Below are 114,290 nucleotides of genomic sequence, written 5' to 3'. Positions count from 1 at the left end.
CTTCACAAAGACTTAGCATAATAGAATGTTTTTTGATTTAAAACTTTGAATGTTAGAGACTTAAAGTTAATCAACTTTCTTCTATTATGCTAGTTATTAAGAACTTATCTTATGTCGAACTCACGTTCATTTAAGTTTGATTCAAGTAAATATCATCATATTTTCAAATATAATAAATATTGAGGCACTACCCATAAAATTAATATACTTCATAAACTCAATTACTTTCACGAAATCCTCTATAAGTGTTCGATAATCTGATACCTTATCGCACAAAGCCTGATAGAGAAATCTGTCAGGCTTTTGTCTTTTTTAGAAATAATTGTAAGTTTTTGCTATTGAACGAAGTCATACTTTTAATAATCTCTTAATTATACGACAGCTAGAAAGAAACAATAAGGCAATAAATTTATGCCGAACTAAAATAGCTTTAGTATGAATATATACACAGTCTTTGCACTTATCGTTTTTGGTATTTATTTGATTTTTATTGGATGTCGTATCTTGATGAACTACTGGAAGAGAAGGAAATTTAGAAAGTTTGTTGAAAATATGCAAATCCCTTTCTGATATAAGAGAAACGGCCTTATTGCTGGAATAGCTCTTCGCTTTCTGTTGATAGATCAGTTATTGAAAATTTATTTTAATACTTTTGTATGATCAATAACTGTCAGTAAATTGGAAAATAAAGGATTAACACGAGTCAGAGTTTACTCTCGTCGCGAAGAATTAATAAATAGCATATCCCATGCTTTCGGTATTTTGCTGGGAGTTGTTGTTGGCTTCTTTCTGCTGCGAAAAGCTTTTACGAGTCAAGACTTTATAGGTATACTTTCTGTTGTGATATATCTTGTAGGTATGCTCGCCAGCTATATCAGTTCTGCATATTATCATTACTTACCCGATTGCAAAAGAAAGCTGTTTTTACAGAAATGTGATCATGCAGCTATTTATCTGCATATTGCCGGAACATATAGTCCTATGGCTTTGATTGCGATGCGAAACGAAGGTGTATGGGGCTGGGGAATATTTGTATTTGTGTGGCTTTTTGCCATTGTTGGAAGCTATGTAAGCTTCCATAAATCCGAAAAGCATAGCAATATCGAAACGATATGTTATGTAGTTATGGGATGTACCATATTTGTGGCATTCAAACCATTGATCAATGCTCTCGAACTGATGGATAAAATGCCCGTTTTATGGTGGTTACTTGCTGGTGGAGCATCATATATTATTGGCAGTATTTTCTTTTCGTTGACAAAGATAAAATATATGCATACAGTTTTCCATATATTCGTCCTACTAGGTAGTATTTGTCATATAATATCCATCTATTTATTATTGTAAGCTCTGTTAACATTGTTATGTTCTTAGGTTGCGATGGACGAGTTCAATGATGTAGTATAATTCTTTAACTTCTGATAATAATATTGAGGTTATATTTTCGTATAATGGGTTTAGAGATTTGCAAATTAATTTCTTTTTAGCAACATCATGATCTATCACCTTCTTAATAATTAATCCTTCAGTTTTGTGAAGTATTCCCATGTGATAATTTCCAAAGCTTAATGGGTGGCTCCAATGGCAGGCAGCAATATTTTTTGCTAATACCCTATCGCCTCTAATAAGTGATATACTGCTGTTATCGTTCATGTTGTCACTATCAATCTCAATAACTATGTATTTACCTTTGTATTCGAAATCAGTATTGATCGGCATAACTGGTAATGTAGATAGGTAGGATTCATTATTGTATAGATCGCAATATCGTTGCTTTTCTTCTTTGGATACATAGGGTATGGGCTTATATCCTTTTGTTAGTACATTATTTTCAATATCAGTGTATATTGCTTGTCTTTGAATCGAAGGTATAGACGAATTGGTGTCTTTATTTCCTTTGCTTAACTTATATTCTAATAAAAAATTGTAGACCTTAATAAGTCCTCTAATTGATGGCTTGGAATCGCCTTTAATCCAGTATCCAAGTGTTGAAGGTGACATGTTTGTGTTGATAGCAATTTGTCTTATAGATATTTCCTTCTGTAATTCTTCAATTAAAGCAAAAGTGTCTTTTTTTAGATTCTCTCTCTCTTGGTCTTTTTTTTTTGTTTCAGTTTTCATTATTTTCAATTTAACTTTAATTAGTTATTTATGTAGAATACATTTGGCTTAAAGTGTTATATTTGTATATGAATAGATAATCAATTTATTCTTTACAAAGATAATTAAAATAATATTGAATTTTATATATGTTAATGTGTAATAATAGGTTTGTTAAATGCTTTTTTTTAGATTAAAAAAAGTTAAATAGCATATATTGAATTTATTTTAAATCAAATTATACAATATGGAAGCAAGTGTTGTAGATATAACAAGGGTACAAGAAGTATTAAAAGATAAGAATATTTCTTCTCAGCAAGCTCTGGCATTGTTGTTCATTGCAACTGGTAATTCCGCAGATGAAGCAGCAGATGAAATGTGTATATCGCCAAAAACTATTGATAGACACATTAGTATGTCAAAGCCTAAGCTCGGATATAGTAAAGCTACCGAAATATCAGGATATATAATATGTACGGCTCTAGGTTTAGATTATGAACAAGTAGTTGAGTATCTTAGAGATCAAGCAAGAAAAGCAATCGAGCAAAGAAGAATGATATTAAGATAATTCGTTTAAATGCAAGTTTATTTTGTTTTTCGTAAATAGGCCAAATGTCGGAGTTGTGGAAAAAAACGTTGTTTAATTAGTTTATAACTATCTATTTCGAGGTTTAACTTTCTTCATTTAAGAAGTTCTATTGTATAAAGTTTTGTTTTAAGTGTGATTTATACGCTACCTATTTGTGGGTATTGCGGATGCTTATTTTACTATAAAATAGTTATTTGTTATGAATGGTATAAAAGTTAAATTTGCGTCACTTTTAACTTTGCATTTATTATGCCCTCATATTTTGTTGCTGAATTCGAGCAATTGGTGTGTTTTGATGCTAAATTAAAATACTTCTTCTAAGTCCATCAAAGTTAAACTGGAACGGAAGATCTTGTATACTGAGATTATTCGCGAGAAAATATATAAATAAAGAATGGATATAATTATTCAGTGTGAGAATATCACACACTATTATGGTAAACGCCTGATATACGAAAACCTGAATTTCGAAGTTGCCAGAGGTAAAGTCCTTGGATTACTTGGGAAAAACGGAACAGGAAAAACCACTATCATCAATATCCTGAACGGATACTTAAAACCTCGATCAGGTGTATGCCGATTGTTTGGCGAGAGTATGGAGAGTATAACTCCTGCAACCAAAGCCAGAGTAGGATTATTGCTCGAAGGGCATATTCAGCATAGTTTTTTTAATGTCGAACAGATCGAAAAGTATTACAGCCGATTTTTCCCTAACTGGAGAAAAGATGCTTATTATGAACTACTAAAAAAACTGCAAGTAACTACAAGTCAAAAAATCAGTACTATGTCTTGTGGTCAGCGTTCGCAAGTTGCATTAGGTTTGTTGTTTGCTCAAGATCCTGAGTTGATGATCTTGGATGACTTCTCTATGGGGCTTGACCCGGGTTACCGTCGTTTGTTTGTTGAACATCTCAAAGAATTTGCAACAGCAGAAGGTAAAACAATATTCCTGACGTCGCATATTATTCAGGATATGGAAAGATTGATCGATGATTGTATGATCATGGATTATGGCCGTTTGTTGCTACATAAACCAACATCAGAGATTATGGATAACTTCCGCCGATTCTCATTCACATTCGATGGACAGCTTGATTTGTCAGGAAATTCCGAATTATGGAATACCGAGAAGATTGGTAATAAATGGGAAACATATTCATTTCTGCCAACCGAAGCGGTTCTTCAAGAGCTGCATAAGATAGGAGTTGATAATATTGAATTATCGGAAGAGAATTTAACATTGGAAGACGCATTTATAGGTCTGACTGGTAAATACTAATAATTAAAGTAGACATGATACAATCATTATATTATAAAGAATGGCTTAAGTCGCGTTGGCTGTTATTAATTATATTACTATCGTTCGTAGGCGTTGTGCTATACTCGTTTGTGAGTATATCTCAAGAACTCCGTGTCGGTGGTGCTAATCAGGTGTGGGATCTGATCGTACAAAAAGGGGTTACCTATTTTGGCTATGTTAAATATTTGCCACTGGTAGCGGGAATATTACTTGCTATCTCGCAATACGTACCCGAAATGTCGAATAAAAGACTGAAGCTTACGCTGCACTTACCATTGGCCGAAAGTAAAATTATGTTGACAATGCTATCGTATGGCGTGGTTAATCTTTTTGTGATTTTTGCTGTAATATTCGTAGGAATCTATCTCGGGACGAGACTTTATTTCCCGACAGAAATTGCGTATTGGAATATGATAGTAACACTTCCTTGGTTTATTGGCGGTATTGTAGCTTACCTACTTACTGCATGGATTTGTCTAGAACCTGTATGGAAGCAACGCATCTACAATAGCCTCATTTCTATTTTGATCGTTGCATTGTATTATTTCGATGCAATGCCTGAGGCTTATTATCCATCATTAGCTTACTTACTTATTATTGCCGTATTAAGTATTTCATTCAGTTTTTATTCTCTTATCCGCTTTAAAGACGGAGCTCAATTTTAAGTAATATAAAAAAGATACTTGAACATGAAGTTTAAATATATATATAGTGTAATCATTTTATTTGTCACTACACTAGTCTTGGCTTGGGCAATACCCGTTTTGGTAAAGAAAGCTACCATGTCGGGACAGAACTATCCGTTCGTATATTATAGTTCGCTGCTGCAGGATTTTGCAATCAAGAAAACCGAAAATCGCAAGGTTGACTACTACGATAGTAAAGGAAATACCTATACACGTGAAGAATACGATTCGATCACTCCGCTGCTCAGTTATCGTCAATTGACACTGGCTGGCACAATGCCCGATTCGATATTGGGTATAGAAATGGATCCGCGTATGTTGCGTGTTAAATCTGTTATGTGGCGTTATTCTCCTTCGGAAATAAGCAAACCTTTGGTAAATATGTATCTTATGTACGAAGCTCAGTCGGGTAGAAGTACATTAGAATCTCCGCCAGATGTTTTCAGATTGGATGATAAAATTGAATTTATCGACAAAGAATCGAATCTGGTTGACGAAAAGAAAAGCGAGGCTTTTCAATCGAAGATGGAAGAAAGAGGTTTCGCATTTCCTGCAAAAGGCGTCTGGGGAAATCCTGTAGCACGTAAGCCTTACGATGAAGGATATTTTGTGTTGGATAATAATGGCGAGTTATTCCATATCAAACAAGTGAATGGTCGTCCATATGTAGGAAATACTAAAGCCGGTCAGAGTGTAGATATAGCGTATTTCAGCCTTTACGAGATTGCAGATAAAAGTATTTATGGTTTTGTAATCAGCAAGACCGGTGAGATTTATACTGTAAGTGCCGAAGGTGGTTATGAACTGACCAAATTAGATATTGCTCCGATAGATATTCATAAACATACGGTAATGATGCTTGGTAATATGTTCTATTGGATGATAAACGTAACCGGTCCCGAAGGCTGTACGTACAACGTACTGAGCGTGGAGAATAAATTGAAAAAACATACCGAGCCATACTTCGTAGGATCTCAAACTGATAAATGGGATGCGACAGCTAAGTGGTTGTTACCGGTGTATATAAGTTTCGATAATAAGAACACGGAGTATGTGAAACCCGAAATAGTTGTTAACTTTGGATATGCATTCTTGATAAGCTTAATGTTGGCTGTGATATTTGTATTTACAATAGGAAAACAACGCAATACAACGAAAAAGATTATTAACGGAATCTTTATCTTAATATTTGGAATACCTGCATTTATAGCAAGTGCAATTACTAAATAACAAACTAATTTAAATTAAGAAGATATGAAAAAAATTATTTTAGGACTAGCTCTAATTCTTGGATTTACAGCATGTGGTAACTCTTCGAAACAACAAACTAATGATGCTGAAGCTGTACAAGCTAATGAAGCTGCTGTGGTTTTAACTTTGGACGAAATGATTGCTTCGGCTGATCAGTATCTAGACAAAGAAGTTACTTTCAAAGGTCATGTAACTCACACTTGTAAACATGCAGGAAAAAGATGTTTCATGCAAGGAGCTGACGATAAATTGTCAATCCGTGTTGAAGCTAAAGGTGAAATAGGTGGATTCAACAGAGAATTGATCGGCAACGAAATCGTTGTGACTGGTGTATTGAAAGAAAAACGTCTTACACAAACCGAGATCAACGAAATGGAAAATGCTATTGAAACAAAAAGTATAGCTACCGACGGATCAGAAGAATCATGTGATACTGAAAGAGCTAACGTTCAAGCTATGAGAGATTGGATGAAAGCTAACAACAAAGATTATTTTGCAATTTATTACGTAGACGGACAAAAGTATAATGAGCTCTAATCCATCACCTAAAAAAGGCAATAAAGTCAAGAAGTGGCTTCGCATTATTCATCGTGATCTGGGTATCTTGATGGTCGGCATATCGTTAGTATATGCCATATCAGGAATACTTTTGAATCATATGAATGGTAAAGATCCGGCATACAGAACGGTAGAAGCTACTCTTAATTTTGATAAGAATTTATCGAAAGATGCTTTAGCTGATGCTTGGAACAAGAAAGGTGATTTGCCTACGTTGAAGCGTGTTCGCGGAGGAAATATGTCGCATCAAGTTCTTATAGATGGTGGAGTAGGCGTGTATGATATGCAAACAGGCGAGCTTAATTATGAGCATCATAGTAAACGTCCGTTCGTATATTGGATCAATAAACTCCATTACAATAAGGTTGGCGGTTGGACTATAATGGCCGATATCTTTGCAATCTCATTGATTTTCTTTGCTGTTTCGGGTTTATTTATTGTATCTCGAAAACATGGCATTATGGGAAGAGGTAAATGGTTCCTGATAGCAGGGTTATTGATACCTATATTGTATATCTATTTTAGTTGATTATTTCTGGCTGAAATTGCCAATACGATAATAATAAAAAGCTGCAGACTATGTCTGTGGCTTTTCTTTTTTGAGGTTCTATGAGGTAGTATTGATAGCAATATTTAGGTATATTTTGTAGGTTTTTACCTACATATCGTGATTGTTAAATTTGCTTCAAATATCGAAATTTGTGTTCCAATTATAATAAACATGAGTAGATTAATCCTGACTATACTTTTTTCAATAAGCATCTTTTATTCGGTTTTGGCTCAGCAATATAGTGTTTCCGGAAGAATAATTAATACAAACGATAAGAAGCCGATCGAATTTGCTTCGGTCATACTTTCGGAAAGTGAACAATGGAGTGTGTCGGATAAGAATGGAGAATTCACAATAAATAATGTTCCAGCCGGAAAAACTATACTAGTTGCGCAAACTCTTGGCTACGTAAGAGCAGTGGTGGAGTTGAATGTAGATAAAGATATTTCGGATTTGGTAATAGAAATGTCGGAAAACAATCTGAGTCTGAACGAAGTTGTTGTTACAGCTAAACGAAATAAAAGTGAGCTGACTACATCTTACATATTAGACAGAAATACGCTGGATCATGCTCAGCTGCTCAATATGTCAGATATATCAACCCTTCTTCCGGGAGGTAAGTCTAAGGCAACTGTAAATTTAGCAACAGAAGACGATAGATTGTCATTACGAGGAGGAGGTACTGAAAGAGGTAACCCTTCTTTTGGTACAGCTATCGAGATAGATGGTGTAAGGTTAGACAATAACTCGCAAATGAGTACTGGATCGACAGGAGGAATAACACCTAGTAGTGAAACCAAAGGAGCCAGTACACGTAATGTGAGTACCATCAATATAGAATCGATAGAAGTAGTGACAGGTATTGCTTCGGTGGAATACGGAGATCTGTCGAATGGAATAGTGAAAGTGAATACCCGAAAAGGGAAAACACCTTTCTATATAGAAGCTTCTACTCATCCGCATACAAAACAATTCGCTCTGAGTAAAGGTTTTTCTCTCGGAAGTAATGTCGGAGTTTTGAATACAAGTTTGGAACATGCCAAATCGAATGCTGATATTGCTTCTCCTCATACTACATATGAGCGTAATGCATTATCGTTAAACTATAACAAAACATTCGGAGCCGGAAGTGATAATCCGTTGAATTTGGAAGTCGGTTTTACGGGAAATATAGGAGGATTTGATAAAAAATCGGATCCTGATTTATTACTGAATGAATTCGAAAAAGCAAAAGATAATACAGCTAGAGGTCATTTCAAATTGAATTGGCTATTGAATCGACCGTGGATAACCAATTTGGAGTTCTCTGGATCAATGTCATATTCTTCCCGAAAGAAAAAGAAAAATTTAAGAAAAAGTATTGGTGACGAAGGGAAACAAGAAATTATCCACGGAACGGAAGAGGGGTATTTCTTATCTACAACCTACGACGAAAATCCAAATGCACCGGTTCTTTTAAGCCCTAGTGGATATTGGGATGAGATAATCCATACTGATAATAAACCGGTTGTATATACCTTGAAAGCAAAAGCTGATTGGAGACGTAGATTTGGAAATATTTCGAATAAGGTAATGCTTGGTATCGAATATAAAAGAAGCGGAAATAAAGGACGTGGAGTTTATTACGATGACATGCGTTATGCTGATACCTGGAGAGAATATAGATATGATAAATTGCCATTTATGAATAATATTGCAGCTTATGCTGAGGATAGGTTGTCAGTACCAGTCAGAGATGGAAAATCTACATTGGAAGTAGTAGCCGGTTTGAGAGCTGATATCACAAGTCTGGGAGAATCAGAATACGGAACTGTTGGAAGTATATCCCCTCGAGCCAGTGCAAAATACACATTCTGGAAAAAGTCGGATAATGCCGTCAAGGATCTGAGTGTTTCTTTGGGATGGGGTAAATCAGTTAAGCTTCCTTCGTTCGAAGTCTTATATCCGAGGCCTACATATATAGATATGTTAAGTTTTTCGACTAGAGATAGTAATAAAGAAAATTTGTACGGATTTTATATTATGCCTATTCAATCAGCTTATAATCCAAATTTGAAATGGCAATATAGCAATCAGGCTGAAATAGGTGTCGAAGCTAATATATTGGGCGCTAATGTGATGTTGTCGGGTTATTATAATAAAACAGTCAATCCTTATATTTCGGTTAATCAGTACGCACCATTTACATTTGCTGTAACCAAAGAGAATGCTATAGGAGGAAATTTCCCGATAGCAGAGGATAACAGAGAATTCACAATGGATAAAACAACAGGAGTTATAACTGTTTCAGACAAAACCGGAGCAAACTCGAGTGTGCAATTAGGCCAAGTAACTCAAGACCGATTCAAAGCACTCTCAATGTATGATAATGGTTCGGATGTTAAACGTATGGGACTGGATTGGGCTATCGATTTTCCTCAGATACAAGCTCTGCGAACAAAGTTCCGCTTGGATGGTAACTATTATTACTATAAAGGAGTAGAGGAAAACTTATATGCCTATATACGAGATATCAATACTGAAGTATCAGGTGGCGCAGGTTATCCTCGTGTCATCGGTTTCTATGCGGGTGCAACTGGTACTGTAAACAACAGTATTGTATCGAATGGTAGTTTGAGTAGAGAATTAAATACCAATTTGACGATAACAACTCACATACCTAAAATAAGACTAATCATATCGATGCGTATCGAGGGATCTCTTTACAACTATTCTCGCCGTTTGAGCGAATATAAGGGACAAAGTAGGAGTTTCGTATCCGAAGCTTCGGATACCGATTTTCTGAATACATCAAACACTGATATATATAAAGGAAATAATAAAGCAGCGGTGTATCCTCTGTACTATTCTACATGGGATGATCCGAATACAAAGATAGCTTTTGCCGATAAATATTTATGGGCTAAAGAGAATGATCCGGAATTGTTTGCTCAATTGAAGAATCTGGTAATTGAGAGTAGTACGAAGACCCTTTTCAATCCGGATAGAATATCTTCGTACTTTTCGGCCAATCTTAGCGTGACAAAAGAAATCGGAAAATATGCAACAATCTCATTTTATGCCAACAACTTCATTAATTCGATGAAAAAAGTTAAATCATCATCCGAAGATACACACGTCTCATTGTATGGTAGTGGGATGATTCCGACATTCTATTATGGACTTACATTGAAACTCGAAATATAATTAATTAATAAAAGACTAAATAATGAAAAAGTATTTTTACTTCTTATTTCTAGCTTTATTATCACTGTGTTACTCATGTAGTGATAGTGACAGCGATGGTTATAAAACATACACCCTATCTTTTCAGTTAGAATATCCTTCTTCTGCAGCTTTGCAAGCAGCTGAAGATGTTGTTGTGACATTGACTGATATGAGTGATCGAAAATATACAGCCAAAACCGATGCTAACGGTAAAGCCGTATTTATAGTAACGTCAGGCGTATATAGTGCAGCAGTAAGTGATGTCCGTTCGGCTGGAGGATCAAGATATACATACAATGGTAGTCTGAAGAATATTGCTGTTACATCTGCATGGGATAATGCATCTGTTCTGGATATCGAACTCGAAGAGTCGGTTGCGAATCAGGTAATAATAAAAGAATTGTATGTAGGTGGTTGTCTGGATAATGAAAATAAGGTCTTTCATATGGATAAATATGTTATCCTTTACAATAATTCGGATCAGCAGGCAAGTTTAGATAATCTTTGTCTTGGTATGATGCAACCATGGAATTCGAACTTAGTAAATAAAGACGAGATTGATGGTAAATTCAGATATGAGCTTGGGGGTTGGATTCCGGCAGCAAATGGTATTTGGTACTATCCAAGAACATTAGTTCTGGAGCCTGGCGAGCAAATTGTTATTGCTTTGAATAATGCGGTAGATAATACAGCGACGTATCCGAGATCTGTTGATCTTGGTAAAGCTGGATATCATTGTACATACGATATTGAAGATTATTCGAACACAAAATACTATTCTGTCCCTTCAAGTGCTATTTCGAAAGATAATTATTGGTCGGCAGTACGTTATGGCAATGGCAATGCTTGGAGTATCAGTACAAGTTCGCCGGCTTTTTATATTTTCAGAACGGACGGAATCTCTGCTGAAGAATTTGCAAGTAATGGTGAAAATATTGACTACTATGGTGGCACTCAGACTTTGACATATATTCAGAAAAAAGTACCGCAGGAATGGGTTGTTGACGCAATCGAAGTATTTACTACAAAATATGAAACTAATTATAAGCGTTTAACAAATAAGCTTGATATGGGACATGTGAAGCTGACTAACGGGTACGGATACAGCTCATATCGTAATGTAGATGTTGAGGCTACTAAAGCTATCGAAGGAAACGAAGCTAAATTAGTATATGGTTATAATAAAGGAACTGAAGTGTCAGACGTAAATAATTTTGAAAGTACCGATCCTAGTGGTATTGATGCGGAAGCATCTATCAGAAATGGTGCAAGAATTATTTATAAAGATACAAATAACTCGACAAACGATTTCCACCAACGTAAACAAGCTTCATTGAAAGACTAATTTTTACAATGCTGAAATTATCAAAAATAAAATCTTATTTGCTATTGGCTGGCGGAGTTTTTTGCTCCGCCTCAGTAGCTTCTCAAAATGCAACTGGCTGGAAAGATTATCACTATGTGAAGCAGTCGCATGCATGGTTCGATAGCGAAAATGCTTCGGGTCTGAAAGAATTGCAGGTCAACGATATTTCATTGGCCGAAATTTATTATCAAAAATCGAATGGAAAATTTGTCGATTATTATCAGTCGAACGATAGTTATCGATTCGGAGCTAATATCGAATCTCTTTATCGTTTGAATCCAAAGATTGTGCTATATGGTAAGATAAATTACGATAATTTCAAAGGAAAGAATATGAGTGGCTCGGCATTTATCAGTCCCGAACGTAATCCGTTCGATATTGTCGAGTTTACAGATACAAATAAAGGGAAAAAAACTCTTGAAAATTATCACTTGATAGGGGCGGTGAGTGCCTCTCTGTTTGAAGGATTGGCTTTAGGTGGAAAAATTGATTTTCTGGGTGCAAACTATGCTAAAGATAAGGATCTTCGTCATAAGAATATGTTGACGGATATAAATGTAGCGGCAGGGTTAAGCTACCGGTTCAATAAAATAATAGAAGCAGGTGTCAATTACTACTATCGCCGAAGAGTAGAAGGAGTAACTTTTAAAAAATATGGTTCATCCGATCAGCAATTCTTATCATTAATCGACTATGGTGCTTTTTACGGTAAAGGAGAAGTCTTTGGAGAAACGGGTTATACTGCTAAGGACGTAGAAACTCCCTTGTTCGATAAATATCACGGAGTATCGTTACAGTTGGTTATAAATCCGCTGTCGAATTTAAGCTTATTCAACGAATTGACTTACAAAACCCGTGATGGTTATTTTGGAAGCGAGGCTACATATGGAGTAAAATACGCAACTATAATAAAGTACACAGAACACAGTTCGGATATTATAGCTTACAAAGGTCGTATAGACTGGAAACAGAAAAACAACAGTCACATCCTAGATCTTGAGTTGAGGAATGAGGAACTAAAGAATCTAGAGAGTGTCTATAAAATAGACAAAGAACCCGGTAAGTATACATATCGAGTAACTTACTTTGATCCGCTAGAGGTTGGCGATAAAAAGTTCCTTGACATATCAGCTGCTTATACAGCGAATCTAGGTGTAGAAGACTACAACCCTACATGGATCATTAAAGGAGGTTTTGATTATAATCGCAGAATACAAAAGCTATCTTTCTTTCCCTTCTTTCGTAAGCAAACTATAAAACAAACAAGTATGCATGCTTCGATTGCAAGGAATATTATCAAAGGAGATAATATGTATACAATTCTATTGGGAGTAGGTTATTCGAGTGGGAATGGTGTGGCTAAAGATGATGGAATCTATATCACACCCAGCGAAGATCAGTCTATGCCCCGAACTATTGATACTTTCTTAGAACGGGAATACGAATACTTGACCGCAAACCAAATAAAAGGAGATGTAGGCTTTAAATATTCACGTTTATTTCCAAAGGTAAAGATGAAAGGATATGCAGCATTGAACTATAGTTTGACCAAAGCTCAGGATATAAAATATCTGGCTGGTGATTCGTTCAACAGAATAAATCTAACGCTTGGCTGTACGTTCTAAGCTGATTTTGTAGAATATAGTTAACGAGAGTTTCTTCAGATAGAGGTTGCTCTCGTTTCTTTTTTAACATGATTGGGATAATGTTCCCGAGCAAATGAGTCGATATTGATGATTATTTCTTTATTTTGTATAAGTTTATAACACTTAGCACTTTTAAAGCAAAACAAAATATGCTAGACTTTATATCTAAAATAATTGGGCTTGTAAGAAAGCTAATCCGTTTTCTGACCTATGATCTGTGGCGATATACAAGCGACAGCGTATCGGCTCGGAAGATGAATCTGTTCAATATCTTAAAAGCATTTATTCTAGCCGTTCGTAATGTCAATTCCTATGAATTGAATACGCGTGCTGCTGCATTGACATATAAAACTTTATTATCTATTGTTCCTTTGTTGGCAATATTGTTTGCTATCGCAAGTGGCTTTGGACTGCAAGATGTTCTGATATTAGAACTAACGAAGTTCTTCGAAGGACAAGCCGAGATGATCGAAAAAGCCCGAGTCTTGATTGTAGATTCCCTGCAATATGCTCGTAGTGGCGTATTTTTAGGAATCGGTATTGTGTTACTCCTTTATACGGTGATTGATCTTTTGGGATCGATAGAAGATAATTGTAATACGATTTGGAACATCAAAACCGGAAGAAGTTATTATCGTCAGTTTACTGATTATTTGGCTTTGATAATAATTACTCCTGTTTTTATTATATGTAACGCAGGACTCACAGTCTTTATTTCTCAAGCATCCAATATTCAATACATTGGATATGTGGTGTCACCATTTATGAAACTGATACCATTTGCTATTACTATTTTGCTTTTTACTTTCATATATGTTTACGTCCCTAATACGAAAGTAAAGATCAGTTCGGGCTTAATAGCAGGAGCCTTTACTGGTATAGCATTCCAAATCTTTCAAGTCCTCTACATCAACGGACAGATATGGATTTCGAAGTATAATGCGCTGTATGGTAGTTTCGCAGCTTTACCTTTATTGATGCTATGGTTGCAATTGTCGTGGTTTATTTTATTGTTCGGAGTTCAGTTATCTTTTGCATATCAGAATGTAAATAAATTCAGTTTCGAACAAGAGACAAATAGCATAAGTCGCCGTTACAAGGATTTTATAGAATTGGCTATTGTAAGTCTTATTGTAAAACGTTTCGAGAAAGGAGAGAAACCATATACGGCAGACGAAATATCGTCGAGTTATAAAATTCCTACAAAATTGACAAGTGAGATAATTTATCATTTGCAGGAAATCGGAATAATAATTGAAACTCCGAGCGATACTCAACTTGTTCCGGCCTATGTCCCGGCTATGGATATCAATCAGTTGTCAGTTGGCTTATTGTTAGATCGAAGCCTAAAATATGGATCTGAAGATTTTGTTATCGATATACACCAGAAGTTTAACAGCGAATGGAAACAGATACAAAAGATGGGCGAAAAAGTTGTTGAGTCGGAGCGTAATATGCTGATTAAAGATTTGTAAAAGGCATTTTTAGTGCTAAATAATAGATTTTACTATTTGTAAAGTTCAAAATAATTTCTACCTTTGCATCCGCTTTGCGTAATCTCTGGCGAGACGGTCTCGTGAATATTGCGTTGAATAACATATTAAAAGAGCATTAAAGTCATGGATTTCATAAAAATTGCAGAAGAAGCATTCGCATCAGGAAAAGAACTTCCTAGCTTCAAAAGCGGTGATACAGTAACTGTAGCATACCGTATTAAAGAGGGTAACAAAGAACGTGTACAGCTTTACCGTGGTGTTGTGATCAAAATTGCAGGACACGGAAACAAAAAACGTTTCACAGTTCGTAAAATGTCAGATAGCATTGGTGTAGAAAGAATTTTCCCAATGGATTCTCCGTTTATCGACAGCATTGAAGTGAACAAAGTTGGTAAAGTACGTCGCGCTAAATTATATTACCTACGTGGTCTTACAGGTAAAAAAGCTCGTATCCAAGAAAAAAGAGTTAATACAAAAGCTTAATTCTTTTGCAGTTAACAAAATACAGAAGCCTGTTTCGAAAGAAACAGGCTTTCTTTATTTTGTGACCGATCATAATTCGTTTGTTTTATCTATACATAAATGCTCTTTGATGTATAGGAAGAAATTTAGAAATAGGAAACGTATTGTAAAAAAAGTGCAAACTCGTGTACAAGTGTTACTTTTTAACAAATACGGTGTCTTTGCGATGAAATGTTGGGGTTAAAAACCTCTCTGTCTCATTGCCTCGAAAGTGATTACAGCAGTAGAAACGGATACATTAAGTGAATCGATCTGTCCACGCATCGGTATTTTGATACGGGCATCTGCATTATCTAGCCAAAAGTTAGTTAAGCCATCGGCTTCTGTTCCCATCACGATAGCAGAAGCTTGCTTGAAGTCTGTATCCTGATACCATTGCGATGCCTGAAGTTCTGCTGCAAATGATCTGATGCCTTTCTCTTTTAAGAATGCTAGAGCTTCGGAGGATGAGCATACTGCAGTTTGTACGGTAAATAGACAACCTACGCTTGATCGTACAGCATTTGCATTATAAAGATCAGTTGCCGGATCGCAGATTATGACAGCGTCTACTTGAGCAGCGTCGGCAGTACGAAGTATTGCACCAAGATTTCCTGGCTTTTCTACAGCTTCTAAGATTATAATAAATGGGTTGTCCGATAAAGAAAGATCTTGCAGATGGTGAGATTTTGGTCTGGCTAAGGTTAGTAAGCCGTCGGAACCTTCTCGATATGCTATTTTTTCGAAACCCGACTCGGTTACTTCGAATATTTTATTTGTCGGAATATTGTTCAAAACATCAGGATAGTCAGTTTTAGCGAAAAGTTCCTGACAAAGGAATACAGAGTCTATTACGTAGTTCGCAGACAATGCCAACATTAGTTCGCGTGCACCTTCTATGATGAACAGATTTTGTTCACGGCGCTCTTTTGCTTTCGACAGTTTGGCGATGTTTTTGATTCTCGGATTCTGTAAGCTCGTAATCTTTTCCATGACTTAATTATTTCTGACGAACAAAGGTAGTTATTTAGACTAAATATGAGTAACGAAGCAATCGGAGATTCCTGAAAAAAAGCTATCTTTGCATGTTTATTAGACATTCTGATTCAATAATTCCAATGAAATATAAAATATCGTATTTTTTGTGCTCTATATCTTTCCTTTTGTGCCTACATGCATGTAGTACGGGTTCTGCCGAAAATAAGGTTGAAGGAGATAAAGAGGCTGCACCGAAAGTGTATACACGTTTCAATAATAGCTATGCTAGAACTTTCAACGACTTGCCCGATCTGCATAATGAAGCTGCGGGTAGAATAGGAGTGAAACCTCTGGTAGCTCGTGCCGATACCGCTAAGTACGCAGACAAATTACAGCGTATCCCTCTTGAATTGGAGATTTATAAAGTAGATAAACTAACGCATTCAATTCCTTTTCTTGTGCCCGAAGCTGTTCAATTATTAACAGATATAGGGTTGAATTTTCGCGATTCACTAATCAGTAAAGGTATTGACCCTCTATATAAACCTATTATAACAAGTGTTACTCGTACCGATGAGGATGTGAAACGTTTATCTCGTAGGAACGTAAATGCTAGTGAGGGTTCTGTTCATCGCTGTGGTACGACTATAGATATATCATGGTCTCGATTCGAAAAATTGGATGATACTGACGAGCGAATTATAAGTGATGGTAAATTGAAACAGATTTTAGGGCAGGTCCTTCACGATCTACGTGAGCGCGATCGTTGTTATGTTAAGCACGAAAGAAAACAAGCCTGCTTTCATATTACAGCACGATGAGACGTTATTTCATATATTTGGCGTATAATGGAGCGGATTATTGCGGTTGGCAAAATCAGCCTAATGGTATAGCAGTTCAGCAAAAGATAGAAGAAGCTTTATCGATGCTACTTCGAGAACCGGTTCCGATTGTTGGAGCTGGACGAACTGATGCCGGAGTTCATGCCAAATCGATGGCTGCTCATTTCGACTGGGAAGGTGAACTCGATTTAACGCTTTTATGTGATAAGCTGAATCGTATTTTGCCTAATGATATTGTGATACAATCTATACGTGAAGTTAAGCCGGATGCTCATGCTCGTTTTGATGCTGTATCCCGTTTGTATCGTTATTATGTGACTACAGAGAAAGATCCATTTCTGCATCACTTGAAATACAAAATTCATCATAGTAAGGCTATCGATATAGATATGATGAATGCTTGTGCTAAAGTATTGTTTGAATATACAGATTTTACAAGCTTCAGCAAATTGCATACCGATGTGAAGACTAATAATTGCGAGATAATGATTGCTCGATGGGAGCAAATAGGTTCGGATTATATTTTTACAATAAAAGCAAATCGCTTTCTACGGAATATGGTTAGATCTATAGTCGGTACTTTACTAGAAGCTGGACGAGGCAAACTCGATGTTGAGGGGATGCGTCGAGTGATAGAAGCAAAAAATAGAAGCTCTGCTGGAGCATCTGTTCCAGGACACGCTTTGTTTTTAGAAGAAGTTGAATATCCTAACGATATATTTATAGAATAATGCAAATTAAAGGAACACTCAAATCATTTATCAATAGCGAAAAGTCGGGAGGACTCGTACTTATCGTTTGTACATTACTTTCTCTTTTATTAGCCAATTCTCGTATAGGACAAGAATATTTGGCCATCTGGGGATTCGAGATTGGTGGTCATCATTTCGAGCATTGGATAAACGATGGCTTGATGGCTATTTTCTTCTTGTTAGTGGGATTAGAGCTTGTGCAAGAAGTGTACGAAGGGCATCTAGCCAGTCTTCGTATAGCGATGCTACCCATTTCGGCTGCTATTGGAGGAATGCTTATTCCAGCTTTGATTTATGCCGTATTTAATGCAGGAACACCAACTCAGTCCGGGTTTGGTATCCCTATGGCAACAGATATAGCCTTCGCTCTAGGTATCTTATCTCTGCTAGGTAAACGGGTACCCCTATCGTTGAAAGTGTTTCTAACAGCTTTGGCTGTGATTGATGATCTTGGAGCCATTATTGTTATTGCAATATTCTACTCGACTGGAATAGCATGGGCAAATCTACTGATATCGTTAGGCCTTTTCGCTCTATTGATGGTGTTAAATAGAGTCTTCAAAGTTCAGAATCTGATTCCATACATACTTGGAGGTGTCGTTATGTGGTACTTTATGTTGCATTCGGGTGTGCATGCCACTATAGCTGGAGTTTTATTAGCAATAACTATTCCTTTTAAGAGAAAAGATCCAAACTGCCCATCAATGAGAGTACAGAAGTGGTTGCACTATCCGGTTGCATTCTTTGTATTACCAGTTTTCGCTTTAGCTAATACAGCTATAACGATTGAAGGTGGCTGGGATCAGGCTATTGGTGAACCATTCGCTTTAGGTATCATCTTCGGCTTGGTTATAGGCAAGCCAATCGGTATAACACTATTTAGCTTTTTATCTGTGAAACTAAAACTATGTAGATTACCTGATAAATTGAAGTGGAAAGAGCTATTAGGAGCAGGTATGTTGGGGGGTATTGGTTTTACAATGTCAATATTTATAACCCTGTTAGCTTTCGATGATGCATTACATATCAATGAATCTAAATTGATGATTATGTTGTCCTCGCTCGTGGCGGCAATAATAGGTTTCGGTTGGCTTAATGCTGTCCTAAAAAAAGATTAATAAATAATGTGGTTGATTTTAGCATTTGTATCGGCTTTTTTTCTCGGATGTTATGACATTAGTAAGAAAAAGTCGCTAGCAGGTAATGCTGTTATTCCAGTATTATTTCTCAATACTGTCTTCTGTACATTGATGTTACTACCACTGTTAGTTACGTCAAGATTTTATCCGAATGTGATTTCTGATACAGTCTTTTATGTACCGGATGTTTCTCTACAAACTCATGGGTTTATTTTTATCAAGTCGGTAATCGTTTTAGCTTCATGGATATTAGGTTATTTTGCCATTAAGCATTTACCGCTAACACTGACCGGTCCGATTAATGCAACAAGACCAGTAATGACTCTTGTTGGGGCAATGTTGATTTTCGGTGAAAGACTGAACCTTTATCAATGGATAGGGGTATTGTTGACTATCGTATCATTTTACTTTTTATCTACTTCGAGTAAGAAAGAAGGTATCAATTTCAAGCATAATAAGTGGGTTGTCTTTTGCTTTTTAGCATCTATGCTGGGAGCAATGAGTGGTTTGTATGACAAGTTTTTAATGCAGCAATTTAGCTCTACAGCTGTACAATTCTGGTTCAATTTCTATCAGGTTATACTCATGGGAATAATCATGCTTGTGCTGTGGTATCCCAAAAGAGAACGAACGACGGCTTTCAGATGGCGTTGGAGTATTCTTTGGATATCTGTTTTTCTTACAGCTGCCGATTTTGTCTATTTCTATGCATTAACAGATCCCGATGCTATGATTTCGATTGTGTCAATGGCACGCCGAAGTAGCGTATTGGTATCTTTTGCAGGAGGAGCGTTGTTATTTCGTGAAGGTAATCTCAAAGCGAAAGCTTTTGATTTGCTTTTGATTCTTATCGCTATGATATTCTTATACCTTGGAGCATCGTAGTTGCGTACGATGCTCTGATCCAAAGTATATATTATTGCACTTCGCTTTTCAAAGAACGTTTTATAGTATTGATAAACTTCTTTGGAAAATATAGCTTTTGGCTTGACAATTATTGGAAATATATGATGGAGATATTTTTGGCATCTACGTATTTCTCCAATAAGTATTCCATATGATTAACAGCTTCTTCTAAGCCTTCTTTACCAGAATATCCATTGATGATTCCTAAGAACTGTTTAGTGTCTAAATCTATTTTAGTACGCTCGTTATCGCTTGTGGGTGTACCAATGCCTCCAACGGAATCACGATAAATAGGTAGGCCTTCAATATTTAATATGCCTCGTCCTATTCCTTCGTATGGTTCATCAGCTTTTCCAACACCAAGTATTAATTCTGTACCTTCTATTTTTGAACTATCAAAACCTCCAATAGAGTATCCCGATTTGATAGATACCAAATTTACGAGGTCTACCAACGTATCAATCTGATACAGCGGCATATTCTTTACAATGCGGCGCAATAGAGATTCGGATGATGGACGATAACGATTAGGGTCTTTTCCCAATTTTTTATAAACTGCTCTTGTCGCAGCTATAGAGTTAGTCTGTTTTATCGTCTCGAATGTATTTGTTGTAGCATATTCAGCTGTAAATAGATTTATTTCGTCCCAAAGCTCTTTATTGTATGCTGTATTCTGTACTGAAGCAAAGACTGCTGCTCCCGAGAATATGGGACAAGCTGTTCTGATCTCTTCCGAAACAGATATGTTAAGTGTCATTTTAGAAAAGTATTTAAATGAAAATCCCTTTCCGAAAAAAGGGATTTTATAATATTTACTCAAGATATGTGTAACCGTAGAGTCCTGATCGGTAGTTGGATAGGAACTCTTTTCCCTCGTCAACCGTTATCGATCCTTGTTTAACACAGCTCGTTACCCAAGTTTCAACAGTACGAACAAGTTTCTTTGCATTATATTGAGCGTAATCCAATACTTCGGCAACAGTCTCGCCATCAATCATTTGTTCTATCTTGTAACCTTTGTCATCTACCGAGATATGCACTGCATTCGTATCTCCGAATAGATTGTGTAGGTCGCCAAGTATTTCCTGATAAGCTCCTACAAGGAAGACTCCTAAATAGTAAGCGTCATTTTTCTTTTTCGCATGAACAGGTAGATATTGTGTCTGACTACCATTTGAAATGAAGTTTTCGATCTTTCCGTCCGAGTCGCAAGTGATATCTTGCAGTGTAGCCGTGCGATCAGGTTTCTCGTCCAATCTATGAATTGGAATAATAGGGAAAACTTGGTCGATTGCCCAAGAGTCTGGTAGTGATTGGAATAAGGAGAAATTGCAGAAATATTTATCAGGAAGCAGTTTAGATAACTGCTTCAATTCTTCAGGAGCATGCTTAGCTCGTCCTGCTAGTTGATAAATTTCGCGGGCGATTGAGAAATACAGACGCTCAATCTGCGAACGTGTTTTTAGATTCAACATCCCCAAGCTGAATAAATCTAACGACTCTTCACGAATCTGTTGTGCATCATGCCATGCTTCCAGCATACGTGTTTGGCTCAGGTTATCCCATATATCATAAAGCTCTTTTACTAGCTCGTGTGCATCTCCGTTTATTTCTTCATTTTCATCCCATTCTGGCAAAGTAGCTGTCTCCAACACTTCGAATACCAATATGGAGTGATGTGCAGTCAGTGAACGACCAGATTCGGTAATAATATTAGGGTGGGGGATATTGTTCTTGTTGGCAGCATCTACCATTGTCGATACCGAGTCATTTACATACTCTTGTATCGAATAGTTTACGCTACTTTCACTATATGAAGAACGTGTTCCGTCATAATCTACACCTAGTCCGCCACCTATGTCAACAAACTCGACATTATATCCTAGTTCATGTAACTGAACATAGAATTGTGCTGCTTCACGAAGAGCTGTTTTGATACGGCGTATTTTTGTTACTTGGCTACCAATATGAAAATGAATCAAACGTAACGATTCTTGCATATTATTTTTTTCCAAGTAGTCTAGTGCTTCTAGTACTTCGCTCGAGTTCAGACCGAATTTACTTCCGTCACCTCCCGATTCTTCCCATTTGCCACTTCCAGAGCTAGCGAGTTTGATACGCATTCCTATATTAGGGATGATTTTCAATTGCTTGGCAATTTTAGTGATTAGGGCAAGTTCGTTTAATTTTTCAACAACGATAAATATACGTTTGCCCATCTTCTGAGCAAGTAGAGCTAACTCAATGTAGCTCTCATCTTTGTATCCGTTGCAGATGATCAATGAATCTGAGTCAGTATTAATTGCAATAACTGCATGAAGTTCTGGCTTCGAGCCAGCTTCAAGTCCAATATTGAATTTCTTACCATGACTAACTAACTCTTCCACTACTGGTCGCATCTGATTTACCTTTATCGGGTAAATTATGTGATTCTGAGCTTTATACTCATATTCCTCAGCGGCTTTTTTGAAGCACATTGATATTTTTTCGATACGATTGTCCAAAATATCTGGAAATCGCAACAGCACAGGTGCTTCTATGTCACGCAATTGTAACTCATCAAGCAATTCTTTCAAATCAACACTAACCCCGTCTTTACGAGGAGTTACTGTTACATTTCCTTTTTCGTTAACCGAAAAATAATTGATACCCCATCCCCCAATGTTATAGAGTTCAATAGAATCTTCGACGCGCCATTTTCTCATTTCTTAAAATAGTCAAAAATATTAGTTATTAATAGTCTAATAGTTACATAAATATGTAGTTGTATAATGTCTTTTATCAGCTTGTTGGCCTTTAAAAAGTAACACTTGTATACAAAAAAAACTTGTTTTATAGCCGCATCCTTTTTTATTTTAAAGATTTGGTATAAAATGATATAGATAATTTTATTTCAAAATCTTAGTTATCTCTGCTATATACAGATAATGGAAATCTTTTTCGGGATACCATCTGTCAATAATTGATTTATCTAAAAATGAATCTTCTGTTATTCGCTGTACGAATAGTTTCTTTACGAAAATTGTTGTCTCAGCTTCTTCAAAGTATGGAATTCCATCTTCCATAAGTACATGAAATCCTACTTTTTCAATTTTGTTTTCATCACGCCCCGAAATTTTACCAAGATATCCCAATTCTTTGAGATACTTTTTATCGAAGAATGTCAGAGAGAATGTTTCAGCACTGTCAACAAATTCTTTCGTATAGCGTTGCGGTCGTATTACTACATATGCAACATCTTTATTCCACATCACGCCCAGTCCGCCCCACGAAGCAGTCATTGTATTGACTGTCCCATCAGGTTTTGCAGCTGTAATTAACATCCATTTGTTTTTCAATTCAAATGGATTAAGTTTTACGTCTTTTGTAGATACTTCTTTCATTATTAGTCTAGCTTCAATACAGCTAGGAATGCTTTCTGAGGTACTTCAACATTACCTACCTGTTTCATTCGTTTCTTACCTTCTTTTTGTTTTTCCAGAAGTTTACGTTTACGCGAGATATCACCTCCATAACATTTCGCAGTAACGTCTTTACGAACAGCCTTTATCGTTTCGCGAGCAACAATTTTCGCCCCTATAGCTGCTTGTATAGCGATGTCAAACTGTTGACGAGGTATCAATTCCTTTAGTTTTTCGCACATACGACGACCGAAGGTAACAGCATTGTCAACGTGAGTCAGTGTTGATAGAGCATCGACCGATTCTCCATTCAATAATATATCAAGTTTTGCAAGCTTCGATTCGCGGAAGTCATGCATGTGATAGTCAAACGAAGCATATCCTTTCGAGATGCTTTTTAGCTTGTCGTAGAAATCGATAACGATTTCGGCTAATGGCATATCGTATGTAATTTCGATTCGGTCGCCCGAAATATATTCTTGTTTCAGAAGGACACCTCTTTTTCCAAGACAAAGAGTCATGATTGGCCCAATATAAGTTGTATTGGTAATGACCGAAGCGCGTATATATGGTTCCTCTATATAATCGATTAGAGTTGGATCAGGTAAACCTGCTGGATTATGAACTTCTGTGACGTTTCCTTTCTTATCGTGAACCAGATAAGAAACGTTTGGAACAGTTGTTATAACATCCATATTAAACTCACGGTCTAGTCGTTCTTGGATAATTTCCATATGCAGCAATCCTAAGAATCCGCAACGGAAACCAAATCCTAGAGCAACGGATGACTCAGGTTGGAACGTTAAAGAAGCATCATTCAATTGGAGCTTCTCTAGTGAAGAACGAAGGTCTTCGAAATCTTCAGTTTCGATAGGGTATACACCGGCAAAGACCATTGGTTTTACTTCTTCGAAACCTTCAATTGCTTTTTCGCAAGGTCTAGCAACATGAGTAATTGTGTCACCTACCTTCACTTCCTTCGATGTCTTAATACCTGATATGATATAACCTACATCTCCACAGCCTACCTCATTTTTAGGTAACATACCTAGTTTTAGAACTCCAATTTCATCAGCGTCATATTCCTTACCCGTATTGAAGAATTTAACGTGATCACCTTTTTTGATAGATCCATTGACTATTTTGAAGTATGCAATGATACCTCTGAATGAGTTGAAAACAGAGTCAAATATCAATGCTTGAAGTGGTGCTTCTGGATCTCCTTTCGGAGCAGGTACTGTTTTGATAATTGCTTCCAATATATCGTATACGCCAATACCCGTCTTGCCGCTGGCACGAATTATATCTTCACGTTTACAACCTAATAGTTCAATGATTTGATCTTCTACTTCTTCAGGCATAGCATTGGGTAAATCCACTTTATTCACAATCGGAATAATTTCCAAATCGTGTTCAATTGCCATGTAGAGATTTGATATAGTTTGGGCTTGAATTCCCTGAGTCGAATCGACAATTAATAATGCACCTTCGCAAGCTGCTATGGAACGTGATACTTCGTATGAGAAGTCGACGTGTCCCGGAGTGTCAATAAGGTTGAGGGTGTATTTCTCGTTGTTATACATATACTCCATCTGGATAGCATGACTTTTAATTGTAATACCCCGTTCACGCTCTAGGTCCATGCTGTCTAGAACCTGAGCTTGAAGGTCTTTACCTTCAACGGTTTTGGTGTATTCCAATAATCTGTCGGCCAGAGTACTTTTCCCGTGGTCGATATGTGCTATGATACAAAAGTTACGAATATTCTTCATCGAAATATGTATGGAGTTATCCTTATAATTTACATTTAGTTTAAGAGTGCAAAGATACATAAAGTTATGGAAAAATTACTACTTAATTGTTATTCAATCAATTTGTATTTATTGAAACTTTTATATATGTCAGAATAATGTTAAAATGTGAAATGTATTTACAAAATGTATTGTTGTTTGCTATATTTGTATTCGAATATGATATTTGTAAAACGATAATAATATAAAATGAGCTATTTAATTAAACCGAAAGACTATCATTCTAGTCTCGACTTAAAACAAACAGAGTTGGCAATCAAGTTGATAAAAGACTTTTTCCAACAAAATCTATCTTCAGAGTTAAGGTTAAGACGTGTTACTGCGCCTTTATTTGTTTTAAGAGGAACAGGTATTAATGATGATCTGAATGGGGTAGAGCAAGCAGTTCGTTTTTCGATTAGGGATATGGGTAGCGATCAGGCTGAAATTGTACATTCTCTTGCAAAATGGAAGCGTTTGACGTTAGCCGACTATAAGATTTGCGAAGGATACGGAATATATACAGATATGAATGCAATACGAGCTGATGAGGATTTAGGTAACTTACATTCTTTGTATGTAGATCAGTGGGATTGGGAATTGGTGATGTCAGAAAAAGACAGAACGATTGATTTTCTGAAAAATATAGTTCGTCGTATTTATGCTGCAATTGTTCGTACAGAATATCTTGTGTATGAGATGTATCCACAGATTAAACCAGTTCTATCTCAGGATATTACTTTTATTCATGCCGAAGAGTTACTTCAACGTTACCCTGATTTAACTGCAAAAGAACGTGAGAATAAAATTACGGAAGAATTGGGTTCTGTATTTATTATAGGTATAGGTGGTAAACTAAGTGATGGAAAACCTCATGATGGCCGATCGCCTGATTATGATGACTGGACTACTCGAAGCGAGAACGGTTATTATGGATTGAACGGAGACTTATTGGTGTGGAATCCTGTTCTAGGTCAGGCGATGGAGCTGTCGTCTATGGGGATACGGGTAAATCCTGAGGTATTGTCTAAGCAGTTGGCCGTTGCAGGCAGAGAGGCTGATAAAGAACTGTATTTTCATAAACGATTACTGAATGGAGAATTACCTCAGACAATTGGCGGTGGAATAGGACAGTCAAGATTATGTATGTTCTTCTTGCGTAAAGGACATATTGGCGAGATTCAATCAAGTATTTGGCCAGAGGAGATGCGCATTGAGGCAGGCCAATTGGGTATGTCTTTGATTTAATGAATTTTGATATTCTTATATGCAAAAAGATGAAAAAAAAAATCAGATTTCTTTTGCACATGAGAAAAAACTACATATCTTTGCAACGCTTTTAAGGAAAAGCAATGATGCTGAAAAGCATTGGAGAGATGGCAGAGTGGTCGATTGCGGCGGTCTTGAAAACCGTTGAAGTGAGAGCTTCCGGGGGTTCGAATCCCTCTCTCTCCGCTGAAAGATTTAGAAAAACAAAATAAAAGCATGTGAATTAAATATTCACATGCTTTTTCGTTTTAAGAGTTGAGTTGCGAAATTTACAGTAGCTTGTTTATCAGACGATAGCTTCTAAATATTGATTCTTATCTCCGCTAATTATATCATTAAATGTTTCCATCTCTGTAATCTTATTTTGTATAATGTATGAAAATATAGAGCAATAAATATGTCAAATTATAAAGTTACATACTCCACTTCATACGCTTCTGTTTTCTGGGGCATTTCCAGACTGTAAAGCATCTTATCCAAAACATTTTCGGACAGAGGATATTCTCTATTTTGGTTTTGATTTCGCCAGATTTTATACGGTTTCTCAATGTATGTAATAGTTACATAAGCATCATAATCTACAAATAAGTCAACAAGCTACTTTCGCATCAAAGTTGTAATATTGAAAGCATTCCATATAAAGTCCTGCCCTTTTCTAAGATAGACTCTCGCTTGTTCCTTTGTTTCTTGCACTACCCAACCATTTCTTTTTTTATTAGTCGGACTGATCTTATATTTTCTGCGTATAGCATCCAAACTAATTATGGGAATATCCAAATTAAGCGAATTTATATAATAATCTTTCTCCATACCCGGAAGTCCTGATAAGAGAATTACTTTCGATTTGAAATTCTCGAATGGAGCATAATCGGCATAAGCATTTTTAGTGTTGAAGTAATGCTAACGTTCAGCCAACGATGCAAATTCACATTCACTATCCCAACATTTTAGTTCTTTGCAAAAGAGTTCAAACATATCAAGCGAGTAAAGTAAACCATCTAAGCCATTACAGATAAGGATATACTCATATCCTGATTCAAAGTTCGAATATTATTGATGGTGTGGAGACGGAAGCACTACGTAAAGATCTAGCTTCAGTCGAACCGTTTTTCAAAGAAGTCCGAATTGGTACACCATTACTATATCATGTTTCACATTTTGAAAAGGTTGTGGATATACTGAAAAAAGAATGTCCAACTAAAGGAGAGGTAGTATTGGCTGGTCATGGTACATATACTCCAAGTACAGCTAGTTATGCTATGCTTGATTATATGTTTAAAGATAAAGGAGCTATTTTTCCTTTAGTTATAAATACAGGTTTGCTCCAATCCACATTCTTTATGTACCAGAGTGAAAATAAACCCAATATTATATCAATTACTTTTGATCAATTTTTAGTTTATATCGACTAAACGATTATCTTTGCATATGATTTTGGTGTCACATTCTGTATTCACAGATTGTGATGAAAAGGGAATCAGGTGAAAATCCTGAACAGACCCGCTGCTGTAAGCTCCGCCAAAGTCTTTGAACAATACTCAAAACCACTGTTCATTTGTGAATGGGAAGGGCGTTCAAAGATGGAGTAAGTCAGAAGACCTGCCAAAATATTAGTTATAAAGCTTTCGTGGAATAGAGCTGACAACAAGACTTTAGGATTCAATCCATTTCTTGCGAAATCAATATTATTGATGCAATTCAGCCATTAAGTATTTAACCAAGGTTATTTCGAATACACGTTAGTTTTATTTAAAAGATTTTAGATCGTATTTTAAATAAAACAATGGTGAAAAAATTCTTTATTATTTTATTTTACTTATTAGTAAGTGTATCATTCTGTGCCCAAAATAGGAATGTTTTATTGCATGGTAAAGTATCCGATATCAATAATAAACCTATTTCTGGAGCAAGTATAATAGTCAACGAAGATTTACTATTTGTAACCAAGGACGATGGTTTCTTTGAAGGTAATATTCCCCCTGGATCTTGTACAATGACAATTGTTTGTTTTGGCTATGAGACCAAACAAATAAGTATTGAGATAACCAAAGATACAGAATATAACTTCAAAATAACTCCCCAAATACACGAACTGTCGACTGTAGAAGTTAAAGGGAAGTCTAAAATACAACGCCTTCAGGAAAGTGCATATTCAGTCAATGCTCTCGATATAAAGTCTAAAGTTAATGAGTTAAATAGCCTGAAATCTGTCATAGGTAAAAGCATCGGCATAAGAATCAGAGAAGATGGTGGAGTCGGCTCAGACTTTGAATTGTCTATAAATGGATTATCAGGAAACGCCGTAAAATATTTTGTTGATGGTGTTCCATTATCTGCTATGGGAAGTGAAATAAATCTTGCCAACTTTCCTATAAATTTAGTAGAACATATAGAAATCTACAAAGGTTTTGTTCCATCCGAATTGGGAGCAGATGCATTAGGAGGAGCTATTAACATTATAACAAAAAAGAATGTGAAAATATATATAGATGCATCATATGGTATCGGTTCTTTCAACACTCATAAAGCAGATTTTAATGCTCAGTATATAACCCCCAAGACAGGAATCATTATACGCCCTTCATTTGGAGTCAACTACTCGAAGAATGATTACAAAATGAAAAATATTGAGCTTTGGGATATTGATAAAGAGGAGTTTATGCTAAAAAATGCTAGCCGATTCCATGATGATTACTTCTCTCTTTTAGGGCAGTTAGAGTTTGGAGTAATGAATAGAAAATGGGCTGACGCATTTTTACTTTCAACATCATTCGCAACAATGAATAAAGAATTGCAAACCGGAATAGTTCAAAGTATTGTGTATGGAATGGCTGAAAAAGAAAATAAATCCTATAGAATATCAGGAAATTACAAGAAAAATAATTTTATACTGAAGAATTTATCAACGGATATTTCTTTCTCTCATACATGGGATCATTCTATTGTAATAGACACAGCTTATAGACAATATAAATGGGATGGAACAAGTACACCATCATCTCGTAATGAAATTTTAGGAAAGGGGAAATCAAAAAAACATACTAAACGTCCTTTGACAGTTGGGCGTATTAACCTAAACTATAGATTATCAGACATACATTCTCTTAACTTAAATTATTTGCTAGATCATGTATCCAACGATCGATATGATAAAATTGACACGGAATTTAAACCCTCGAAAGATAAATTTACAAAACATGTGATAGGTTTATCTTACACACAAACTTTTTGGAATGATAGATTATCAAACGTAGCTTTTCTGAAAAACTATACAAGTCAGTTAAGTATCGACCAGAATGACTTCTATTGGATAACCGGAGCAACAGATATAGCCAAATCCACAACAACTAACAAATTAGGCTACGGTATAGGTTCTAGATTTCGATTAACAAACTATCTAGCAATAAAAGCATCGTTTGAGCACAGCATAAGACTACCTCTTGCTAGAGAAGTATTAGGCAACGGAACAACCGTATTTGCTAATTTAAAGTTGAAACCCGAAAATAGTAATAATATAAATATAGGACTTTTGAGCGATGTCAATTTAGGCAAGAATCACAATCTTGGCTATGAATTCGGATTTTTCAATAGACATGTCAAAGATTATATTCGTTTTCAGGCAAGTCCGAGTCAAGATATTGCAGGACAATACGAAAATCGAAGTAATGTTACGGTAATAGGAGTGGAGGGAGAAGCACGGTATAGCTATATGGATCTGCTCCAAGTGATAGTAAATTGTAGCTACCAACGTTCGAAAGATAAAACCCGATTTCAGACAAATGGAAAACCATCTATCACATATGATAATAATATACCCAATCTTCCCTGGCTATATAGCAATCTGGAAATAAATGTAAGAAAACAAGACGTACTTGGGATAAAAGCCAACCAATTGAAACTAGCATATTACTTTCAATATGTCCATTGGTACTATTTTACGTGGGAAGGTTATGGAACATTAGAAAGTAAATCGACAATTCCTACTCAATGCATAAATAATGCATCCTTAACTTATTCGTTGAAAAACGAGAAGTATAATATTTCCTTAGAGTGCAACAATATATTCAATCGCTTGGTATATGACAATTTAAAGCTTCAAAAACCAGGTAGATCATTTTTCTGTAAATTCAGACTATTCATTAATTAAATAATAAAAGTAATGAAAAATTTAAAATTACACATCTGGCTATTAACAGCCTTTATTAGTTCTAGTTTAACATTTTTAGCCTGTTCTGATGATGATCCAACTCCCAATCCAACTCCTGGACCAATAGAAAATGGACATTTTGATATTTGGGTATCTATAGGAAGTACCTCAGGAATGGGATCTACAAATTCTCAATTGGTAAAGAATCTAAATACATTAGAGAAGCAAGAGACTATAGATTTTAACGGAACAGGAGTAGATATAACTGCTAAGTTGTATCAAGAATCGATAATCAAAGGATCATACTATTATCAGGTCCCAAGAGAGAAAGATCGTATTGGAAAATATAAAATAACAAATAAAAACTACGAAATCGTCAAGGAAGTTGCTTTTAAGAACAACACTTTGAAAGACCGACGTTATTCGCATGCATGGATTTCAGATAATACTCTTGTTCTGATTGCGGCCAATGGGGATGCCAGTAAAGTGATATGGATAAAAGTAAATACAGACAACATGACTATTATGGATGAAGGTGAATTAGACTTACCTACGTTGCCTGCAGGAGGAAAGTTTAGTACATCGGGGATTGCCAGCTATCGTAAAGCAGACAATAGAATTATATATAGCTATGTGAATAATAAGGATAAAACACATTTCTATGTAGCTTTCATTAATCCGGAGAACATGTCTGTCGAAAAAACAGCAGAAGAAAATCGAGCTGAATTTATGGCTGGAACAGCCTATGGAGAATTGCTACAAAGTAAATCTTTCTTTGACATCGAAGGAAACTATTACTTGGCTTGTAATACTGTGCGTAAAGGAGCTCCTAGTACAACTCAGCAAGATGGATCACTTCTTCGTATTAAAAAAGGAGAAACAGATTTTGATAAAAGTTATTTGGGCTTCCAAGGCAAAAATTACTCAAGAGGAAAAATTATTACAGCAGAATTCTTGACAACCGGCAAAGCTCTTCTTTATATTCAAGATCCTAAACACACCGGAGCTGCCAATTGGGGAAATGATTATAACTGTTATTACGCAATTCTTGATCTTAACACCGATCATCTGACTGAACTGGCTCTGCCATATTCTTCAGGAACATTTTCGCAACGATCATTAGTCTTAAACGATAAAGCGTATATTGGTGTAAATCCAAAATCAAGTGCTCCTTGTATATACATCTATAATATAAAAAAGGGAGACTTAACTAAAGGACTGGAAATTCAGGAAGGTTATTCCTTTGATCGTATAGTTGCTCTAGAAAAATAAAATAGATCTATCTGAAAACTAGAATCGTAGTATCTCATATAGGTAACAATATGATGTACTACGATTAATCATAAAGTAAAGATGAACATAATATCGTTTGTATCCTTGGGACCTGGAGATCCAGAATTAATAACTCTAAAAGGATTAAAAATATTGCAAGATGCAGATGTAATCTTAACTCCTTCTACGAATAGGATTGGAAATGAAGTAGTATCTCGTTCGAAAGAGATCTTGTCAGCATTGGAAATAGATGAAGAAAAGATAAAATTATTCCATATTCCTATGAGCAAAGAACGTTTAGATACATTGAAAAATTATGAAGCCATTGCTATGTTGGCTGCAGAATATTATTCAGATGGTTTAAAAATCGCTATTGTAACTGAAGGCGATTCTGGATTCTATTCATCAAGTCAATATATCAATGAGGAATTGATGAAGCTTGATATTCCTACACAACGGATTGGAGGTATTCCTGCATTTATATCTTGTGCTGCTCTTGCAAATATCCATATAGCAAAACAAGAAGAACAACTGGTTGTTATTCCAGGAAAAATAGATTCAAATGAATTAATCTCCTATTTGAATTCCAGTAAATCCATTGTTATAATGAAACCTTCATTAAGCGAAAGTGTCATTAAAGAGCTCATCTATTCGGAAAACAATATTGATCATCACTATTTTGAGAATGTTGGTATTATAGGAAAAGAGTACTACACAACTGATAAAAAAGCAATTATAGGTAAGAAGTTTCCTTATTTCTCGTTACTAATCATTCAAAATAATTCTTCTATATGAAATACTATATTATACTATTCTTAGGTATTACTCTATTAATTTCATGTAACCCAAACAAAAAAGGAACTGAAGAAAAAATAGAAAATAATGGAAATCTATTTGAAGTTAAATATGCCAAAGGATTTCAAGTCTCTGATCATGGCAATTTTAGACTAGTAGACATCAGCGATCCTAGCAAAGAAAGTGATATTACGTACAAATACGCCTTATTAGAAAGAGGAAGTTCGAAAGAAGGTATACCATCGGATTATACAATCATAGAGACTCCTATAAAAAGTGTTATTTGTATGACAAATTTACAGCTATCTAATTTTATAAAATTAGATGCTCTGGATAAAGTTGTTGGCATAACAAGTACACGTTTTTTGTCGAATAAACAAATCAATGAACAACTGAAAAATGGCAAAACTAGTAGAATAGGAATAGAAGGAGAATTTGACAGTGAAATAGTGATAGCTCTTGATCCCGATCTGATTCTTGTTTCGCCTTTCAAAAAAGGAGGATATGATGCTATTCGTAACTTGGACATTCCCCTAGTTAGCTTTCTGGGCTACAAAGAAACTAGTCCACTAGGGCAAGCCGAATGGATAAAGTTTACGGCAATGCTTCTTGGCATGGAAGAACAAGCTGAACAGCAATTCGAAGAAATAGAAAAAAGATACATTGAATTACAAGCATTAACAAAATATATAGCAAAAAAGCCTACTGTGCTGAGTGGCGAACTACATTCAGGGAATTGGTATGTAGTAGGAGGTAAAAGCTATTTAGCCCAGCTTTTTAAAGACGCTGGAGCAAATTATTTTATGCAAAACGATAATGAATCCGGAGGGTTTTATGTAGACTATGAAACTGTTTACTCACAAGGGTCTAATGCTGATTATTGGAGAATCGTAAACAGCTATAATGGCGAATATAGCTATGATGTGCTTAAACAAACTGATGCTCGATATACAGATTTCAGAGCATATAAAGAAAAGAAAGTGATCTACTGTAATCTGCGCGAAAAAGCTTTTTATGAGAATACACCGGTAGAACCTGAAGTTGTTTTAGCTGATTTGATAAAAATTTTCCATCCTAGTTTGTTGCCTAATCATACTCCGGTTTATTATGAATTATTGAAATAGATGAAACGTCATAACATAGCCTTCATATCCATACTAGGATCAATATTTTGCTTTTTTATCCTAAATTTAATTCTAGGAACAGTCTCCGTTCCTTTTTTGTCAACTTGGAACATTTTGTTTGGTATAGGTGATGAGCCTGTAATATGGCAAAATATAATCTGGAAATCAAGATTCCCTCAAACTCTGACAGCTTTAGTTGCCGGAGCAGGCTTATCCATCAGTGGATTGCAGATGCAGACTGTATTTAGAAATCCGTTAGCAGGCCCATCTGAGTTAGGAATAAGCTCAGGAGCTAGCCTTGGCGTGGCTTTGGTTATTTTACTATCAGGAAGTATCGGTGGTACAGCATTGAGTAAACTCGGATTTTTCGGCGAGATTGCTGTATCAGTCGCAGCCATTGCAGGAGCTATGCTGGTTATGTCTGTTATAATGGTTATTTCTCAGCGCATACAAGGCAATGTTATTTTGCTGATTATGGGAGTTATGATCGGATATATTGCTACTGCAATAATTGGCGTTCTAAAGTTTTTCAGCAACGACGAGGATGTACGCGCTTATGTCATTTGGGGATTGGGAAGCTTTGCTAAAGTATCGGGTAATCAAGTTTACACATTTGCATGCATAATGGCGATACTAATACCGTTATCTTTTCTATTGATAAAGACTCTAAATCTTATGCTTCTGGGTGAAAGATATGCCCGTAATCTGGGATTAAATATTCGCCGATCACGTCTAGCCGTTATAGCTAGTTCGTGCGTAATTACGGCTATTACCACAGCATATTGTGGCCCTATTGTATTCCTTGGCCTAGCAGTACCTCATCTCTGTCGTATGATATTCATTACATCAGATCATCGGATATTGATGCCTGCCGTTACTCTTACTGGAGCTTCATTAGCTTTATTTTGCAATCTGATTGCCCGTATGCCTGGTTTTGAAGGAGCTTTGCCTATCAATTCGGTAACAGCATTAATCGGTGCTCCTATTGTGATTTCTGTTTTGTTTGGAAAACGTAAGAATGAATTAATGTAATGGAAAAAAAACAAAAAACGATAGAAATAGAAGAGCTTTCGATAGGTTATCTCAGTAAAAAGAATCGGAAAACTGTCGCCGAAAATATTAACTCGACCATATTTAGTGGTGAACTGACTTGTTTGCTTGGAGCTAATGGTATTGGAAAATCTACCTTGATGAGAACTATAACAGCATTTCAGCCGAAACTATTTGGTAATATCTATATTAAAGGTAAAGAGATTGAAGATTATACAGAGAAAGAATTAGCAACATTAGTGAGTGTGGTTCTTACCGAAAAATTTGATATCAAAAATATGACGGCTCGCGAGCTAATCGGTTTAGGGCGTAGTCCATATACCGGATTTTGGGGCAGTTTGTCTGAAAATGACAAGAAGATTGTAGACAAAGCAATTTCTTTGGTAAAGATAGAGAATCTTTCATCGCGAATGATTCATACATTAAGTGATGGCGAACGACAAAAAGTAATGATTGCTAAAGCTCTGGCTCAGGAAACACCAATTATACTACTAGATGAGCCAACTGCATTTCTTGATTTTCCCAGCAAAGTAGAGATGATGCAACTACTTCATCAATTATCACGCAAAACCAATAAAACGATATTTCTTTCGACCCATGATTTAGAATTAGCCTTACAGATTGCCGACAAAATATGGTTGATGGATAAAGAAAATGGGATTAAAATTGGCACACCCGAAGACCTTTCGTTGGATGGGAATCTTAGTCATTTCTTTGCCCGTAAAGGTATTATTTTCGATACTGATACCGGATTGTTCCGTGTTTCTAATGACTGTGAAAAAGAAATAAGAATGACAGGTCACGGACAATTATTTGCAATGGTAAGAAAGGCTCTGCTGAGAGAAGGAATCATGGTGTCAAGAGAAACTGATTCTGATCCATATATTGAAATAAAAGAGCAGCGAATCAATCTTCATTATTCTAATGGGCAGGTTAAGGTATTAGATACAATTGAAGAATTATTAAGGCAAATTGAACTATGATCTTAATATTTGGAGGAACAACAGAAGGCAAAAAAGCTTTAGCTGTATGCGAAGAAGCTGCAAAGCCATTTTATTATTCTACTAAAGGCGATTTACAAAAGGTTGAAACAGCCCATGGTATACGCATAACAGGAGCGATGGATCAGGATAAAATAACATCTTTCTGCAAAGAGAATAGCGTACGTCTGATTATAGATGCTGCTCATCCTTTTGCAGAAAATCTTCATCAAAATATTGCTCTTACTTCAGAGGTATTAAATATTCCGGTTGTCCGATTAGAACGTAACTATCCTGAACATGATAAAGATTCACTATGGTTCGACACTTATCAGCATGCTATTGATTATTTAGCAGATCAAAAGATAAACAACCTGTTAGCTCTCACCGGTGTAAATACAATAGCCAAATTGAAGTCATACTGGGAGAATCATAATTGTTGGTTTCGTATTTTGAATCGCGAAGAATCGCTAACTATTGCAAAGTTGCAAAGTTTTCCTCCAGAAAAGCTATTATTCTATAAAGAAGACAATGATGAATTAGCATTATTCAAATCTTTAAGTCCCGAAGCTATAATTACAAAAGAAAGTGGAGAGTCTGGAGGTTTTGAAGCTAAAATTAGGGCTGCTCGTCAGTTGAACATACCTCTTTTAGTTGTTAAGCGACCTATTTTATCTTCCAGATTTATATCTGTTTATGGAGAGAATGGACTACGAAAATCGATCGAAAATCTAGTGCCTGATTTTTTCGAGTTAAGAACAGGATATACTACAGGTAGTTGTGCTACTGCTGCAACAAAAGCCGCTTTTACAATCTTATTGACGGGAGAAGAACAAAGTGAAATAAGTATAACTTTGCCTAATGGTGAATGGGTAAAATTGCCCATTTATAAAATGACTAAAAAGAATGACCAAGTAACATGCTCTGTTATAAAAGTATCGGGGGACGATCCCGATATAACCAATGGTCACGAAATAGTATCGACCGTAATGTTTAATTTAGACCACAAAGGTGTTCGTTTCTTACATGGAGAAGGGGTTGGTAGAGTTACTTTACCCGGATTAGGACTTCCCATAGGAGATCCTGCAATCAATCGCACACCTCGAATGATGATGAAACGTGAACTATACAAGGTAATGTGCCATTATCAAGATAAATTGCCCTTAGGCTTCAAGACGGGAATTGATGTGACAATATCTGTCCCTGATGGCAAAAAACTCGCTCTTAAAACCTTTAATCCAAAGCTTGGTATTGTTGACGGAATATCTATTATAGGAACTTCGGGAATTGTCAAGCCTTTCTCATCCGATGCATTCATAGCATCAATCCGAAGGGAAATGCAGGTAGCTAAAGCGTTAGAATGTGAACATATAGTTATCAATTCGGGGGCAAAAAGTGAACGCTTTGTAAAGCAGCTTTATTCCAATCTATCAACTCAGGCTTTTATTCATTATGGTAATTTTATAGGAGAAACGATAAAAATAGCGTCCGAGCTAGATATAAAAAAGCTTACGATGGGTATTATGCTTGGCAAAGCAGTAAAATTGGCTGAAGGATCATTAGATACTCATAGCAAAAAAGTCGTAATGAATAAAGAGTTCTTAAAAAGTATAGCACAAGAAGCCAATTGCAATACCTCAATAATCAATGCTATTGATGGTATCACCATGGCACGTCAACTTTGGAATATTATTCCTCAAAGAGAAAGCCGATATTTCTCTTTGATATTGAAGAAGTGTCATGCTGTTTGTTCTCCTCTATTTACAAAAGGAGAACTGGAAATATTATTGATTGATGAAAAAGGAAATATTATTCAATAATAATTAGTCTGTTTGAAACAATTTTGCTGCATCTGCTTTTTTATGATGTTTTTTACTTGATAATAAGATATTGGACGGAAACTATTGCCATCAACTCCTACATCATATTGCTGTGCAAATAATTTTGTGTTCAAAGTTTTAAATTCTGGAAGTTCCCGGGTGTGGATATGTCCAAATAATTGCCAGGATCCTTCGTGGAAATTATTCCAGTCAAACATTGGATAATGACAGAGAACAATCTTTTGATATTGGTATTCTATTGCATCAAAAATTTCTATTTCAAGCAGATCATGTATTTCCGTAAATATATCCTGTAAAGTTCCGTACTTAAAAATCGTATCATGGTTACCCCTCATCAAAATTTTTGTTCCATTTAGCTGGCTAAATATTTCAAGAATACGTTTATCATCAGTTTCTCCAATATCTCCTAATACAAATATTAATGCGTCTATTGGAACAGTATCATTCCAATTTTTGATTAAAATATTATCCATCTCTTCAACACTATTGAATGGACGCTTATTGAAATCAAGAAGCCATTTATGACCGAAGTGGATATCAGAAGTAAAAAATATTTTATCAGCGGCAGTTTCAACTATTTTCACCAATTTACAACAACTATTTAAAATTCAAACTGAACCATTTCGCCATAACGAGGCATCAGATCAAAAGTCTTTTTTATATCAGCCTGATTGAAATATACACGGGCACAACTGATAACACCTCCGTGCGTAAAAACTAAGACCGACTTATATTGCTTTGATTTTAACTCATCAAAAAACTTAGATACCCGATTATACATCTGCATAAATGACTCTCCGTTAGGTGCTGGCGGATTTACCCAATCTTTGTCCCATATAGACATATCAATATGATCCCACATTCGGGTTTCCCAATCACCGAAATGCAGTTCTTTCAACCTGTCATCCAATACGGCATCTTTGAAATCACAAAAATGAGCTAATTTTCGACAACGAGAAAGAGGGCTGCTAAATGAAACATCTGCTTCTATACTTCCTATATTCGATTTCACAACCCTTGCTTCATCTTCGAAGGAGGGTTTCAAAGGTACGTTTGTCTGGCCATAACACATACCCTGCGGAACATCGACAGCGGTATGACGAACTAAATATATTTTCATAAAACTAGATTTTGATAAACGATAACAATTCCAAGATATAACGACAGCTCACATAATAAAAACATAGCACCACAACAATCGCCCGTATATCCTTGTATTTTTCTTTTCATCAGCATTACTAATCCAGAAAAAGTGAGGATTGGGAATATGACAGCCAATAGCCACTTCAAATCAGGAGCAAGGAGCAATGGCAATAATCCAAAGAATGAAGATAAGAACAGAGCTTTGAAAGACATATTTTGATATACCGTACCCGATTTACTGGTCTCGGCTGTACGGGCATATATCAGAAAACGTGTCATTAGTGAACTTATATATTTACATAACGGGTCTGCCATTAGTATTGACAAGCAAGCCCATTGTAACGATAGCTGCGACAACAATGAATAGAGTAAAAGAAAATAAAAAATAAGGCTGATAACTCCATATGTACCAATATGCGAGTCTTTCATGATAGCCAATATTCGTTCTTTTGTATTTCCACCTCCAAAGCCATCAAAGAAATCGGCCAAGCCGTCTTCATGCAATGCTCCTGTTATTAATATGCGAATTAATAGGGCTATAATTATTGCAGCAGAATAGGGTAGAACCTGAGAAGACAACCATAGACATGCAGCCATTACTCCCCCTGTTAGCCATCCTGCTACTGCCCAATAATTAATCACCTGACTAAAATATTCGGGAGCTACCTGAAAAGCTTTCAGACGCCAAAAGGGTAAACGGGTAAAAAACACCAAAGCTGCTGCAATATTCTTCATTGACTAGAAATATTTTGTAACCTCTATTTCCTTGAATGTATTCATTTCATTGATCATGTGAATTGCCGATTCAATAATAGGGTAGGCGCATAATGCCCCAGTACCTTCGCCCAACCTTAATCCGAGGTTTAAGATTGGCTTTGCATTAAGATAATCTAATACCAATTTATGTCCAGCTTCATCACCTTGATGTCCAAAGATAGCATAATTCAGTACTTCTTTATTTATTTTTGATGCCACTAATATACAGTTAGTCATGATGAAGCCATCTACTAAAATGATCATCTTCAATTCTGCGGCCTTCAACATAGCTCCAACAGTCATTACCATTTCGTAACCACCAAAATATCGCATAATATCTATCGCTGATGAATCGCCTTTGTAGTTGTCCATTGAAGCTTTCAGAACCTTATATTTATGTTCAATTATACTTCCCGTATGATCGCATCCAGCTCCTATACACTTCCTTAAAGGGATCCCCGTTAGATAGGTCATCCATAGAGAAGAGGATGATGTATTTGTAATACCCATTTCTCCGAAGCTTATCACATTGCATCCCTCATCGTAGCAACGTTGTACACATTCGGCGCCTCGTTCGATAGCCAGCTCTGCTTCTTCAAGTGTCATTGCAGCTTCGTGCAGATAATTACGGGTACTTTTGCTTATCTTCATGTGGATAATAGGATCTTCAGGATTGAAATCAAAATTGACCCCCGAATCTACAACCTTAAGATCGAAATGATGTTGACGAGCTAAAAAATTGATACCAGCACCACCATTCCAAAAGTTAGCAATCATTTGATATGTAACTTCCTGCGGAGATAGACTAACGCCTTCGGCTGCAATTCCATGGTCACCGGCAAATACGATATGACACGGATTTGTCAACTTTGGGCTCAATGTTTGTTGTATCCAGCCAATTTGTAATGCAAGGTCTTCGATCATGCCAAGTGAACCTTTAGGCTTAGTAAGGTTATCTATTTTTTCTTGTAAGTATTGACGAATATCGTCCTGTGGTCTTTCGATATTAAAATGTTTCATATATATTATTTTATTTTCATTGGTATCCCCGAAACCATTAGATAGACATCATTTGCTTTAGATGCAATATATTGATTGAACCATCCTTGTAGATCGGCAAATTTACGTTGAAGTTCGTTCTGTGACATTTCGCCCATACCTATTTCGTTGGTTACAAAAATGAAATGTGAATTCTGTGATGTGAAGGCATCAAACTCTTTTTTTAACTCAGATAGAGCTTCCTCGACATTAGAATTAAGGTCGAAAAAGAAATTCGTAGCCCAAAGGGTTATACAATCAATAAGAATTATTTTTCCTTCAAGATTATACTTGCTAATATGTTTATCTTCTTCAATATTTATCCATTCAGGTCCTCTGTTGACTTTATGTTTCTCAATACGTTTCCGATGTTCCTCATCCCATACTCGGGAAGTAGCCATATAAATAGGATTGGAATCCAATGACAAAGCCATTTGTTCGGCAAATCGACTTTTCCCGGAACGTTGGCCTCCTGTGATTAATATTATTTTTTTCATTTACGAAACAGATGTTTAAATTCATGTGCATATAATCGCGATAAGCCGTGACGATTGTCAATAGCATCCCCTACGACAATCATTGTTGTCAATGTAAGATTGTTCTCTTTTACTATTTTAGCTAAATCTTTCAATTCTCCACGATAAATTTGTTCGTCTTTCCAAGTCAGCTTATAACAAGCAGCCACAGGTGTTTCAGGGGGATAATGCTCTAACAAATCTTTCTGAATATCATCTACAATAGATGCACTGAGAAAAATGCACATCGTACTCTGTGATCTAGCTAAAAGATGTAACTTTTCTTTTTCGGGCATTGCTGTACGTCCTTCACCCCGTGTAAGAATTATCGTCTGTACTTTTTCGGGTATCGTAAATTGAGAGCGTAATGCTGCTGCTGCTGCTTGAAACGATGAGATGCCGGGAGTTATATGGTACGACATATTGTACTGATCGAAAAAAGCCATTTGCTCTTGTATAGCGCCATAGATACAAGGGTCACCCGTATGAAGACGTACAACTAATTTACCTTGATCATAAAATTCTTTCATTATAGCGAATTGTTCCTCTAAATTCATAGAGGCAGAACTGCGAACGACAGCTCCTTCTTTAGCACAATAAGTCAGTTCGATTGGGACTAAACTTCCTGCATATAAGATTAAATCGGCAGCTTCAAGGAAATTTCGTCCTCTTACCGACACTAGATCTGGATCACCAGGTCCGGCTCCAACAATTTCGATATGTCCTTGTCTGATGAAATCTCGATTAATAGCTACTGCGAAAGTAAAATCATTGCCTTCACTAAGTTTACCTTTTTGCTTCTCGATAATCAAATTTCCATGATTTGCACTTCTTATAGCCGAAGACTCAGAAACTCCTCCAACGGATGTTACTGACTCCACTTTCTCGGACGGATTAGGAATATCAATATCTTTCAAGTTTTCGGCTGTATAGATATTGATTGGGATATTTCCAAAACTTTCCTGAATATCAAGAAGGAGAACCTCATTTTGTTTTATATCGATAGTTGACACATCTTTGATTGAATGCCAATCAATATTATTCTTTTTCAACTCTGTTTTTATATAATCGCTTATACCTGACGGATTACAGTCTTTTCGGCATCCGATTCCTAAATGTAAAACTTTAGGACGATAATAAATAGCTTCTAACTTGTTTTCAATATAGATATTAGGTGTTACAGCAACTAGTAGTTGATATTTATTCTGATCGATATCTTCGAACTTGTAGAATACATCTACGTGATCTGGTTTAGTCTTTTCGAGATATGCAGTACCACTATCTTTTATATCTAAAAGTAATGCCGTTGGTACACGATTAACAAAAGCAATGAGCGGTTTATTAAAAAGCTTGGCATTTGTCTCTGTATACCAATCGAACTTTTGTCCTAATGTATCAAGTGCCCAGAGATTTGTATTATCGCTTTGCGTTGTAATAACAGCTTCAGCTCCAATTGTACGTGCAATCTTTTCGGTCAATTCGTTTGCTCCACCAACATGCCCTGATAGTACCGAAATAACATATTGCCCCGTCGTATCAATATTGATTACAGCTGGATCAGTATATTTGTCTTTTATATAAGGAGTTATCGAGCGAACGCATATTCCCATAGCACCAATAAACACAATGGATTTATATTGATTAAAAATATCACTGACACATTCACCTATTGATGTAATACGTATAATATCAGGGTTTTCTACCCGAGAGTATATATCTACTCCAACAAACTCGTGTTTAATAATACTGGCTATGTTAAGACCTAGCTCCGATGTCAATATTATTGCTATTTCTTTCATATTTACTTTGTGGCTTTCATTATTTTAATCGTGTTGTAATCATTTACTTTGATTGATATTGTTTCATCCAGATTCAAATCACTATCCTTGATAACCGACTGGAAAAGCTCAAAACTTTCATCCGATACGGAATTGAAAACAATTATTCCATTGGGTAACAAAATATCCTCAATTTTTTTTATTATCTCTTTCATCTTTCCTCCGTGACCGCCAATAAAAATGGCATCTGGTCGAGGATAAGATGAAATATCTGCAGTCGTGAAGTCCCCTATATAAAAATCTAATCCAGGCGTTCCGAATTTTCGTGCGTTTGCTTCCAACAGCTCTCTTCCTTCTTCTCTTATCTCGAAAGCAACAATATTGAGATGTGGGAATTGCAACTTTGCTTCGATGGATACAGAACCTGTACAGAAACCAATATCCCACAACGTACTCTTTTCTCTAAGCTCAAGCATACTCAACGATAGTAGTCTGATAGGCATTTTTGTTATCATCTTGGCTCTGCCATTCAGCAAATTAAAATCAGATTCGGGAATGCCAAAAGAACGTTTTCGACTGTTAGTCTTACGTAGAATAATATTATTCGGAAAAGCAAACTCTCGATTTACAACATCAGCAAGCTTTAAGGTTGATACCTTTTCTTCTTCATTATTACCCAACAGTTCTCCTACCGACATAGTATAGTTATCATAACCATAGTCAATCATGCGTTGTGCTATCGAAGAGGGAGCGTGCAATTTATTATCTGTCAAAATACCAATCATATCATACCCCAGAATAAGGGCTTCGTCGAACTTGTGCCAAGGACGCCCCGTAAGTGATACAATATGCATATCCTGATAGGGCAATAACAGACGATGAGCTAGTAATTGCAATGAATTGAAATACGGATAAACTACTAATTCAGCCTTCGGCATTTTGCGCTGTATGGTATTTGCAAATCCAAAGAACAAAGGATCGCCCGATGCAAATACAACTACATCATCATGCTCTTTATATAATCCGAAAACCTCATCAAGTGGTACTTTTATTTCAATCCATCTATAATTTTCAGGAAGCAAATCTTTTACAATCTCATGATGGCGTGCCCCTCCCGAAAAAATACGATGTGTCGATATAACTTCATTTATTTTTCCAGGAAAATTTTGTTCCTTATTATCATCTATCCCTATTACGTAAAATTTCATCTGAGGATTATATCTAAGGTTAAACAATAACATACCACAACCAAAAACATAAGTAATTCGGTTCTTTTATTTATCATAATAGCAGTCTCCATATCGCTTGAGTCAAGTATCTTGTCTTGCTCTCCAATATATGGCTTCACTACGATTTTATCCAAATAAGTATGAGTTCCGCCAAAGCGACAATTCAGAATTCCTGCTAATGCTGATTCTGGATAACCAGAATTGGGGCTTAGATGCTGATTGGCATATTTTCGAACAAATGAAAAGAGATCGATTTTACCACTCACAATAATCATTAAAAAGGCAGTCAATCGCGCCGGAATATAATTCGCTACATCATCAATTCGAGCAGCCCAACAACCAAAATCTTTATATCGTTCGTCCTTGTAGCCGATCATCGAATCAAGTGTATTAATCATTTTATAGGCAAACATTCCAGGAACGCCTAATATCATAAACCAAAATAATGGAGCAATGACTCCATCGCTTAAATTCTCTGAAAGAGTTTCCAGTGCGGCTGTACGAATTTGTAGCGGAGATAATTCAGATGTATTACGACCAACTATACGACCAAGCTGTTCTCTTCCTTCCTCTACCGAAGAATCTAAAGCAACGAAAACCTGTCGCACCTCGTTTATTAGAGTTTTGCCAGCTAAACAATAGAATACAATAATTGCAGATATGACAATAGTTATGTAAGGATGAATGCTGGATGTCCATCGTAATAGGAAATAGATAATGGAAAAACTGCAAATAATGAGTATTATAGCAAATAATGCCCCTTTCAGTAACCTATATTTACCTTTGTTTAATATCTTTTCGCCCCACGAAATAATTTTACCAAAACCAACTATTGGATGAGGTAAATATGGCGGGTCACCCAAAATAAGATCTGCAATCCATCCCATAATCAACGGAACGAGTACATATAATACAGTTATATCCATTCTCTGAGGGCTTTAATTAGTTGTTCATTCTCGTCTGGCGATTGTGTAGCAATACGGAAATAATGTTCATTGAGTCCTCTGAAATTAGAAGCATCACGAATTAATATACCGTATTTTTCAATCAACCACTGCTTCAAATCAGAAGCCTTTTTATCATTAAGTCTGCATAAGAAATAGTGTATCGGACTAGGCACTACTTTTAAACCTTGGATATTCGCTAACTCACACTGCAATCTTTTCGATTCAGATAAATGTTCTTCAACATTGATATGTTCCGATTCGTTACTGATCAGATATTTTCCTCCTTCGATAGCCAAAGTATTTACTGACCAAGGCATACGATAAGTGTTTACTTTTTCAATTACTGAACTATGAGCCGTTATGTATCCCAAACGTAAGCCCGGAATTGCATACTGCTTTGTCATTGAGTGTAGTAGGACTACATTTCTATAAGTAATTGTTTCTTGAATACTTAATACTCGCAAATTCGAGAATGAAGCGTAAGATTGATCAATAATAAATAAAATATTGGGATGGTTTTCGATCACTTGTATCAAATACTCGGCATCATAGATTCTACCATCAGGATTATTGGGATTGCAAAGCCAAACGATATCTATATTATCTTCAATCTGATTCAGGTCTTTGTAATATCTTAACTGATGTCTGTTGATACAGCAAGCATCTTCGTATTCGCTAAATGTAGGAATAACAATGGCTGAACAACTGTTTTGATAAGCTTGAGCCAATAAATATATTGCTTCGGTCGCTCCATTTGTAACCTGAATATTTTCAACTTTGATATGATGTTTCTCTGCTAATAAAGTATTCAGAGAAAAGGCGTCTGGTTCTGGATAAGAGTGTACTTTACGGAGTTGCGAACACAGAAAATCATGCAGGGCTGACATATCCTGTTTTACATAGATATTTGAACTGAAATTAATCAGAATTTTATCTTTATATCTGTAGATATCATCTCCGTGTCCGTTAATCATTGCTGCTCATTATTTTGTATATCAAATCCATATCTACATGCTTTCTGACATGATCAGCAAGCTTATCATACTGTTCTTCTTTGAAAGCTTTATAATCAAACGATTTGTTCGAAAGTTTATCTGAATAAGGAGCCAGTAGATAATCTATCACAGTTTGATTATCCAATATCCCATGAATGTATGTCCCAAAACATTTATTGCTTGCAAAGTACCCATCTAACCTACCATCTTCTAGAATATTAACTGGAGAACCTTTTGCTCCTTTTACCGGTACAGTCACTCCCATATGGATTTCATATCCGCTACATGCAATATCTGACTGCATAAAAGAAAATTGAACTTGACATGTTCTTTTTTCTCCCTCGATATTGGTTGTCGTAGGTAATAGTCCTAAACCAGGGAGTCGTTCTATATTTCCTTCGATGTGCATCGGGTCACAAACCTCTTCTCCCATAATTTGATAACCACCACATATACCAACTACGGTAGCTCCTTTTTTGTGAGCTCTAATTATACTTTGCGCCGCACCATTGCGTCGTAATTCATATAAATCGGAGATCGTACTTTTACTTCCCGGTATAAGTACAATATCAGCTCGCTCAATTTCCTCTATATTGTTTGTATAATACAGATGTACACGAGGATCACGTTCAAGAATATTAAAGTCCGTAAAATTGGACATATGCCGAAGTAATACGACTGCAATATTTACTTTGCTTTGAGAAGCTTGTATATTTTTAGAGTGTAATGCAACAGAGTCTTCTTCCTCGATATGAATATCCTTATAGTATGGAACAACCCCTATCATGGGGATATGACACAAATCTTCCAATATCCTTATGCCCGATTCGAACAAACGAATATCCCCTCTGAATTTATTAATTAAGATGCCTTTTATGTATTTTCTTTCCTCGGGAGGAAGAAGCATGATTGAACCATATACGGACGCAAAAACTCCTCCACGGTCTATATCAGCTACAAGAATCACATTAGCATCAGCATGTATAGCCATCGGAATATTAACTAAGTCAATATCCCGCAAATTGATCTCTGAGATACTGCCAGCTCCTTCTAAAACAATTGGGTTGTATTGTTTTTCTAATCTATCGAAAGCATCATTCACAGCTTTTCGTAGTTCATTTCTACCTTCTTTGCGAAAATATTCATAAGCACTCTGATTTCCTGACGGCTTCCCATTCAATACTACTTGACAAATCTTTTCGCCCGATGGTTTTAATAGCAAAGGGTTCATATCGGTATGACATGCAATTCCTGCTGCTTCGGCCTGAACGGCTTGCGCCCTCCCTATTTCAAAACCTTCGGGAGTAGCATAGGAGTTGAGCGACATATTCTGAGCTTTGAATGGTGCAGGTGTATAGCCATCTTGCCTAAAAATGCGGCAGAATGCGGCAGCAATAACACTTTTTCCGACATCGCTCCCCGTACCAGCAAACATAATAGGTTGTAACTTCGTTTTGCGCATTGTTATAGATCTCTACCCGGTTTTAATTGTATAGCATCGTCATATGTTAAAATAGAGTTGACTAACGTCGCAGCAAGATTGCTTCCTCCTTTTCTACCTTCGACAATCAATTTTGGTATCTTCTTGAAAGGTTTAGTCATGTGTTTAGACTCTCTAACATTAACGAAACCAACTGGAGCTGCAACAATTCCTATTGGACACGCTTTCTCTTTGCGGATCAATTCACATAATTCGATCAACGCAGTAGGTGCATTACCAAATACATATAAAGCATCGGGATGTTCTGTTACAGCAAGAAGTATTCCAGCCTGAGTACGTGTGATGTCTTTAGCCTTTGCCAAGTCAGTAATGCGATCATCGTGCAAATAACATTTAACCTCGATACCCAAACGCTCTAAAGCTCCTTTACGAATACCAGCCGCAGCCATTGTAACATCCGTAATAATTGTTCTTACTTTTCCGTTGGTAAATTCTGTATAAATATTTTCTACAGCTTTTTCGTCTGTGTACAGAATATCCTCCATATCAAAATCGGCTGTTGTATGTATTGCATGCAATAAAGCCCATTTCTTATCCAACGGAATATCTTTATTTTTAAGTTCGCTCTCTATTGTCCTAAAGCTTCGGATCATTATGTCCTGACCGATTTTCACTTGTTCATCTCTTGTTTCACGATAATATCCACGAGGCGTAACGATATGGCTATTATCATAAATATATGATTGAGAATTGCCAATTATAACAATCGTAAACATATCTATTTCTTCGGGATCGAATTCAGCCAAAGTGGTCACTTTTATTTCTTGCTCTTCACGTCCTGCTTGACGAATATAACCAATAGGAGTATCCGGCGAACGTTCTTCTAAAAATAACTCAATCAAACGGTACAATTGCCAATAACGTCCTTTGCTTTTTGGATTATAGATTGCCGTAACGAAATCAGCTGATGCTGCAGCAACAATTCGTTTCTCTATTTTATCCCAAGGAGTCATCAAATCAGAAAGTGAGATAATGCAAAAATCGTGTCCTATTGGAGCTCCCAACAAAGCGGCTGCCTTCTGGAAAGCACTAATGCCTGGAAGAACTTCAATTTCGATATCGCTCGTTCTTTCCTTCTTCATTTCGAAGATCAGAGGAGCCATACCATAGATGCCCGAATCACCCGAACTGATGACACATACTATTTTACCTTCTTCTGCATGATTGAAAGCCTCTTCAGCACGCTCTCTTTCTTTTTTCATGCCAGTGTCTATACATTTAGCATCTGGTCTTACTATTGATTCTACAAACTGAAAATAGTATTTATAGCCGACTATTACATCAGCTATTTTTATTGCATTTAGTACTGCAGGAGTAATATCATCTTCTGACCCGGGACCTATACCCGCTACAATTATTCTACCTTTTGACATTTTCTGTTTTTATTTGAAGAACAAATTAATCTTTTTATTTTTCTAAGTTTTCGCTTATAATATCGAATTCCAAGCCACACTCCGGTCAATGACACACATGTACATCCTAAAGCCAGTGTCCATACTACAATTGTCCAAAGTATAGGTCGATCAATTAACCATTTGATATGGAAATAATGAAGCCCGAAGAATAGCCATTTTCTCACTTTACGATTATCATTTACGTATTTATAATCTCCATTCTTTGGATTGATATAATAAATACTATTATCAGGATCTGGAACGGTCACTTTATAGACCGGCAGAGCTAAACTTCTTGTCCATGGTATATAATAATTTTCGTAATCCGAAATGGTCTCTATAGCGAAGTCAACCTCTCCATGGTTGTGATAAATAACTTTTTTAATATCTGCTTCTGTAAGATTTAGTTCTTGCATTACAGAGGTTGAGGCATCAAATGACACCTGTTGATTTCCAATGACAACATTATAAACAGGCTTGCCTTGGAAATAGGACCATTCAATTTGTTTTACTTCATCATATTGTTTCAGTATATCCTTGTGATCAAGTATATATTTGTCAAAACTTATTGCTTTACCTTTTATACCCATAGGAATAGGATTATGAGTTTTTGCCATCCATTGTGGTACTTTCCTTAAAGAGAGTGCACCACTTATAGACCAGGTGATGATGAAAAAGCCAAAGATGATTCCTAGTATATGATGCCATCGATATGCTTTTCTTTTATATGGGGATTGAATTCTTCTTTTACGTCTATATCTTCGTACACATGCATCTATTCCGACATAGAGTCCGGTTATACCCACCAATAAGCTTATTAGAGAAAGTACAGTTACTGTATCAGCCCAGACACGAGTATCTTTCCTTAGAGCTGGAATGTAAAATTTATGAGGTATAGCTCCTATATAAGCCCATGCTCTTTGTGAAAAAGAAGTAAATTGCTGCACTTCTCCAGTTCCAGATGAAATATAGAGTTGGTGTTTTTCTTCATCATTAAAATGTACCTTATAGATAGGCAACTCTTTCATATATCTGTTATACATAATCCAGATATCTCTTTCAACTAAAGTGTCTATTTTAGATATCGAGCCTTGACTCCATTTGCTAGCTATGTTTTGGATGCTATTTATATCAATACGTATCTCAGATCGAGTACCCTCGGCCGATAGCTGGTAAAGTCTTTTATCTGTTTTTATATTATATCTAGCTTGACCTTGGAATTGCTCTAATGTTATTTTTTTAATCTTCTCGTTTGCAGCAATTCTTGATATGCTATCAATAATATTAACCGACAGATCTTTTTGATGAATAGTCTCTAGATTTGCATACTTTTGCTCATTAGTTACGTTTGGAAAAGGATGATAAATAATAACTAGTCCTGTAATAAACCACATAGATAACAGTAAGCAAATAATAAATCCAAAAAAACGATGGAGCGAATAAAATAAACGTCTTATCATAGCCTTAAAGATTAGGAAGTTCTTCACAAGATGTTTCTAAACAACAATCAATAAAGCATACGTCAGTTAACTTGACAGCTACACAAGGCAGCGATGTCCTAAAATAAAATTTCATTAGATGAAAAATACAAAAGTTAATAAATCACTTCCTGACCCCGGGAGTGTATTAATTATTACTAGGCAGGTTTCCTGACTTGCTCTATCTGAAATGCCTTCCCATTCTTCATTGAACAGTGGCGATAGTAGTTTTCAGATATCTATTGAGCTTACAGTAGCGGGCACTGTCTCGGATTTTAACCGAATTCCCTTTTATGTATTCAACGAATGTTGATATACATCACCTAAGCAATGCAAAGTTAATACTAATTGATAATATAAGTTCAAAAACTAATAAGATTATTTGAAGTACGAAAATTTTATTTAAAGATTCACTACTAAATATCTTTCATATATTTGTTCTCAAAAAATATATGTTATGCCTACGATTTCCAATTTTATAATAGCAGCTCCATCATCTGGTACAGGGAAAACGACTTTAACTTTAGGCTTACTGAGGGCTCTAAAAAACAGAGGAATGAATGTTCAACCGTTTAAATGTGGCCCGGATTATATTGATACAAAGTTCCATACGATGGCTTCAGGAAATGATTCGGTAAATCTAGACTTATTTTTATCTTCCAACGAACATGTTGAAGCGTTATATAATAAGCATATGCAAAAGAAAGATGTAGGTATCGTTGAAGGGGTTATGGGTTTATTTGATGGCTATAACAAGATGCGAGGCAGTAGTGCTGAGGTAGCTGAGGTATTGAATATCCCTGTGATATTAGTCGTTAATGCCAAATCTGTAGCATATTCTGTAGCTCCTCTGATTTATGGATTCAAAAACTATTATAAAAATATAAACTTGGTAGGGGTTATTTTCAACTTCGTTGGCTCCGAAAGTCATTATAGCTTTCTGAAAGATGCATGTCTGGATATAGGTGTAGAATCGTTAGGGTATTTACCGAAGAACGCAGAGATAGAAATACCTTCTCGACATCTAGGATTAACATTAGATGAAAAATACAGGTTTGACGACTTTGCGGATAAAGTAGCTTCGATAGTAGAGCAGCACATCAATATAGATAAATTACTAGACATCACTCGATCCGAGATTAATTCTCTGAAAGACAGTACATCCGTAACGTATTTACAAGAGATAAAAATAGCTGTTGCACAAGATGAAGCTTTCAATTTTGTGTATCACGAAAATATTGAGACACTGAAAGAATTAGGGACAGTGTCTTTCTTTAGTCCACTGCGAGATAATGAATTACCTGATGCTGACTTTGTTTATCTACCAGGAGGATATCCTGAATTATACGTAAAACAGCTTAGTGAAAATATAAGAATGATAAATAGCATAAAGCAATATGCTGAATCGGGAGGTAAAATTCTTGCCGAATGTGGAGGTATGATGTATTTATCTTCTTTTATCATTAGTGATAATGGAACTGCATATCCTATGGTAAATATTTTTAGGCAAACAGCTACGATGCAGCAAATGAAACTAAAACTTGGCTATAGACAATTTTGCTATAATGAAATGGAATTCAAAGGGCATGAGTTTCATTATTCCGATATCAGCAATGAAAATGATAGCATTGCATCCATTTACAACGCAAAAGGCGCAGAGGTCACGACCAAACTACTGCGATACAAGAATGTTATTGCTGGCTATACTCATATCTATTGGGCAGAAAACAAAAATATACTGGATTTATTCAAATAAGAAACTATGAAAATATACACAAAGGGCGGAGATAAAGGGAAAACAGGTATTCGTGGAGGACAACGTGTTGACAAGGACGATATTCGCATCGAAGCAAATGGATGTTTAGACGAACTGAATAGCGGGATAGGTGTAGTTCGTTCTTTCTTACCTACGGATCATGATTGGCATGAGCCACTGTATCACATACAATATCAAATGATGATGATCATGTCGCAAGTTGCTACACCCAATGCGATCAGAGAAGATAATCCTAATAAAATAGATGATAACATTGTCCAGTTCTGTGAAGAATGGATAGATCGATTGACCGCGAAAATGGGGAAAAGTGAATATTTTATTTTGCCTGGAGGTAGTGCTATTTCAGCACATCTACATTTAGCACGAACAATAGCCAGACGAAGTGAACGCCGACTATGGACTTTACACAAATCCGATCCGCTCCCTGAGATTATTTTAAAGTTTATCAATCGTTTATCTGATTTGTTATTCACTATGGCCAGATATGATCTCTTTAACTCGGGTGACAAGGAAGAAAGATGGAAGCATTTTTTATATAAAAGAAAGATTGGGGAATAAATTTAATATATTAGTGAGTCGTGATGAAACTGTAGAAAATAATCATGGCAGAATAGAATGCGTTAATAAAAGGTAACTAATTTGATTATAAACTTGTTACGATAGCTGTGTGTCGATAGCTACGGAGAAATTTCAACCTTAATTCTCTCCTTATCTCAAATTATTTGCGAGCAACACTTAAAGATTGGAAATCTAGGTTGTAAATAAATTTTTCTGTACTTAATCCCTATTCAGATTGGCTAGAGCGGATTTGGATTCGATATCAAAAGATTCGAAAAAGGATAGATAACGATCACCTTCTTCGACAATCGGATAAGCTGCATTGTGATGCTTTAAATTGAAAATTAGAATCTGTGTCCATTCAACCAACTGAAGGCAGAGCCTACAAAGCAGTTTCACAAACCAAATGAAATTTTGTACCTATTTTTCAAAGAGAAAGAGATCGAATTCTCTTATGAAGTATTCAGCTCCGATTCGTACATATAGATCTCAAATAGCTATCCTTAGAGAATGGCTTTTGTTAAATAAGAAAGATCATATTTCAATTATCCAATTTAAACAAGTTATTGCAAATGAATTTTGAATTTTCTATGGCTGATATACACATTTGTTTGAAGACATAGACAGTCTATGTCTTCTTTAGTTTTTTGCTGCTAATATACGCACCGCTAGAATATGCTCACAAGGTCCTTTTTTCAATTTATTACCTTTATAAAAATCACACTCGCACGTGCCATCTACCAATCGTTGATCTTTATCAATAAGAGCGGATACAGTGTATCTTTTATTGCCTTCTTTGACCGATCCATTTATAGATAGATAGTCTGTTTTAATTTCGGTTTTTATCTTAACATAATCTTCGTCAATAAGTTCATTTGCAATCCGTTCTTTTTCGCTGCCAAAACGTAAAGTTTTCATATCTAATGGTTCACCCGATAACTCACGAACTCTATAAACATTCAAACGTGGATCGTAAATAACCTTTCCTGCTTGAGCGAATGAAGTTAAAGATGAAACTATAACAGAGGAATCCAAATCTAATCTTTTAGCCAAATTATCAGAAGATTCATACCATGTTTCTTTTAACGTATCAAATATAGTCTGCTGAGTTGCAAAATCTACATTCCCACGAGGAGCCATCAAGTCGAAATTTCCTGCTCTGCTCCAATCATTAGCAGTCCACCCAGATAATCCTAAAGTAAAGGTCATATCACCTAAATCTGCTAAGAAAAATGAAGGAAGTCCTGAGCCAAGGAGCATTACTTTAAAGGATTTGGTTATAGGCAGTAATCTTTCTAGAATTAATAACCTTCTTCGTCCCCAAATTCGTATTGTTTTCGCTACGTTACCCGTATAAACCGAACGATGGAATGTTACTGTTTCGTACCAAGGTTCGAAAAGAACTTTTATCGGCTGTCCAGGTTCTAATATAAAACGTAATGCACGAGGGCCTTCTTTTTCCTTAAATCGTCTGAGATACTGACAAATGGTATAAATATCCATAGGGTGAAGATTAAAGATCGTTGCAGGCAGAGTCATAGCAGCACTCACTTGCAAAAAACCTCTAACCCACGAGTCGGGTAAATCTATTTTCAATTCTTTGTAATCATTTTCGTTGGATGTTTGAACTTCGAAGCCAGAAGGATCAATTTTGAAATCTGTGTCCTTATAATCTCTTATCTTTTGAAATTCTCCATATAGCGTTGCCGAATAGTCTATGTTAGTCGTTCCACACTCAAACTCATTAATTTCTTTAAAGACATTATAATTACAGCTCAATTTACCATAGGTAGATTCATCTTGGCTGAAGCATTCAAAGAATAATTCATCTGGATGTATTGTTATTACAGGATCTAATACGAACCAGGCATCACGATCATTGTCATACAAGTATTTATAATACTTAGTTCGTGCATTGTAGAAAGGTGCAAGTACCCTCCTTTTCTCTTTGTATATACTATCTAGTTCCTCTTTCAAGTCTGTAATTCGTCTTCTGACCTCTTCTATTTGAGATTGAGCAACATATTCGCTAAGCCATATTTTTTCTTGCTCTGCAACCCATGCCAAATACTCAGTTCTATCTTTAGGCTTAAAACGTAAGTCAGACACAACGACATCATGCAACGCTGATATCGCTTCTCTGAAATTTATCTTTCGATTTAGCTTACCCACAAAAAAAGTAGGATGGCGCAATGTATCCGGAGCAAAACTCATTGATGTACTTCCGGATGAACTATTGATAGATGTACTGCCTTTATATTTATAATCGAATAACATACTGATTAATTTTTAATGGATAAATGCATATCCAGGTGTGGATAAGTTCTTTTGATACGAGTTAGAATATGGATGCAAGTACTCTTGTCTTGAACTGTCGACTGTGCCGATATATCATCCAGAATAGGGAGAATAATAGTTGCAGACTCTACTGATGATAGCGCTTCGGCTTCTAAGAATCGAAATATTCTATTTTTGGCTACTCTAGCCTTATTAACTCTTGTAAGTATCGACCTAAAGTAATATTCTAATCCAGCTACTACATCTGGTTTACCCCCTGCATATTTTGTTAAATAATTGGTTACAAGAGACTGGATATTCATACTTGGATGTTGGCTTAGTTTAGTCAGATATTCCAATCCATTCCTGTCATCAAAGTACTTCGTGATTAACTCTCTTCCAAAATTTTCCACATCATTTCGGATAGAGTCTGTAATACTAATAAGAGTGTCAGGATCCCAGTCTTGTTCCTCAAACTGAGAACTGAAATAATGAAAAGCAAATTCACGAGTATCATCCCATTTTGAATCGAGAATACCTAAAGATTTATCTTTTTCATATTTCATTCGAGCTAGATTTTCTTTATAATATCTCCAACTCCATTGGCGTACAGCAAGTAAATCGTGACTTGCCAGTGCTACAATCTGCGATATAGTAAATTGCGAAGATTGCGCATAATTTCTAAGTATTTCATATCCTAGCAACTGGCAATCTCTATATTGAGAGAATAGCAATTTAGTCAGATTCCGAGGAGAGAGGCCACTATTCCAGAATGGTTTCAGTTTTTCTTTAACGAAAGTTATAATCAACGTATGAGCTCCTTCAAATGTTTCTTTACGTACAAGAGAATAAACTATTCGTTCTATTGCAGCATTTCCAGTCGAAGGTTTACTATCTATTACCTGACTTATAATAGAAATTGCTTTCTCTACAATATCCTTATATGGATTTTCTGATATAATACCATACAACAGAGATGTATTTGTTTCAAAGTAATTAGTAGTATAAAGATTGAGTAGACGAATGCCATTCTGCCTTACTTCAATTATATTACTTTGCAGATACAATTGAGTCAGAGAGAATGGAATTTCTGAAATTGTTTTATCAGATACTTTCTGAACTGTAATATGACTAGCCAATAGAATATTGGACTCCAGTGGAGATAATACTAATTGCTCTATTACTTTCCAGCTTATATTTTGCAGATGATTTTGGGCAACAATCATGATTCGGTTGGCAACAATATGAGCATTTTTATTATTCTCGTCTGTATTTTCCCACTGAATCATATCAATCACCAATTTTCCAATAGAAGCTTGTATGCGATCTTCTGTCAATGGTGTTTGTTTCAATAAATCATCTATCCATATTTTTACGTTATTTTTCGAATTTAGAATTAGTGCTACCGTAAAATTCAAATTATAAAAATAGGTACTTATATTTTGTAATATTTGTTTTTTAGCCCATTCAATAGCACTTTCATTATTACTATTCAAGACTAAAACGACTTTCTCTGGATCAGAGATATACTCTTGCTCTTTCTGTAGCAATGCTTCATATCCAAATTGAGCAGGTATCTCGAAATCACTCGTCAGTAAATGAATTATTGATTCAGTATCTAGCCGAGCAATTAATTGATCAAGATCAGGCCTATTTTTTAGATTATCATATGCAAACTGATGAATTAGATTCATCTTTGCTTGCATCAACAATTGTATGTATGCCTGAGGCATAGCGTCCCACAATTCGGGATAAAGTTTAGAATCTGTTGTATGAGTGGGTTCATTAATCACTGGATCTTCTATAGGTTGTGGCTCTAGAGTAGGAGAGACCTCTTTCTTTCCGAATAGTCCCTTTACAAATTTAATAGCCGAAGACAGTCCTGATTCGTTTTTGCTCTGAATAGGTAAACTATTCCTATGTCCGTCAGTTCTGACAACATCTCTAGGATCGTAATAATAGCGGTCGCTTTTTACAGTATATTTATCTATAATATATGTCAGATTTTTTTGAAGTATGCGTTTAGCATCATTCCCATAAAGGATATTGGTCAATAATAGAGAGTTGAAGCATTCAGGGAAAATACCTACTGTAAAATAATATTTTCTATCAGAATAATTATATCTTCCATACTCTTCTAATGGTCTTTCTTCTGCTTTACGATAATCATTCTCATGGTATTGTAGAAGCAGAGAAACTGCTAATCGTAAATATTCTTCAGCATTTCCACTCTTGCCAGCAGATATCAGTGTGTTTAGAGAGTTACGCTGAAAATAGGCTTTGGTGAATTGTGAGAAAGCAAGGTTACTATCAGCTTGTTTCAATTCTTTACCGACATTCACAACCTTATCAAATATACCTATGTATTGGCGAGAGCTGCTATCTAGCGATTTCGTTCTATTAAACATCTGTTTTTCGCGTTCGAAACGATAGCTTAACTGAGCCAAAGTTTTATAGTCTTTCCTTATTTGTGCTAATTTGTAGATGGAACGAATATATTTGAAATATGGAGGTTTCAACTCCCATGTACTAATAACAGTTTGCAAAATAGGAAGTAATTGCCTTTGTACACGTGTCAACAAATAAAGATCAGAGAAATACCTTACATTTCCATTTTTAGAATGTACTTTCAAATCGACTTCTAAAGCTTCTAAATTATTAGTCTCAATATCATATTTCACATCGAAAGGAAGCTTCTCCATCAATAGAGTGGTAATTTCTTTGATTGCTTCGTCGTCATCTGTAATAGAAATCCATCCTTCAAATGCGATGTTTCTTATATATGCCTTTTGTTTTGTTGACAGCGCATAACTCTTGAATAGAGGCTCAGCCTCTTTGGGTCCGAATTTGATCAATGTCCATAATGATGCATAAAGTTGCAGATCATCACCTCTGGATGCCAATCTAAGAACAAAAGGAACTGCTTCGTGCATATCCAGCTCTGCTGCTTTCCATATCACACGACTTGTTCTCCATTTACTTTTGAAACTATCTTTTTTCTCAACTGCATCTTGCAAACGAAACATTATCGTCTCTTTCTGAGAAGTAGGCTTATCTATACTTATTTGAGGTAATTCTGAAAAAGTTTCAGCTTCGGATTGATATCCTTTCTTCCTTTTCTCGTTCTCCAAAGCTGAAAATATACTTTCAGCCTTCTCAGCAGATACTGCTTCAGAGGTTTTAGTTCCTTCTTTTAAGTTTGAACCTCGCCTTCCATACCTGAAATTAACGAGATATTCAGTTTCGGATAATTGACATAAGTCTATTTCATATACCTTATCCGAATTTCCTTCCCTAAAAAATAATTTACTTTGTTTTATTAGTTTCATTTCTCTATCGGATATAGGTTATAAAATATTCCACCAGTTATTATCTTCGGTTTGCTTATCTTCTTTACTCGATTTTACTTCTTGGATAGGTTTTTCCAATTCTATAGACTGATTCTGTTCCTGTATAGAAGAAATAGTTTTCTTCACTTCCATTTCGGGAAAACCGTGTTTACTGATTATGCGTGTTAGTTGTTCTTCAAACTTCAGTCCTTTATCAGGATTGATCATTTTAACAAAACTAATATACCCTTTCACCGAGAGTGGTAGATTTTTACTATGACTCCAGTGCTGATCTTTCCAACCATTCGCTTCTATGTTATGTAATAATGCTCTAAAGCGTCGGTAATTATCTCTAGGAATGTTCAGCTTTTCATTTACTACAATTCCTGTTACTCTTTGCTGACGACCTTTACGCATGATTGAGGTCTTTTCAGGATTTATGGTCAATCCTTCCGAGCGAATAATTTTCTCTAGGAAATAGAGTAATCCTGCTATATTCTTTTCTGCTTTAGCTGCTGCTGAGAACGTTAAATCGTCAGCATAGCGTGTATAAGTAAAATCGTACTTCGATGCTAAACCTTGTATTTTTTTATCCAAGCGCCACGCAATTAAATTACTGATAGCCGGACTAGCTGGCGATCCTTGAGGAAGTACTCTTTCCGAATTCTGAACATAATAATCAACCCCATCCATCTGCACTTTATCACAAGGAGTCTCTGTACATATTAAGGCAAAGATTGTAGCTAGTTGTTCAGAATAACCCAGCTTGGAGAATAAGCCTTTTATTCGTTTAAAAGTAATAGTAGGAAAAAAGTTTTGTAAATCTATATTGATTACAACATCTTTTCCCACATGAGGTAGCGCATTTGTTTGAATCGATTTCCCTGCAATAAATCCATGTGCATGTTCTCCCGGAGGAATAACTTCAAGAATGTTATGTAACACCCAATATTGTAATCTTTTTAGCTTACTTTTGGGGGCTGATATAATGCGTGTCCCTCCTGATTTCTTAGGAATAGAAAAAGTATGATAATGTGTCTTTTTAGAAACTTTACGATGGTATAGTAAATATCGTATTTCGGAAAGACTAATTTCCATACTTTGAGCAAGATGTAAGATGTTTTTGTAAATTGGTAATTTATATTTGGTCAAAGATTCGACATCAGATTTTGTATTATCTAATCCGTATGATACGTCTTTTCCGAGATAGATAATCTGATTCTCTTGCAGCAGTTTCCAATTTGCAGCTTTTTCAAGTCGTTTCTTTTTATTTGCTTCTTTAGTCTGAAGCCTTTTCTCTTTAGCCTTTTTCATGCGATCTTTGCGCATCTCGGCAAGGAGAGCTTCTTGATTTTTAAACTTTTTGTCTAGTTTTTGTAGTTCGGTCAATTCTTTGTTTATCTCAGTCTCTCTTTTTATAAGATTTTCTGGCAACGTAGGTTGTTCTTTATCCCAGAACCCGAGACGTTTCATCTCTTCCAAAACATAACTATCCTTGCTGCTGCTCTTGATTCGAAGATAGATCTGTTGACGTGTGAGTTTTAGTGTCATGGTATTGTGTAATAAAAATTAAAAAGCCCCATTTCATTCAATAAACAGGGCTTGTGAGGGTAAGCATGCTTCGTATTTTCTTGGGACTACAACAATCAACTCCAGAGAATGGTACTATACGTACCATTAACTCGCAACGAGAGGAGAACTGCTAATGGTACGTATAGTACCAATTCTCCACCAAAAGATTGCAGGTAGTGCTGAATGATAAATATTGCTCATTGATGACGAAACATCATCTTTTTCTTATTCAGAAAAGCAAGTATTTTCTTAACCTCTACTTCTCAAATGTATAAATTCTTTCTTATTGTACCAACTATATTATTAAAAATATGTCCATATAGTTTTCAATTTATTACAAATACTTATACTAAATATAGATACTATCTTTCATCTAGTATCTCCTTTTAATAAACTGTTCGGTTTGCACAGACTAATTTTGTAATAGCTAAGACTTAATCTGACAATTGTAGTTTGTCTATGATTACTAGACTAAGTCTTAGCTTTTGCTGGATAGTTATCCTTAATAGATAGGTTTTAAAATTCCAAGTTCGCTAATAGATATATATTCCTTATCATTTATTTCTCTAAGTGATTCAAGTTTAATATATCTTGTTTTATAATTGGTCTTAAATCGGATAAATTGTGTCATCGGATTGTTTTTTATATTGCTAAACTCTCCGTTGTCAATAATGCTTATCCATTCTTTCCCATCATTACTTATACAGAATTTATAATTGTATATTGTACCTGTTTTGTCGGAGTCTAAAGTCGGAGTATAGGTAAATCCTCCGATTTCTTCTACTTGCCCCAAATCGATGATAATCGGAGACAAATGGCTTTTCCATGAAGTCTCTGTATTATTGTCAAATATTGTATTCTCAACTTTGTTTGGGCTAATAAGTTTCCATTTATCTGTAGAGATTTCATTCAAAATTTGAGTTGTATTTTCTTGTTCAATCTCAGGGGCAAGAAAAGCACCTACATTTGAAATGTTGACTTTATTACGACTTTGCAATATTGTAATCCTTATTTTATCGCTTTTTATTTTATCGAACCTAAACATGCGTTTATAACCAATGGTTGTTCCTTTTGCTATTTCAATCCATCCGTTATCTGACAGAGCTTCAATTTTAAATTCCTCCATGCGTTGTCCTTTCAGGATGTCTTCTTGTAACATCAACACATTGAATTCAGAGCCGTCTTTTAGATTATACTCTCTGCTGTCGCCTATGTTTCCATTCCATAGCTTATTTCCATCAATTATATAATTATCTTCAAAAGTTATTTTTATATATTGAGATAATTCCTTTAAACGTTGCACATCATTTTCGTGGATTAAGCCTCTATTATCAGGTGGTATGTTTAGTAATAATACAGAATTATAGCCTACTGATTTGAAATAAATGTCTACTAATCTTTCTAGAGAATGAACCTTTTTATCCTCTTGGGCATGATAAAACCATCCCGGGCGGATTGAGACATCTACTTCTGATGGAAACCAGAATAAATCAGTTGCGTTTTCCAATAAAGACCTGCTTCCCAAATCTTTTGATAAAGCATTTACGTCTAAATGTGAGTTGATATTTCCTTCATAAGCATTAGGTTTGAGTACTGTTGCACTCCATTCTGTTTCTCGACCTAAGCCTTTTTCGTTTCCAACCCATCTAACATCACCCCCCATTATTGCAGTTACAGCCTGAGGTTGTAATTTTTTTATGGTAGCCAGATACAGCTGCCAGTCATAAACCTGTTTCTTGCCATTAGGTCCTTCTCCATTAGCTCCATCAAACCAGACTTCGTATACAGATCCATAATTTGTAAGTAGTTCTGTTAATTGATCAACGAAAAATTGGTTGTATTCTTCTGTTCCATACGATTCGGCATTTCTGTCCCATGGAGATAAATATACCCCGAAACGAAGGCCATATTTATCACAAGCGTCTTTGACAGCTTTTACTACATCTCCTTTACCATCCATCCATTTCGAAGAGGCAACAGAATGCTTTGTAGTCTTAGTAGGCCATAGGCAAAAACCATCATGATGTTTAGCTGTTAATATGGCCATTTTAAAGCCTGTCTCTTTCAGGTTTTTAACCCATTGTTCGGCATCAAAATGTGTTGGATAAAACATACTTGGATCCTCTTTCCCATTTCCCCATTCCTGACCATAGAATGTATTGATACCGAAATGTAAGAATGCAGTAAGTTCCATTTTCTGCCATTCGAATTGCTGAGGACTAGGGATTAGCCTTGAAGAAAGATCTATTTTATCTTCTATCGAAGCTCCTTCAGGAAAGGTAATGTGTTTTTCAAAATGCTTCTCTTTACAAGCAGACATTACAATAATAATGGCGCTTAGTATTAAGTAATGAGCTTTATTTTTCATGTTTAAATTTAATTTTTATTTATAGGGTCTATTTTAAATTCGATTTGATAGTCCTTGACTGGTACAAGATATTGTGATAGCACACCAAGCCCAGACGTTATTGTGCCTACTCCCATTTGTTCTATATCGAGATGGAGCGTTAAATTTCCCATTTTCTTTAGAATTATAGTTTTATCACTTTGTCTACTATGCTTTCAAAATCTTTTAGATGTGTAGCCATCAGTATAGTGATGTCTGGATATGTATGCTTTATATTCTTGAAAATATTAATTGCATTTTCAGAACTTATGCCAGCCGAAGGCTCGTCTACAACCAATAATTGAGGCTCTTTAAGCAATGCTTGTGCCAATAATAACTTCTTTCGTTGTCCGCCACTTAAGGTTTCACCATTTTCACCTAACCAGCTGTCCAATCCCTCAGAGAGAGAAAGTCGCCAACTTTTTAAATCAACCGTTTCTAATACTTGTTCTATAGATTCGTCAGAATAATCTTCGAAATTTTCGCGTAGAGTACCGGTTAATAAGTAAGCTTTCTGCGTGACATAGATACATTCTGGTATGGGCAAGTGAGGCAACTCAACTTCATTATTCCATTGTATTGTTCCATTTAGACGATATTCGGGATAGAAAAGGCTATTCAATAGAGTCGTTTTCCCTTTACCTGTTTCTCCATAAAGAGCAATCCATTCTCCTTTTTTGATATCCAATGATACTTCGTTGGTACGTACATGCGTTTCGGGGACTTTTGCACTTGCAGCTCTTAAAGACAGACATTCGAATGAAGAATGAATAGATGCTTCTTCTGTCATTTGTTCTCCTTGCTTGATAATTGTATCTATATCCTTGACTTGATGTGCAACCGAACTTCTCTCAGATTTGCCAGAGAAAAGCATTTCCGATAATTCGGCTTGTGCCATGATTCCAAAGAAAATACCTATTGCAGTAGGTGCATCTATACTATAATTTTGAGAGTTCCAAAGTAAGAATATCGCGATGATATTAAAACCTAAGCCACCAACAAATTGTAACCAGAACGAATTGGTTTGTAGCTGATCTTCTATTTTCGAAACTTGTGCCATTCTTTGTTCAGTTTGTTCGATGGCCTTTTCTTCTAAATCATATTTTGATATCTCTATTCGCCCTCTGAAACTTTGGATGAGTGCCTGATTATTCTCTTCTCTATATAATTTAAGCTTTTGGTAGAGAATGTTATTTTTCCTGAAAATAAATTGAGGAATGATGAATAGAAGAATTGCAGAAGAAATTAGAAATTCGATAGCTATAGTCAGTGAAAAAACATTCAGAAAGAAAAAGTAAATACTGATAGTAATCAATAGTGCCCAAAAAGGTAAAAGCCACAGCAGTATATAGTTCAGTATCTGATCAACACCATACGTGCTGTTTTCTAATAAGGCTGAATTATTATTTACTTGTTTCTTGAAATAAGGTAGTTTAGCTACCGATTGAAATATTTTTAGCTGAAGATTTTGCTGTGCATTCAATGTAGTCTTATGATTCTCTAGCCGTTCGAAATATCGTGTAGCTGTTCGAAGTATTGTCATCAGTCGAATTACAGCAGATGGTACCAAATAAGAAAATGTTGTGTTAGCTGTAACAAAAACGACACTACAAATGGCTAAGAACCATCCGGAAATTGCAGGAAGTGCTACGAATGCAGCTGTCCATAGCAACAAGAGGAAAAAACCACGTAGCCATTTACCGGCTAAAGGTTGTAATATGTATTTAGCGATAAATTTATTCATGACTCATCTGTTCTCCCCAATTTAAGTTTATGATTGTATCAGCAACGGCTTCAAACATTTCTTCATGCGAGGCTACTATTACTAATTTATCCTCAGCCAATTTTAGAATCTCAGGAATAATGATTTTGACAGTATCCGAGTCGAGATTTGCCGTAGGTTCGTCCAGAATTGCTATTGGTTTAGGGTGTAACATCATTCGGGCAAGTGTGACTAGTTGTCTTTCTCCACCCGAAAGTTGCTTGCCATTATGGCTTAGCTGTGTTTGCCAGCCTTTCTCCTTTTTTGAAAGGATTTTATTCAGAAAGTCGGGATACTGATTTGTATTATCTTTCTTACTTTCAAGAAAAACGTTGTATTGTAATGATCCGTCAAAAATGAAAGGGAACTGATTCATATACGATGAATTAACCTTTAACCATTGTTGCGACCATAAATTATTTTCACCATTTATTGATACTAATCCATTTTGAACGGACAAGCTTCCAGTACAAATTTTCAGTAATGTAGATTTGCCTGATCCCGAAATACCTTTTACCAAAACAAGCCCTTTAAGTGGAAACTTTAAATTTATATTGTGCAAAACTTCTACTGGCGAATCAGGATAGGCAAAGTGTAGGCTTGATATTTCAAAATATTTGAGTTCGATATTTGCATCTATAGCAGGAGAATCAACATTTCCGTCGAGTATTGGCATGATTAATTTTGCAGATGCTAAAGCTTTGTTTCGGTCGTGATATGCACTTACAAATTTTCTCAGATAGAAGAAAAAATATGGAGTCATAATTAGTAGAAACAAAGCTGTATGAAAATCATAGCCTTTTCCGTAATTAGGACCTGTCATAATGCCTAATAAGCTCATTCCGAAGTAAATTGCAACAAATCCGATGCAGATTGTAACAAACAATTCTAGAACGGCTGATGACAGAATTGCAACTTGCATAACATTCGTAGTTGCTTTATTCAGTTCTGTACTTTTCTTTGATAAAAAACGATATTGAGATTTAAAATTGTCAAGATTGACAATTTCGGCAATAGTTTGAAGACGATTGTAAAAAACGGCTGAATATTTTACGAAAAGATTGATGTGCTTTTTGTGCAGAGCTTCGGCTCCAATGCCTATTATAATCATTTGAAAAGGGATTACTAGCAATGAAACTAGTAATGCTAAGCCTACCCATTTTTCCATCCAAAAACTTACTATAAGCAATAATATGCTAGATAGTACAGACGCGATGGCGTATGGTATGAAAAAAGAAAAAAATGGTTTCAAGTCGTCACTAATTCTTGTGACGAACAATGTACTCGATATTGAGTCTAATTTACTGTCGTTTAATAATATGGGGTACAGTTGTTTCTTGATTTTAGAAACTATAATATTACCTGCTTTATAATTAAATTGAGATGCGAAATGAGCAAATATGTATCTCCCGAAGAGGAATATACCAGAATAAATAAGAAAGTTGGGTAATATTTCTTTATCGATGAGCCAGGATGTCGCAAACAACGACAAATACCAGCCGAAGACAATAAAACATCCTACGCTCAAAATAGTTAATATTGAAGCTGAAATATATGCTCCCTTAGCTTCAATTATCTTTTTACTTAGCCAACTTGAAGCGCTTCCCGTATTTGAACTCATTAATTATTCTCTATTATAAGTTTTGTGATATAGATAAAGATAATATTATTTATGATAATATGCTTTAATTCTATAATAACAAAGATAATTAAATTATGTAGATGATTTAGTTTTTATATAGATGTAAAATAAAGGCTGCAAACTTAAATAGTTTGCAGCCTTTGCTTATCGGGAACGATTAGTATTAACCCATAGCTTCTAATGCTCCAGTATGCACAATTTTACCATCTATTGTTACAAGTATTGCTTTGACTATCTCGTCAGACATATCCAATTCAATCTTACCATCCTTAGTTAAGAATTTTACTAAGTTGTATACATTCTGGGCAAACATCCAAGTCGAACTTGTTGCCAATGTTCCAGGAATATTTTTAACACCGATAATAGTTACACCGTGTTTTACTTCTGTAGTTCCAGGAGGAGTTAATGCGCAGTTACCACCTTGGTCAATAGATATGTCGACAATAACTGATCCATGTGGCATTTGTTTAACCATATCTTCAGTAATAAGGATAGGAGCCACTTTACCTGGTACTAGTGCGCCGCAAAAAACAACATCCATTTCTTTGATAACTTCTGTCAATTTTGCACGTTCTTTTTCTATCCATTCTTCAGGCAATGCTTTTGCATATCCACCATCTGCAATAGCCAGATCAGCAGGGATACCTAAATCTATAGCTTTTGCACCAAGGCTGAGGGCTTGCTCAACAGCAGCCGGACGGATATCTGTAGCATAAGTTGTAGCACCTAAGCGTTTAGCGGTAGCCAGTGCTTGAAGGCCTCCTACGCCAACACCAATAACTAATACTTTGGCCGGTTGCATAGCTCCAACGGCAGTAAACATAGGTGGGATAAACTTCGGAAGTTCGTTAGCAGCCATCAATATTCCTTTGTAACCGGCACATGTACTCATCGAAGTCAAAGCATCCATAGATTGAGCGCGCGAAATACGAGGTACACTGTCTAATGTCATACTGATAACTCCTTGCTCAGCCAATTTTTTTACCATATCATGGTTTACTGGCGATGCTGGATGTATAAATGTGATCAAATATTGCCCTTTGTGCATTAGTTCAACTTCATGCTTATTGTACTCTGTGTTGAATAGCGGTTCTTTTACTTTAAGTATTAAGTCTGCTTTTTCATACACTTCCTTAGCCGAATCAATGATTTGAGCACCTGCTGCAACGTAATGTTCGTCTAAATAATATGATCCAACTCCTGCACTTTTTTCAACTAATACGGTTGAACCATCTGCAATATATTTTTTTACAGCTTCCGGACTGGCAGATACACGTGCTTCGCCGGGCATTATTTCTTTAGGTATTCCAATTATCATAATACTAGTTTTTATTTGTTAGTTTAATATTTGTACTGAATTCTTAATGAGAAAATATTGTCTTTTCTGTTTCTATTGAATCCTTGCTCGGCAAGATTTATCGATTTTTCATTGATAGGCATTTCATAAAATGCTTGCACCCTAATAGCAGGATATGGGAACCAAATAAGGCCTAAACTTACAGTCTGATAACTAATGTCTGTTGCGTTTGTATTGAACTGACCAACTTCGTTATCTGATACTTTTGTGTTTGGATCATGCCAACTATAGCCTCCCCAAAATGTTAGCGGAAGTTTTTTCCCTAATTGTTGTAGGTAATAAACATAACCTCCATTAAAATCTCTGATGTATGTATCTGTCGTAGGTCTGTCTTTTGAATTTGGACTGTCATAGAAATCTCCACCTGCTGGTTGTGTACCGAAGACATATTCTCCGCGAAGTTGACTGAGACCGAAAGGCGTATCGAATGCTAATTGGGCATTGATATCGAAATATTCTCGTTTTGCATATTTGCCGATATTGTCGGGATTACTATTCAGAACGAACTCTTTACCTTTCATCTTATAGACATTCTCACTGCCTTGATATACTGATCCGTTGTAGTATGAGAATCCTCCTGATAGTCGAATAGGTTTCTTTTTATTTGTACTGGCTGTTACTGTACCTACAAAGTCGCGCCGACTATCGGTCTCTCTCTGTACACCATTACCACCAACAAGGCTAAGATTTACATTCAGATTGGCATATTTTTCTGGGGCCCGATATGTTAGTTGTGCACCTATATCGTAAATGTCAGGGAGTAAACTGTATAGAAAAGAAGTTCCTTCTATAAGTTCATATGCCGAAGGAGATACACTCAATTCGTAACCGAAGTTTGGGTTTAATGAACCTACCGACAAACTGAAGCGATTGGTCCAAGGATCGGTGATATTTAGAAAAGCATCACTAAACCAAATGTCTTTGTTGTCTTTGACTTCGACAGTTAACAATGCCTGAACGATTCCAGTTTGGTACATTGTACTAAAAAAAGCTCTTCGAAGTCCAAATCTGTTAAATGATTTCTCTCCATAATTTTCATTTGTCGATCCAACCATTAAGCGATTTACATCTTTTTGTCCATGTTGGTATTGCCCTTGAAAATATGCAGAGAAGTAGATGTTTTTGGCGATCTTTTTTAGAGTAGGTTCATCGACTTCTTGGTCGATAGTATCTTTTTCAATTTTGGTCGTCGAACCATCGGTGTCTTTGTTGTAATTTTCTCCTCGTGCAAACAAGGATGGGATAAATACCATTACAAAAATTATTAGAATCCAGTTTTTTTTCATGGTAAAAAGATTTATCATTAACGAAATGTGGATTGGAAATGAGCCCGGAAATCAATTTTATACAGATTGAGGTAAGCTAGAGGAGGTCGAGGTTAACTAGCCTATATAGTTAACCTCTTCCGCCTGTTCATGCACAAGGGTTAGTTACATAACCATTGCTCTCTCTGCACTGTATTTTTCCCACTCTTTGTTTTCTCCGATAACTCTTAATGCTTCAACCAATTTGAATGCATCTTCGTAGCTATTGTAAAGAGCAATTGGAGCTAGTCTGATAACATTAGGTTCGCGATAGTCAGGCACTACATCATGATCTTTCAGTGCAAGACAGATACGATAAGCCTCATCATGTACTAGTGATACGTGACCTCCACGTTTTGTGTCGTCGGTTGGATTATTATATGAGTATCCGTATTGTGTAAGTGTTGTATCTATCAAGTACATTAGATAGGCTGTCAGATTAAGTGATTTCTCACGTATATTGTGCAATCCAGCTTCATCATAAATATTAAGAACTCCTTCTAGCGGAGCCATTGAGAAGTGACTTGGAGTACCTGTTTGCCATGCAATAGCATCAGGTGCTTGTTCGAATTTGTGTCTAAGTTGGAATTGTGTTTCATCTTTGTTTCCGAACCATCCTGCTAATCCTACTGATTTGCCAAAATGTTTTTTATTTACGAACAAACCTGCAGATGCACCTGGTCCAGCTGATAGATACTTGTAATTACACCAAATTGCGAAATCAGGATCTATTTTCTTGAAATCATGCTCAACACATCCTATTGAGTGACAAAGGTCCCAACCAATATAAATACCTCTCTTATGAGCTTCTTTTGTAACACGTTCCATATCTACGAGCTGTGCACTACGATATAGAACCGATGGTAATAAGATTACTGCAACATCGTCAGTCATAGCTTCGATAATATCGTCTTCGTAGATGAAAATACCGTCTCTGCTTTTTACAACTTTCACTACATCTTCTACTTTCATACCCTTAAGCTCGACTTGGCTATCGATAGCATAACGGTCTGTTGGGAAGTTAAGGTCGTCCACCAATATTTTATAACGATCTTTTGTCGGACGCCAGAACGTACCTATCATTTGATGAACATTGATTGTCGTATTTCCGGTAACAATAACTTCGTTTTCGTCAGCTTTAATAAGCTTAGCTAATCTATTACCTAGTTCGCGAGCATATTGGAAATAGTATCCGTCTTTCACGTTCCAAAGAAGGATGCCTTCAGTTTTCCATACTTCAATCATATCTAATAATGCTTTTTCTGCATCTTTCGATGCTAGTCCAAGCGAGTTACCATCCATATATATTTTGCCGCCTTCGAGTTGATAAAATCTTTCTCTGAATGCTCTTAGAGGATCTTTTTGATCTAGTTCTTTTGCATAATTTAATCCTGGGTTGAAATTTTTGTTTGCCATTTTTATTCCTCCTAATATTTTTAGTTAGTATTTTTTAATTGATTTGATTTACTTTGTTTTCACGTCTCAAGAATGGGTATGCTAATACTGCTCCTACAAGTGCGACTACTGTTAATGGTAATACTCCGATAGCCCATCCGTAACTACTTACTAGACCTGAAACAATTGGAATTCCTATTAATGCACCTACGTAATAGAATAAGTAAACTATAGCGAAACTGTCTTCGATAAGTCCTGGGTGTTTCACTACTTTTGGCACTGATGCTGCAATTGATGTTGAAGTAAAGCTTATACATGTTGATAGAACGATAACTTGAACAAGTAGTAGAGTTTCAGGTGTCTTATCTGTAACGAAACATGCAATAGCCATTATAATGAAAGAGAAAAATCCGATTGTTAGTGGTTTGCCGGTCTTTTCGATAAGGAATCCTATAATAAGCCCTACTGGAATACCAATCAATCCAAATATCATTGAATTAAGACTTGATGCTTCCGGTGCTAAGTTGTATACAGTCTTGAATATTGTAGGATAACCATCTAGGAATGTAAACAAGATGAAGCTGACAGTCGACATCGCTATTGCGAGCATAATTATTCGTGAGTTACTGAATGCTTCTTTCAGTGATGCTTTGTTGACCTTTTCCGAACCATTGCTTTCGCTTCTAGGATTGTCAAATAATAAGATGAAAAACACACCGATTATGGCCGAAGCAACTGCTAACGCCAGCCAAATGCTTTTAAGTCCATAGCTGCTGTATATCATTGGTAATATGTAGATAACCGCAGCATATCCGAATGCAGAGAATGTACCGAAAATACCTACAGCTAGTCCATATCCTCCATCTTTAAACCAATGTGTAATTAGTACCATGCCTGTAACCATAATGAATGAGAAGGATATCCCTTCTATGATTCTAGCCACTAACATTACGGAGTACGAATCGGTGATATAACCGATAAAGTTTCCTAAGAAGAGTGCAACCATTATCAAAATACTAATCAGTTTAGCTCCATAACGTTTCACAAGATTACCGCCGGGAATTGCAAGAAATACGGGAGCAAAAGCGAAAATTGATACATAGATTGATACTTCTAATGGACTAATATTCAGCAATGAAATGAAGGATTCGCGTAAGTCAGTCGGCGAAATTTTCATCTGGCTGATCGAGAGAATTATTGCACCTAGATAAAGTAAGGTGAATTTAAACCATTTTGATCCTTTCATGTGTTTCGTATTAAATTGTTAGCAAATGTTTACTTAAAGTAGATGGGCTTATAGTTGCAGAGAGTCATCTATTATAACGTGCTAGATGGGGATCGTATGTCGATTTATGTGTAGCTATTTCTTTCTCTTTAAATAGCTTTTCTGATTAACGTATGTTCAAGTTATAAATAGAAAAGAAAATGAAGAAGCTTATTTTTTTCTTAAAATGCAAAAAGAAAATTGTATTTTTTCTATTTTCGAGTTTGATGCTTTTGGTTGAATAATTTTGGCGGATATGGAAATTAAAAGTCCGTTGAAATTTACATTGTAAGTTTATAGGAGTCTAATTATTGATAAAAATTGTATTTCAAGAAAAATACTTATTTCGCAAGCATAGTAATACTTATGCTAAGTAAATTAGCATAGATGAGAATTAATAAATTACACAGATATTTTGTTAGAAGGCTTATAATAAGCCAATCATGTCTTTTTGATCCGAAAGGAAAGAAATTTTGGTTGGTTCTCCAGACATTGTGATTGACGAAGAACACTTTCTGATTACTTGTATACGTCTGAGATGTGATTGACACATTTCTCTGTCAAAAGAGAGGAGTGAATTTGGATAATGTAGGTCTATTACAGAAGCGTCTAAAGCTTTTGAGACAATCAACGAGTGCGATAGGTCGAGAATCACATGCGATACATATAAAGAGATTTCTTTTTGACGAAATAATCCAGTACGTGCAGTTTCGTCAATAATATTAAGAATGGAGATTAGTTCTTTTTTTAGATGTTGCTTTTCTTGTTCTGAAATAAGATTTAGATTATTGAAGAATTGGATATCGCTTATTATTGATGTCAACAAATTAGGGGCCAATATATATGTCAGATTAAAATACTTGAGCTCATTCCAATATTCTTCTTGTATTTTTAATAATTTGTTCGGTATTTCGATATGCGATAATGGTAGGGGTTGTACGGCTCCGATATTGAATTGTGTTTTCAGTAACTTTAATTTTGTGAGATAAGGATGTTCGTAGTAAAAAATATCGGGTATAGATCGGCATACACTATATAGTGTCGAATCAGACTTTTTGTCTATTCCTTCTAAGACATTCAGGTCGGCTTCGATTTTTTTTATATTACTGTTCGCCGGATTTGCATCTTCAGGTAAACGAAGATTGAATGTTACTTTTTCTCCACCTTCGCGTATTATCAATGATGTTAAATTAATATTTAAAGCTTTTGATATTGTGACTACTTCCGATAATGTAAATTCGACTTCACCTCTGATACGTCTGTAGCTTGCCTCTTTTCCTAAATTAATTAGTCTCGATATAAAGTCAACAAGCTTTTCGTCTTCAGGTACATAACGGGCTATAATGTCTATAAATGTCTTTTGGTAGTCCATACTGCTTAATCGTAGAGCCAAATTATTAAATGGATTATCTGTTTCTCAGGTAACGGTATAAACAAATATAAGAATTTATTGTATAATAATATATATATGGAAATAAATAATAATTTTGAGGCGCAAGTATACTTTCTATATATTATAAGAGACGGATATTTATTCCTTGAACAATAAACTGATTTACTTGTTGATTAAATGGTGTGTTAAAATAATTTAAATAACATCTATCGAAAAGTAGTTCTTTCATAACTGATAAAGTTAATTATATATTTAGCTGATAATTGTAGATTTTACTATGTATAAAAATAAAATAACTCTTATACTCTTTTTCATCCTTATATCTTTCAATGTAATTGCACAAAATAAACATTCGATAAAAGGATATGTGATTGATCAAGGCGATCGTTCACCAGTTGGCTTTGCCAGTGTCGCAATTAAAGGAACAACTATAGGAGTGCAAACCGATTCAATCGGATATTTTTCGATAGATAATTTAAGTCCAGGTTCATATTCATTACAAGTCTCTTTTGTTGGATATAAGACAGCCATAACACCAGAATATTCATTAACGGTAAATGATTTACATGTAACGGTTGAGATAGAGGCTAATGCTAATGAAATGGCAGCAGTGAATGTCTATCCTTCACCTTTTAGGCGTACAACCGAAAGCCCGGTTGGATTGCATATTATAAGCTCGCAAGAAATAGAAAAGAGTCCGGGTGCAAACCGAGATATATCACGTATCGTACAATCGTACCCCGGAGTATCTTTTTCACCTTCAGGCTATAGAAACGATTTAGTTGTCAGGGGTGGGGGACCTTCCGAAAATAGTTTTTATCTGGATGGAATTGAAATTCCAAACATCAATCACTTCAGTACACAAGGAGCTTCGGGTGGACCGATGAGTATCATTAATGCCGACTTTATCCGAGAAGTTAATTTCTTTACCGCTGCTTTTCCTTCGTATAGCAGTGATGCACTGAGTTCTGTACTGGATTTTAAGTTGAGAGATGGTAATCCCGAGAAGTTATCGCTCAAAGCAACTTTGGGTGCATCAGAAGCCTCGGTTGCGATTAATGGACCAATGGGAAATAAAACGACTTATTTAGTATCGTTGAGACGTTCATATTTGGAATTCCTTTTCGATATGATAGGCTTACCTTTTCGTCCTACTTATAACGATGCCTTATTTAAAATAAAAACCAAGTTTTCGCCAACTCATGAACTTACCTTTATAGGCCTAGGAGGATTGGATGATATGAAGCTAAATGATAAGGCCACGACTGATGACGCCGAATATATACTTAGTTACTTACCAACTATTAAACAGGAAACTTTTACAGTTGGTGCTGTATATAAGCATTATAGTAAAATAAATACTCAGACTGTAGTATTAAGTCATAGCTACCTGAATAATAGGAATACTAAATATCAGGATAATGATGAGAGCAATCCTGATAATTTACGGCTAAAGTATAAATCTGTTGAACAAGAATCTAAATTTCGGTTTGAAAATTTGACACGTTTAGGTGATTGGAAGATCAATGCTGGAGCCAGTCTCGATTATGTGCAATATGATAATAAAAGTTTTCAGCGTTTGTTCCTGAGCGGTAGAGATGTAGATTGGAACTATGAAACCGATCTGAATTTTGCTAAATGGGGTATTTTCACGAATATCGATTATGTCTCACCTAATGAAAGATTAAAAGCATCTTTAGGAGTAAGAGCAGATGCAGCGTCATATGCTTCGACTATGAATAAGATATATAAGCAGATTTCGCCTCGATTGTCTTTATCCTATCGACTTATAGGTAATTTGAACGCGAGTGCTAATATTGGGCGTTATTATCAATTACCACCTCTTACGGCATTAGGATTTAAAGACAATAATGGTAAATATGTAAATAAAGAACTTGATTATATGCAAGTCGATCAACTTTCGGGAGGTTTTAATTGGACTATCCAAAATAATCTTGAAATTTCACTCGAAGGTTTCTATAAACAATATGATAAGATGCCTCTATCGGTAGAAGATGGCATTCCATTAATGAGTAAAGGTGACGATTATGGAATTATCGGTAATGAGTACCTTTTACCAACTTCAGAAGGTGAAAGTTATGGAGCCGAATTGTTGGCTAGATGGATTGTTATGCGTAAAGTAAATGTTTCATCATCATTTACTTTGTTCAAAAGTAAATTTAAGAGCGCAGAAGATAAGTCGGTGGCCTCGGCATGGGATAATGGTTATATATTCAATATAGTAGGTACATATAATTTACCTAAAAATTGGAGTGTCGGAGCCAAGATCAAATCGATAGGAGGTGCACCATATACTCCATACGATCTGGATAAATCTTCGTTAGTAGAAGCATGGGATGCTCAAGGGAAACCTTATTTCGATTATAGCCAATACAATACGAAGCGTAATTCATCATATACTCAACTGGATTTGAGGGTTGATAAGATTTTCTATCTTAAAAAATTCATGGTAGGTTTATACGTAGATTTACAGAATATAACTGGCAGTAAGTTTAAAAATCAGGATGTAATAATCAGTACAGGTAATATAATAAATCCAGAGGCTCCCAAAGAAGAACAGCGATATGAGATGAAGTCGTTGAAACGGGTAAGTTCCACAATGGTTCCTACCATTGGTGCAACATTTGAATTTTAGGAATTGAGCCTATTGAGGGAAAAAAGCAAGAGTTTTTACTCTTGCTTTTTATTTTGTAATAAATTAATATCTATTGTGTCTTATTCTGATCAGTATGTAGAAAGCTCCTAGTAAAAGTAATAATATATACAGATCCGGTTCTGACATCCTTATTTCATCTTCTAGGTCTAGATTTTTATTACCGGCAAGAATATCTTCTTGTTTCTTTTTAAGTAGAGCTTCCTGAGTTTCGTTCTCAAGTACAATGTATGATGTAAGAGGGGTCATCACTCCAGAACGAAAACTTGATTTAACTAATTCCACCCAATTATCCTTTGCTCTGTGAGGATATAAAGTCTGAAACATCCAACTACTTTGTTGATTCAGAGCAGTTAGCCAATCTTTATTCTTTCCGATGTTATCCCATTCTACTGAATTTGGATTAATAACAATTGCAGACTCTAGATCATCAGATAAATAAGCTTTGTAGCCATCCTCGAATTGGAATGTCCGAGTATATGTAGTTTCTATTATCTGATCAACCCGAAAATGGCTAAGATTACCAAACAGAGTGTTTGCAAACAGCGTGTCATTATTCATGGTATAAAAATGTTGATAATCTGGGTATGCAAACCTAAAATCATCAAAATTCTCTTCTAATAATGATTTAGTAGAATTATTTCCTAATACAACAAAAATGGGGAAATACTCAAGGGAAGGGTTAGTATAATTATTAAATATGGCTTTGCGGATAGCTCTGCCCCATACGAAGCCACTTTCATCGGTCTTCTCTTTCAATTGCTGTTGCCAGTCAGTATCTAAATTTGCTGTTTGGACATAAGTTCCAGTATAAGAGATTTTGGCATTCTCTCCTTTGATGAAATTACCATTGATTAATTTCTCTATTTGATTGATGAGAACGTTCTTATTACTATCGTTTATATTCACTATAAAATGGAAGTAGGGCTTTCTTTTCGCTAGAGGTAGATCGACCTTTTCGGAAGGTGGAATATAAGCTACATGATTGTTGCTGATAATTTTATCTATACCATCATTTTTTTCTCCTAAATCTATTTGATTGTTATCGATAGTAATGTTTACGGGTTCTTTATGTATCAATTCTATACCGGTATATCTTGTTTCATTAGCTTGAAACGGAAATACACGAAAGTCGATCATATTACCATATGTATATCTCAGTATTCCCGGATCTCTGTTGACGTTCCTAATTTCATTATAAATCCATGTTGCCGCTTTTTTATCTGCTAATAACCCTTTCTTTCTGATTCCTTCTACATCTAGATAGTAGTCGCTTATCCAGCAACCTTCAGGCAATTCAAACTTTGTTTCATATTCTGTATTCCAGAAGTTAGGTGTACTGTTATGTAGCGATAAATCAACCCAACTGATCCATACTTGCTGATTTTTATCATAAGTAGATGTATGTTTAATATCGCTTATATAGATATCCTTTCTCTGCATATTATTATTTAGAGAATCTGTGACAGTTTTTTCTGCAACAGATCTTTTATAGGTTGATACAGTTGGCGTCTCTCCCCAAAATACATTCTTTATTGTAGCCTTTTTCTCTGCCGAAAGGTTGAGATTATCCAGGACCAGCCAGCGATAGAAGTTCCCAAGGTATGGTGTTGTCGTGTAAAGGATAGACTGACCTCTTCTTTCTTCTATATTAGACAGAGTGCGTTGTATCGAAGCCTTATCTAGTTTGTAATCTTTTTCATAGTCGGGGCTATATAAATAATCGAGTGTTTCGTTTAATGTCTTTTTATCAAAAGAATATGATACGGTTAGTGCAACGGGCAGCACGCAGAATGAAATGATACATACTATATTGAGTAGCATCGGATTTATCTTCAGCTTCAACAATTTCATATCCTTGAAAAGTTGTGTGGTATACACAACAAATAAAGCTAACGGAGTAAGCATTAGAAATCCTGTGCCAAAAGCAATTATTGCTATAAGTGAAAGAGGGAGAAAAGGTAAAAATACGATAAAGAAATAAAATGTAAAGCTATAGCAGATAGCTCTTCCAATAAATAACGCAAAGTATGATTTGCCATTTTGGGGTGATGGTATGCATAACAGTATACCATTTATAAGTGCTAATATATAAAACCAGATACTCGAAAAATTACCGAAAGTATTCGGAAATATATATTCGTTTACATACAGACCAACAAGAGGGAGGATTATCCCGATAATAATTTTTACAGCAAGCAAACCTTTATGACCTGTTTTTCTCTGCATAAGCAGGATGTATATTCCTCTAACAAGCAGCATCAGAAAAAACAAAGTTCCGCATATGAATATGATAGCATAGATGTAATCAAAATCAAAAAAGCCACCGAAAAGATGAGGTATAAGCGTTCCGAAAATATAGAAGCTAATAGGTATAAGTATTGCAACAGCAAAGTTGTGCCAAGCTTTTTTATCATCGACTGATGGTGTGAGTAGTATTACTGTACAAAGTGCTGCATGTGCCAAAGTTGGCATCAATGCTGCAAGTAAATAGATATGTATATTGCCGGAAGTCATCCAAAAAGGAATTTGCCAAGGGAGTAAATCATCCAAATCAGAATAGACAAAGAATAGATACGCAATATATATGATAAGTGTTGTTGCACAATAATAAAGGTTCACTTTGCTTTTTCGGATTGTCGAAACTAAGGAGTAGCACACAGTTGTAATACCTAATGCGACAAGAGCATAGGCTGTTTTTTGCCACATACTAATGTTCTCCTCATCCAATAGAGACTTGATGACATTATATTCGCTCCCTCCTAAGAGTATGACTATTATTATTGGTAGCGTATTTATTAGAATTAACCATTTGGGATCAAGCAGCTTTTTCATGTTTGTTCAGTTTTGTCGTAAGGTGATTCAATAAGAAATAGCTTAGAATAAGAAACGATAGATATACTAAAATACCTTCAGCCCGATGCAGCCAATTATTATTCGGATCTATTAATCCTATAATGTTATTTTGCATAAGGATGAGATAACTTGCTATTCGAGATGTGTTAGCCAATATTGTAGTAATGTATGCGATACAGATAGAAATCGAAATTATAAAGAAACTTCTAAACTTTTTTATTTGTACTACGATATATGTCGCCATCAAGAATGAAATTAATAAAAAATTGAATCCAGAGCAGGACTTATCTATCAGAAAACCCAAGCCAGAGAAGCGATAACCTAGTTGAGGATTGTATACAGACTTTGTTGCCGTAAATAATTCTATAATGCTATTTGTCGGGGCCAGTAGAAAAAGGAGATCATTATTCTCCGCATTTCTGAACCATAGCTTTGCACAAACGAATATTATCAAGCTTGCGATTAATATTGTGTAGTTTCTCTTCATTAAATAATTCTCTAAAGTCCACTAAGTTATAAATTAATTGTAGATTATCTGAAATAAAAAATTATCTTTAGTGTACACAAGCAAAACGTATAGGACTGATGCATATTTTTATAACAGGAGGAACCGGACTCATCGGAAGATCTCTTATTCGGGAACTTTCAGATCGAGGAAATATAATTACAGTATTAACGCGCGATATAATTAAAGCACGTAATGTTCTTAACTCGAGCGTAGATTTCTACTGTTCGAGCCTTGATGCGTTAGAAACACTCGACGACTATGACGCTGTGATAAATTTAGCTGGTGAGCCGATTGTTGGCAAACGATGGTCTGAACGACAAAAAGAAGTTTTGTGCGAAAGTAGATGGAGCATAACATATCGGTTGTCAGAACTGATAGAAAATAGTACTAATCCGCCTCAAATATTCATCTCGGGATCGGCTGTAGGCTATTATGGAGCACAGAATGGAAAAATACTGACAGAAAAGTCTCATCCTCATGACGAATTCTTGCATCAGCTTTGCTATAAATGGGAACAGCTGGCTGCGGATAGCCAGAGCGATAAGGCACGTGTTTGTATTTTGCGTACAGGCATTGTTCTGTCGAAAGATGGAGGAATGTTGCCTAAAATTATTTTGCCATTCCGCTTCGGACTAGGATCTATTTTGGGTAGGGGCGATCAATACATTTCATGGATTCATATTCGAGATATGGTTGATGGAATTCTCTTTCTATTGAATAATTCCGATGCAAAAGGTGTATTTAACTTAACAGCTCCAAATCCCGAGACAAATAGAATGTTTTCGAGGAAACTGGCATCGGCTATGTCTCGTCCGTGTTTGTTTCGTCTACCCAAATTTCTCCTGAAGGCAATTTTAGGAGAAATGTCAACAATGGTTGTTGATGGGCAACGTGTAGTTCCCGAAAATTTATTGAAATCGGGTTATCGTTTTAGTTTTGAGAATTTAGATGACGCTTTTGATGAAATCTTTTAACATAAATGATCAAAGATCAGTATTGTTATTTTGAGCAGATTCCCAACCTATTATAGCTGTTTTACGGATACTTCCCCAGTGATATTGTCCAAACAACCCTGTAGATTGTATAACCCTATGACATGGAATAAGATATGCAATGGGATTACTACCTACTGCCGAGCCTATAGCTCTGCTAGCTTTGGGGTTGTCAAGCTTCTTAGCTATATCGCCATAGGTAACAACTTCACCGATTGGTATTCTTAATAAAGTTTCCCATACTTTTAGCTGAAAGTCAGTACCCTTTACATGTAATTTCAATTGACTCGGTTGTGACCAATCATTGTCAAATACAGACTGAATATCTTGTATCTTTACATCAGTTGTATTATTATATTCTGCATTTGGAAACATCGATTTCATGAATGAAATAGCTTCAGACCTATTGTCAACAAAAGCCATGTGACATATTCCTTTAGTTGTGGACGCAATTAGCATTTCTCCGAAAGGGCTGGAATCGAAATCGTAATTGATCTTAAGATTTTCGCCTCCATTCTTATACTCCCCGGGAGTCATACCTTCTATACTAACAAAAAGATCGTGCAAACGACTTGTTCCGGACAATCCAATTTCATAGCTGGCCTCAAATAGGGTTGACTGACCATGCTTCAATAAATCTTTTGCGTGCGAAAGACTTATATACTGAAGAAATTGTTTAGGGCTGACTCCAGCCCATTCGGTAAACAATTTCTGGAAATGATAGGGGCTTAGATTTATTTGCTCGGCAACGTCGTTCAGACTTGGTTGATTTTTATAATTGCTATTAATAAATTCGATAGCCTTGCTTATCCGTTCGAAATTGATTGCACATTGATTATCCATAATTGTACTTTTATACAAAAAAATACAAAATAACAATGCTAAGCAACCCGTTTCTTGCGAAATGTTTTAAGACTTTGATAAATTATCGTATGCGATGGAATATCTTGAAATAAGATGTTATTAATTTAATATTCAGCTGGTAATTCTTCCAGTTGGATTCGAGAAAAGACAGGCCCATCTTTACATACATATTGCTTCCCTACATTGCATCGTCCGCACTTTCCTACACCGCATTTCATCCGGTTTTCAAGTGTTGTATAGATATTTTCAGGTGAGAAACCTAATTTGTCAAGAACGGGAAATGTGAATTTAATCATAACTGGAGGTCCACAGACTATTGCTATCGTATTTTCTGGCGAAGGATTCATTTTTTCCAAAATAGCAGGAACAAATCCTACTTCACCATCCCAATCTGGAGTTTCTCCTCCCGGATCTACAGTTGTCATTAAGCGAACATCCGGTCTGTCTTTCCATTCTTTCAATTCATGTTTATATACAAGATCTGCCACAGACTTAGCTCCGTACAAAATGCTTATATCTTTAAAGTTTTCTCGGGTATCCAAAGCATTCCAAATCAAACAACGCATTGGGGGCAAGGCTATTCCTCCTGCAATGAAAAGAAGATTCTTTCCTTTCCACTCGTCAATGGGGAAAGTATTTCCGAATGGACCGCGAAAGCCCATGGTTTGTCCTTCTTCCAGCTTAGCTAAAGCAGAAGTTACTTTCCCGGCTTCACGAAAAGTACATTCGATATATCCTTTTCTAGTCGGAGAAGAAGCAATACAAAAAGTACATTCCCCTTCTCCGAATGCAGAGTATTCACCAAACTGTCCGGCTTTGAAACGGAAACTTTCAGCTGCCACTTCATCCTGAAATTTCAAACGAAAAGTTTTTACACCAGGAGCCTCTTGTGTGATTTTATCGATAGTCACCAAATAAGGTAAATATATATTATCGTTCATAACTTTATATTCAGATTGTTTCTACTTCTAGTTTAGCTATAGACTCCAGATGTTCGGCCAGATTCATATCCACAGGGCATGCTCTCGAACAGCGTCCGCATCCCGTACATCCTACGGTATGTAAGCGTTCGGGCATATACGAAAATTTATGCAATAGGCGTTGTCGCCATCTTTGACTTTGAGTCTCTCTAGGATTATGCCCAGATGTGTGAACTGTAAACAGAGAAAAACCGCAAGAGTCCCAGCATCTAAGTCTTTCGCCCGATTCACCTCTGGTATTTTCCTGAATATCGAAACAAGCACATGTCGGACATACGAAAGCGCAAGCACCACAACCAAGACAGCGCCTCGATTGTTTTTTCCAAACTTCGCTGTCGAACATACTGCTTATTTTTTCTTGTATATCACTAAGTGTAAATCGAGTTTCGATTTTAGCCAAAAAATTATCTTTGTTTACTTCAGGTGCTACTTCAAAATAGCTTTTGTATTTTTGGACTAATTCTGAACCTTTTTCCGATATGATTTCAACAAGATAACCATCATCGTTTATCTTGGTAAGAAGAATATCGCTCCCCGTAGTATTTCCCGGACCTCCGTTTACAGATGTACAGAAGCAAGATTCGTCAGACTTAGCACAACTTAGACTTATCAATGTTGTTCTTTTCATCCTTTCGCTGAAAGGTAAATCTTTAGTGTCCCAATTGAAGATACTCGATAGTGGTTTGAAACCAACAGCATCGCAGGGATGGAGACCAAATACAACAACTTCTGGTATTGAGTTTACATCGTAGTTTTGCAATGTAACATTACCTTGTTCTTTCTGATACGAGAATAGCCTTTCTGTACGCGGAAAAGCTACAGATTTAGCCGATTGAGCAGTTTGAATGTGATCCATTGAAATTTCATCAACCGAATTGATACGCTTGAAATTTACAATATCTCGTTCGGAAACCGGTGCATATATGTATGTGTCATTTTTCTGGATTTCGGTTAATAAATCCATTAATGATTTATGACTTATGTATTTTCTTTCCATGGCTTATAGAATAAATGTTTCCTTATCTTCGGGTTTGAATGTTGATAGAACATTTCCATTACCATTTTCATCTCCGAAATTTAATTTTACCAATTCCGACATTTTATGAGTTAGCAAATGTATTGGTAATCCAAGTGGGCAAGCTGCACCGCACGATCCACAGTCCGAGCATCTTCCGGCCATATGCATTACGCGGTTTATTTGCCATTCCATATTGGGTAATGTTGCCGACCATGGTTGAATCCATTGCGGACGATTCACTTCAATGATGCATCTCGAACAGTAGCACATTGGGCATGCTGCACGACAAGCGTAACATTTGAAGCATTTCGACATTTCGTTTGTCCAGAACTGCCAGCGTTCTTCCAAGCTCATACTGTCAATTTGCTTTATCAAATCCTCTTCCGTTTGCTTAGGGGGCGGAGTCATTGTGGTTAGAAACTGCGCGATATCATCTTTGGTATCTAACTCTTTTAACTTGTCGTTGTCAAGAACAAATACTTTTATATTTTCTTCTATTAGCTGGTTTTCATTAAAGAGTTGAGCAATACTTTTCAGCGCATAATAGGATGCTGCAATACCTACCTTTTTATCTTTGACCAAATCTTTATGAGTAAGATATACAGCTAAATTACCCGTACATCGTTCATCAAAGATGAGGTTTTCTAAATCGTCTTCCGATTCGGCCAGAATAGGGCGGGGGATACGTGTCCCTTCTTCATAAGCTATGAAAATATCAACTATGTTTTCAGCTAATAATTGTTTTGCTTTTTGTTTCAATTCATCCATGTACGACCTCCATTTCTTCAGCTAATTGTTCTTCATTACCTGCCAAGAATTGAGCTGCTCGTTTATATTCTTCATATGGGCCTAGTTCGCGAATATCTGCTACAGTTGTATTGACGATATCAGCCCATTTTGCACCTTCGGCTGCCGATACCCACGAGAATTTTATACGACGGATATCTATTCCCATAAAATCAAGTAGGCTTCTGAAAAGTATCCAACGGCGGCGAGCATGAAAGTTTCCCGAAGTGTAGTGACAATCGTTGGGATGACATCCCGATACAATTATACCGTCACAACCATTTGCAAATGATTTTAGGAGCAACATAAAGTCTATACGTCCCGTACAAGGGAAGCGTACAATTTTTACATTCGAAGCATATTTTATTCGGCTGGTTCCAGTCAGATCGGCTCCGGCATATGTACACCAGTTGCAAACAAAGGCTAGTATTTTAGGTTCAAATTCGTTATTCATAATTTTGTTGCTTTATAATCTTACAATACAGCCATAACTTCGGCGAACATCTGTTCATTGGTAAATCCATTGATGTCTATCGATTTTGATCGACAGAACGAAACGCATGTTCCGCATCCCTGACATAGACTTGGATTTACTTTGGCTACAGTCTTGATTAATTTACCACTTCTGTCTCTGATTTCTTCATGTTCGATTGCCTGATATGCACAAGCTGTTTCGCACAAGAAACATCCGACACATGTTGATACTTCGTGTGATGGAATTCTATTGACAGTTGCAACAACCGGTTCACGGGTTAATTCATCATTCGAGAATAAACCAAGTACTTTTGCTGCTGCAGCAGAAGCCATAGCTACAGTTTCGGGAATATCTTTTGGTGCCTGACAAGCTCCGCATAGATATATTCCGGCTGTATTTGTTTCTACCGGTTTTAACTTAGGATGAGCTTCTGCAAAGAAATTGTATGCATCGTATGATATATGCATTTTCTGAGCAAGTTCCTCCGAGCCTTTGTTGGCTATACCGGCACTGGCTAATACTACCATATCGGCTTCTATCTCAATAGGTCTACTACCCAAAAGGGTATCTACACCATTGACAATCAATTTACCATTCTTTTCATACACGCGCGCTACTCTGCCGCGGATATAATGAGCTCCGTCTTCTTCTATAGCACGACGTGTAAATTCTTCGTAGTTTTTACCGCCAGCACGAATATCCATATAGAAAACATACGAATCTCCGTCATGAACTTTATGCTGATAGAGCATTGCATGCTTTGCAGTATACATACAACATATCTTCGAGCAATAAGGAATTCCTTTAGCGGGATCGCGTGATCCGGCGCATGCTACGAAAACTACTTTTTTAGGAATAGCACCATCCGATGGTCTGCGAATTTCGCCTAAAGTAGGTCCTGATGCTGATGCCAAACGCTCAAATTGCAATCCGGTTATCACATCTTTGTATTGACCATAACCATATTCGGGGAAAAAGTCGGGATTCAGTACATTAAATCCGGTAGCTGTAACGATAGCTCCAACTTCTTCGACAATGAATTCGTCCTCTTTGTCAAATTCAATAGCATTTGTTGGGCAGAATTTTTGACAGACTTTGCATTTCCCTGTTTTGTAATACTTGCAGTTTTCTTTGTCAATAACCGGTTTGTTGGGCACAGCCTGAGGAAAAGGAGTATATATTGCAGTACGTGTTCCTAATCCTTCATTAAATTCGCTTGGGATCTTTTTGCTCGGACATTTGGTCATACAAGTACCGCAGCCAGTACAAGCTTTCGGATCAACACTTTTTGCTTTTAATCGAATAGTAGCAGTAAAATTGCCGATAGAGCCTTCTAATTTCTCGAGTTCGGCATAGGTGTACAACGTGATGTTCGGATTTTGGGCTACATCAACCATCCTTGGAGTTAAAATACATTGGGAACAATCTAGGGTCGGAAACGTTTCGGATAGTTGTGACATGTGGCCACCGATTGAAGGCTCTTTCTCGACTAATATAACTTTATGACCTGCATTGGCTATATCAAGGCTGGCTTGTATGCCGGCAATACCTCCGCCAATGACTAGGGCTTTTTTCGAAATTGGAACTTTTATTGGGCTCAATGGTTTGTTGAGCTTTGTTTTTTCGACTAACATGCGAACAAGGTCGATTGCTTTTTGGGTTGTTTCATCACCTTTTTCGTGTACCCACGAGCAATGTTCGCGCAAGTTTGTCATTTCACACATATAAGGGTTTAGCCCTGCTTCTGCACAAGCTTTACGAAATGTAGGCTCATGCATTCTAGGAGAGCAGGCGGCGACAACTACGCCGGTCAAACCCTTTTCTTTGATAGCTTCTTTTATGATAGTTTGTCCTGGATCGGAACACATGTATTTGTAATCAACACTAACTTCGACTCCACTTATTTTAGAGGCTTCTTTAGCTACTTTTTCACAATCTACAGTTGCACCTATATTCTCACCGCAGTGGCAAACGAATACACCTATTTTAGACATGATTTAATTTCTTATATTTAAGTAAATGATGGAGCAACGAATAATTTCTTGAGACCTAGTTCTTTTTGATTAAGACCAACAGCAAGTCCGATAGCTTGTGTTATGTAAATCACTGGGATATTTGATTTCATAGCCAGATAACTATCTATTTGAGGACGGCGCATATCTAAGTTTGTTTGGCACATTGGGCATGCTACAATAATGGCTTCGGCACCTCTGTCGGTTGCATCTTTTACTATTTTGCCTGATAACTTGGCTACGATATCGGTACGAGATACTGAAAAACCAGCTCCGCAGCATTCAGTTTTGTATCCCCATTCCATAGAGTTGGCTCCTATTTTTCGCATTAATACGTCCATTGACTGAGGATCTTCAACTCGGTCAAACTTTAGAATGTCGTGAGGGCGAACCAAAAGACAGCCATAGTAGCATACTACCTGATGAGCAAACGGATTTACAACCTTTTCTTCTATCTTGTCTGCAATATATTTTTCAATAAACTGCATAACATTCAGGATCTGAATATTCCCAGATAATGGCATTTTCAGAATGTCAGAGATTCGTTCTCTCAATTCGATATTCTCGTTCAGTTTGTGTTGGGTTACACTCAAGCGATTATAACATGCTGCGCATGGAACAACTATTTCTGTACGGCCTTCTTTCTCGGCCAGAGCAAGGATGCGTGCCGGTAACGCAATTGCAAGCTCATGATTCAGATTGTGTGCTGCTGTTGCACCACAACAGTTCCAATCTTTAATCTCAACGAGTTCGATGCCGAACACTTTGGCTAAGGCTAATGTAGATTGGGCATACTCTGATGATGTGCCTTTGAGTGAGCAGCCTGGATAAAATCCTATTTTCATAACTTTGATGATATTGAGTCTTCACCTCGAGGGTGATTGGCTGTTTTTATTTCTTTGTTTGTGAGAAGATTGTGGAAATTTGTTTTCTATTCTTTACAATCTCAGGTAAGAGGGGTAGCTTTCCTTTCATAAACATACCTGGAGCAATTTTCATATCTTGAAGCAGGTTCAGTGTTTTCATTTTATATTCAGCTACTAGTCCTATTTCATATAAGCGTCCTGTCAAGCGGATAGAGTCTACGAACGAGCTATGGAAAGAAAGTATGTTTTTCGATTTTTTGTTTACTGTGTTCTTTTCTATGGCTTGTTCACGTAAATAATCCATGAGTTTAGGAATATCTATTTGCATAGGACAGCGCGTTAAACAATTTTCGCACGATACACACAGCCATATTGATTGGGAATGTAGTATTTCATTAAAATCTTCTTCACTATTTGTCTGTAGCATTCTCATCACCACACTTGGTGGATAGTCCATTTCTTCATTTACAGCACAACCCGCAGAACATTTTCCGCATTGATAGCAACGATTTACATTGATTGCTGTATTGGATTTGATTTCTGATATGTAATCATTTTTTAGTGTGGACATATTTTTAGGTTTTGATTTTATTCCTTTATTTATGCTTGATTTGCTTGGTTTTGCTAACTCTACTTAGCAATTTCGAGTAAATGTAATTTATATATCAGACATAGACAATATTTATAAGTATGTTTAAAAGCATTGTTTTGTAAAGTCTACTTTGCAAAATCGACGTAAATTGCATTATGAATGGCAGATAACTCTTAAAATTAAAAAATGATAAAATTATCAGATATCTTATATTGTTGTCTATAAGATGACTTATCGATATTTAGATGTCTTTTTGTGGAAATAGGTGTTGATCGTTTGGATAAATGATAAATAATAGATGGGTCGATTGGAGATAGTCCACAAATAAGTAAGTGTGTTGCATGTCCTTGTATATTGAAACAAGTAAGTTATTAGTCTTGACGAGCTGAGGTTTCCGCCATAGTAATGACAAAAATATTTAGTATCTTTGTAGTTATACAATTTACAAACCATAAAGGCTTGGAAAAAGCTATACTCTAATAATCTATAAAAATTGATTTGAATAAGATTTGGAAACATTCGAAGAATGCTTCCGAGTCATTTTATGCTATTATGAATAAGAGAAGAGAAACATTTGCGACAGTCATAAGAAAAAACAAAGATGTAATTTCAAAATTATATTATAAACATATTTTTTTGATAATTATATCCAGTACGTTGATAATCAGTATAGCATTTTATTTTATGGATGCACATATATTGATGTTTGGCGATAATGAAAATTCTTTGGGAGAATATGTAAAGACTGTAGCGACTGTATTGGGTGGTGCGTTGTTGATCTTAGGACTATCAATAAACAATAGGCGTGTAGCAGAGCAGACACGAAGAAATGATATTGCAGAAAGAGGCCAGTTGAATACGCGTTTCAAGGATGCGGCGACGCTTCTTGGTGGAGAACATGTAAGTACTATTTTGTCGGGTGTGTATGCCTTGCATCAAATAGCAGAGGAATCTTACGGGGAAGATCAATATCAACAAGGGTATGTAAATGTAATACATGAAATATTGAGTGCTTATATTCGTGAGAATACTGCAACGATTGAAAATAAAGATAATGGTAAAGCATGGCGAGTGAACGAAAAACCTACGGTTGTTATTCAGACCATTATGTCTGTTTTGTTCAAGAATGAAAGGTCAATCTATAAAAACCTAGTCACAGACTTGTCGGATTGTGTATTTGAAGATATTAATCTGGATGAGGCAAATTTGGTAGGTGTTGATTTTTCGCGGACGAAGTTCATTCGTTCCAGTCTAAAAAGCTCCAACTTCGAGTCGTGTTATCTGGAGGAGGTATTTATAGATGATGTGGACTTTTCTAAAAGCAAATTTTTTCAAGTAATATTTGATCATTCGTTTATACGAAGTACAAAATTTACAGATACGGAAATCGAAAATACTGATTTCTGGGATGCTTCACTAGAGGATGTTAATTTTGAAAAAGCAAAATTAACTAAGGTTGATTTCAAGGATGCAAAATTTAGCAATATAATAGGGCTAAAGTTGTAATATAGCAGAACACCGATTATTGTAGTTTTCGGAATGCAATAAGGATATGAACAATATACTATTTATATCTCCTCTGTTCATCTAAAGCTCTATTGACACAGTCTTCGAGCGAAAGTCCATAGAAATAGTTTCCAACAATATAAATGTTATCATCGATACGAGCATTTTCAATCTGCTGCTCCATATTAATGTGTTCTTTTCGTAATGAGGGAAGACTATGTCTCATGCTTATATGTTCTATTATATCTTCAGGCTGTATGCCTAATACTTTACATATTTCGGACTCTTTACCCTCGAAAGTTGCATTGTCGCCCATGAAGTGGAATACAAATGCTCTCAGATCATCATGGTCAATGAGATCGCGGGTAACTACCGACATAAAATTATCGCTCACAGGAATAATTCCGGCTATAGGCTTTATTTTACAAGCATCTTTTTTGACAACTATTGCTATAGTTGTAGATTTCGACATCTCTATTGTATTCAGCAGTTTGGATACCGCAGGCTCTATATCCTTTAATAATGATGAGGTTGTTTTTGACTCTGTGGCAAATGCTATACGTTTTGTCAAAATCGTTTGTCCATCATTGGTTTTAAGTAAATAATCGCCGCTGTCCGATTTTTTGATGTCGGTTATATAGGTTTCAAATTGAATCTGAATATGTAGGTTGTCAACCAGAGATTGCAAGAAAGAAGAAATCCCTTTTTGAAAGCTAAATTTCCGAGGAAAATTCTCATTACGGCCATTTCTTCGTTTCAAGAATAAGTCTGCCGGGTATAAGTCTGCCGGTTGGCAAATTACGGCTCTGAATGCTCTGGAAAATAATTTTTTGTAGTTTTTTGCTCCTACGATAGGTGTGAAATATTCTTGAACAGTTTTGTCTGTCCGATCTGCTGTAAAGTAGCGAAAAAAGTGTGTTAGCATCGATAGGTAATTGACTTGAGATGCTATGCTTTTTAGCTTTCCTTCTTTGTATGTTATATAACTCCCCTTGCCTAATTCTTTTACAATACTTTTATCATCGAGTATCGTCAATAAGGATGTATAAGAGTTGTAGCAAGTGTGCGCACCTAATTCGAACCAGAAATTGCCATCAGTCTTAGATATATAACTTTGAATATGACCTCCAATTCTGTTTTCTTTTTCAACAATCAATATGTTTTGCCCTTTATCTTTAAGTGAAGCTGCAAATGAAATTCCGCTAATACCTGCACCAATGATGATACAGTCATAAATCTGTTGATTGTCGATACTCATAGTTACTGTTTACTTATATTGAGATGATTCTTATGGTAGTTCTGATACTATGCAAAAATACGACTTTTAGAGTTTCCTGCAATAGAAATACGAATCAATAGTTATCACTACATCTAGTGATTGACATTTCTTTTTTCATTCTCTACTTTTGTAAATATAAAATTAAACTATAAAAATAATTATGCTTAACCGTTTTGTTCGGACTTTTGCTTTATGTGCATTAGTCTGCAGTTTTTCCTTAAATCTCGAAGCACAGTCGTTACCTGCGATTACTGATGATATCCACTCAGAAACAGATTCGGTAGTAATGGAATATGTGGGAAAAGAAGTCGTTGTAGAAGGTTTTAAACAAAATAAAAATCTGAAAACGATGCCTGTTTCAGCATCCGAATTATCGTCAGGAATTCTTGAGGAAAGAAATATCGTTAATCTGAAAGAAATTTCATCTGTAGTTCCGAATCTCTTTATCCATGAGTACGGATCTAAGAAAATATCACCGGTTTATATCCGTGGAATTGGTTCGCATAAAGATATGCCGTCAGTAGGGTTATATGTTGATGGTGTGCCATATTTCGATCGCACAACGTTCGATCTAGATATTAGCGAAGTAGAGAATATTGAAGTGTTGCGTGGACCTCAAGGAACAGTTTATGGGCGAAATACGATGGGAGGTATAATAAACATACAAACTAAATCTCCTTTCAAATATCAGGGTACAGACTTGGGATTAGGTATGGGCAACTATGATAATTATGAGGCTCGATTGTCGCATTATGGCAATGTGAAACAGAAATTTGGTTATGCTGGATCTGTCAAATACAATCATCAAGGTGGATACTTTAAGAATATTACAAAAAATAAAAAGGCGGATCCTTTAGATGAAGTAGCCGGACGTATCAGGCTGGAATGGAAAGCAACAGATAGACTAACCCTAGGTTTAACTTCAAATTATGAGTATCTTGATCAGGATGGATATCCATATAGTGAATATAATATTGATACGAAAGAATTAGCTCCAATCAGTTATAATCGTGATAGTTATTTTCGACGGAATACATCAACAAGCGGATTTAATGTAAAATATCTTGGTGATGGCTATAAATTAAGTTCTCAATCGTCATTTCAATATTATGATGGATTGCAAGGTCTAGATCAGGATTTTACTGCTGCAGATGTTGCATATACAAAGTTTTATCAGCGACAGCAAATGTATTCGCAGGAAGTAAATATTCAATCGCAAAATACAAGTAAATATCAATGGCAGTTTGGTGTATTCGGATTCTATCAGAATTACAAACAGCAAAGCGATGTCGACTACTATGGGAAAAAAGCAGGAAGAATAACTGATGCACATAATCCGACTACTGGATTCGCATTGTATCATCAATCGAGCTTGAATGACCTTTTTATCCCTAATCTAACTCTTAGTGCAGGTATACGCTACGATTGGGAAAAAACAAAATCGGTTACAGATACAACGAATATAGATGGATATAAGAAGGAATTTGTAAAAGGAAATTGGAAGAAAAATATTTTCTCGGAAATAACGCCAAAAGTATCTTTGCAATATACAATAAATAATCATGGAATGGTATATTCTTCTGTCTCTAGAGGATATAAAACAGGAGGCTTTAACAATGTAACTAAACGAGATGAACCCAAAACTTACGATTCCGAACATAGTTGGTGTTATGAGATTGGGTATAAGGCTGATCTGCTTAAAGGATTAGTATCTTATGATTTAGCATTATTCTATATTGACTGGGAAAATCAGCAAGTGTCGCAAACTCGTGCCGAAGGTGCACCTTTGGTGACGAATGCCGGAAAATCAGCGAGTAAAGGTGTTGAGTTCAATACACAGATCAATCCGTTTAAGAATTTTAGTATACAACTGTCATACGGATATACTCATGCTAAGTTTAAAGATTATAAAAAGTCTGAAACTGTAGTTTATAATGACAACTTCTTGCCGATGGTTCCTCGAAATACTTTCAGTGCAGGGGCAAATTATAAATGGAATGTCAATAATATTTTGGTTGATAATATTATCTTTAATGCCCAATATGTAGGAGTAGGAAAACTATATTGGAATGATGCAAATTCTTTAGATCAGCCATTTTATGGAGTGATAAACGGACGAGTTGCATTCGAGAGAAAAAATGTGTCATTCGATTTCTGGATGAAAAATATTGGTTCGGAAGATTATCTTACTTATTATTTTTCTTCAGGCCCAAAATCTTATGGGCAACGATCTAAACCATTTACATGCGGAGTAAACATAAGTTGTAAGTTCTAAGAATGCTATTTGAATATAATAAGAAAGGCAAATTATTCACATTTCTATGTTTGTACATTGCCCAATCAATACCGATGAGTTTTTTCTCAACGGTATTGCCTGTTATTATGCGTCAGCAAAATTTCTCGCTCGAGATGATCGGGATGTTGCAGTTGCTTAAGTTACCATGGATACTTAAATTTCTGTGGTCACCGGGTATTGACCGCACAACGAGAAATCTGAATGATTACAAACGTTGGATTTTCTCATCCGAGCTGATTTATGCCAGTATTATTTTGGCTGTTTCATTTCTCGATTTTCAGACAACACCTTATCTTATACTTTGCCTGATTGTGCTCTCATTTATAGCTTCAGCTACTCAGGATATAGCTACAGATGCATTAGCTGTTGTTTCTTTTAGCAGTAAGGATAAGAGCATGGTAAACAGTATGCAATCTATTGGGAGCTTTTCGGGAGCTATGATTGGTGGCGGTTTACTTCTGCTGATGTACTCGAAAATAGGCTGGAGTAATTTATTGCCATTTTTGGCGATATTTGTTATAATAGCACTGATTCCTTTATTCTTCTTTCGCTCGAGTGCAGGAAGTGAAGTGTACCACAAAGAGGTAAAGTATAAGAAGCCTGAATTAGATGATTTATTGGGTTTTTTCAAACAAAAGGGGATTTACAAACAGATTATATTTCTATTCTTTTATTATGCCGGATTAATAGGGATCTTGGCCATGCTTAAACCCATGTTGGTTGACTATGGATATAATATGAAAGAGATTGGTATTATGTCCGGAGTCATAGGAACTTCTATTGGTTGTTTAACTTCGTTTGGAGCTGGATTCTTAGTGCGAAAAATTGGAGTGTTTAATGCCCGAATCATATTTGCTGCTCTAGTACTTTTTTCAACTATCTATTTTTACTGTTTGGTCAATTATATGCCTATCAATACGGCAACTTTGCATCTTGGTATTTGTACCCTTTGGGGTAGTTACGGAGCTGCTACAATTGTTGTTTATACGACAGCTATGGAGTCGGTTCGAAAAGGATTCGAAGGTACAGATTTTACGATTCAAACGGTTGTAACTCATCTGAGCGGTATAATAATGGGTGTAGGTTCTGGGAAAATAGCAGGGATGATCTCTTATAGTGGGCTCTTCTGCGTAGAAATCTGTATAGCAACCACTTCGCTGCTTTTTATTTTGCTTGCATTTAAAAGACCTATCTTAAAAACTGAAAGTGATGAATGATTATTTATTAAAAAAATACGGTGTAGCTGTACCAAGATATACAAGCTATCCACCTGCAAACTTCTTTCATGAGGGGTTCGAGTCGGAACACTATAAGTCGGCAATAGTAGAATCGAATACAGAAAATCCGCAACATATATCAATCTATATTCATATACCTTTCTGTTTTCATATCTGTTATTATTGTGGATGTAATTCGCAATTGTTTCAAGGACGCAGTTTTACCGAACGATATATCAAAGCTCTGAAAGATGAGATAAAGATGGTTATACCCCTCTTGGATAAAGGTCGCAAAATATCTCAAATTCATTATGGCGGAGGTACACCTAGCGCTCTACCTGTAGCTACACTGAAAGAATTGAACGATATGTTCCTTTCGGAATTTGAAACGATTGATAATCCTGAGATAGCTATCGAATGCCATCCCGGATATTTGAATGAAAAATACTGGCATGATTTGATTGCTGCCGGATTTAATCGGATAAGTCTGGGTATTCAGGATTTTGATGAAAATGTTTTGAAGGCCTGCAATCGGAAAAGCCCTCTTTTGCCTATTGAACATATAGTAGAAATACTAAAGGCAAATCATATTCCAGTGAATATGGATTTTATATACGGATTGCCGCTACAAACAGCCGATTCATTCAGAAAGACGATAGAAAAAGCACTAACAATGCAGCCCGAACGAATAGTGACTTTCTCATATGCGCATGTTCCGTGGGTAAATGAATTGCAGAAGAAACTGGAGGACGTTGGCTTGCCTGCACCAGAAGTTAAAGAGGCAATGTATTCGACAACGAAAGAAATATTATCATCCAATGGGTATAGTGTTGTCGGTTTAGACCACTTTGTGCTCCCTTCGGATGAGCTGTTCACTGCAGCCGAAGACGGAAAGCTACGCCGTAATTTTCAGGGATATTGTACAGCTCGGACAACCGGGCAGGTATATGCTTTCGGAGTAACTGGTATTAGTCAATTGGCCAATTCTTATTTTCAGAATACAAAGGATATCAATACTTATTTGGAAAGTATAGAAAAAGGAATTTTACCAGTATGGAAAGGTTATGAACTATCGTTGGACGAACGAGTTACACGTGAAGTTATTTCAGAATTGATGTGTAATTATAAGATCAGATGGGCAGATATTGCAGATATATTTAAGATGGATATAGAGCAAGTTCTTACGAATATAAATTATGATATCAATAAGTTAAATGAATTTTCGGAAGATGGTCTGATCCATTTTAATGATTTGGAATTGATAATGCATTCCGATGCTCGTCCTTTCGTGCGAAATGTTGCAGCATCATTTGATAAATTATTACTAAATACTGATAAACAATTCTCGAAAACATTATAATTGTTTCCGAGCATAATTTTAGCTATACATCTATAGATCAATGTTATTTTGATTTATAGATGTTCTTTTTTATGGGGATATATCGATGTAAAAGATTAACTTTAAGGAGTACACATTATTTATCGACCATTTATTTCGATTATGAAAGCTCTATTTGTTATGTCACTAGTTGTATTGCTATTTAACCTAGTATTTGCATCTTGCCAAAGTAAAAAAACGAATGACGAAAAAGTTGTAGTTATGACTCAAAACTCGAAATATCAGAATGAAATAAAATCCTTGATTACAGAATTGGATAGGAAAGGAATCAAAGATAAGAGGGTTATTGCAGCCATAGAGACTGTTCCCAGACATGCGTTTGTAAGTGAAAGATTGAAAAGTCGTGCTTATGAAAATTCTCCTTTACCTATAGACAAGGATCAGACAATCTCCCAACCATACACCGTTGCATTTCAAACCGATTTACTCAAGTTGCAGAATGGCGACAAAGTGTTAGAAATAGGAACGGGGAGTGGCTATCAAGCTGCCATACTCTGCGAGATGGGAATGGACGTATATAGCATTGAGCGGCATTTATTATTACATGATAAGGCTAAATTACTTCTTGATAGTCTAGGTTATAAGGCTCATTTATTTTATGGCGATGGTTATAGAGGATTGCCAGATCAAGCCCCGTTTGATAAAATACTGATAACAGCCGCAATTGGTGAAGTTCCGTCGCAACTCTTAGAACAAATGAAGATCGGAGGTTTACTCGTTGCCCCTATTGGTGATGATTATAGTCAAGAGATGACTGTAATTGAACGTTTGGCCGCCGATGAGTTCCGAAGAACAAAACATGGAACGTTTGTTTTTGTGCCTATGATTAAAGGTTTAGGTGAATAGTTTATTTAGCGATTACCGATTAGATTATCTATATACTGTAAATGCGTTCTTTGAAAAATGACAGTAGATAACAACTCATAAAACTTGAAATTTGTGTATACAAGTGTTACTTTTTATTCGTTGATGTCTATAACTGTGATAAATACAAAATAATCACGTATATAGTTAAAATTCGAATATTGATCTGTAAAAAGATGAGTAATCGATAAAAATTATTATATTTAGGTATCGTCTAATCTTAAAATATAATTGATATGAAAGATTTAACTTGTTCAGTTTGCCAAAACCGATTTAAAGCTTCACTTCAATATATTGATGATGGAGAATGGTATTATAAATGTCCTAAGTGTGGAACCTTGTTCGATGAGCAAAATAATGCTTATACGAAAAATGAAGAAGATTATTATGAAGAGGATGAAAATCTTGGTAGTTGATAAAAAATTAAAAAGGTGAAGATTTTTCTTCACCTTTTTATATACAGATTTATTCGGTCATAAAATACTTAATTTGCTGTAACAACGAATTTTTATCCATTCCTCCCGAGTGTCGCCAAAGGATTTCTCCTTTTTTGAAAATTATAAAAGTCGGTACACTCTGTATCTTGTAATTAGCGGCTACAGATTGATTCTTATCAACATCTATTTTTAGTACACGAGCTGTACCGTTCAATTCTTTTGCAATTTCATCTACTATTGGAGTCATAGCTTTACATGGGCCACACCAAGTAGCATAGAAGTCTACTAATACCGGCTTATCTCCACCGATTATATCTTTAAAAGTTTCCATAGTTCTGTTGTTTATTATTATACATCTAGTTATATATTATATATTATATATAGATATACAATAAATATGCCAATCTTTATTTCTGCATAATAGCGATTTGAATATGAAACATCTATTCGTGATAGAGAGAAAAATAATAATATAATTTTTATTTATGATATGTTATATTTTATAAAAAAATATATAGCTTTGTCGTAAGTCTTCATTCGAGTAAGATGTCTGTAATAATTAAATTAAAATAAAGATGAAACGAAAACTTAAAGAGTATCAGTTACAGCAGCGACAGTCTGCCCGGTTATTAAATGCAAATCAAAGCTTTACTACAATCATCTCTACTATTACTACTACTACTACTCGAATGTGCTGCTGTTGCTGCATGTGCTAATTGTCATATTCTAAGACAAGACGCAATTCTATAATTTTCATCCTTTCGAATAGGATTGCAAAAAACAAATCAAATTTATTTATTCATAATTATTTCACAGTAATCAAATTGTGAGATAGCTGTATAATTCTATACAAAATGGGAAAAAAAATATTCTTTTTCTCTGTACTATGGGCACTAAACTTTTATGTTGCTCTAGCTCAGAATATTAATTTAACGGGGAAAGTTTTAGATGTAAACAACGAAGCAATCATTGGAGCTGTTGTTACTCATAAGGAAACGAATAAGGTTACTACAACCGATTTAGATGGTAATTTCGAATTGCAGAATGTTGCTTTAAATTCGTCATTAACTATCTCTTATATAGGTTATGAAACTCAAAATGTAAAGATCACAAAGAACTTTCTAGAAGTGGTTTTAGCTTCTAAAGACAGTGAACTGGACGAAGTGATCGTAGTTGCATATGGAACAACTTCTAAAGCAGGTTATACAGGTTCTGCTTCAAGTGTTAATAAAGATAAAATAGCTCAATCGCAGGTAAGTAGTGTATCTCGATTATTGCAAGGAGCTGCATCCGGTGTTCAATCAATATCATCATCGGGGCAACCAGGATCAGATGCATCGATATATATCCGTGGTGTAGGTTCGATCAATGCTTCTAGTACGCCACTTTATATTGTAGATGGAGTACCTTTTGAAGGAGACTTAAACTCGATAAATCCCGCTGATATTGAATCTATCAACGTACTAAAAGATGCTGCGTCAACTTCAATATATGGTTCGCGAGCAGGAAATGGATTGATCGTAATTACGACAAAACAAGGAAATAAGAATAAAAAAGCAGTAATAGAAGCTTCGTTCAAATATGGTGTTTCATCGCGTGCTGTTGAAGATTATAAAAAAGTAGGTACAGATGACTATTTCAAATTGTATTGGGAAGCTATGCGCAACCAGGAGTTCTATGTGAATGGACGTACTCTTGCTGCGGCAGCTGATTATGCATCTAACAATATTGTTTCAGTCTTAGGTATAAATCCATATGGATCTGCATATCCTAATCCGGTAGACGTAGATGGAAATATTGTAGCTGGAGCAAGACCTTTATGGGATGATGACTGGACTGATGCGTATACGCAAGATGCTAATAGAACAGAAGCACAGGTTAGTGTTTCGGGTGGTGGTGAAAACAGTAATTACTATATCTCTTTGGGGTATTTGGACGACCAAGGTATAGCTATCGCTTCTGATTTTAAGCGTTACAGCGGAAGATTAAATTTCAATGCAGATATAAGACCTTGGATGAGAGTATCTACTGGCTTGTCACTTAGCCATTCTAAACAAAATGCACCTCAGAGTCAGGATAGTAACTTGGCAAACTCGCTCAATTTTGCGCGTATGATTCCTAACTTTTATCCAATATGGGAACGTGAAGAAGATGGCTCATTTAAAACAGATCCAGTATTTGGAGATCGAATAATAGACTATGGACCGTACAGACCATCGGCAGCTAGTCCTAGATACAATCATTTAGGGTCATCAGAATTCGATTTTTCGAGAGTTGTTCGTGATGTCGCTTCTATCAGGTTGTCGGCTGAATTTGATTTGTTAAAGAATCTAACCTATAAAGCTTCTGCAAATATTGATTACACAAATAAGAATGATCACTATTATGTGAATCCTACTTATGGCGCTGGTTCATATAATGACAATCCTGGTAGTGTAAGTAAGTACAATTATAGAACTGTAAACTTTACAGGAAACAACTTATTGACATACAATACAACTATTAATGAAGATCATAGCCTGAAGTTATTATTAGGTCAAGAGTACAATGAATATAATACAAATAATATTTATGGATCTCGTGAAGGATTCCCTTTGTTAGGTTACTATGAGCCGGTTGCGGCAAGTGCTTTGAGTGATTTCAATGGTAGTGCAGACCAATATAAATTATTAAGTTTCTTTGGTAATGCGGAATACAATTATAAACATAAATATTATGGTTCAGCCTCTATTCGTAGAGATGGTTCATCTCGATTCTCGCCTGATGCACGTTGGGGGACATTCTGGTCGGTAGGAGCATCTTGGCGTATAAATGAAGAAGACTTTTTATCGAATGTTCGCGAAATCACAAAACTGACATTACGTGGCAGCTATGGTGGTCAAGGAAACGATAATATTGGATCATATTATGCATATCAGGCTTTGTTTGATATTAAAAATAACTTAGGAGAATCTGGATTCGTTACTTCTACGCTAGCTACACCTAAACTGAAATGGGAAACAAACCTAAGTCTTAATATCGGTCTAGATTTTGGTTTCTTCGATAACCGAGTGTCGGGTTCATTTGAGTTTTTCAATCGCCAATCGAAAGACTTATTGTTTACAATGCCAAAACCATTGTCAACAGGATACTCGGGTTACTTAGCCAATATTGGTGCATTGAGAAATAGAGGTATTGAATTTTCATTATCCTTCACTCCAGTAAAAACAAAAGATTGGTTGTGGACTGTGGGTATAAATGGTACGCATTATAAAAATGTGATAACTGAATTACCTCAGAATGAAATTATTTCGGGAGATAAATTGCTAAAGGTTGGTAACTCGATATACGATTTCTATTTAGTAGAGTGGGGTGGTATAAATCCCGAATCAGGTCTGCCTCAGTGGTATAAAAATGATGGAAATGGGAATAGAGTTCTTACTGAAGTATATAAAGAAACAAACAAAGAGGCTGGTAAACCAGATCATCGTATAAATGCGGGATCTGCATTGCCTGATTTCTCAGGAGGTTTTAATACAAGCTTACAATACAAAGATTTTGATTTATCGCTATTGTTCGCATATTCTATTGGAGGTAAGATATATAATGGAGATAAAACTTCGTTGCTTCATAACGGAAGTTCTGCCGGTAGAGCGATGTCTGTTGATATGTTGAACAGATGGACCCCGGAGAATACTTCTGCTAATATCCCACGTATGCAAACGGTAAATGCAAATGCATGGACTAATAGTTCAACTCGTTTCCTTATTGATGCAGACTATTTACGTTTGAAAAATATTACAGTAGGATATAATTTGCCTGCAAATATATGTAACAAGTTATTCTTGTCTAAATTAAAGGTTTATGCTCAAGCTGAAAATTTATGGACATTATTCAAAGAGGACGGAATTGATCCTGAACAAACGATTGGAGGATCAACATACTTCAGATATCCAGCGATGAAAACAATATCATTTGGTTTAAATGTATCATTCTAAAACCATTAAAAATAGAAGAAAATGAAAACAATAAAATATATAATAAGCGGAATATTATTAGCAATCAGTCTCAATTCTTGTGATCTGGATACAGAACCTACAGATCAGGTTCCTGATTATTTAGTATTTGAAAATGCAGAGAATGCAGAGAAAGTGTTGAATGGTACTTGGGCATATTTGATGGATACTTACTTTACTTATCAGAATCCAGGTTGGAAGAGTTTACTCCTTACGAGCGATGCTATGGCTAATGATGTGGCTGTTCAACCAGGTAAGTATGGATATATAGCTCATTATTCATTTACAAATATCAACGATCCTAAGTCTACAACAGGTCGTGGAGTCTGGACATTAGCATACAAAGGAATTGATAATGCAAATCATCTCATAACCAAGATAGATGGTGTCCCTGGAGATGAAAGTTTAAAGAGTCGAGTGAAAGCTCAGGCTTATGCTTTGCGTGGCTATTTATATCTCAATTTGGTAACATTCTACTCTCATGCATATAAATATGACACTAAGGCTCTGTCTGTGCCAATATATCTGGAACCTACAGTTGTAAACACTGTCGGAGGAAAGAGGGAAGCAGTTGAGGCTGTCTATGCTAGAGCAGAAGAAGATTTGTTAGAGGCATATAATTTAATTGGAGACTATAAGCGAAATACAGCAAAACATAAGTTTGACAAAAAAGTTATTGCAGGGATTTTATCTCGCTTGTATCTTCAGAAAGAAGATTGGAAAAATGCAATCAAGTATGCTGCTGAAGCAGGCTCGTCAGGTACTTGGATGACTAAAAATGAATATTTGAATGGCTTTAATGATCAATCAAACAGTGAATGGATTTGGGGACATGGACAAATCCCTAATCAATCAACAGCTAGTTATAGTTTTCACTTTCAAGACGTATCATCTCAATCTTCATATTACTACAGTTTTATGGCCGATCCTTATTTTGAAGACTTTTTTGATAAAGGAGATGTCAGATCTGAACTTTTTGAATCAGATACTACTCGCTATAAAGGAGGTTTGATGTATAAGAAATTTAAAATGAAATCTGATGGTACAGGCGATATTGTCTTAATGCGTAAAGCAGAATTAGTATTGATTGAAGCAGAAGCTTTGGCTGAACTCGGAAGCTTGCCCCAAGCTATTACAAAACTAAATGAATTACGTACTCAGCGTGGGGCACAAACTCCAGATCTATCATCTTTGAGTAAAGATGAATTGGTTGAAGAAATTTTGATTGAAAGACGTAAAGAATTATTTGGTGAAGGTTTTGGACTATATGATTTAAAACGTCGTCAGAAAGCCGTAAGTCGTAAACGTGTTGCTGATGAAGATTTCGTTGAAGGAACTAAGATCACTAAAAAAGGGCATACTGTCTTTAAATTTCCTGATGGAACAGATTTTACAGCAAATAGTGATTATTATTTATATGCAATTCCGGATTCAGAGATAACTAACAACGGGAATTTATAATTATACAATTTTATATAGATTAAGCCAATATTTATCCATATGGGTAGATATTGGCTTTTTTATTTTGAATATTGAGTGTTATTCACTGATATTATAAACTGACACCATTTTTTAGTGCATTCATTATATTGGCTGGAGGACGTTTGTTTAGCAATTCATGTTTCATGAAATCCATATATGGGGCTATATGATTAAAGAATTTGTAGTATCCACTACAGAGATAGTTTAGACCTTTTTCTCCGGTTGATGTTTTTATAAATCGATTTTTAGGACATTCACCATTACAAGCAAAAAGGTATTTGCAGTTCTTGCATTGTTGAGGAAGTGAATCGAATTTATCTTGTCCGAACTTAATTTGTTTAGGGCTATACATCATCTCCACTAAAGATTGTGAATGTATATTTCCTAGTTTATATTGAGGAAATACAAAATGATCACATGAATATACATCGCCATTGAATTCCATGACCCCTGCATGTCCACATGTTTTTGCCATTGTGCAGACTCCGGGTTGTTCACCAACCCAGTTTGCTAGTGTTGAATCGAACAATTGAATATAATATTGTCCAACATCATTTCGAACCCATTCGTCGAAAATAGTACATAGGAAATTACCCCACTGTTCCGGATCTATGGAGAAGTCTGCCAGTTGTAACTCATCAGACTCTTCTACTGCAGCTAGATGCCTGCCGTCATTATGATGCGAAATACGTTCTACGACAGGAGTGAATTGAATATAACGACATCCTATTTGCTTGAAAAAGTGATAAAATTCGAGAGGGTAATCTGCATTATAATCGTTAACTACTGCAAGTGCATTCCATTCGACCTTATATTGATTTAATAGGTGGATGCCTTTCATTACACTGACGAAAGAGGGTCTTCCTTGTTTATTCTTCCTATATTCATCGTGAAACTCTTGTGGACCATCTATTGATACTCCTACCAGCCAATTATTCTCTTTAAAGAATTTGCACCACTCAGCAGTTATCAATGTTCCATTTGTTTGGATACAGTTTTCTATATGCCGACCATTGGCATACTTATGCTGAATCTCCATTGCCTTTTTGTAAAAGGATATTGGGCGCATAAGAGTTTCCCCTCCGTGCCATGTGAACATGACATGTGGCGTAGTTTGCGAATTTATGTATTCTTCGATGAATTTTTCTAGAAGTTCGTCGCTCATTACATGTTTCGAACTATTCGAATATAAGTTTGCCTTTTCTAGGTAATAGCAGTAATCGCATGCCAAATTACATACAGAGCCGGCTGGTTTGAGCATTACATATAGTGGACGAGCAAATGGTGCGAGTGTTGCCATTTAGTATATTATAGTTGGATAATGAGTTATTCTTTTATTAAATGTATCTGATATGATCATCTTCTCCTGAATTTTCATTAAAAGAATATAGTATTGGAGGATTATACGGACTTGAATTTGCTGTTTCATCAAGTTGGATAAGTTTACCACTAGCCATTATCTTTCTTTGGAAATTACGTCTGTCAAGGGTCTGTCCCGAAAATATCTCAAATATTCTCCTTAAATCACTCATTTTAAATTTATCAGGGAGTAGTTTTTGGGCAACAGACAACATTGGCATCAGCGCTTGAATCTTCATCATAGCTGTATTAATGATGTCGTTATGGTCTAGAAATAGAGTTGGTAAATTACATACGTCTATCCATTTTGTTTTATCATCTCCTGTTGATATCAGTCCTATATCGTCATGTTTGACGAATGCATAATACCCCAAACTTACATAACGTTCATAAAACCATTCGACTCCAGTACTATTGTATTTGTTTTCAGTCTCATGAAGATTAATGATATCAATATTTTGAGTTTTTTTATGTCTGCTTAAATCGCTGAATAAATGAAATTGCTCAAGATAAATATCATCTAGCCCTGTACGAGCTTTTAATACTCGTCTTGCTGCCTCTTCCGAATTTTCATGTTTGAGCATAAAGCCTCCTGGCAACTGCCAATAATCCTTGAAGTATACACTAAGTAAAACTCTAATCTTCTTTTTGTAGTAGCAAAGTATAACGCAGTCGATTGAAAATCCAGGATGGATGTTTTCGGCTGTATACGGATATAATAAGTCTTTAATACTCATACTGATCTGTTTTGTCCTTCGATATATTTTACCTGATCAAAAGTCATATGTAAACAAAGATACGTAAATATTGCTCTTTATACTTATCTATAAAGGAAAATTAACCTGTGTTTATATGACGCAAATATATGTTTTAAAACATATCTGTGTTTTTGTGACGCATAAATTTTTATTTTTTATTTTTTATGATTTATATTTGCGTTAAAGTTACACAGCTTATATATAAAGATACCAATTATGAAGAAAGCACTCGTTTTTATTGGCGCAGCACTTTTATCAGTAAGTGCTTGTTCGCAAAGCCAAAATCAATTTGAAATTGTAAAGAACAATGGAGGACCCACTTTAGGTTATTCTAAAGAATCTGGTGTTAAGGTTCTGACAGTCGATAATCTTAAATTTAAAGACCTTAATCGCAATGGAAAGCTCGATAAGTATGAAGATTGGCGTCTGCCAGTTGATATGAGAGCAAAAGACTTAGCCTCTAAAATGAGTGTTGAGCAGATTGCAGGTTTGATGTTATATAGTGTTCATCAATCAGTCCCAGCTGCCGATTTTGGATTTACTTCAGGAACCTATGGAGGAAAGCCATTCACTCAGACTAATGTAGATGCATGGTCTTTGACTGATGAGCAGAAGAAATTTTTAAAAGACGATAATCTACGTCATGTATTGATTGTAAGTGTTCAGAGTCCAGAGGTAGCAGCAAAGTGGAATAATGAAATACAAGCTTATGTTGAAGGAATCGGTTTAGGTATCCCAACTAATAATAGTTCCGATCCTCGTCATTCAGGACAAGTTACGGGTTCTACTACAGCCGAATTTAATGCAGGTGCAGGTGGTGAAATTTCATTATGGCCTGACGGATTAGGCATGGCTGCAACTTTCGAGCCTGACCTAGTGAAAAGATTTGGAGAAATAGCGGCAGCTGAGTACCGTGCTTTAGGTATTGCTACAGCCTTGTCTCCACAGATCGATCTTGCTACCGAACCTCGCTGGTATCGTGCAGGAATGACTTTCGGTGAAAGTCCGGCTCTAGCTACAGATATGGCTCGTGCATATATTGATGGTTTTCAGACATCTACAGGTGAAGATGAAATAGCAAACGGATGGGGATATAAAAGCGTTAATGCAATGGTAAAACATTGGCCAAGTGGAGGTCCTGAAGAAGGTGGACGTGATGGACACTGGGCATTTGGTAAATTTGCAGTATATCCAGGAAGTAATTTTGAAACTCATTTAAAACCTTTTACCGAAGGAGCTTTCAATCTAGATGGCGCTACTAAGATGGCTTCAGCAGTAATGCCATATTATACAATATCTTATGATCAAGCTAAAGATGGAACTAATCTTGCAAATGGTTTCAGTAAATATATTATAACAGATTTATTGAGAGAAAAATATAACTATGATGGAGTTGTTTGTACGGATTGGGGAATTACAGGAGATGAAGGGAAACATCCAAATGATTTTTTAGGAAAGCCTTGGGGAGTAGAAGACAAATCGATTGTCGAAAGACATTATATTGCTTTGATGGCCGGAATGGATCAATTTGGAGGCAATACGGAAAAAGATCCTGTGATTGAAGCATACAATATGGGAGTGAAAGAACACGGAAAGAAGTTTATGAGAAATAGATTTGAGCAGTCGGCGACTCGTCTGTTGAAAAATATATTCCGTCTTGGTTTGTTTGAGAATCCGTATCTAGATACACAAGAAACAAAAGAGGTTGTTGGTAACCCTGAATTTATGAAAGAGGGTTACGATGCACAACTTAAATCTATCGTAATGCTAAAGAACAAGCAAAACATATTACCTATAAAAGAAAGAAAAACAGTTTATATTCCGCAGATCTATACACCTGCAGTTAAGGATTGGTGGGGAAATTGGTCAAAACCAGTTCTTCAATATCCTGTAGATCTAGATCTTGTAAAGAAATACTATGATGTTACGGAAGATCCTACTAAAGCAGATTTCTCAATCATATTTGTTTCTGGTCCATATGTTAATAGCGATGGGGGAGGTTATGACAATGAAGATAGAGCAAATGGAGGTAACGGATATGTCCCAATTACACTTCAGTACGGAACATATACAGCAAACGATGCTCGCGGAAAAAGTATTGCAGCGGGTGATCCGGTAATTGATCCAACAGTAAAAGACAGATCGTATAAAGGTAAAACTGTAACGGCTTCAAATACTATGGACTTGAGTACAATATTAAGTACGAAAAAAATAATGGGAGATAAACCGGTTATTGTTGTTGCCAATCTATCAAGAGCTATGGTGTTCAATGAATTTGAAAGTCATGTAGATGGTATTCTTGTTCGTTTCTCGACTGGAGAACAATCGGTATTGGATATTATATCAGGTAAATTCGAGCCTTATGGATTATTGCCAATGCAAATGCCGGCAAATATGTCAACTGTAGAAAAACAATTCGAAGATGTACCATATGATATGGAATGCCATAAAGATTCGGAAGGCAATAGTTATGATTTTGCCTATGGTCTGAACTGGAATGGTGTAATAAAAGATGCTCGCACAGAAAAATATGGAGTAAAAAAATAACCCTAAATCTATAAGAAATCATGAATAAATTGTTTAAAAATATTGGATTATTCTTGGCTATTTCGACTATTGGTATTGGCATCAATGCACAAGATAAAATAGCGAACGATTCGACAAAAACGTCTGCAGTAGGAAAAAGCGATGATCGGAATGTAATGCTTAATGCAGCTTCGGCTAATGCCGGACCTCGCAATGTGAATATTGGACTACCTGCAAGCGTTGGAGGTACTACTGTTCTCGAAAATGATCTGCCTGTAGTTTATTTCTTTTGGCCAGAACTACCCTACAAAGCATGGCGAATGGATGGCATGACGAATGGCGTGAGTCTGTTGGATCTTGGTCAAACTGCTATTAACATCGGAGATGTTGGATTCTCGGTAGGAACTTATAACAATCTAGGGACAGATCAATTTGGTGGTAATGTAGGTCTGAATTCCAATCATTTCGGATTGTTGAACGCTACTGCTAATGTGAGCGGACCTATCAAGAATGGATTCAAATATTCGGTAGGGGCATTCGTTAATTACGATCCGGGAACTTATAAAGTGAATAAGAATAATATTGATAGATATTTCAACGACCAGACACAATTGTATAAAGTTGCTCTGACAAAAGATTATAAATTCAGCAATGGTAGCGGATCATTCTCAGCATTCTACAAATATGCCAATTCCAGATCGATGACTATGCAACAATATGCACCATATAAATATTATATGGATGGTTCGGTAAAGGAATTGGACGATTTCAAGATTGGTAGTGATAATTATATTGCTAGTCAAAAATTCTCTGTCTTAGATGCAAAAACCGGCAAGATTGCAGAACGTGATGCTTTGGATGATTATAGTACACAATCACATACTATAGACCTGATAGGTAAGAATAAATTTGATAATGGATTGAATTTTAATTATATAGTAAGGCTGCATAGTGCTAAATCTGGGCATTTCTTGCCAGTAATGACCGGTGTTAGTGAAAGTACTTATACTGATGATCAAGGCATTGAAAGAAAATCGTACGAGCAAAATGCAATGATTCTGGCATCTAAAAAAACTCCGATCAAGTCTTTAACTAGCTTATTCGAAGTAGGTAAAAAATCAGGTAAGCATGAATGGAAAGTTGGGTTGAATCAATGGGTCTATGATATCGATAAATTTGTTACAGAAGGTGTTACATATAAGCAAAGTGTTGAAGTAAATCCTCAGGTTATTGGAGGTAGCAACAATTATGGCATTTCAGAATATCATAATGGAACAGAGAACAAAACAGCTTTATTTGTAACTGATAAATGGGATGTTTCGGATGTTATAACTTTGAATGCCGGTGTCAGATTTGAATATCAAAGCTTAAGAGGAGATTTTATTAATAACAAAGATATTGATACAACGAATATTATTCCATATCTATCAAATAAGAAGACTGATATTAAAAAGGATTGGTTCAACAAAGCGTTTATGATTAGTGGAGTTTATAAAATGACAAAAAACTTTGGACTTTTAGGTGAAGCAACTTATAATGAGCAAGCTGGTCATCTGGAAAATTATTCAGCAGGAAATGACCCTAATTTGAAGAAATCGAAGATACCTGGAGCCGGATTCGGAGTTTTCTATAACCATAAATTATTCAGTGTCGTATCGAAAGCCACTTACATCAAGCGTGATGAGTATCGTTCGACTGAGAATTTCACAAATCCATTTTATAATCCGGCAACAGATCCTTCTGAAAGTAATATGAAACGAAGTTTAGCTAGTTACGACATTCAAACATTAGGTTGGACAACAGATGTAATGGTATCGCCTTTCAATGGATTCAATCTACATTTCTTATTGACAATTCAATCTCCAAAATATAAAAATTATAAAGGAGAAGTTGACTTTGCCGATGGTAGAGGGCCTGTTGCATACGATTTCAGTGACAAAACAGTGAAGGGAGTATCTAAAGTATTGATCGAGATCGATCCTAGTTATCAATGGAAAGGACTCAGAGTATGGGCAAGTGCTCGTTACTTCAGTAAAGAATATGCAAATCTATCTAACTCACTTTCATTCAAAAGTCGTTGGGAAACATTTGCTGGCGCAAGCTATAATATTAATAAAAACTTAGAGGTATCAGCTACTTTCGTAAACTTATTGAATCAACGTGGAGCTCAAGGTACAGTTTCCGGAACGGACCTATTGACTGATGAACAAGTGAAAGAAAGAGTAGGTAAAGAAGGAGTAGTAGTCTCTGGAACATACATACGCCCGTTTACTGCCGAATTCGGATTAAAATACAAGTTCTAATTTATTAGTGGTGATTTTAGTGTTAGAGAGGTTGATAAATATTTATCAGCCTCTCTTTTTTATTTTCGGTGTGAAAATAAAGCTATATTATAATAATTGTAAAGCTATTTCAGCACAAGCTTCAGCGTCGGCTAATGCATTGTGATGGTTTGTAAGAGTATAGCCACAATCTTCGGCTACTGTATGAAGTTTATGATTGGGTAAATGTTTAAGTTGACGACGAGATTCGGCTAAAGTACAATAAAATAGATAATCAGGATAATCCATTCCATAAGTCCTGAATACAGCTTTCAGGCAAGATTCGTCAAAACCTTTGTTATGGGCTACAAATGGTAGTCCATTGATAAGAGGATCCAGTTCTTTCCATACTTTCGAAAAAACGCGTTCGTTTATTGTATCTTCATAAGTAATTCCGTGTATCAGACTATTGCCATATCTGTAATAATTAGGTTCGGGTTGAACAAGGCTATAGAAACGATCTGCAATCAGACCATTTCTGACTACAACAATACCAATACTGCAAATACTTGACATCTGCTCGTTGGCAGTCTCGAAATCTATAGCTGCAAAGTCTCGAAGCATTCTCTCTTAATTTTATCTGTATAAAAATAGAAATATTTTAACTGATTTGAAAGGAGAAAAGATCACTTTCTTCTCTACCTTTGTATTGATGAAACAAGAAAACTTGATTTTATATAAGGCTGATACGAATAGCGAATTAGCATTGCCAATTGCAGATGGAGGTATCAAGGCCGGATTTCCTAGTCCGGCACAAGATTTTATGGACCTGACTATTGATCTTAATAAAGAATTGGTAAAGCATCCATCAAGCACATTCTATGGACGGGTGAGTGGTGATAGTATGATTGATGCCGGAATATTTGACGGTGATATTCTAATCATCGACAAGTCATTAGAACCTAAAGATGGAGATATGGCAGTCTGTTTTGTTGATGGCGAATTTACAATTAAATATATAAAAATCGAAGAAAAAGTAATTTGGCTGGTTCCTGCGAATGAAAAATATAAACCGATACGAGTAACTGAAGATAATGATTTCTTGATTTGGGGAATTGTTACCTACTCAATAAAGAAACAACGATGATGAGATATAAATTAATTGGAACAGCAATATTAGCAATCTCTATTATTACTACAATAGCAGACACAGTCAAGGCTGAATACAATAAAGACGAGAAGATCATTTCTGAAGTAGTCTTATTATCGGGTAACTTATCTCATTCTATTATAGGCGATACGCTCGTCGGCTTGGAAGTATTCGATGATGAAAGTACTGATCCATACACTAAATATGGGTATGAATTTTCTGGTCATTGCTATACATGTAATATGGTAGACTTTATAATAATGCCAAACGAGATTATTTTTTACAATGCATGTTCGCAAGAGAATACAGATAGAATAAGTTATTCTTATGAAACGATTGAGAGTCGGGTAGATATTTTTAGAATAAAAACAGAAAACGATATTGAATTGTGTTTTGAGAAGATTAGCGATGCACCTATTTTTTCGCTAAAAATAAAAGGAGATATAACTCGAGACTCTTCAGGTTTTCCTGCATTTGCCCTTTACTACACCACATCATCGGATTTAAAGAAATTTTCAGTTCAAGATTGTGGCGAATTTGATGGTTGAAAAATTGAATGTATGATATATATTGAAACGGAGAGACTAATCTTGAGAGATTGGCAAGAAAGTGATCTTATTGTCTTTCAACAAATGAATCAAGATCCGGTAACAATGGAATTCTTTCCTAAGATGTTGTCCCTTTATGAATCAAGACAATTCTTCGAAAGGATAAAACATGAGTTCGAAGAACGTGGATATGGATTGTATGCTGTAGAGCTGAAAGAATCAAAAAGATTTATTGGCTTTACAGGATTCCATTATACAGTGATGAATACTAATTTTACTCCTTGTATTGAAATAGGTTGGAGATATACACATGATGTATGGGGAAAAGGATATGCTACGGAAGCAGCTAAAGCCTGCCTTAATTATGCAAAGAAGAATCTAAGCTTAAAAGAAGTGTACTCTTTTACTTCGCAGCTAAATCAACGCTCGGAGAATGTAATGAAGAAGATTGGAATGCAAAAAGTTTGTAATTTTATGCACCCTGCAATATCTGATGGAAATAAATTGAAAGAACATGTTCTATACCGAATAGATATTTGAATATGAAAAAATATATAACTATTTTTTTGATCATCTTTATTCATACAAGTTGTATTTCTATCAATACAGAAGATGCAGATAAAGCTTTTAAGCTATGGACACAAATTCCATTAGATAATAATGAAGTAAAGGCTATTAAAGGACGATATTGGCGTTCTGCTCATTTTACACTAGAATATGAAGCCTATTTGAAGCTCATTGTATCTGACTCTTGGTGGAATGAATTGATTTCTTTTAACGAGTTGCATATTGATACCTCTGAATGGATTCTTCCGGATAATTTACCTAATTGGTTTATACCAGATACAAGTTATCAGAAGTTCTCTTCGGATTCAAATCTGAATTTGAAAGTCTGGCTGGAAGGAGATACTATATTTATTTATGATCAGCAATTGTAGATGCAATTATGTACGCACTTATTGACTGTAATAATTTCTATGTTTCTTGCGAAAGGGTTTTCAATCCATCGTTGAATAATCGTCCTGTTATTGTATTAAGTAATAATGATGGTTGTGTTATTTCGAGAAGCAATGAGGCTAAAGCTTTGGGAATTAAAATGGGAGTGCCATTTTTTCAGATACAAGAAGAGATAAAAAAATATGGGGTAGCGGTTTATTCTACGAACTTTACATTATATGGCGATATGTCTGAAAGAGTTATGTCTATACTTTCCGGATTTGTTCCTGATATGGAGATATACTCAGTTGATGAAGCTTTTTTACATCTGGATGGAATAGAAGAAAATCTACATACTTATTGCAAAGAGATTATACATAAGACTCGAAAATCGACAGGAATCCCTGTTTCTATAGGAGTTGCTCCGACTAAGACATTGGCAAAAATAGCAAATCGTTTTGCTAAAAAATATAGAGGTTATAAAGATATTTGTTTGATAGATACAGAAGAGAAACGTATTAAAGCCCTTCAACAAACACCTATTGGTGAAGTGTGGGGTATTGGTCGACGAAGCCGAAAAAAACTGGAAGAAAACTTAGGAATATATACAGCATATGACTTAACTCAGAAGAGTAGAGCTTGGGTGCGTAATCAATTAACAGTAGTAGGAGAGCGTACTTGGTTGGAACTACATGGTATTCCTTGTATTGAAAAAGATGATTTATCGGACGATAAAAAACAAATATGTACATCGCGTAGCTTTGGTCAACCTATAACAGACTATAATCTGCTATTGAGTGCTGTTGCAGAATTAGCCTCGCATTGCGCCTCAAAGCTTCGTAAGCAAAAATCAGTAACAAAAGCCATCTATGTTTTTGCACAGACAAGTAGATTTACAAATGACACGTATTTACCATCAAAAATGCTGCCGTTATCATTTTATACAGCGGACACAGCCGAAATTATTAGCTATTGTCGTAAGGCTTTAGATTTAATATATCTCGAAGGATTTCAATATAAACGTGCAGGTGTTGTATTAGCCGATATATTGAGTGATAGTTATATTCAACGCGACCTATTTGATCCAAAGGATAGGTATAAACAGCAGCAATTATCCAAGGCTTTAGATAATATTACTTCTCAAAATGGTCGTGATATTATAAAATTAGCAGTCCAAGGTACAGGCTATCGGGATTATGTACGACAACAACACTTGTCTAAATGTTATTCTACGAATCTTAAAGATATAATACAGATTAAGGTTTAAGAAGAAATAATAAGATATACAAAAAACGGCTATCAATTGATAGCCGTTTTTCTATAATAAGTTGAAAATTTATTTCAACAATGTCTGGGGGTTCAGATTCTCTTTCTCAATATCCTTGAAGTAGTTGTAAGTACCTACCTTCAAGTCGAAACAAGCCATCTCATCACACACGATAATCGCATGCTGATGCATCTGCAGCGCAGTAATTGTCCATTGCTGACTGATAGCACCCTCTACCACCTCATGAAGCGCACGTGCCTTGTTATGACCATTGACCATGATCAATACTTCTTTAGCATCCATCACCGTACCAACACCCACCGTTACCGATGTCTTAGGCACTTTGTTGATATCATTATCAAAGAAACGCGAGTTGGCAATGATCGTATCCTGAGTCAGTGTCTTGATACGCGTACGCGATGTCAGTGATGATCCCGGTTCGTTGAAAGCAATATGTCCGTCAGGACCGATACCTCCAAGAAACAGGTCAACACCTCCAACAGCTTTCATCTTCGCTTCGTAAGCTTCGCATTCTGCTGTCAGGTCTTCTGCGTTACCATTGAGGATGTTTACATTCTCAGCTTTGATATCCACATGATTGAAGAAATTGTTCCACATAAACGAGTAGTAACTCTGCGGATGATCTTGGGCTAAGCCCACGTATTCATCCATATTGAAGGTAATAACGTCAGCAAAGGAAACACGTCCTGCTTTGTAGTGTTCGATCAAAGCCTTGTACATACCCATCGGCGATGAACCGGTTGGCAGTCCCAGTACAAAGTGTTTCTTACCTTTAGCCTTAGCTTCGTTGATACGGCTTACGACATAATTGGCTGCCCATTGCGACAACTGAGCATAGTCAGGCTGAATGATTAGTCTCATTGTATTTTCTGTATTTTTATACTTTTATGTATTTTATGCTTTTACTTTCTTTATTATAAAGGTCTGTACTGAACAAATGCTTCGATAGCTTCGTAGCTAGCTAAGCCTAACTTGTGATAAAGTTCTGCTGTTGCTTTGTTACGGTCTTCCGAACGTTGCCAGAACAGACGTTCGTCATCTCCTAAGAATGGAGCACTTTCCATTTGTGACTGATGTTTCAGGATTGAGTTGCGTTTAGAACGGAGTTCTTCCGGTGAGATAGGAACTGCCATCTCAATATGGTCGATCTCCCATTCTGCCCATGCACCGCGGTACATCCAGATACGGCAGTCTTCCAGCCATTTCTCGCCCTTGAGTTCATCAATAGCTGCAAGGATAGCATCCAGACAAACACGGTGTGTACCATGTGGATCGGCTAAGTCTCCTGCCACGAAAATCTGGTTAGGTTTGATAGACTCGATATATTCTTTGACGATCAGTACGTCTTTTTCTGAGATCGGGTTCTTCTGGATACGTCCTGTTTCGTAGAATGGAAGATCCAGGAACTTAACGTTCTCGTCCTTGATGCCTACATAGCGGTCTGCTGTCTTGGCTTCCTGACGGCGGATATGTCCTTTCATAAACAGAATATCCGGTGTATCCATATCATCGGCTTTCTTGTCGTGAAGCAGAAACTGAAGAATCTCAGCATATTTTTGTTTCATAACCATATCTTCCGGTGTGTAGCGTTGGCGTACGTCTTCCATAAATGACACGTAACGGATCACTTCTTCGTCGCCTACTGCAATATTACCTGATGTCTGATAAGCAACATGTACATCGTGATTCTGATCTACCAGACGGCGGAATGTTCCTCCCATAGAGATCACATCGTCATCGGGGTGAGGACTGAACACAATAACGTTTTTCGGATAAGGGTTGGCACGTTCCGGACGGTTTGTATCGTCGGCATTGGGTTTACCTCCCGGCCAGCCGGTAATGGTATGTTGAAGATCGTTGAAGATCTTGATATTTACGTTGTATGCCGATCCGTAGATTGACAGTAATTCTTCCAACCCGTTGTCCTGGTAGTCTTTGTTGGTAAGCTTAAGGATGGGTTTATCCAGTCTAAGACACAACCAAACGATAGCACGGCGGGTCAGTTTGCTGGTCCATTCGCAAGAGCCTACAAGCCAAGGG

At 36.0% G+C, this 114,290-nt stretch carries 91 protein-coding genes, 1 tRNA gene, 2 pseudogenes and 2 riboswitches; of the genes and pseudogenes, 45 read left to right on the top strand and 49 right to left on the bottom strand.

The features are described from left to right. The first annotated feature begins 678 nt into the window (after positions 1 to 678). Positions 679 to 1,347 carry a PAQR family membrane homeostasis protein TrhA gene (trhA, locus tag C1A06_RS13175; RefSeq protein WP_101690682.1) on the top strand — a complete coding sequence of 223 codons (669 nt, stop codon included), beginning with the start codon at positions 679 to 681 and terminating at the stop codon, positions 1,345 to 1,347. A gap of 15 nt (positions 1,348 to 1,362) precedes the next feature. On the opposite strand, the gene C1A06_RS13170 is transcribed toward trhA, so the two are convergent. Beyond that, positions 1,363 to 2,121 carry a helix-turn-helix domain-containing protein gene (locus tag C1A06_RS13170; protein ID WP_101690681.1) on the bottom strand — a complete coding sequence of 253 codons (759 nt, stop codon included), beginning with the start codon at positions 2,119 to 2,121 and terminating at the stop codon, positions 1,363 to 1,365. Positions 2,122 to 2,347: 226 nt separating this feature from the next. On the opposite strand from C1A06_RS13170, the gene C1A06_RS13165 reads away from it, so the two are divergent. From C1A06_RS13165 to rplS, 11 genes are all read left to right on the top strand, one after another. Beyond that, a complete protein-coding gene (locus tag C1A06_RS13165; protein WP_101690680.1) occupies positions 2,348 to 2,668 on the top strand; it encodes a LuxR C-terminal-related transcriptional regulator in 321 nt (106 codons plus the stop codon). A 415-nt stretch (positions 2,669 to 3,083) separates the two neighbouring features. Further along, positions 3,084 to 3,968 carry an ABC transporter ATP-binding protein gene (locus tag C1A06_RS13160; RefSeq protein WP_101690679.1) on the top strand — a complete coding sequence of 295 codons (885 nt, stop codon included), beginning with the start codon at positions 3,084 to 3,086 and terminating at the stop codon, positions 3,966 to 3,968. A 14-nt stretch (positions 3,969 to 3,982) separates the two neighbouring features. Next, positions 3,983 to 4,654, top strand: a complete 672-nt coding sequence (locus C1A06_RS13155) for a hypothetical protein (protein WP_101690678.1) — start codon at positions 3,983 to 3,985, stop codon at positions 4,652 to 4,654. 24 nt (positions 4,655 to 4,678) lie between these two features. After that, on the top strand, positions 4,679 to 5,905 hold the full coding sequence (locus C1A06_RS13150) for a DUF4857 domain-containing protein (RefSeq protein WP_101690677.1): 1,227 nt from the start codon (positions 4,679 to 4,681) through the stop codon (positions 5,903 to 5,905). Between the two features lie 24 nt (positions 5,906 to 5,929). Continuing rightward, entirely contained in the window at positions 5,930 to 6,463 is a 534-nt protein-coding gene (locus tag C1A06_RS13145) for a hypothetical protein (RefSeq protein ID WP_101690676.1), read from the top strand. Continuing rightward, on the top strand, positions 6,453 to 7,013 hold the full coding sequence (locus tag C1A06_RS13140) for a PepSY-associated TM helix domain-containing protein (RefSeq protein WP_101690675.1): 561 nt from the start codon (positions 6,453 to 6,455) through the stop codon (positions 7,011 to 7,013). Before C1A06_RS13145 ends, C1A06_RS13140 begins: the two co-directional genes overlap by 11 nt. Before the next feature lie 192 nt (positions 7,014 to 7,205). After that, positions 7,206 to 10,220, top strand: coding sequence for a TonB-dependent receptor (locus tag C1A06_RS13135; protein WP_245872078.1), 3,015 nt, complete (start codon positions 7,206 to 7,208; stop codon positions 10,218 to 10,220). A gap of 22 nt (positions 10,221 to 10,242) precedes the next feature. Continuing rightward, positions 10,243 to 11,586: a DUF4876 domain-containing protein gene (locus C1A06_RS13130; RefSeq protein ID WP_101690674.1), complete on the top strand. Its 1,344-nt coding sequence runs from the start codon at positions 10,243 to 10,245 to the stop codon at positions 11,584 to 11,586. A gap of 8 nt (positions 11,587 to 11,594) precedes the next feature. Beyond that, positions 11,595 to 13,232 (top strand): DUF6850 family outer membrane beta-barrel protein, encoded by a 1,638-nt coding sequence (locus tag C1A06_RS13125; protein WP_101690673.1) that lies wholly within the window; start codon positions 11,595 to 11,597, stop codon positions 13,230 to 13,232. A 170-nt stretch (positions 13,233 to 13,402) separates the two neighbouring features. Then, positions 13,403 to 14,728 carry a YihY/virulence factor BrkB family protein gene (locus C1A06_RS13120; protein WP_101690672.1) on the top strand — a complete coding sequence of 442 codons (1,326 nt, stop codon included), beginning with the start codon at positions 13,403 to 13,405 and terminating at the stop codon, positions 14,726 to 14,728. 144 nt (positions 14,729 to 14,872) lie between these two features. Further along, positions 14,873 to 15,232 (top strand): 50S ribosomal protein L19, encoded by a 360-nt coding sequence (gene rplS / locus C1A06_RS13115; RefSeq protein WP_101690671.1) that lies wholly within the window; start codon positions 14,873 to 14,875, stop codon positions 15,230 to 15,232. A gap of 219 nt (positions 15,233 to 15,451) precedes the next feature. Here rplS and C1A06_RS13110 read toward each other — a convergent pair whose 3' ends face one another. After that, positions 15,452 to 16,243: a TrmH family RNA methyltransferase gene (locus C1A06_RS13110; protein ID WP_101690670.1), complete on the bottom strand. Its 792-nt coding sequence runs from the start codon at positions 16,241 to 16,243 to the stop codon at positions 15,452 to 15,454. A gap of 125 nt (positions 16,244 to 16,368) precedes the next feature. Between C1A06_RS13110 and C1A06_RS13105 the strand changes: the two genes are divergently transcribed. Genes C1A06_RS13105 through C1A06_RS13090 form a run of 4 tightly spaced genes read left to right on the top strand, consistent with a single transcriptional unit; the run spans position 16,369 to position 19,846 of the window. Continuing rightward, positions 16,369 to 17,049: a DUF5715 family protein gene (locus C1A06_RS13105; protein ID WP_101690669.1), complete on the top strand. Its 681-nt coding sequence runs from the start codon at positions 16,369 to 16,371 to the stop codon at positions 17,047 to 17,049. Then, positions 17,046 to 17,801, top strand: a complete 756-nt coding sequence (gene truA / locus C1A06_RS13100) for a tRNA pseudouridine(38-40) synthase TruA (RefSeq protein ID WP_101690668.1) — start codon at positions 17,046 to 17,048, stop codon at positions 17,799 to 17,801. The genes C1A06_RS13105 and truA overlap by 4 nt, the downstream gene beginning before the upstream one ends. Beyond that, positions 17,801 to 18,940 carry a Na+/H+ antiporter NhaA gene (gene nhaA / locus C1A06_RS13095; RefSeq protein ID WP_101690667.1) on the top strand — a complete coding sequence of 380 codons (1,140 nt, stop codon included), beginning with the start codon at positions 17,801 to 17,803 and terminating at the stop codon, positions 18,938 to 18,940. Before truA ends, nhaA begins: the two co-directional genes overlap by 1 nt. Before the next feature lie 6 nt (positions 18,941 to 18,946). After that, a complete protein-coding gene (locus C1A06_RS13090; RefSeq protein WP_101690666.1) occupies positions 18,947 to 19,846 on the top strand; it encodes an EamA family transporter in 900 nt (299 codons plus the stop codon). Positions 19,847 to 19,955: 109 nt separating this feature from the next. On the opposite strand, the gene C1A06_RS13085 is transcribed toward C1A06_RS13090, so the two are convergent. From C1A06_RS13085 to lepA, 4 genes are all read right to left on the bottom strand, one after another. After that, positions 19,956 to 20,624 (bottom strand): B3/B4 domain-containing protein, encoded by a 669-nt coding sequence (locus C1A06_RS13085; protein ID WP_101690665.1) that lies wholly within the window; start codon positions 20,622 to 20,624, stop codon positions 19,956 to 19,958. A gap of 55 nt (positions 20,625 to 20,679) precedes the next feature. Next, on the bottom strand, positions 20,680 to 22,572 hold the full coding sequence (gene speA, locus C1A06_RS13080; RefSeq protein WP_101690664.1) for a biosynthetic arginine decarboxylase: 1,893 nt from the start codon (positions 22,570 to 22,572) through the stop codon (positions 20,680 to 20,682). A 183-nt stretch (positions 22,573 to 22,755) separates the two neighbouring features. Next, on the bottom strand, positions 22,756 to 23,250 hold the full coding sequence (locus C1A06_RS13075; RefSeq protein WP_101690663.1) for a flavin reductase: 495 nt from the start codon (positions 23,248 to 23,250) through the stop codon (positions 22,756 to 22,758). 2 nt (positions 23,251 to 23,252) lie between these two features. Then, the gene (gene lepA / locus C1A06_RS13070) at positions 23,253 to 25,040 is read right to left on the bottom strand and encodes a translation elongation factor 4 (RefSeq protein WP_101690662.1); all 1,788 of its coding nucleotides are present in this window, start codon (positions 25,038 to 25,040) and stop codon (positions 23,253 to 23,255) included. Positions 25,041 to 25,268: 228 nt separating this feature from the next. Here lepA and asnA point away from each other — a divergent pair, with 228 nt between their 5' ends. Then, positions 25,269 to 26,306 carry an aspartate--ammonia ligase gene (asnA, locus tag C1A06_RS13065; RefSeq protein ID WP_101690661.1) on the top strand — a complete coding sequence of 346 codons (1,038 nt, stop codon included), beginning with the start codon at positions 25,269 to 25,271 and terminating at the stop codon, positions 26,304 to 26,306. A gap of 122 nt (positions 26,307 to 26,428) precedes the next feature. Next, positions 26,429 to 26,513 (top strand) — tRNA-Ser (locus C1A06_RS13060). A 219-nt stretch (positions 26,514 to 26,732) separates the two neighbouring features. Here the strand turns inward: C1A06_RS13060 and C1A06_RS15375 are convergent. After that, positions 26,733 to 27,320: pseudogene (locus C1A06_RS15375) on the bottom strand (AAA family ATPase); the annotation flags it as partial. A 23-nt stretch (positions 27,321 to 27,343) separates the two neighbouring features. Here C1A06_RS15375 and C1A06_RS13050 point away from each other — a divergent pair. The 8 genes and pseudogenes from C1A06_RS13050 to cbiD all read left to right on the top strand — a co-directional run. Further along, positions 27,344 to 27,616, top strand: a pseudogene (locus tag C1A06_RS13050) (sirohydrochlorin cobaltochelatase); the annotation flags it as partial. A 129-nt stretch (positions 27,617 to 27,745) separates the two neighbouring features. Next, positions 27,746 to 27,948, top strand: a riboswitch (cobalamin riboswitch). A 162-nt stretch (positions 27,949 to 28,110) separates the two neighbouring features. Further along, positions 28,111 to 30,474: a TonB-dependent receptor plug domain-containing protein gene (locus C1A06_RS13045; RefSeq protein WP_101690658.1), complete on the top strand. Its 2,364-nt coding sequence runs from the start codon at positions 28,111 to 28,113 to the stop codon at positions 30,472 to 30,474. Between the two features lie 12 nt (positions 30,475 to 30,486). Then, entirely contained in the window at positions 30,487 to 31,746 is a 1,260-nt protein-coding gene (locus C1A06_RS13040) for a DUF4374 domain-containing protein (protein WP_101690657.1), read from the top strand. 81 nt (positions 31,747 to 31,827) lie between these two features. Further along, positions 31,828 to 32,541, top strand: coding sequence for a precorrin-2 C(20)-methyltransferase (locus tag C1A06_RS13035; RefSeq protein ID WP_101690656.1), 714 nt, complete (start codon positions 31,828 to 31,830; stop codon positions 32,539 to 32,541). Beyond that, positions 32,538 to 33,665 (top strand): ABC transporter substrate-binding protein, encoded by a 1,128-nt coding sequence (locus tag C1A06_RS13030; protein ID WP_101690655.1) that lies wholly within the window; start codon positions 32,538 to 32,540, stop codon positions 33,663 to 33,665. Before C1A06_RS13035 ends, C1A06_RS13030 begins: the two co-directional genes overlap by 4 nt. Next, positions 33,666 to 34,697 (top strand): iron chelate uptake ABC transporter family permease subunit, encoded by a 1,032-nt coding sequence (locus C1A06_RS13025; RefSeq protein ID WP_101690654.1) that lies wholly within the window; start codon positions 33,666 to 33,668, stop codon positions 34,695 to 34,697. Then, entirely contained in the window at positions 34,697 to 35,698 is a 1,002-nt protein-coding gene (locus C1A06_RS13020; protein ID WP_101690653.1) for an ABC transporter ATP-binding protein, read from the top strand. The genes C1A06_RS13025 and C1A06_RS13020 overlap by 1 nt, the downstream gene beginning before the upstream one ends. Beyond that, on the top strand, positions 35,695 to 37,515 hold the full coding sequence (gene cbiD / locus C1A06_RS13015; RefSeq protein WP_101690652.1) for a cobalt-precorrin-5B (C(1))-methyltransferase CbiD: 1,821 nt from the start codon (positions 35,695 to 35,697) through the stop codon (positions 37,513 to 37,515). Before C1A06_RS13020 ends, cbiD begins: the two co-directional genes overlap by 4 nt. Here cbiD and C1A06_RS13010 read toward each other — a convergent pair. Genes C1A06_RS13010 through C1A06_RS12955 form a run of 12 tightly spaced genes read right to left on the bottom strand, consistent with a single transcriptional unit; the run spans position 37,509 to position 50,292 of the window. Then, a complete protein-coding gene (locus tag C1A06_RS13010) occupies positions 37,509 to 38,120 on the bottom strand; it encodes a metallophosphoesterase (protein ID WP_101690651.1) in 612 nt (203 codons plus the stop codon). The genes cbiD and C1A06_RS13010 overlap by 7 nt on opposite strands. Positions 38,121 to 38,137: 17 nt before the next feature. After that, positions 38,138 to 38,656, bottom strand: a complete 519-nt coding sequence (cobC, locus tag C1A06_RS13005) for an alpha-ribazole phosphatase (RefSeq protein ID WP_101690650.1) — start codon at positions 38,654 to 38,656, stop codon at positions 38,138 to 38,140. Next, complete coding sequence (cobS, locus tag C1A06_RS13000; protein WP_101690649.1) at positions 38,653 to 39,414, bottom strand: adenosylcobinamide-GDP ribazoletransferase; 762 nt, start codon at positions 39,412 to 39,414, stop codon at positions 38,653 to 38,655. The genes cobC and cobS overlap by 4 nt, the downstream gene beginning before the upstream one ends. A gap of 3 nt (positions 39,415 to 39,417) precedes the next feature. Beyond that, the gene (gene cobT, locus C1A06_RS12995; protein WP_101690648.1) at positions 39,418 to 40,455 is read right to left on the bottom strand and encodes a nicotinate-nucleotide--dimethylbenzimidazole phosphoribosyltransferase; all 1,038 of its coding nucleotides are present in this window, start codon (positions 40,453 to 40,455) and stop codon (positions 39,418 to 39,420) included. Between the two features lie 5 nt (positions 40,456 to 40,460). After that, positions 40,461 to 40,970 carry a bifunctional adenosylcobinamide kinase/adenosylcobinamide-phosphate guanylyltransferase gene (gene cobU / locus C1A06_RS12990; protein ID WP_101690647.1) on the bottom strand — a complete coding sequence of 170 codons (510 nt, stop codon included), beginning with the start codon at positions 40,968 to 40,970 and terminating at the stop codon, positions 40,461 to 40,463. Further along, positions 40,967 to 42,787, bottom strand: a complete 1,821-nt coding sequence (gene cobM, locus C1A06_RS12985) for a precorrin-4 C(11)-methyltransferase (protein WP_101690646.1) — start codon at positions 42,785 to 42,787, stop codon at positions 40,967 to 40,969. The genes cobU and cobM overlap by 4 nt, the downstream gene beginning before the upstream one ends. Before the next feature lie 2 nt (positions 42,788 to 42,789). Continuing rightward, positions 42,790 to 43,974: a precorrin-6y C5,15-methyltransferase (decarboxylating) subunit CbiE gene (gene cbiE / locus C1A06_RS12980; protein ID WP_101690645.1), complete on the bottom strand. Its 1,185-nt coding sequence runs from the start codon at positions 43,972 to 43,974 to the stop codon at positions 42,790 to 42,792. Then, entirely contained in the window at positions 43,971 to 44,921 is a 951-nt protein-coding gene (gene cbiB / locus C1A06_RS12975) for an adenosylcobinamide-phosphate synthase CbiB (RefSeq protein WP_101690644.1), read from the bottom strand. Before cbiB ends, cbiE begins: the two co-directional genes overlap by 4 nt. Next, positions 44,912 to 45,916, bottom strand: a complete 1,005-nt coding sequence (locus C1A06_RS12970) for a threonine-phosphate decarboxylase (protein ID WP_101690643.1) — start codon at positions 45,914 to 45,916, stop codon at positions 44,912 to 44,914. Before C1A06_RS12970 ends, cbiB begins: the two co-directional genes overlap by 10 nt. Then, positions 45,909 to 47,399 carry a cobyric acid synthase gene (locus C1A06_RS12965; protein WP_101690642.1) on the bottom strand — a complete coding sequence of 497 codons (1,491 nt, stop codon included), beginning with the start codon at positions 47,397 to 47,399 and terminating at the stop codon, positions 45,909 to 45,911. The genes C1A06_RS12970 and C1A06_RS12965 overlap by 8 nt, the downstream gene beginning before the upstream one ends. A 2-nt stretch (positions 47,400 to 47,401) precedes the next feature. After that, positions 47,402 to 48,811, bottom strand: a complete 1,410-nt coding sequence (gene cobJ, locus C1A06_RS12960; protein ID WP_101690641.1) for a precorrin-3B C(17)-methyltransferase — start codon at positions 48,809 to 48,811, stop codon at positions 47,402 to 47,404. Beyond that, positions 48,793 to 50,292: a PepSY domain-containing protein gene (locus C1A06_RS12955; protein WP_101690640.1), complete on the bottom strand. Its 1,500-nt coding sequence runs from the start codon at positions 50,290 to 50,292 to the stop codon at positions 48,793 to 48,795. Before C1A06_RS12955 ends, cobJ begins: the two co-directional genes overlap by 19 nt. Before the next feature lie 162 nt (positions 50,293 to 50,454). Next, positions 50,455 to 50,650, bottom strand: a riboswitch (cobalamin riboswitch). Positions 50,651 to 50,767: 117 nt separating this feature from the next. Between C1A06_RS12955 and C1A06_RS12950 the strand changes: the two genes are divergently transcribed. Together C1A06_RS12950 and C1A06_RS12945 are read left to right on the top strand one after the other, a co-directional pair. Further along, positions 50,768 to 52,066, top strand: coding sequence for a cobyrinic acid a,c-diamide synthase CobB (locus C1A06_RS12950; protein ID WP_101690639.1), 1,299 nt, complete (start codon positions 50,768 to 50,770; stop codon positions 52,064 to 52,066). 6 nt (positions 52,067 to 52,072) lie between these two features. Further along, positions 52,073 to 52,645: a cob(I)yrinic acid a,c-diamide adenosyltransferase gene (locus C1A06_RS12945; RefSeq protein ID WP_101690638.1), complete on the top strand. Its 573-nt coding sequence runs from the start codon at positions 52,073 to 52,075 to the stop codon at positions 52,643 to 52,645. 219 nt (positions 52,646 to 52,864) lie between these two features. Here the strand turns inward: C1A06_RS12945 and C1A06_RS15025 are convergent, their stop codons facing one another. From C1A06_RS15025 to C1A06_RS12890, 13 genes are all read right to left on the bottom strand, one after another. After that, the gene (locus C1A06_RS15025; protein ID WP_145996409.1) at positions 52,865 to 53,044 is read right to left on the bottom strand and encodes a hypothetical protein; all 180 of its coding nucleotides are present in this window, start codon (positions 53,042 to 53,044) and stop codon (positions 52,865 to 52,867) included. 240 nt (positions 53,045 to 53,284) lie between these two features. After that, on the bottom strand, positions 53,285 to 54,922 hold the full coding sequence (locus C1A06_RS12940; RefSeq protein WP_101690637.1) for an SWIM zinc finger family protein: 1,638 nt from the start codon (positions 54,920 to 54,922) through the stop codon (positions 53,285 to 53,287). 5 nt (positions 54,923 to 54,927) lie between these two features. Beyond that, positions 54,928 to 58,251, bottom strand: a complete 3,324-nt coding sequence (locus C1A06_RS12935) for a WGR domain-containing protein (protein ID WP_101690636.1) — start codon at positions 58,249 to 58,251, stop codon at positions 54,928 to 54,930. 18 nt (positions 58,252 to 58,269) lie between these two features. Then, positions 58,270 to 59,802, bottom strand: coding sequence for a reverse transcriptase domain-containing protein (locus C1A06_RS12930; RefSeq protein WP_101690635.1), 1,533 nt, complete (start codon positions 59,800 to 59,802; stop codon positions 58,270 to 58,272). Between the two features lie 523 nt (positions 59,803 to 60,325). Continuing rightward, on the bottom strand, positions 60,326 to 62,191 hold the full coding sequence (locus C1A06_RS12925; protein WP_101690634.1) for an alpha-L-fucosidase: 1,866 nt from the start codon (positions 62,189 to 62,191) through the stop codon (positions 60,326 to 60,328). A gap of 8 nt (positions 62,192 to 62,199) precedes the next feature. After that, entirely contained in the window at positions 62,200 to 62,343 is a 144-nt protein-coding gene (locus C1A06_RS15370) for a beta-galactosidase small subunit-related protein (protein ID WP_145996408.1), read from the bottom strand. A gap of 11 nt (positions 62,344 to 62,354) precedes the next feature. Then, positions 62,355 to 63,953 carry an ATP-binding cassette domain-containing protein gene (locus C1A06_RS12920; RefSeq protein WP_101690633.1) on the bottom strand — a complete coding sequence of 533 codons (1,599 nt, stop codon included), beginning with the start codon at positions 63,951 to 63,953 and terminating at the stop codon, positions 62,355 to 62,357. Further along, positions 63,946 to 65,592: an ATP-binding cassette domain-containing protein gene (locus C1A06_RS12915; protein WP_101690632.1), complete on the bottom strand. Its 1,647-nt coding sequence runs from the start codon at positions 65,590 to 65,592 to the stop codon at positions 63,946 to 63,948. Before C1A06_RS12915 ends, C1A06_RS12920 begins: the two co-directional genes overlap by 8 nt. 184 nt (positions 65,593 to 65,776) lie before the next feature. Beyond that, positions 65,777 to 66,931, bottom strand: coding sequence for an NAD(P) transhydrogenase subunit alpha (locus C1A06_RS12910; protein WP_101690631.1), 1,155 nt, complete (start codon positions 66,929 to 66,931; stop codon positions 65,777 to 65,779). Positions 66,932 to 66,954: 23 nt separating this feature from the next. Beyond that, positions 66,955 to 68,256 carry a putative porin gene (locus C1A06_RS12905; RefSeq protein ID WP_101690630.1) on the bottom strand — a complete coding sequence of 434 codons (1,302 nt, stop codon included), beginning with the start codon at positions 68,254 to 68,256 and terminating at the stop codon, positions 66,955 to 66,957. Between the two features lie 144 nt (positions 68,257 to 68,400). Then, a complete protein-coding gene (gene kynU, locus C1A06_RS12900; protein WP_101690629.1) occupies positions 68,401 to 69,690 on the bottom strand; it encodes a kynureninase in 1,290 nt (429 codons plus the stop codon). Positions 69,691 to 69,724: 34 nt separating this feature from the next. Further along, on the bottom strand, positions 69,725 to 70,915 hold the full coding sequence (locus tag C1A06_RS12895; RefSeq protein WP_101690628.1) for an MFS transporter: 1,191 nt from the start codon (positions 70,913 to 70,915) through the stop codon (positions 69,725 to 69,727). Between the two features lie 445 nt (positions 70,916 to 71,360). Beyond that, positions 71,361 to 72,305: a hypothetical protein gene (locus tag C1A06_RS12890; protein WP_101690627.1), complete on the bottom strand. Its 945-nt coding sequence runs from the start codon at positions 72,303 to 72,305 to the stop codon at positions 71,361 to 71,363. A 298-nt stretch (positions 72,306 to 72,603) separates the two neighbouring features. Between C1A06_RS12890 and C1A06_RS12885 the strand changes: the two genes are divergently transcribed. Then, complete coding sequence (locus tag C1A06_RS12885) at positions 72,604 to 74,982, top strand: TonB-dependent receptor (protein WP_101690626.1); 2,379 nt, start codon at positions 72,604 to 72,606, stop codon at positions 74,980 to 74,982. A 63-nt stretch (positions 74,983 to 75,045) separates the two neighbouring features. Here C1A06_RS12885 and C1A06_RS12880 read toward each other — a convergent pair whose 3' ends face one another. Together C1A06_RS12880 and xrtK are read right to left on the bottom strand one after the other, a co-directional pair. Beyond that, positions 75,046 to 77,835: an MSEP-CTERM sorting domain-containing protein gene (locus tag C1A06_RS12880; protein WP_101690625.1), complete on the bottom strand. Its 2,790-nt coding sequence runs from the start codon at positions 77,833 to 77,835 to the stop codon at positions 75,046 to 75,048. Then, positions 77,819 to 78,343 (bottom strand): exosortase K, encoded by a 525-nt coding sequence (gene xrtK / locus C1A06_RS12875; RefSeq protein ID WP_101690624.1) that lies wholly within the window; start codon positions 78,341 to 78,343, stop codon positions 77,819 to 77,821. The genes C1A06_RS12880 and xrtK overlap by 17 nt, the downstream gene beginning before the upstream one ends. Positions 78,344 to 78,441: 98 nt before the next feature. Between xrtK and C1A06_RS12870 the strand changes: the two genes are divergently transcribed. Next, on the top strand, positions 78,442 to 79,338 hold the full coding sequence (locus tag C1A06_RS12870) for a TIGR01777 family oxidoreductase (RefSeq protein ID WP_101690623.1): 897 nt from the start codon (positions 78,442 to 78,444) through the stop codon (positions 79,336 to 79,338). A gap of 9 nt (positions 79,339 to 79,347) precedes the next feature. On the opposite strand, the gene C1A06_RS12865 is transcribed toward C1A06_RS12870, so the two are convergent. The 8 genes from C1A06_RS12865 to C1A06_RS12830 form a co-directional block, all read right to left on the bottom strand. Continuing rightward, on the bottom strand, positions 79,348 to 80,199 hold the full coding sequence (locus tag C1A06_RS12865) for a bifunctional helix-turn-helix domain-containing protein/methylated-DNA--[protein]-cysteine S-methyltransferase (protein ID WP_101690622.1): 852 nt from the start codon (positions 80,197 to 80,199) through the stop codon (positions 79,348 to 79,350). A gap of 125 nt (positions 80,200 to 80,324) precedes the next feature. Beyond that, on the bottom strand, positions 80,325 to 81,161 hold the full coding sequence (locus C1A06_RS12860) for an FAD/NAD(P)-binding protein (protein WP_101690621.1): 837 nt from the start codon (positions 81,159 to 81,161) through the stop codon (positions 80,325 to 80,327). Between the two features lie 10 nt (positions 81,162 to 81,171). Then, a complete protein-coding gene (locus C1A06_RS12855; protein ID WP_101690620.1) occupies positions 81,172 to 82,197 on the bottom strand; it encodes a 4Fe-4S dicluster domain-containing protein in 1,026 nt (341 codons plus the stop codon). 3 nt (positions 82,198 to 82,200) lie between these two features. Further along, positions 82,201 to 82,986, bottom strand: a complete 786-nt coding sequence (locus tag C1A06_RS12850; protein WP_101690619.1) for a 4Fe-4S dicluster domain-containing protein — start codon at positions 82,984 to 82,986, stop codon at positions 82,201 to 82,203. After that, a complete protein-coding gene (locus C1A06_RS12845) occupies positions 82,979 to 83,458 on the bottom strand; it encodes a hydrogenase iron-sulfur subunit (RefSeq protein WP_101690618.1) in 480 nt (159 codons plus the stop codon). The genes C1A06_RS12850 and C1A06_RS12845 overlap by 8 nt, the downstream gene beginning before the upstream one ends. A gap of 20 nt (positions 83,459 to 83,478) precedes the next feature. Beyond that, complete coding sequence (locus C1A06_RS12840; RefSeq protein ID WP_101690617.1) at positions 83,479 to 85,473, bottom strand: CoB--CoM heterodisulfide reductase iron-sulfur subunit A family protein; 1,995 nt, start codon at positions 85,471 to 85,473, stop codon at positions 83,479 to 83,481. A gap of 17 nt (positions 85,474 to 85,490) precedes the next feature. Further along, positions 85,491 to 86,336, bottom strand: a complete 846-nt coding sequence (locus C1A06_RS12835; protein WP_101690616.1) for a CoB--CoM heterodisulfide reductase iron-sulfur subunit B family protein — start codon at positions 86,334 to 86,336, stop codon at positions 85,491 to 85,493. Between the two features lie 46 nt (positions 86,337 to 86,382). Continuing rightward, positions 86,383 to 86,928 carry a 4Fe-4S dicluster domain-containing protein gene (locus C1A06_RS12830; RefSeq protein WP_101690615.1) on the bottom strand — a complete coding sequence of 182 codons (546 nt, stop codon included), beginning with the start codon at positions 86,926 to 86,928 and terminating at the stop codon, positions 86,383 to 86,385. A gap of 705 nt (positions 86,929 to 87,633) precedes the next feature. Here C1A06_RS12830 and C1A06_RS12825 point away from each other — a divergent pair. Next, complete coding sequence (locus C1A06_RS12825; protein ID WP_159461420.1) at positions 87,634 to 88,455, top strand: pentapeptide repeat-containing protein; 822 nt, start codon at positions 87,634 to 87,636, stop codon at positions 88,453 to 88,455. A gap of 58 nt (positions 88,456 to 88,513) precedes the next feature. Here C1A06_RS12825 and C1A06_RS12820 read toward each other — a convergent pair whose 3' ends face one another. Beyond that, positions 88,514 to 89,713, bottom strand: coding sequence for an FAD-dependent oxidoreductase (locus C1A06_RS12820; RefSeq protein WP_101690613.1), 1,200 nt, complete (start codon positions 89,711 to 89,713; stop codon positions 88,514 to 88,516). 181 nt (positions 89,714 to 89,894) lie between these two features. On the opposite strand from C1A06_RS12820, the gene C1A06_RS12815 reads away from it, so the two are divergent. From C1A06_RS12815 to C1A06_RS12795, 5 genes are all read left to right on the top strand, one after another. Continuing rightward, positions 89,895 to 92,009 carry a TonB-dependent receptor gene (locus C1A06_RS12815; RefSeq protein ID WP_101690612.1) on the top strand — a complete coding sequence of 705 codons (2,115 nt, stop codon included), beginning with the start codon at positions 89,895 to 89,897 and terminating at the stop codon, positions 92,007 to 92,009. A gap of 2 nt (positions 92,010 to 92,011) precedes the next feature. Next, positions 92,012 to 93,247, top strand: coding sequence for an MFS transporter (locus tag C1A06_RS12810; RefSeq protein WP_101690611.1), 1,236 nt, complete (start codon positions 92,012 to 92,014; stop codon positions 93,245 to 93,247). Further along, the gene (hemN, locus tag C1A06_RS12805; RefSeq protein WP_101690610.1) at positions 93,240 to 94,607 is read left to right on the top strand and encodes an oxygen-independent coproporphyrinogen III oxidase; all 1,368 of its coding nucleotides are present in this window, start codon (positions 93,240 to 93,242) and stop codon (positions 94,605 to 94,607) included. Before C1A06_RS12810 ends, hemN begins: the two co-directional genes overlap by 8 nt. A 159-nt stretch (positions 94,608 to 94,766) precedes the next feature. Continuing rightward, positions 94,767 to 95,492, top strand: a complete 726-nt coding sequence (locus tag C1A06_RS12800; protein WP_245872076.1) for a protein-L-isoaspartate(D-aspartate) O-methyltransferase — start codon at positions 94,767 to 94,769, stop codon at positions 95,490 to 95,492. 254 nt (positions 95,493 to 95,746) lie between these two features. Beyond that, on the top strand, positions 95,747 to 95,926 hold the full coding sequence (locus tag C1A06_RS12795) for a hypothetical protein (protein ID WP_101690609.1): 180 nt from the start codon (positions 95,747 to 95,749) through the stop codon (positions 95,924 to 95,926). A 49-nt stretch (positions 95,927 to 95,975) separates the two neighbouring features. Here C1A06_RS12795 and trxA read toward each other — a convergent pair whose 3' ends face one another. Beyond that, positions 95,976 to 96,278 carry a thioredoxin gene (trxA, locus tag C1A06_RS12790; RefSeq protein ID WP_101690608.1) on the bottom strand — a complete coding sequence of 101 codons (303 nt, stop codon included), beginning with the start codon at positions 96,276 to 96,278 and terminating at the stop codon, positions 95,976 to 95,978. A 523-nt stretch (positions 96,279 to 96,801) separates the two neighbouring features. Here trxA and C1A06_RS12785 point away from each other — a divergent pair. Then, positions 96,802 to 99,924 carry a SusC/RagA family TonB-linked outer membrane protein gene (locus C1A06_RS12785; protein WP_101690607.1) on the top strand — a complete coding sequence of 1,041 codons (3,123 nt, stop codon included), beginning with the start codon at positions 96,802 to 96,804 and terminating at the stop codon, positions 99,922 to 99,924. 21 nt (positions 99,925 to 99,945) lie between these two features. After that, positions 99,946 to 101,403, top strand: a complete 1,458-nt coding sequence (locus C1A06_RS12780; protein WP_101690606.1) for a RagB/SusD family nutrient uptake outer membrane protein — start codon at positions 99,946 to 99,948, stop codon at positions 101,401 to 101,403. A 91-nt stretch (positions 101,404 to 101,494) separates the two neighbouring features. Here the strand turns inward: C1A06_RS12780 and C1A06_RS12775 are convergent, their stop codons facing one another. Both C1A06_RS12775 and C1A06_RS12770 read right to left on the bottom strand, forming a co-directional pair. Next, positions 101,495 to 102,724 carry an anaerobic sulfatase-maturation protein gene (locus C1A06_RS12775; protein ID WP_101690605.1) on the bottom strand — a complete coding sequence of 410 codons (1,230 nt, stop codon included), beginning with the start codon at positions 102,722 to 102,724 and terminating at the stop codon, positions 101,495 to 101,497. 37 nt (positions 102,725 to 102,761) lie between these two features. Continuing rightward, the gene (locus tag C1A06_RS12770; RefSeq protein WP_101690604.1) at positions 102,762 to 103,520 is read right to left on the bottom strand and encodes an NUDIX hydrolase; all 759 of its coding nucleotides are present in this window, start codon (positions 103,518 to 103,520) and stop codon (positions 102,762 to 102,764) included. 237 nt (positions 103,521 to 103,757) lie between these two features. Between C1A06_RS12770 and C1A06_RS12765 the strand changes: the two genes are divergently transcribed. Beyond that, positions 103,758 to 106,088 carry a glycoside hydrolase family 3 protein gene (locus C1A06_RS12765; protein WP_101690603.1) on the top strand — a complete coding sequence of 777 codons (2,331 nt, stop codon included), beginning with the start codon at positions 103,758 to 103,760 and terminating at the stop codon, positions 106,086 to 106,088. 20 nt (positions 106,089 to 106,108) lie between these two features. Beyond that, entirely contained in the window at positions 106,109 to 108,370 is a 2,262-nt protein-coding gene (locus C1A06_RS12760) for a TonB-dependent receptor (RefSeq protein ID WP_101690602.1), read from the top strand. Positions 108,371 to 108,457: 87 nt separating this feature from the next. Here the strand turns inward: C1A06_RS12760 and C1A06_RS12755 are convergent, their stop codons facing one another. Next, positions 108,458 to 108,952 carry a 3'-5' exonuclease gene (locus C1A06_RS12755; protein WP_101690601.1) on the bottom strand — a complete coding sequence of 165 codons (495 nt, stop codon included), beginning with the start codon at positions 108,950 to 108,952 and terminating at the stop codon, positions 108,458 to 108,460. Positions 108,953 to 109,040: 88 nt separating this feature from the next. Between C1A06_RS12755 and C1A06_RS12750 the strand changes: the two genes are divergently transcribed. From C1A06_RS12750 to C1A06_RS12730, 5 genes are read left to right on the top strand one after another with little or no spacing between them, the layout of a single operon-like run. Next, positions 109,041 to 109,475, top strand: coding sequence for a LexA family protein (locus tag C1A06_RS12750; protein ID WP_101690600.1), 435 nt, complete (start codon positions 109,041 to 109,043; stop codon positions 109,473 to 109,475). Then, positions 109,472 to 110,026 (top strand): hypothetical protein, encoded by a 555-nt coding sequence (locus C1A06_RS12745; protein ID WP_101690599.1) that lies wholly within the window; start codon positions 109,472 to 109,474, stop codon positions 110,024 to 110,026. Before C1A06_RS12750 ends, C1A06_RS12745 begins: the two co-directional genes overlap by 4 nt. A 12-nt stretch (positions 110,027 to 110,038) precedes the next feature. After that, the gene (locus C1A06_RS12740) at positions 110,039 to 110,566 is read left to right on the top strand and encodes a GNAT family N-acetyltransferase (RefSeq protein WP_101690598.1); all 528 of its coding nucleotides are present in this window, start codon (positions 110,039 to 110,041) and stop codon (positions 110,564 to 110,566) included. Positions 110,567 to 110,592: 26 nt separating this feature from the next. Then, positions 110,593 to 110,964: a hypothetical protein gene (locus tag C1A06_RS12735; RefSeq protein ID WP_145996407.1), complete on the top strand. Its 372-nt coding sequence runs from the start codon at positions 110,593 to 110,595 to the stop codon at positions 110,962 to 110,964. A gap of 8 nt (positions 110,965 to 110,972) precedes the next feature. Beyond that, positions 110,973 to 112,229, top strand: a complete 1,257-nt coding sequence (locus C1A06_RS12730) for a Y-family DNA polymerase (protein ID WP_101690596.1) — start codon at positions 110,973 to 110,975, stop codon at positions 112,227 to 112,229. A gap of 69 nt (positions 112,230 to 112,298) precedes the next feature. On the opposite strand, the gene nagB is transcribed toward C1A06_RS12730, so the two are convergent. Together nagB and C1A06_RS12720 are read right to left on the bottom strand one after the other, a co-directional pair. After that, the gene (gene nagB, locus C1A06_RS12725) at positions 112,299 to 113,111 is read right to left on the bottom strand and encodes a glucosamine-6-phosphate deaminase (protein WP_101690595.1); all 813 of its coding nucleotides are present in this window, start codon (positions 113,109 to 113,111) and stop codon (positions 112,299 to 112,301) included. A 53-nt stretch (positions 113,112 to 113,164) separates the two neighbouring features. Next, positions 113,165 to 114,290: PIG-L family deacetylase (locus tag C1A06_RS12720; RefSeq protein ID WP_185116848.1), on the bottom strand; the 1,126-nt coding region annotated here is incomplete at its 5' end.

Origin of the sequence: Dysgonomonas massiliensis (genome assembly GCF_900240225.1) — a bacterium.
Classification (GTDB): domain Bacteria; phylum Bacteroidota; class Bacteroidia; order Bacteroidales; family Dysgonomonadaceae; genus Dysgonomonas; species Dysgonomonas massiliensis.
Note: the sequence above shows the minus strand (reverse complement) of the source record. Positions and strands in the feature narration are given on the sequence as shown.

What these genes read in the sequence shown, in the direction of transcription:
- xrtK (WP_101690624.1), bottom strand. Translation starts at nt 78,343, where the DNA reads ATGAAGAGAAACTACACAATATTAATCGCAAGCTTGATAATATTCGTT.
- C1A06_RS12775 (WP_101690605.1), bottom strand. Translation starts at nt 102,724, where the DNA reads ATGGCAACACTCGCACCATTTGCTCGTCCACTATATGTAATGCTCAAA.
- C1A06_RS12840 (WP_101690617.1), bottom strand. Translation starts at nt 85,473, where the DNA reads ATGTCTAAAATAGGTGTATTCGTTTGCCACTGCGGTGAGAATATAGGT.
- cobU (WP_101690647.1), bottom strand. Translation starts at nt 40,970, where the DNA reads ATGAAAAAAATAATATTAATCACAGGAGGCCAACGTTCCGGGAAAAGT.
- C1A06_RS13130 (WP_101690674.1), top strand. Translation starts at nt 10,243, where the DNA reads ATGAAAAAGTATTTTTACTTCTTATTTCTAGCTTTATTATCACTGTGT.
- C1A06_RS12885 (WP_101690626.1), top strand. Translation starts at nt 72,604, where the DNA reads ATGTATAAAAATAAAATAACTCTTATACTCTTTTTCATCCTTATATCT.
- C1A06_RS12810 (WP_101690611.1), top strand. Translation starts at nt 92,012, where the DNA reads ATGCTATTTGAATATAATAAGAAAGGCAAATTATTCACATTTCTATGT.
- asnA (WP_101690661.1), top strand. Translation starts at nt 25,269, where the DNA reads ATGAGCTATTTAATTAAACCGAAAGACTATCATTCTAGTCTCGACTTA.
- kynU (WP_101690629.1), bottom strand. Translation starts at nt 69,690, where the DNA reads ATGGCAAACAAAAATTTCAACCCAGGATTAAATTATGCAAAAGAACTA.
- C1A06_RS13110 (WP_101690670.1), bottom strand. Translation starts at nt 16,243, where the DNA reads ATGGAAAAGATTACGAGCTTACAGAATCCGAGAATCAAAAACATCGCC.
- C1A06_RS12830 (WP_101690615.1), bottom strand. Translation starts at nt 86,928, where the DNA reads ATGTCCACACTAAAAAATGATTACATATCAGAAATCAAATCCAATACA.
- C1A06_RS13135 (WP_245872078.1), top strand. Translation starts at nt 7,206, where the DNA reads ATGAGTAGATTAATCCTGACTATACTTTTTTCAATAAGCATCTTTTAT.
- C1A06_RS12935 (WP_101690636.1), bottom strand. Translation starts at nt 58,251, where the DNA reads ATGAAACTAATAAAACAAAGTAAATTATTTTTTAGGGAAGGAAATTCG.
- C1A06_RS12815 (WP_101690612.1), top strand. Translation starts at nt 89,895, where the DNA reads ATGCTTAACCGTTTTGTTCGGACTTTTGCTTTATGTGCATTAGTCTGC.
- C1A06_RS12945 (WP_101690638.1), top strand. Translation starts at nt 52,073, where the DNA reads ATGAAAATATACACAAAGGGCGGAGATAAAGGGAAAACAGGTATTCGT.
- C1A06_RS12825 (WP_159461420.1), top strand. Translation starts at nt 87,634, where the DNA reads ATGGATGCACATATATTGATGTTTGGCGATAATGAAAATTCTTTGGGA.
- cobT (WP_101690648.1), bottom strand. Translation starts at nt 40,455, where the DNA reads ATGAAACATTTTAATATCGAAAGACCACAGGACGATATTCGTCAATAC.
- trxA (WP_101690608.1), bottom strand. Translation starts at nt 96,278, where the DNA reads ATGGAAACTTTTAAAGATATAATCGGTGGAGATAAGCCGGTATTAGTA.
- truA (WP_101690668.1), top strand. Translation starts at nt 17,046, where the DNA reads ATGAGACGTTATTTCATATATTTGGCGTATAATGGAGCGGATTATTGC.
- C1A06_RS12940 (WP_101690637.1), bottom strand. Translation starts at nt 54,922, where the DNA reads ATGTTATTCGATTATAAATATAAAGGCAGTACATCTATCAATAGTTCA.
- C1A06_RS12800 (WP_245872076.1), top strand. Translation starts at nt 94,767, where the DNA reads ATGTCACTAGTTGTATTGCTATTTAACCTAGTATTTGCATCTTGCCAA.
- C1A06_RS13090 (WP_101690666.1), top strand. Translation starts at nt 18,947, where the DNA reads ATGTGGTTGATTTTAGCATTTGTATCGGCTTTTTTTCTCGGATGTTAT.
- C1A06_RS12930 (WP_101690635.1), bottom strand. Translation starts at nt 59,802, where the DNA reads ATGACACTAAAACTCACACGTCAACAGATCTATCTTCGAATCAAGAGC.
- C1A06_RS12905 (WP_101690630.1), bottom strand. Translation starts at nt 68,256, where the DNA reads ATGAAAAAAAACTGGATTCTAATAATTTTTGTAATGGTATTTATCCCA.
- C1A06_RS12860 (WP_101690621.1), bottom strand. Translation starts at nt 81,161, where the DNA reads ATGAACGATAATATATATTTACCTTATTTGGTGACTATCGATAAAATC.
- C1A06_RS12910 (WP_101690631.1), bottom strand. Translation starts at nt 66,931, where the DNA reads ATGATAATTGGAATACCTAAAGAAATAATGCCCGGCGAAGCACGTGTA.
- C1A06_RS12820 (WP_101690613.1), bottom strand. Translation starts at nt 89,713, where the DNA reads ATGAGTATCGACAATCAACAGATTTATGACTGTATCATCATTGGTGCA.
- cobM (WP_101690646.1), bottom strand. Translation starts at nt 42,787, where the DNA reads ATGAAAGAAATAGCAATAATATTGACATCGGAGCTAGGTCTTAACATA.
- nhaA (WP_101690667.1), top strand. Translation starts at nt 17,801, where the DNA reads ATGCAAATTAAAGGAACACTCAAATCATTTATCAATAGCGAAAAGTCG.
- C1A06_RS12925 (WP_101690634.1), bottom strand. Translation starts at nt 62,191, where the DNA reads ATGAAAAATAAAGCTCATTACTTAATACTAAGCGCCATTATTATTGTA.
- C1A06_RS12755 (WP_101690601.1), bottom strand. Translation starts at nt 108,952, where the DNA reads ATGCTTCGAGACTTTGCAGCTATAGATTTCGAGACTGCCAACGAGCAG.
- C1A06_RS12870 (WP_101690623.1), top strand. Translation starts at nt 78,442, where the DNA reads ATGCATATTTTTATAACAGGAGGAACCGGACTCATCGGAAGATCTCTT.
- C1A06_RS13075 (WP_101690663.1), bottom strand. Translation starts at nt 23,250, where the DNA reads ATGAAAGAAGTATCTACAAAAGACGTAAAACTTAATCCATTTGAATTG.
- hemN (WP_101690610.1), top strand. Translation starts at nt 93,240, where the DNA reads ATGAATGATTATTTATTAAAAAAATACGGTGTAGCTGTACCAAGATAT.
- C1A06_RS15370 (WP_145996408.1), bottom strand. Translation starts at nt 62,343, where the DNA reads ATGGGAAATTTAACGCTCCATCTCGATATAGAACAAATGGGAGTAGGC.
- C1A06_RS13045 (WP_101690658.1), top strand. Translation starts at nt 28,111, where the DNA reads ATGGTGAAAAAATTCTTTATTATTTTATTTTACTTATTAGTAAGTGTA.
- C1A06_RS12780 (WP_101690606.1), top strand. Translation starts at nt 99,946, where the DNA reads ATGAAAACAATAAAATATATAATAAGCGGAATATTATTAGCAATCAGT.
- C1A06_RS12895 (WP_101690628.1), bottom strand. Translation starts at nt 70,915, where the DNA reads ATGAAAGGATCAAAATGGTTTAAATTCACCTTACTTTATCTAGGTGCA.
- cbiD (WP_101690652.1), top strand. Translation starts at nt 35,695, where the DNA reads ATGATCTTAATATTTGGAGGAACAACAGAAGGCAAAAAAGCTTTAGCT.
- cbiE (WP_101690645.1), bottom strand. Translation starts at nt 43,974, where the DNA reads ATGAAATTTTACGTAATAGGGATAGATGATAATAAGGAACAAAATTTT.
- C1A06_RS12745 (WP_101690599.1), top strand. Translation starts at nt 109,472, where the DNA reads ATGATGAGATATAAATTAATTGGAACAGCAATATTAGCAATCTCTATT.
- C1A06_RS13120 (WP_101690672.1), top strand. Translation starts at nt 13,403, where the DNA reads ATGCTAGACTTTATATCTAAAATAATTGGGCTTGTAAGAAAGCTAATC.
- C1A06_RS13165 (WP_101690680.1), top strand. Translation starts at nt 2,348, where the DNA reads ATGGAAGCAAGTGTTGTAGATATAACAAGGGTACAAGAAGTATTAAAA.
- C1A06_RS12890 (WP_101690627.1), bottom strand. Translation starts at nt 72,305, where the DNA reads ATGGACTACCAAAAGACATTTATAGACATTATAGCCCGTTATGTACCT.
- cobJ (WP_101690641.1), bottom strand. Translation starts at nt 48,811, where the DNA reads ATGTCAAAAGGTAGAATAATTGTAGCGGGTATAGGTCCCGGGTCAGAA.
- C1A06_RS12880 (WP_101690625.1), bottom strand. Translation starts at nt 77,835, where the DNA reads ATGAAAAAGCTGCTTGATCCCAAATGGTTAATTCTAATAAATACGCTA.
- C1A06_RS13125 (WP_101690673.1), top strand. Translation starts at nt 11,595, where the DNA reads ATGCTGAAATTATCAAAAATAAAATCTTATTTGCTATTGGCTGGCGGA.
- C1A06_RS12845 (WP_101690618.1), bottom strand. Translation starts at nt 83,458, where the DNA reads ATGAATAACGAATTTGAACCTAAAATACTAGCCTTTGTTTGCAACTGG.
- C1A06_RS13030 (WP_101690655.1), top strand. Translation starts at nt 32,538, where the DNA reads ATGAAATACTATATTATACTATTCTTAGGTATTACTCTATTAATTTCA.
- C1A06_RS12970 (WP_101690643.1), bottom strand. Translation starts at nt 45,916, where the DNA reads ATGATTAACGGACACGGAGATGATATCTACAGATATAAAGATAAAATT.
- C1A06_RS13025 (WP_101690654.1), top strand. Translation starts at nt 33,666, where the DNA reads ATGAAACGTCATAACATAGCCTTCATATCCATACTAGGATCAATATTT.
- C1A06_RS12855 (WP_101690620.1), bottom strand. Translation starts at nt 82,197, where the DNA reads ATGGAAAGAAAATACATAAGTCATAAATCATTAATGGATTTATTAACC.
- C1A06_RS13040 (WP_101690657.1), top strand. Translation starts at nt 30,487, where the DNA reads ATGAAAAATTTAAAATTACACATCTGGCTATTAACAGCCTTTATTAGT.
- C1A06_RS13150 (WP_101690677.1), top strand. Translation starts at nt 4,679, where the DNA reads ATGAAGTTTAAATATATATATAGTGTAATCATTTTATTTGTCACTACA.
- C1A06_RS12915 (WP_101690632.1), bottom strand. Translation starts at nt 65,592, where the DNA reads ATGAGTTCAAATACGGGAAGCGCTTCAAGTTGGCTAAGTAAAAAGATA.
- C1A06_RS12835 (WP_101690616.1), bottom strand. Translation starts at nt 86,336, where the DNA reads ATGAAAATAGGATTTTATCCAGGCTGCTCACTCAAAGGCACATCATCA.
- rplS (WP_101690671.1), top strand. Translation starts at nt 14,873, where the DNA reads ATGGATTTCATAAAAATTGCAGAAGAAGCATTCGCATCAGGAAAAGAA.
- C1A06_RS13020 (WP_101690653.1), top strand. Translation starts at nt 34,697, where the DNA reads ATGGAAAAAAAACAAAAAACGATAGAAATAGAAGAGCTTTCGATAGGT.
- C1A06_RS12765 (WP_101690603.1), top strand. Translation starts at nt 103,758, where the DNA reads ATGAAGAAAGCACTCGTTTTTATTGGCGCAGCACTTTTATCAGTAAGT.
- C1A06_RS12920 (WP_101690633.1), bottom strand. Translation starts at nt 63,953, where the DNA reads ATGAATAAATTTATCGCTAAATACATATTACAACCTTTAGCCGGTAAA.
- C1A06_RS12750 (WP_101690600.1), top strand. Translation starts at nt 109,041, where the DNA reads ATGAAACAAGAAAACTTGATTTTATATAAGGCTGATACGAATAGCGAA.
- C1A06_RS13105 (WP_101690669.1), top strand. Translation starts at nt 16,369, where the DNA reads ATGAAATATAAAATATCGTATTTTTTGTGCTCTATATCTTTCCTTTTG.
- C1A06_RS13085 (WP_101690665.1), bottom strand. Translation starts at nt 20,624, where the DNA reads ATGACACTTAACATATCTGTTTCGGAAGAGATCAGAACAGCTTGTCCC.
- C1A06_RS12740 (WP_101690598.1), top strand. Translation starts at nt 110,039, where the DNA reads ATGATATATATTGAAACGGAGAGACTAATCTTGAGAGATTGGCAAGAA.
- C1A06_RS12770 (WP_101690604.1), bottom strand. Translation starts at nt 103,520, where the DNA reads ATGAGTATTAAAGACTTATTATATCCGTATACAGCCGAAAACATCCAT.
- C1A06_RS13145 (WP_101690676.1), top strand. Translation starts at nt 5,930, where the DNA reads ATGAAAAAAATTATTTTAGGACTAGCTCTAATTCTTGGATTTACAGCA.
- C1A06_RS12965 (WP_101690642.1), bottom strand. Translation starts at nt 47,399, where the DNA reads ATGCGCAAAACGAAGTTACAACCTATTATGTTTGCTGGTACGGGGAGC.
- C1A06_RS13035 (WP_101690656.1), top strand. Translation starts at nt 31,828, where the DNA reads ATGAACATAATATCGTTTGTATCCTTGGGACCTGGAGATCCAGAATTA.
- C1A06_RS13170 (WP_101690681.1), bottom strand. Translation starts at nt 2,121, where the DNA reads ATGAAAACTGAAACAAAAAAAAAAGACCAAGAGAGAGAGAATCTAAAA.
- cobC (WP_101690650.1), bottom strand. Translation starts at nt 38,656, where the DNA reads ATGAAAATATATTTAGTTCGTCATACCGCTGTCGATGTTCCGCAGGGT.
- C1A06_RS12850 (WP_101690619.1), bottom strand. Translation starts at nt 82,986, where the DNA reads ATGGATGAATTGAAACAAAAAGCAAAACAATTATTAGCTGAAAACATA.
- C1A06_RS13160 (WP_101690679.1), top strand. Translation starts at nt 3,084, where the DNA reads ATGGATATAATTATTCAGTGTGAGAATATCACACACTATTATGGTAAA.
- C1A06_RS12865 (WP_101690622.1), bottom strand. Translation starts at nt 80,199, where the DNA reads ATGGATAATCAATGTGCAATCAATTTCGAACGGATAAGCAAGGCTATC.
- C1A06_RS12785 (WP_101690607.1), top strand. Translation starts at nt 96,802, where the DNA reads ATGGGAAAAAAAATATTCTTTTTCTCTGTACTATGGGCACTAAACTTT.
- cobS (WP_101690649.1), bottom strand. Translation starts at nt 39,414, where the DNA reads ATGAAGAATATTGCAGCAGCTTTGGTGTTTTTTACCCGTTTACCCTTT.
- C1A06_RS12760 (WP_101690602.1), top strand. Translation starts at nt 106,109, where the DNA reads ATGAATAAATTGTTTAAAAATATTGGATTATTCTTGGCTATTTCGACT.
- C1A06_RS12955 (WP_101690640.1), bottom strand. Translation starts at nt 50,292, where the DNA reads ATGATAAGACGTTTATTTTATTCGCTCCATCGTTTTTTTGGATTTATT.
- C1A06_RS12730 (WP_101690596.1), top strand. Translation starts at nt 110,973, where the DNA reads ATGTACGCACTTATTGACTGTAATAATTTCTATGTTTCTTGCGAAAGG.
- nagB (WP_101690595.1), bottom strand. Translation starts at nt 113,111, where the DNA reads ATGAGACTAATCATTCAGCCTGACTATGCTCAGTTGTCGCAATGGGCA.
- C1A06_RS13155 (WP_101690678.1), top strand. Translation starts at nt 3,983, where the DNA reads ATGATACAATCATTATATTATAAAGAATGGCTTAAGTCGCGTTGGCTG.
- lepA (WP_101690662.1), bottom strand. Translation starts at nt 25,040, where the DNA reads ATGAAGAATATTCGTAACTTTTGTATCATAGCACATATCGACCACGGG.
- speA (WP_101690664.1), bottom strand. Translation starts at nt 22,572, where the DNA reads ATGAGAAAATGGCGCGTCGAAGATTCTATTGAACTCTATAACATTGGG.
- C1A06_RS12950 (WP_101690639.1), top strand. Translation starts at nt 50,768, where the DNA reads ATGCCTACGATTTCCAATTTTATAATAGCAGCTCCATCATCTGGTACA.
- C1A06_RS12795 (WP_101690609.1), top strand. Translation starts at nt 95,747, where the DNA reads ATGAAAGATTTAACTTGTTCAGTTTGCCAAAACCGATTTAAAGCTTCA.
- C1A06_RS13140 (WP_101690675.1), top strand. Translation starts at nt 6,453, where the DNA reads ATGAGCTCTAATCCATCACCTAAAAAAGGCAATAAAGTCAAGAAGTGG.
- cbiB (WP_101690644.1), bottom strand. Translation starts at nt 44,921, where the DNA reads ATGGATATAACTGTATTATATGTACTCGTTCCGTTGATTATGGGATGG.